The organism is Rhodovulum strictum (genome assembly GCF_009649175.1).
GTDB lineage: Bacteria > Pseudomonadota > Alphaproteobacteria > Rhodobacterales > Rhodobacteraceae > Rhodovulum > Rhodovulum strictum.
In genome coordinates, this window is record NZ_WJPO01000015.1 from 1 (window position 1) to 86,630 (window position 86,630).

The following is an 86,630-nucleotide window of genomic DNA, read 5'->3' on the forward strand; positions in this document are numbered from 1 at the left end:
CGCGTCGGTCAGCCAGAAAAGGTTGCTCATCTCCACCCCCGTCAGTTCGGGAGCTTGAATCACGCAGGCCGGACAGCCTCAAGTATATCAATGGGTCCTGACCCTAGCGTCGCATTTTTCGAACTGGCCATGCTGAGAATCTTATCTTGGGTGGTCAGAAAATCTTTCTACAACACCTTTATGTCGAAGGGCATTTTCTTTGCAAGCCTTGATAAACTTGGTACGTCGCGTGATGATCTCCGCTTCGCTTCCACCCTCGGGCCGGGCGCTGCCCTCTGCGCCCCTCACGCCCCTGTTATCCCGCCCGACTGATCCGCGACATCCTGACGCACGTATCCCTTCCGCATGTCACAGAACCAAGGGAGGTCGCCATGGATCGTCTGAGCATCATGCTCACCCCCGTCACCGGGGCCGTCATCACCGGTTTCATCGTCATCGTGCTGTTCTCGCTGGGCTTCTACAGCTGGACCGCGGTCGGCATCGGCGCGGGCATCGGCTGCGTGCTGGCCTGGCCCGCCGCCTTTGTCGTCTCGCGCCGGATCAAGGAGAACGACCCGTTCTGGCAGGGCGACGCCCGTATGGGCGTCTTGCCCGGCCGCAACGCGCCGGAAGTCTGAGACCCGCACCCCCCGGGCAGCGTTCGGGGGGTGCCCTGGCGGGCAGGTGCCGAAGACGCGGCTTCAGCGCCCCATCGCCCCGCCCGCGATCCGGCGGATCGCCACATAGAACAGCGGCACCAGCAGAACCCCCAGGATCGTGGCCGTCAGCGTGCCGCCCAGCACGCCCGAGCCGATGGCATTGCGCCCGCCCGAGCCTGCGCCCGAGCTTAGCGCCAGCGGCAGCACGCCCAGCGAGAACGCCATCGAGGTCATGATGATCGGACGGAAACGCTGGCGCGCGGCCTCGCGGATGGCGGTGAACAGATCCTCGCCCGCCACCTGCCGGTCGCGCGCGAATTCCACGATCAGGATCGCGTTCTTGCCGGTCAGCCCGATCACCGTCAGGATCGCCACCTGAAAGAACACCCCGTTCTCGAACCCGCCAAGCCAGGCGCCGATCAGCGCGCCCAGAACCCCGATGGGCATGGCCAGCATCACCGCGAAGGGGATCGCCCAGCTTTCGTAAAGCGCGGCAAGGCAGAGGAAGACGACCGCCAGCGACAGCGCGTAGAGCAGCGGCGCCTGACTGCCGGATTCGCGTTCCTCGAGCGAAAGCCCGGTCCAGGCCACGGCGAAGCCGGGGGGCAACTGGCCTGCCAGCCGCTCGATCTCGGCCATGGCTTCGCCGGTGGTCACGCCGGGCGCGGGGCTGCCCTGCAACTGCATCGCGGGCACGCCATTGTAGCGCGTCAGCCCCTGCGGGCCGAACTGCCATTCGGCATCGGTGAAGTTCGAGAACGGCACCAGCCCGCCGCTTGCGTTGCGCACGCGCCAGAGCTCGATATCTTCGGGGGTTGCGCGCGACTCGGGTTCGCCCTGGACATAGACCCGCTTGATCCGGCCGCGGTCGATGAAGTCGTTGACATAACGCCCGGCCCAGGCAATCGACAGCAATTGCCCGACATCCGAGGCCGAAAGCCCCATCGCCCCGGCCGCGCGCCAGTCGATATCCAGCTTGAACTGCGTCGCATCCTCAAGCCCGTTGGGCCGGATCGGGCCGATCAGCGGGCTTTGCGTGGCCATGCCCAGCAACTGGTTGCGCGCCGCCAGCAATTCCTCGTGGGTCTGCCCGCCGCGGGCCTGAAGGTAGAAGTCGAAGCCCGAGACGTTGCCCAGTTCGATCACCGCGGGCGGCACGATGGGGAAGACCATCGCATCCTGGATCTGGCTGAAGGCGCCGAAGGCGCGGCCCGCGATGGCCTGCACGCTCTGGTCGGGTCGGGTGCGTTCGTCCCAGTCCTTGAGCTGGACGAAGGCCAGCCCCATGTTCTGGCCGCGCCCGGCAAAGCTGAAGCCCACGACCGAGAAGACCGAGTTCACATTCGCACCCTCGGCATTCAGGTAATGGTCTTGCACCCGGTCGGCGACGGCCAGCGTGCGCTCGGCGGCGGCCCCCGTGGGGCCCTGGATCAGGGTGATCAGGATGCCCTGATCCTCGTCTGGCAGGAAGCCGGTCGGCGTCTTGACGAACATCCAGCCCATCGCGACCGCGAGCAGCACATAGATCATCCCGACCCGCAGCGGGCGGCGGATGATCCAGCCGACAGACCCCGCATAGCCGCCTGTCAGCTTGTCGAAGGCGATGTTGAACCAGCCGAAGGGTCCGCGCCGCGTATGGACCGCGTCCTTCGAGCGCAGGATCGAGGCGCAGAGCGCGGGCGTCAGCGTCAGCGCCACCAGTACCGACAGCGCCATGGCCGAGACGATGGTGATCGAGAATTGCTGATAGATCACCCCGGTCGAGCCGCCGAAGAAGGCCATCGGCACGAACACGGCGGACAGCACCAGCGCGATGCCGATCAGCGCGCCGGTGATCTGGCCCATCGACTTGCGCGTGGCCTCGCGCGGGGAAAGCCCCTCTTCCTCGATGATGCGCTCGACGTTTTCCACCACCACGATCGCGTCGTCGACCAGCAGGCCGATCGCCAGCACCATCGCCAGCATGGTGAGCGTGTTGATCGAGAAGCCGAAGGCCGCCAGCACGCCGAAGGTGCCCAGCAGCACGACCGGCACCGCCAGCGTCGGGATCAGCGTGGCGCGCAGGTTCTGAAGGAACAGCAGCATCACGAAGAAGACCAGGATGATCGCCTCGACCAGTGTCTTGGCCACTTCCTTGATCGAGATCTCGATGAAGGGGGTGGTGTCGTAGGGGATCACGTATTCGACATTCTCGGGAAAGAACTGGGCGTATTCCTCGATCTGTGCCTTGACGCGGCGCGCGGTCTCCAGCGCGTTGGCGCCGGGTGCCAGGCGGATCGCCATGCCCGCCGCGGGCTGGCCGTTGCGCCGCGCGATGGTGTCATAGTTTTCCGCGCCGATCTCGACATTTGCCACGTCTTTCAGCAGCACGAGCCCGCCATCGGTTTCCGCGCGCAGCACGATCTGTTCGAAATCGTCGGGGCTGGTCAGCAGCGATTGCGCGGTGATCGTGGCGTTCAGTTGCTGGCCCGCGGGGGCGGGCAGGGCGCCGAAGGATCCGGCCGAGATCTGGGCGTTCTCGGCCGAGACGGCGGCGACGACATCGGCGGGCGTCAGTTCGAAGGCGGCCAGTTTCGCGGGGTCGAGCCAGATCCGCATCGCGTATTGCGAGCCGAAGACCTGCACCTCGCCCACGCCCTCGATCCGGGCAAAGGCATCGACAAGGTTCGAGACCATGTAATCGGACAGATCCACCTGTTCCAGCGCACCATAGCTGGAGATCAGCCCGATCACCATCAGGAAACCCGCCGAGGATTTGCGCACGCTGACGCCCTGGCGCTGGACGATTTCGGGCAGAAGCGGGGTCGCCTGCGCCAGCTTGTTCTGGACCTGGACCTGCGCGATGTCGGGATCGGTACCGGTCTCGAAGGTCAGGGTGATCTGCGCCGTGCCCGCCGAGGTCGAGGAGGACGAGATGTAGCGCAGCCCGTCGAGCCCGGTCATCTGCTGTTCGATGACCTGGGTCACTGTATTGGCCACCGTCTCGGCCGAGGCGCCGGGATAGGCGGCCTGCACGCTGACCGAGGGCGGCGCGATCTGCGGGTATTGCGCGATCGGCAGGGTCAGGATCGACAGAAGGCCGATCCCCATGATCAGGATCGAGATGACCCAGGCGAAGACCGGGCGGTCGATGAAGAAGCGGGCCATGGCGCGGTCTCTCCGGGGTTCGGGTGTTGGGGTGTCAGTTGGCGGGGGCCGGGGCTGCGCGTTCCTCGGGCGCGACCACCGCGCCGGGGGCGACCTTTTGCAGCCCGGCGACGATGATCCGGTCGCCTTCGGCAAGCCCCTCGGTCACGATCCAGTCGGTGCCGCGGTCGCGCAGCACGGTCAGCACGCGCTCCTCGACGACATTCTCGGGGGTGACCACCATAGCGGTGGGACGGCCGCGCCGGTCGCGGCCGATGGCCGATTGAGGGGCGAGGATTGCGTTCTCGATCACGCCCTGGGGCATCTCGACCTGCACATACATTCCAGGCAGCAACATCTTGTCGGGGTTCGGAAATTCCATCCGCAGCACGACAACCCCGGTGCGCTCGTCGACATAGGGTTCGGCCGCGCGCAGCGTGCCGGTATGGTCATAGCCGCCGCCATCGGCCAGCGTCATGCTGACCGTGCGATCGGCCGCGCCCAGCGCCTCCTCCATGTGGCCGCGCCGCCAGGCGACCAGTTCGGCGGCCGACATGGTGACATCGACCAGTACCGGATCGAGGGTGCGGATCACCGCCAACGGCTGGGCCTGACCGGCGGTCACCAGCGCGCCGCGCGTGGTCAGCGACCGGCCGACCGTGCCCGACAGCGGTGCCGTGACCGTGGTGCGGTCAAGGTCGATCTCGGCCGCCACAAGCTGCGCCTCGGCGACATGAAGCCCGGCCTCGGCGGCATCGCGCGCGGCCAGCGCATCGTCCACCGCCTGCTGGCTGGAGACATTGCGCTGCAAAAGTTCGCTCAGCCGATCCGCCTCGCGCCGGGCGGCGTTGCGCGTCGCCTCGGCCTGGGCCAGCGCGGCAAGCGCGGCGGCGACGCGGGCCTCGTAGCTGGCCGAATCGATGCGGTAAAGCGCCTCGCCCTCGACCACCTCGGCGCCCTCGTCGAACAGCCGTTCGGTGATGATGCCGGCAACCTGGGGGCGCACCTCGGCCGTGGCCGACGCGACGACCCGGCCGGGCAGCCGCGTGGTCAGCGTCAGATCCTGCGCGCTCAGCGTGACGACGGTGACCGGCGTGGGCGGGCGCTGGCCGGGCGCCTGTTGGGCCGGGGCAGCGGCCGCGGCCAGCGTCAGCATCAGGATGGCGGCGAAGACCCGGGGAAGGCGGGGCATGGGAAAGCTCCTGTGATGGCGATTTCTCTGGCGGAGGGGGGCGCGCACATTTATAAAACGATAGCGTTTTGTTATTTGCATCCGCGCCGCCGCGCAAGCCGGAATTCGCCGGACCCGGCGCGCAGCTGCGTTTTCGTCAGGGTGAGTGCCGCAAGCATGGGCAATTGCACGCCGCGCCGGGGCCGTCCGCCCCAGATGCCGCCCGCCGAACGCGCGCGGGTGATTCTGGATGCGGCCGAACGGGTTCTTCTGTCGCGCGGGTTGCAGGGCACGACCATGGAGGCCGTCGCGGCCGAGGCGGGCATGTCCAAGCGCACGCTCTATGACCTGTTCGACGGCCGCGCCGCGCTGATCGAGGCGCTGGTGCGCCGCTTGCGCGAAGGCATCGTGATGCCGCTGGGCGCGGCGCAGCAGGCATTGCCGCTGGCCGGGCGGCTGCGTCTGCTGCTGGCGCCCGACCGGCTGCCCGGCACGGGATCGGTCGCGCTGGAGGTGATGCGCGCGGCCATCGCCGAGGCGCCGCAGCAGCCCGAGATTGCCGCGCTGATGCTGGAGGAGGGGCCGCGCGCCGTCCGCCGCATGATCCGCGACGAACTGGCGCGCGCGGCGGCAGCGGACGAGATCGCGCTGGACGACACCGAGGCGGCGGCGGCGCTTTTGCTGCGCATGGCGCTGCCCTGCCCGATGGAGCGGTTGCTGTCGGGCGCAGGCACCGACGAGCCGATCGAGGCCGCCCGCGCCCGGGTGGACCGGGCGATTGCGGTCTTTTTGGCGGGCATGGCGGCAGGCATCGGGCCGGCATGACAGGGAAGGGGGCGTTGCGCGTTCCCGCCCGCAATGGCATTCAGGCGCCCTGTCGTCCCGACCGGAAACGCCCATGCGCCTTGTCCCGCTGCCTGACCCATCCCCCCGCCGCAGCAATCGGTCCGTCCAGTGAGCGCGGGCGCGATGCTGCTGGCGCTGGCGCTGGAGGGCGCGGCGGGCTGGCCCGCGCGGCTGCATGAACGCATCGGTCATCCGGTGGTCTGGCTCGGTACGCTGATCGCGGCCCTTGATCGGCGCTGGAACCGGCCCGGCGACGGGGCGGCGCGGCGGCTCTGGCTGGGCGCGGCGGCGGTTGCGGTGACACTGGCCGCCGCGATCCTGCCTGCGCTGGCGATTGCGGCGCTGTTGCCGGGCGGGTGGCTGGGCGCGGTGCTGACCGGGCTTCTGGCCGCGCCGCTGGTGGCGGGGCGCAGCCTGTATGACCATGTCGCCGCCGTTGCCCGGCCGCTGGCGGCGGGCGATCTGGCGGGGGCGCGCGGCGCGGTTGCGATGATTGTCGGGCGCGATCCGGCGCGGCTGGGCGAGGCGGGGGTGGCGCGCGCCGCGCTGGAAAGTCTGGCCGAGAACGCATCCGACGGGGTGGTGGCGCCGGTGTTCTGGGGCGTGGTCTTCGGGCTGCCGGGGATCGCGGGCTACAAGGCGGTCAACACGCTCGACAGCATGATCGGGCATCGCAATGACCGTTACCTGCATTTCGGCCGGGTTGCGGCGCGGCTTGACGATCTGGCGAATCTGGTTCCGGCCCGGCTGACGGGGCTTGTGTTCTGCGCGGTTGCCTGGCGGCCGGCCCGGGCGTTCCGCACCATGCGGCGCGATGCGCGTGCGCATCGTTCGCCCAATGCAGGCTGGCCCGAGGCGGCGATGGCGGGGGCGCTGGGGGTGCGGCTTTCGGGGCCGCGCATCTATGGCGACCGGGTCGCGGACGAGCCATGGCTGAACGCGGGTGCCCCCGATCCCGGCGCGCAGGCGCTGCGGAGCGGGCTGGCGCTGTACCTTCGGGCGATGGCGCTGCTGGCGGGTGTTCTGGCGGTCCTTGCGCTGGTGATCTGACGCGGCAACCGGCGCCGCTTGCCGGGGCACCCCGGCGGGACTATCACGGCGCGGTCACAACAGCCGGAGCGATCATGACCGACACCCTTGCCGCAGAGTTGCAACGCCGGATCGACCTAAAGACCAAGCCGCCCGGATCGCTGGGCCGGATCGAGGCGCTGGCCCATCAGATCGGTCTGGTGCAGGGCAGCCTGACGCCGCGGATGACGCGCTGCCAGTTGACGATCTTTGCCGCCGATCATGGCATCGCGGCCGAGGGCGTGTCGCTGTTCCCGCAGGAAGTGACGCGGCAGATGGTGCTGAACTTCCTTGCGGGCGGGGCGGCGGCGAATGTCTTTGCCCGCAGCGTCGGCGCCGATCTGCGCGTGGTCGATGCGGGCGTGATGGGAGAGCCCTTCGGGGTTGCGGGGCTGATCGAGCGGCGCATCGGCGCGGGCACGGCCAGCTTCCTGACCGGCCCGGCGATGAGCGCCGAACAATGCGCCGCCGCACTCGAGGCTGGCCGCGAACTGGGGGCGGATGGCGACTGGGACGCGGTCGCCTATGGCGAGATGGGCATCGCGAACACCGCCGCGGCCGCCGCGCTGGGCCACAAGCTGACCGGCGTCGGGCTGGACGTGCTGACCGGGCGCGGCACCGGGCTGGACGATCCGGGGCTTGCGCACAAGCGCGCGGTTCTGGAACGGGCCGCGGCGCGCACCGGGGACTTGGCCCCGCAAGAGGCGCTGGCCGAATATGGCGGGTTCGAGATCGCGATGATGGCGGGCGCGATGATCGGCGCGGCAGAGGCGGGAAGGGTGGTGATCGTGGACGGCTTCATCGCCACCGCGGCCGCGCTGGCGGCGGTGCGGATCGCGCCTGCCACGCGCGCGGCGATGGTCTTTGCCCACCGCTCCGAGGAACAGGGCCATGGCGCGCTGCTGGATGCGCTGGACGTCGCGCCGCTGTTGTCGCTGAACCTGCGGCTGGGCGAGGGCACGGGCGCGTTGCTGGCCTGGCCGCTTCTCAAGGCCGCCGCCGCGATGCTGGCCGAGATGGCCAGCTTTGCCGATGCCGGGGTGACGGGGCCGGCATGAGCGGGCGGCTGGCCCGGGAAGCGCGGCTGATCCTGCTGGCGGCGGGGTTCCTGACCCGGCTGCCGGTGCCGCCCGATCCTGCCTTCACGCCGCAGCGGATGGCCTGGGCTACACGCTGGTTCCCGCTGGTCGGGCTGGGGATCGGCGCGGTGGTGGCGCTGGTCTTCTGGGCCGCCGCGCTGGTGCTGCCTGCCTGGGTGGCGGCGGTTCTGGCGCTGGCCGCGGGCGTGCGGCTGACCGGCGCGCTGCATGAGGACGGTCTGGCCGATGTCGCCGACGGGCTGGGCGGCGGGCAGAGCCGCGAGCATGCGCTGGAGATCATGCGCGACAGCCGGATCGGCAGCTATGGCACGGTGGCGCTGGTGCTGGTGCTGCTGCTCAAGGCCGGGGCGCTGGCGCATCTGGGCGGGGCGGCGGTCGCCGCTATGATCGCGGCGCATGGGCTGAGCCGTGTCTTTGTCGTGCTGACCATGCTGCGGCTTCCCTATGCGCGGCCAGAGGGCAAGGCGGGCTTTGCCTCGGCCGCCGAGATCGGGCCGGGCGGGCTGGGAATCGTGCTGGGCACCGGGGCGCTGACGGCGCTGGGGCTGGCGGTTGCGGCGGGGCCGGGGGCTGCGCTGAGCGCGCTGGCCGCGGCGGCCGCCGTGACGCTGTGGATCGGCGCGATGCTGCGCCGCCGTCTGGGTGGCTATACCGGCGATGGGCTGGGCGCGGTGCAGCAACTGACCGAAACGGCGATCCTGCTGGGCGTGCTGGCATGGGTCTGATCCTTGTCCGCCACACCGCCCCCGACGTGGCGCCCGGCACCTGTTACGGCCGTCTCGACCTGTCCCCCGGCCCGCGATTCGCCGAGGAAGCCGCCGCGATCCTGGCCACGCTGCCGCCCGTGTCCCGCGTGCTGACCAGCCCCCTGATCCGCTGCCGGGCGCTGGCCGAGCATGTGGGCGCGGCGCGCGGGCTGCCGGTCGAGGTCGCGCCGGGGCTGATCGAGATCGATTTCGGCACTTGGGAAGGGATCGCCTGGGACGCCGTGCCGCGCGCGGAACTGGATGCCTGGGCGGCGGATTTCTGGCATGCACGGCCGCATGGCGGGGAAAGCGTGGCGATCTTCACCGCGCGGGTGGCCGAGGCGCTGGCTGGGCTGGGTGCCGCGCAGGACTGGCTGGCGGTGACCCATGCCGGGCTGATGCGCGCAGCGCTGCACCTGCTGGGCCGGGACGAGACCTGGGCCAGCCGCTTTGGCCATGGCGCGGTGCTGCGGCTTTCGCGCGACGAGCTTGCCGCGCTGGCGGCGGGCGGCGCCGGGACACGCCCCGGAAAAAACGCGTGAGCGCCCCGGAATGGCTGTGGCCATGCCGTGGCTGTGGAATAGATATTGCGCAGATCAGGGGCGGGCACGCCCCCAAGGAACGGACCGAACGATGCCCAGAACGCTTTTCAAGGTGATGATCCCGGAACGGCGCGGAACGCTGCCGGTCTTCCTGTGCCTGCGGCTTGCCGATGAGTGGGCCGAGCCGCGCCCCTGGCGGGCCGACAACCAGACGCTGCCCTATATCGGCTGGCACGTCACCCGCCGCGAGAACGGCCGCCTGCTGACCGTGCTGCTGGGCCCGCTCGCCCTTCTGGCCGCCACCCCGCCCGCGCCGCGCGAAACCGCAGGCCCGGGAACCGTGCATCCCCAGGGCTGATCCGGGCGGCAAGAATTACCCTGCCGACAACAGTACTGGCGTCGGGCAGAGGGAAAGGCGCGTTTTCACTCGGCGTCGAGTCTTTCCGTGATGGCTGGCAGGGGGCGCTGAACGATGAGGTACTCGCGCTTTTTTTTCCTTTCCGGATCCTTGGTCATGCGATCCCCAAAATCGCTCATTCTGAGTTTGCTGTCGAAGAACCATGCAGAAAGTGCCAGGAATGCCAATCCGGCGACAATCAGAACCTCCCACGATGCACTCAACAATTCCATTCCGGTGGCGAATCCAATCAGAATCCAAAGCAAGAGCGCGAAACCGGCCATAGCTTGGTTCAGCTTGGAAACGCTGTATGGCTCTTCGAATTTCTCAACTGGGTAGGTTTTGTAGAGAGCGCCGGATATCCCATCCTCAAGGTAATCCACATGGCGCTCCCAGTTGTTCTGCCAGAACTTGGCGCCGCGAAGAAGGAGCAGCCAGACATAAGCTGAGAAGGAGCCGAAACACCAGATCGCAATCATGAGCCAAGTGGTTATTCTTTGAGTGGAACACTTGGTTTGATTGTCGTATGGAATACTGTCGCAATTGAATCCGACGCCATCACTGATCTGGAGAAGGAAGCCCAGCCCAGTCAGTGCAAGAGCCTGAACCGTCCACAAGTACGCGCTTCTCTGCCAATACATCTGGATTTCAAATTTCCTGATGTCGTGTGCTTTTTCGTATGCTTCACGCAGCTTCTTCCCTTCGGGTCCGTCTGGATCGACCGCTTTATCGATGTTGATTCCCATGATTCGATAATAATTTTCATTCTTCATCTTCGACTCCTGCATTGCCCCGGTCGCAGTTTTTCGACGTGACGTGATGGGAAGGAAAAAACAGGTCTGGTTCGTAGCTTTTTTCTCAGGTGGTTCGCCCATCCAAAGATCGGCAGTCCGCGATGAGTGCACCGACCGAGGAGCAGAATGTCTGGAATTTCCAGAAGTGTCGACAAGCATAGAGGGCGTGGAACACCCGGCTGGACATTCCCGCCGGGACACGCTAACGGCAGGGCCATGACGCCGCTCTGCCGCCCCCTTTCGCGCCGACGCCGCCGCCGGGTCTGACCCGGCCGCCTGCGCGTGCGCCATCGCGTCGTCTTCTCCCTCGTTGACTCGATCCCGGCCGTGGGGCACCCCTATGGCCTCTGTTCCTGAGGATTTTCCGATGTTTCCATCCGTCCTGCCGACCTATAACCGTGCGCCGCTGGAATTCGAGCGGGGCGAAGGCACCTGGCTGACCGCCACGGATGGCCGCTGCTTTCTCGATTTCGGTGCCGGGATCGGCGTGAACGCGCTGGGCCATGCCCATCCCGCGCTGGTCGAGGCGCTGACGGCACAGGCGGGCCGGGTGTGGCATCTGTCGAACCTCTACCGCATTCCCGAACAGCAGGCGCTGGCCGATGCGCTGGTGGAACGGACCTTTGCCGACACGGCGTTCTTTACCAATTCGGGCACCGAAAGCTGCGAGCTGGCGGTCAAGATGGCCCGGAAATACTGGTATGACAAAGGCCAGCCCGAGCGGGTGAACATCGTCACCTTCGCCGGTGCCTTTCATGGCCGGTCCTCGGCCGCGATCGCGGCGGCGGGGTCCGAGAAGATGACCAAGGGCTTCGGGCCGCTCTTGCCGGGCTTTGTCCATCTGCCCTTCCCGGCCCATGGCGCAGAGCTGGAAGCGGCCATCGACGGAAAAGTGGCGGCAATCATGGTCGAGCCCGTGCAGGGCGAGGGCGGCATAAGGCCGCTGCCCGAACCCTGCCTGAAGGGGCTGCGCGATCTGTGCGACCGGACCGGGGCGCTGCTGATCCTTGACGAGGTGCAATGCGGGATGGGGCGGACCGGGCGGCTTTTCGCCCATGAATGGGCCGGGATCGCGCCCGACATCATGATGATCGCCAAGGGCATCGGCGGCGGCTTTCCGCTGGGGGCGGTGCTGGCCACCGCCGAGGCCGCCAGCGGCATGACGGTCGGCACGCATGGCTCGACCTATGGCGGCAACCCGCTGGCCTGCGCAGTCGGCAAGGCGGTGCTGGAGATCGTCGGCGAACCCGCCTTTCTGGACGAGGTGAACCGCAAGGCAGGGCTGATGCGCCAGAAGCTGGAGGGGCTGGTGGCAAGCCATCCCGATATCTTCGAACTGGTGCGCGGCACGGGGCTGATGCTGGGGCTGAAATGCAGGGTGCCCAACGGCGATCTGGTGCAGGCGGGCTATGACCAGGGCCTGCTGACGGTGGGCGCGGCGGACAATGTCGTGCGGCTGTTGCCGCCGCTCAATGTCACCGAGGACGAGATCGCCGAGGCCGTCGCGCGGCTTGATGCGGCGGCGGGCACGCTGGCGGGCAGGGGGGCGGGGGCATGAGGCATTTCCTCGATCTTCACACCACGGATGCGGGCGAGTTGAGGGCGATGATCGAGCAGGCCCGCGCGATGAAGCAGGCGCGGGCGGGACGGCCCCGGGGGGCGCTGGACGACGACCAGCCGCTGTCGGGCCGGATGGTCGCGCTGATCTTCGAGAAACCCTCGACCCGGACGCGGATCAGTTTCGACATGGGCGTGCGCCAGATGGGCGGGCAGACCATGGTGCTGTCGGGCGCGGACATGCAGCTTGGCCATGGCGAGACCATTGCCGACACCGCCCGCGTGCTGTCGCGCTATGTCGACCTGATCATGCTGCGCACCTTCGAGGAGGCGACGCTGCACGAGATGGCCGAGCATGCCACGGTGCCGGTGATCAACGGGCTGACCAATCGCAGCCATCCCTGCCAGATCATGGCCGATATCCTGACCTATGAGGAACATCGCGGCCCGATCGCGGGGCGCAAGGTGGTCTGGTCGGGGGATGGCAACAATGTCTGCGCGTCCTTCCTCCATGCTGCGGGGCAGTTCGGCTTCGACTTCACCTTTACCGGACCGCCGACACTGGACCCCGATCCGGGTTTCGTGGCCGGGGCGCGGGCAAGGGGCGTGCGGGTCGAGATCGAGCGCGATCCGGTGAAGGCCGTTCAGGGCGCCGATCTGGTGGTGACCGATACCTGGGTCAGCATGCACGACCCGCAATCGGCGCGCGAGCGGCGGCACAACCAGTTGCGGCCCTATCAGGTGACCGAGCGGCTGATGGCGGCGGCGAAACCCGATGCGCTGTTCATGCATTGCCTGCCCGCCCATCGCGACGAGGAGGCGACCAGCGCGGTGATGGACGGGCCGCATTCGGTGATCTTCGACGAGGCCGAGAACCGGCTGCATGCGCAGAAGGCGATCCTGCGCTGGTGCCTGGGCGTCTGACGGGGCGCTCCCGCCCCCGGGCCGCACGGGGCTTGCGCCCCGCTTGCCCGGCGTTGGGCCGGGCCGCGCTGACGCGCGGCGCCTCCGGCGGGGATATTTGGGGCCAGAAGAAGCAGCGGTCGGGAGCGGGGCGTGATCCGAGGGACCGGCCGGAGGGCCAGGCCCGAGAAGAAAGGCGTGCGCCGCAGGCGCGCTATCTGACAGCCGCTCAGGGACGGGGTTTGCGGCGCAAGCTGGGCGTGGCGGCGGTGGGGTCTTCGGGCCAGGGGTGTTTGGGATAGCGTCCGCGCATGTCCTTGCGGACATCCGCATAGCTTGTGGCCCAGAAGCCCGGCAGATCGGTCGTGACCTGGACCGGGCGGTTGGCCGGCGAGAGCAGCGTGATCCGGAGCGGCAGGCGGTGCGGGCCTATGCAGGGATGGGTGGTGGTGCCGAAGAGTTCCTGAAGCCGCAACTCGATCGCGGGGCTGTCGCCCGCATAGTCGATGGGCACCTGTCGGCCCAGCGGCGTTTCGAAATGCGCCGGGGCGAGCCGGTCGAGGCTTTGCTGTTGGTTCCAGTTCAGGCAGGCGCGGAGCGCGGGCAGAAGGTCGAGGCGTCGGAGATCCTCGGCCGTGCGCGCGCCGGATAGGTGGGGCAGGAGCCAGTCTTCGAGCCGGTCGAGCAGCGTGGAATCCGAGAGGTCGGGCAGGTCTGCGCCCTGCTGGCGGATCAGCGCGACGCGGGCCTGGAAGCGGCGGGCGGACTCCGACCAGGGCAGGCCCAGCGCCCGGATGCCGTCTAGGGCGGCACGGGCCATGGCCTCGGGGGGTGCGTCGGGCCAGGGGCGGTCGTCCAGCACCAGCGCGCCAAGGCGTTCCTGGCGGCGGGCGATCACGCGGTTCTCGCGCCGCGACCAGTCGCAGATCTCGGCCCAGGCGATGGCGGCGCCATGGGTGGTGCGTAACGCGGCCTCGCTCAGCGGGGCGGCGAGGCGGATGCGGGCTTCGCGCGCGTCGCCGTCGAGATCGAGCGCGACGATCAGGCGCTGGCCCGCCAGCGGGTCGGCCGCGTCCATCACGGCCCCCTTGCCGCCGGACAGCACATAGCGCGGCGCCTCGCCCTTGCGGCGCAGGCCGATGCGGTCGGGATAGGCCAGGGCGGCCATCTCGCCCGCTGACATCGGCCTTGGGCTGTCGGGGGCGCGGGCGGCCAGCCGTTTCGCCTCGGCGCGGATGCGGGTGAGCGTTGCGCGGTCGGCGGGCACGGGCGTCTCGGCCCGTGGGTCGGCCAGCGCGCGCAGGCGCAGCGCGAGGTCGGTGCCTGCGCCGCGCAGCGGGTCGCGATCCTCGAGCAGGGCGGCGAGCGGGGCGGCCTGTTTGCCTGCCATCGCCAGCATATGGCCAAGCCGGGGGTGCAGCGGCAGCGCGGCCAGCGCGCGGCCGTGATCGGTGACGCGCCCCTTGCCGTCAAGCGCGCCGAGGGCGGACAGCAGCGCGCGCGCCTCGGCCAGCGCGCCGGGATTGGGCTGTGTCAGCAGTGCGAGGTCCGCGGGGTCGGTTGTGCCCCAGAGCGCAAGGTCGAGCGCAAGCCCGGTCAGGTCGCCCGCGACGATCTCGGGCGGGGGGAAGGCTGCCAGCGCGCCCTCTTCGCCGCGGGTCCAGAGTCGGTAGCAGCGCCCCGGCGCGACCCGGCCCGCGCGGCCGCGGCGCTGCTCGGCCTCGGCGCGGGTGACACGCTCGGTCACCAGCCGGGACATGCCGGAATTCGGGTCGAAGCGGGACCGCCGGGCGCGGCCGGCATCGACCACGACGCGGATATCCTCGATCGTCAGCGAGGTTTCGGCAATCGAGGTCGCCAGGACGATCTTGCGCCCCTCGGGCTCGGGCCGGATCGCGGCGCGTTGTTCGGCGAAGGGCAGGGCGCCGTAAAGCGGGCGGAGATGGCAGCCGGGTGGCAGGCGGGGGGCAAGGGCTGCGGTGCAGCGCCGGATCTCGGCCTCGCCGGGCAGGAAGACGAGGATGCCGCCCTGCGTTTCGGCCAGCGCCTGCGCCACCAGATCGGCCGTGGCTTCGGGCAGGCGGGCGCCCTTGGGCAGGGGGCGGTCGAGCCAGATCGTCTCGACCGGGAAGGCGCGGCCCTCGGAACTGATGAGCGGCGCCTCGTCCAGAAGGGCAGCGACCGGGGCGGCGTCCAGCGTGGCCGACATTACCAGCAGGATCAGGTCTTCGCGCAGCGCAGAGCGCACCTCCCAGGCCAGCGCAAGGCCCAGATCGGCGGCAAGGGAGCGTTCGTGGAACTCGTCGAAGAGGATCGCGCCGATGCCGTCGAGCCCGGGGTCGGACTGGATCATCCGGGTCAGGATGCCCTCGGTCACGACCTCGATCCGGGTTTCCCGGCCGATTTTGGTTTCGCCGCGGATACGGTAGCCGACCGTTTCCCCCACCGCCTCGCCCAGCGTCTCGGCCATGCGTTCGGCGGCGGCGCGGGCGGCCAGCCGCCTTGGCTCCAGCATCACGATGCGGCCCCCCGTCAGCCCCGCCTGCAACAGTGCAAGTGGCACCCGTGTCGTCTTGCCCGCGCCGGGCGGGGCTTGCAGCACGGCGCGGCCCGCGCGGGCGAGCGCGGCGATCAGGTCGGGCAGGGCGGCGTCGATGGGCAGGGGCGTCATGGCCATGCGTTATGGGCGAAACCGCCGGTGCAGGCCAGAGGGCTGGACAGCCCCGCGCACACGCGGCAAGACAAGGGCCGCGCAGCAGCGGAGCCGCCCATGGATATCGAGGATCTTGCCACCCGCATCCGCGTCGGCGAACGCCGGGCGCTGGCCCGCGCGATCACGCTGGTCGAAAGCGGCCGGTCCGATCACCGGGAAGCGGCGCAGGCGCTGCTGGACCGGCTGGCGCAAAGCCCCGGCCAGGCGTTGCGCATCGGGCTGTCGGGCACGCCGGGGGTGGGCAAGTCGACCTTTGTCGAAAGCTTCGGCACGTTGCTAACCGGGAAGGGCCACAAGGTCGCGGTGCTGGCGGTGGACCCAAGCTCGGCCCGCTCGGGCGGCTCGATCCTGGGCGACAAGACGCGGATGGAACGGCTGAGCCGCGACCCGAACGCCTTTATCCGCCCCTCGCCGAGCCAGTCGGCGCTGGGCGGCGTGGCGCGGCGCACGCGCGAGGCGGTGACGCTGTGCGAGGCGGCGGGCTTCGACATCGTGCTGATCGAGACGGTGGGCGTGGGCCAGTCCGAGACCATGGTCGCCGAGATGACGGATCTGTTCATCCTGCTGATGGCGCCCGCAGGCGGCGACGAATTGCAGGGCGTCAAGCGCGGCATCATGGAAATGGCCGACCTGATCCTGGTTAACAAGGCCGATGGCGATCTGAAACCGGCGGCCGAACGCACGCGGGGCGATTACGCGGGCGCGCTGCGGCTGTTGCGCCGCCGCCCGCAGGATCCCGAGGGGTTCCCCAAGGCGATCTGCGTCTCGGCGCTGCAGGAGGCCGGGCTGGCAGAGGCCTGGGCCGAGATGCAGGCGCTGGCCGAGTGGCGCCGCGAAACCGGCCATTTCGAGGCGCGGCGGACCGAACAGGCGCGCTACTGGTTCGCCGAGGAGGTGCGCCGCGGGCTTCTGGCGCGGCTCGATGCCGACCCGGCGATGCGGGCGCGGATGGCAGCCCTGGGCGCGCAGGTGGCGGCCGGTCAGACCAGCGTGGAACGCGCCACCGCCGACATGCTGGCCGCGCTTGGTGCTGCGCCGTGAAGCCCTTTCTGGTGCTGCAACTGCGCCCCGAGACCGAGGCCGCCGATGACGAGTTCGCCGCCATTCTGGCCAAGGGCGGGCTTTCGCCGGATCAGGTGCGGCGCATCCGGCTGGATGCCGAACCGCTGCCCGCGGGACTGGATCTTGGCGCCCATTCCGGCGTGATCGTGGGCGGCGGGCCGGGCTGCGTTTCGGACCCCGAGGATGCGAAATCCCCGGTCGAGCAGCGGATCGAGGCCGCGGTCATGGGGCTGATGCCCGAGATCACCGCCCGCGATTTCCCCTTTCTGGGCTGCTGCTACGGCATCGGCATCCTCGCCCATCATCTGGGCGCCGAGGTCTCCAAGGCCCGCTTCTCCGAACCGGTCGGCGCCACCACCTGCCATCTGACCGAAGCGGGCCGCAGCGATCCCTTGCTCGCGGGCCTGCCCGACAGCTTCCGCGCCTTTGTCGGCCACAAGGAGGCGGTGCAGGGCCTGCCGCCGGGCTGCGCGCATCTGCTGGCCTCGGACCCGTGCCCGTTCCAGATGATCCGCTTTGGCGCCAATGTCTATGCCACCCAGTTCCACCCCGAGGCCGACAGCGCGGGCTTCGAGCTGCGCATCCGCATCTATCGCGACCGCGGCTATTTCCCGCCCGAAACCGCCGATGACCTGGTGGCGATGTGCCGGGCCGAGGATGTGCGCCTGCCCGAAACCATCCTGAAGCGGTTTGTCGCGCGCTACGCATGCGATTGACCCGCTTTCCCCATGAATCGCTTGACGCCCCCCGGGATTGCCCGTAATGCACCGCGACGGAATTCGCGGCGCTGCCCCTGCGGCGCCCCCTGCTATTCGAGACGAGGAAGAACCCATGTCGCGCGTCTGCGAACTGACCGGTAAAGGTCCGATGGTCGGCAACAATGTCAGCCACGCCAACAACAAGACCAAGCGGCGCTTCCTGCCGAACCTGAACGAGGTCACGCTGCTGTCCGACGCGCTGGGCCGTTCGTTCAAGCTGCGCATCTCGGCCTCGGCGCTGCGCTCGGTCGATCACCGCGGCGGTCTGGACGCCTTCCTCGCCAAGGCGTGCGAGGATGAGCTGTCGACCAAGGCGCTGAAGATCAAGAAGGACATCGAAAAGGCCCAGGCGACCGCCTGACATCGGCCCTCCAATCCTGCCTGTCGGCCCCGCGCAGCAAGCGGGGCCGTTTGCGTTTCTGCCACCCGGCCTCGACAAGCGTCCCGGCACGGGTATACCTGACGCGATCCGCCCGCCCCGCCGGCGCGGCGGCACAAGGCCGAGGGAGAGACGGATGAAGCTGCTGAGGGTGGGCCCCGTGGGCCAGGAGAAACCGGCGATTCTGGACGCCGAAGGCGGGATGCGCGACCTTTCGGGCCGCGTCCCCGATTTCGCCGGGGCGGGTGTCTCGCCCGAGGCGCTGGATGCGATCCGCGCGCTCGACCTGTCCGCGCTGCCGCTGATCGCACCCGGCACGCGCATCGGCCCCTGCCTTGCCGCGGTGCCGAATTTCCACGCGATCGGGCTGAACTACGCGAAACACGCCGCCGAAACCGGCTCGAAACCGCCCGCCGAACCGATCCTCTTTTCCAAGGCAACCTCCTGCCTGTCCGGCCCCTTTGATCCGGTCGTGATCCCGCGCGACTCGGAAAAGACCGACTGGGAGGTGGAACTGGGCGTGGTCATCGGTCGCGCCGCGCACAATGTCTCCGAAGATGACGCGCTGGCCCATGTCGCGGGCTATTGCGTGGTCAACGATGTCTCGGAACGCGCCTTCCAGGTCGAGCGCGGCGGCCAATGGGTCAAGGGCAAGTCCGCCCCCAGCTTTGGCCCCGTCGGCCCCTGGCTGGTGACCGCCGACGAGGTGCCCGACCCCCAGGCGCTGGCGCTCTCGCTCGACCTGAACGGCGTCCGCGTGCAGGACAGCGATACCTCGGACATGATTTTCCCGGTGCGCCAGATCATCAGCTACATGAGCCGCTTCATGCAGCTTGTGCCTGGCGACCTGATCGCGACCGGCACGCCCGCGGGCGTGGGCATGGGCATGAAACCGCCGCGCTTCCTGCGGCCGGGCGACGTGATGGAATTGCGGGTCGAGGGGCTGGGCAGCCAGCGCCAGCATGCAATCGCGGCCCCCTGACAGGGCGCCCGAAGGGATCTGACGCAGCGCGGTCTTCTTCTTGGCCCAAATACCCCCGCGCGGAGCGCGCGCCCGCGTCAGCGGCGCCCGGCCCAACGCCGGACAAGCGGGGCGCAAGCCCCGCGCAGGCCGGGGGCGGGAGGGCTACGTCACGACGTCGGGTGCGGTGCGGCCGGTGCGCGCACGCAGCCCGATGATCTCGTCGGCCGCGGCGATCACGCCCGCCAGCGCCGCGCCGACCGGCAGTTCCAGCCGGGCCGGATCGTCGGTGAAATCCTCAAGATAGACCCGGAGCGTCGCGCCCTCGGTGCCCGTGCCCGACAGCCGGCAGACGATCCGCGCGCCATCCTCGAACCCGATCCGCAGCCCCTGGCGCTCGGACCGGCTGCCATCGACCGGATCGGCATAGGAAAACTCGTCCGCCATCGCGATCCGCCGCCCCGTCACGACCTGCCCGGGCAAGTCCGGCAGGCGCGCGCGCAGATCGTCCAGCATCGCCCCGGCCAACCCGGCATCGAGCGCTTCGTAATCATGGCGCGCGTAATGGTTGCGCCCGAATTCCTGCCAATGGCCGCGCAGCGTGTCGGCGACCGACAGCCGCGTTGCGGCCAGGATGTTCAGCCACAGCAGCACCGCCCAGAGCCCGTCCTTCTCGCGCACATGGTCCGAGCCGGTCCCGGCGCTTTCCTCGCCACACAGCGTCACCCGGCCCGCATCCAGCAGGTTGCCGAAGAATTTCCACCCCGTCGGCGTCTCGTAAAGCGCCAGCCCCCGCGCCGCCGCGACCCGGTCGACCGCGCGCGAGGTCGGCATCGAGCGCGCCACCCCTGCCAGCCCCCGCGCATAGCCCGGCGCCAGATGCGCGTTCGCGGCCAGCACCGCCAGGCTGTCGGAGGGTGTCACGACGATGCCGCGGCCCAGGATCATGTTGCGGTCGCCATCGCCATCCGAGGCCGCGGCGAAATCGGGGGCATCCGGCCCCATCACCAGATCGACCAGATCCTTTGCCCAGATCGGGTTCGGATCGGGATGCCCGCCGCCGAAATCGGGGCTGGGCACGGCATTGACCACGCTGCCCTCGGGCGCGCCCAGCATGTCCTGAAGGATCGCAACCGCATAGGGCCCCGTCACCGCATGCATCGCATCGAAGCGGATCGTGAAGCCGCTGGCGATCAGGGCCCGGATTGCCTCGAAATCGAAAAGCCGCGCCATCAGCGAGGCGTAATCGGCGACCGGATCGACGATCTCGACCACCATGCCGCCCAGCCGCGCCGCCCCCAGCCGCGACAGGTCCACATCCTGCGCCTCGAGGATGTCGTAGCATTGCAGCCGCTGCGTCTCGTCGAAGATGCGGGCGGTCAGATCCTCGGGGGCGGGGCCGCCATTGGCACAGTTGAACTTGACCCCGAAATCCTCGCCCAGCCCGCCGGGATTGTGGCTGGCCGACAGGATGATGCCGCCATCCGTCCGGCGCTGGCGGATCAGGTTCGAGGCTGCGGGCGTCGACAGCAGCGCCCCTTGCCCCACGATCACCTTGGCCGCGCCACTGGCCGCCGCCATGCGCAGGATCACCTGCGCCGCGCGGTCATTGAAATAGCGCCCGTCGCCGCCCAGCACCAGGGTCTTGCCCTGCACCCCGCCGATCGCGTTCCAGATCGCCTGGACGAAATTCTCCAGGTAATGCGGCGCCATGAAGGTTCGGGTCTTCTTGCGCAGCCCCGATGTGCCGGGTTTCTGCCCCTCGATCGGCCGGGTCTGGATCGTGCGTTTCTGCATGCCTGTCGGTCCCTTCTTGCCCGGCCATCCGCACGGGCAGGCGCGAGCATAGCGCCGCCGCCCCGGACCACAACCCACGCAGCCGTGACGCGGCTGCTTGGCGGCATGGCGTTGCCAAACCGGGCCGAAACGGGTGATTGATGCGTGCGGCGCCCGGGCTCGGGGGCCAGGGGATTCGTCGTGAAGGAGGCCGGGGCGCCATGAGGCTGACCGTCAACGGAACCGAACACGAGGTCGATGTCGAACCCGACATGCCGCTTTTGTGGGTGCTGCGCGATGTGCTGGGCCTGACGGGCACGAAATATGGCTGCGGCATCGGCCAATGCGGCGCCTGCACCGTGCATCTGGGCGGGGTCGCGGTGCAGTCCTGCCAGATCGCCGCGGGCGATGTGGATGCCCCCGTGACCACGATCGAGGGGCTGGGCACGCCCGAGGCGCCGCATCCGGTGCAGGCCGCCTGGATCGAGATCCAGGTCGCGCAATGCGGCTATTGCCAGTCGGGCCAGATCATGGCCGCCGCCGCGTTGCTGGCCGAAACGCCCGAGCCCGACGCGACCGAGATCGACGCGGCATTGCATGTCAATCTCTGCCGCTGCGGCACCTATCCGCGGATCCGCGCGGCGGTGCGGCTGGCCGCCGACAAGCTGCGGGAGGGGTAAGCGATGGCAGGCATGGGCAAGATCGCGCGGCGGGGCTTTCTGATCGGGGCGGCGACGGTGGCAGGCGGCTTTGCGGTGGGCGTCTATTCCCTGCGCCAGCCCTATGCCAGCCCGCTGTCCAAGGATCTGCCGCCGGGCATGGCGGTGCTGACGCCCTATGTGGTGATCGACCGGAGCGGGGTCATCCTGATCACCCCGCGCGCCGAGATGGGGCAGGGCGCGACCACGATCCAGGCGGCGCTGATCGCCGAGGAACTGGACATCCCGCTTGACGCGGTGCGCACCGATCCCGGCATGCCCGCGCCCGCCTATTACAATTCAAAGATCGTGGCCGAGGGGCTGCCCTTTGCGGCGACAGATACCGGGCGCGTGGCCGGCGTCGCGCGTGAAACCGGCGACATGCTGGGCAAGCTGATGGGGCTACAGATCACCGGGGGCTCGACGACGGTTCCGGACGGCTATGACCGGCTGCGCCAGGCGGGGGCCATGGCGCGGGCGATGCTGATTACCGCCGCCTCCCGGCGTCTGGGCGTGGCCGAGGCCGAGCTGACCACCGAGGCGGGCGCGGTGATCGCGCCTGACGGCACGCGGCTGTCTTATGTCGAGCTTGCCCCCGCCGCGGGCAGGTTGCTGGAACCGCGTCAGGTCACGCTCAAGGATCCGTCCGAGTGGCGGCTTCTGGGCAAGCCGATGCAGCGGCTCGACATCGTGGCGAAATCGACCGGCACCGAACGCTATGGCATCGACCAGACCGCGCCGGGGATGCTGTTTGCCACCGTGCGCACCAATCCCGCACGCGGCGGCGGCGTGCTGTCCCTTGACGCCAGCCGCGCCGAGGCGATGCGCGGGGTGGTCAAGGTGGTGCGCATCCCCGACGGGATCGGCGTGCTGGCCGACAACACCTGGCGCGCCTTTCAGGCCGCGCAGGCGGTCGAGATCGAATGGGGCCCCGCGCCCTGGCCCGCGGATACCGAGGCGCTGTTCGAAAGCATCGCGGGCGCGTTCGAGACAAGGCGCGACAGCCGCTTGAAGGACGAGGGCGACATCAAGGCCGCGCTGGCGGGTGGCGCGGATGTCGAGGCGGAATACCGCGTGCCCTTCCTCGCCCATGCGCCGCTGGAACCGATGACGGCCTTTGCCTGGTTCCGCAACGGCATCATGGAGTTGCGCGCAGGCACCCAGATCCCGCGCTTCGCGGTCCGGACGGCACGGCGGCTGACCGGCCTGCCGGAGGATCTGGTCGGGCTTTACGCGCTGCCGATGGGCGGCAGTTTCGGTCGTCGGCTGGAGGATGATTTCATCGACCAGGCAGTGCGGCTGGCCTGGGCGGCCGAGGGGCGGCCGGTCAAGCTGACCTGGTCGCGCGAGGAGGACATGGCCCGGGACTTTCCCCGCCCGGCCGCCATCGCGCGCGGTCGCGGACGGGTCGAGGGCGGCAAGGTCGCGGCGATGGATCTGGCGATCGCCGCGCCATCGGTCAGCGCCTCGCAGATGGGGCGGCTGGGGGTGCCGACGATGGGCCCCGATACGGCCATCGTCGCGGGCGCCTGGGACCAGCCCTTCGCGATCCCGGCCTATCGCGTGACGGGCCATCGTGCGCCGGAAACGGTGCCGATCAGTTCCTGGCGCTCGGTCGGGGCCTCGGCCAATGCGTTTTTCCATGAAAGCCTGATGGATGAACTGATCCACGCGGCAGGCGCCGATCCACTGGAAGAACGGCTGCGGCTGTGCACCCACGCGCCCTCTGCCCGGGTGCTGGAGGCGGTGGGCGAATTGTCGGACTGGGGCACGCCGCTTGCGCCCGGCCGCGGGCGGGGGCTGGCGTTCTGCCTGTCCTTCGGCGTGCCCTGCGCCGAGGTGGTCGAGGTGACGGCAGAGGCAAGGGGCATCCGGATCGACCGCGTGTTTGCCGTGGCCGAGGTCGGCCGCGTGCTCGACCCGGTGAATATCGAGAACCAGATGCAGGGGGGCGTGATCTGGGGGCTGTCGCATGCGATGTGGGGCGAGTTGACCTATGCCGAGGGCCGGGCCGAGCAGGAGAATTTCGACAGCTTCCAGGCGATGCGGATCGGCGAATGCCCCGAGATCGTGGTGCGCGCGCTGGAAAGCGGCGGGCCGGTGCGCGGGGTCGGCGAACCGCCCGTTCCGCCCGCCGCCCCGGCGCTTGCGAATGCGATCTTCGCCGCAACGGGGCAACGGCTGCGCGCGCTTCCGCTGGCCCGGGCGGTGCGCTTCGTCTGAGCGGGCAGGGGGGCGCTGCCCCCCGTCCTTGCGGACTCCCCCCGGGGTATTTTCGCCAAGAAGAAGGACAGGGGCGCGCGCTGTTCGTTTCGGGCGTCAGTTATCCGCGTCCGTCCGCACGGGTCTGGCGAAGGGATCGGGGTCGTAGCGCGCGTGCGTCAGGTAGAGCCCCGAGGGCGGGCAGACCGGGCCGCAGGCGGCGCGGTCGCGGGCCAGAAGGGCGTCGCGCACCCGTTCGGGCGGCCAGGCGCCTGCGCCGACCCGTTCCAGCGTGCCGACGATGCTGCGCACCTGATTGTGCAGGAAGCTGCGGGCGCGCAGGTGGAAGCGGAATTCCTGTCCGCCGGGGCAGGCCCGTTCCTCGATCTCGAGCGTATCGAGCGTCTTGACCGGCGATTTCGCCTGGCAGAGCGCGGCGCGGAAGGTGGTGAAGTCGTGCTGCCCGATCAGATGCGCTGCCGCCTCCTGCATCGGGGCGCGTTCGAGCGGGTGGGGCACCTGCCAGACCAGTCCGCGCTCATGCGTCATCGGGGCGCGGCGGGTGACGAGGCGAAAGAGGTAGCGCCGTTCGAGGGCCGAGAAGCGGGCGTGGAAATCATCGCCCACCCGCGCGCAATCCACCACGGCAACGGGGGCGGGCCGCAGGTGGTAGTTCAGCGCCTGCGCCAGCCGGAACGGATCCCAGTCCTTGCGCAGGTCGCAATGGGCGACCTGGCCCAGCGCATGCACGCCCGCATCCGTCCGCCCGGCGGCGGCGATGGCGGGCAGGCCGGGTTCGAGCCGTGCCAGTGCCGCCTCGACCACGCCCTGCACCGAGGGGCGGTCGGCCTGGCGTTGCCAGCCGGAAAACGGCGTGCCGTCATATTCGATCTTCAGCGTGTAGCGGGGCATGGCCGGTCGTTACCGCGACAATCCTTCGCTTGCAATCGCCCATGCCGGGGCTGGCGCGGGCGCGGCGGCGGGCTTACCTTGGCCGGAGCCGTGAAAGGAGCAACCTTGCGCATTGGCGATATTGCCGACGGGCTGACGCGCGGGGCGGAGGGGATTGCCGCCTCGGTGTCCGAGACCTTCCTGGAGCCGGTGGTCCGGCTGGGCGTGACGGGATTGTCGCGGGCCGGAAAGACCGTCTTCATCACCTCGCTGGTGGCCAATCTGATGGATCGCGGGCGAATGCCGCAATTGCGCGCCGCCGCCTCGGGGGCGATCACCGCGGCCCATCTGCGACCCCAGCCCGACAATACCGTGCCGCGATTCGACTACGAGACGCATCTGGCCGCGCTGACCGGGACCGCGCCGCACTGGCCCGACTCGACCCGCGCGGTGTCCGAGTTGCGGCTGTCGCTCAAGGTGCGGCCGGGCGGGCTGGGGCGGCTTCTGGGCACCATGACCGGGCCGCGCACGGTGCATGTGGATATCGTCGATTATCCCGGCGAGTGGCTGCTGGATCTGGCGCTGCTCGACAAGGGCTATGCCGGATGGTCGCGCGAGACGCTGGAACGGATCGAGGCACGGCCCGGTGGGGCGGGGTTCCTGTCGGCGCTGGGCGGGGTCGATCCGGCGGCGAAGCTGGACGAGCCGGTGGCCCAGGGGCTGGCCGGGGCGTTCACCGCCTATCTTCAGGCCGCGCGCGAGGCGGGGTTTTCCGATTGCACGCCGGGCCGCTTCCTGTTGCCGGGCGAGTTGGCGGGCTCGCCCGTGCTGACCTTTGCGCCCTTGCCCGAGCCCGCGGCCGCAACGCCGCGCGGCAGTCTGTGGCGCGAGATGGAGCGGCGCTTCGACGCCTACAAGGCCGAGGTGGTCAAGCCCTTCTTCCGCGAGCATTTCTCGCGGATCGACCGGCAGGTGGTGCTGGTCGATGCGCTGGGCGCGATCCATGCAGGTCCCAGCGCGGTTGAGGATCTGCGCCGAGCGATGACCGAGATCCTGGGCGCGTTCCGGCCCGGCCGCAATGCCTGGCTCACCTCGCTTCTGCTGGGGCGGCGGGTCGAGAAGATCCTGTTTGCCGCGACCAAGGCCGACCATCTGCATCACAGCCAGCATGCCCGGTTGACCGCGATCATGCAGGCTCTGATGCGCGATGCCCGCCGCCGCGCCGATTTCGCGGGTGCCGAGACCGCCGCCATGGCGATTGCCGCCCTGCGCGCGACCGTCGAGGAAACCCGTACCCGCGGCGGCGAAAGCTATGATTGCGTGCGCGGCACGCTGCTGGAGACCGGCCGCGAGGCGGCGCTTTATCCCGGCGAGCTGCCCGAGGATCCGGCGCTGCTGCTCGATCCCGCGCGCGAGGGGGCCGAGGACTGGCTGGACGCCGAATACAACGTCATGCGCTTTGCGCCGGCGCGGCTGACCTTGCGCCCGGGCGAGGGGCCGCCCCATATCCGGCTGGACAAGGCGGCCGAGTTCCTGCTGGGGGGTCGGCTGAAATGACCCGCCGCCCGGTGCTTTTCGACCTCGACGGCGAGGACGACAAGCCCGGCGCGGGGCAGGGAGGGGCGCCGGACCGGGCCGCGACGGCTGCGGCAGAGGAGCGGGAGGCGCGGGACCGGGCCGAGAAGGAAAGGGCCGCGGAGGCGGAGCGCGACCGCGCCGAGCGCGCGCGGCAGGAGCAGGAACGTCAGGCACGGGAGCGCGCCGAGCAGGAAAGGCTGGCTCAGGAACAGGCGGAACAGGCGCGGATCGCGCGCGAGCGGGAAGACCGCGCGCGGGCAGAGGCCGAGCGGTTGGAGCGCGAGCGCACCGAGCGGGACCGCGCGGAACGTGAGCGGGCAGAGGCGGAACGTGTGGAACGCGAGCGCGTAGAGCGTGAGCGGGCCGAGCAGGCGCGGAAAGAGCGCGAGCAGGCCGAATGGGAACAGGCCGAGCGGGAGCGCGTCGCGCGCGAGCGGGCCGAACGCGAGAGGCAGGAACGGGAACGGGCAGAGGCCGAACGGACCGCGCGGGAGCGGGCAGAGGCCGAACGCGCGGAACGCGACCGGGTAGAGCGCGACAGGGCCGAGCAGGCGCGGAAAGAGCGCGAGCGGGCCGAACGCGAGAGGCAGGACCGGGAACGGGCAGAGGCCGAACGGGCAGAGGCCGAGCGGCGGGAACAGGAACGGCGGGAGCGGGCACGAGTGGAACAGGAGCGGGAACGGGCAGAGCGTGAGGCCCGGGCGCGCGTGGCAGCGCCGGAGGGGCCGCGCCGCGAGAGCCGCAAGGCCAGGGCGCCGCGGCTGTTCGAGACCGACGCGGCTGAGGCGCCTGTCTCGCCCGCCTCGGCGCCGCCGGTGCCCGACGCCGATGCGCTGCCCGAGGGCCGCGCGATGCAGGCCGTGGTGGCGCTGGCCGCCCGGCCGCCCTCGCGGCTGGGGCGGTTCTTCTGGGCCTCGTTCACGGCGCTGATCGGTTTTGCCGTCTCGCTGGCGGCCTGGGATTTCGTCACCGGCCTGATCGGGCGCAACCCGGTGCTGGGCGGCATTGCCGTGCTGCTGGCGGGATGCGTGCTGCTGGCGCTGTTGCTGATCGGGCTGCGCGAGATGGCGGCGTTTTCGCGGCTGGCGCGGCTCGACCGGCTGCATGCCGAGACCGAAGCCGCGCTCGCCACCCATGACCTGACCGCCGCGCGCGCGGTGCTGGACCGGCTGCTGGCGCTTTATGCCCGGCGCGAGGATACGCTTTGGGGCCGCGAGCGGGTCAAGGACCGGCAGGACGAGATCCTGGATGCCGACGGGCTCCTGGGGTTGGCCGAGCGCGAATTGCTGGCCCCGCTGGATGCCGCCGCCACGCGCGAGATCGAGGCCGCGTCCCGAACCGTGGCCGCCGTGACCGCCATCGTGCCGCTGGCCCTGGCCGATATCGCGACGGCGATGGTGGCGAACCTGCGCATGATCCGGCGGATTGCCGAGATCTATGGCGGGCGGGGCGGTTTTCTGGGCTCGATCCGGCTGGGGCGTGCGGTGATGACGCATCTGGTCGCCACGGGGGCGGTGGCGGTGGGCGATGACATGCTGGGCTCGATTGCGGGCGGCGGCGTGCTGTCGCGCGTCTCGCGCCGGTTCGGCGAGGGTGTGGTCAACGGCGCGCTGACCGCGCGGGTGGGTGTCGCCGCGATGGAGGTCTGCCGCCCGCTGCCGTTTCGCGAACTCAAGCGCCCCTCGGTTGGGGCCTTGGTCAAGCGCGCGCTGACGGGACTGTTCTCGAAACCCGACGCCTGAGCCGCCCTTTACGGCCCCGTCCGCGCGGCCTATAAGCCCGCCCATGTCGTCCGGACCCCTGCGCATCCTTCGAATTAGCCGCCCGGCGCTCTGATCCAGAGCGGCCGGGACAAGGCGCTTGACCCCTCGCGCCGAAGCTTCAACAGATCGCATGACCCGTTTTCCGAGGACCGCCCCCATGTGCGCCGACACGCCCGACTATCGCGACACCGTCTTCCTGCCCGAAACCGATTTCCCGATGCGCGCGGGCCTGCCCGAGCGCGAACCCGCCTGGCTGGAGCGCTGGGCGCGGCTCGGGGTCTATGACCGGCTGCGGGAAAATACGGGGCGGCCGCCCTTCATCCTGCATGACGGCCCGCCCTACGCGAACGGGCATCTGCATATCGGCCACGCGCTGAACAAGATCCTCAAGGATTTCATCGTGCGCAGCCAGCAGATGATGGGCAAGGACGCCCGCTATGTGCCGGGCTGGGATTGCCACGGGCTGCCCATCGAATGGAAGATCGAGGAACAGTATCGGGCCAAGGGGCTCGACAAGGATTCGGTGGACGTGGTCGCCTTTCGTCAGGAATGCCGGAAATTCGCCGAAGGCTGGATCGGGGTGCAGCGCGAGGAATTCAAGCGCCTCGGCATCACCGGCAACTGGGCCGATCCCTACCTGACCATGGATTTCCACGCCGAGGCCGTGATCGCGCAGGAATTCATGACATTCCTGATGAACGGCGCGCTCTATCAGGGCTCCAAGCCCGTGATGTGGAGCCCCGTCGAAAAGACCGCATTGGCCGAGGCCGAGGTCGAATATCACGACCACCAGAGCCACACGATCTGGGTGAAGTTTCCGGTTGTGGCAGTTAGAAATACTCCGGTCCTTCGGACGTTGAGCAGTATCAATCCAGTTGATGCGCTTGTCGGCGCAAAGGTGGTGATCTGGACAACAACACCTTGGACCATCCCGCAGAACCGCGCTGTGGCTTACAATCCAGCGATCACGTACGGGCTTTTCGAGGTGACCTCGGTTCTTGAGGGTGCTTCGGCTGTTGAAGGCGAACGTATCCTTGTTGCCGACAATCTGGCTGAGCAGACGTTCAGACAGGCCAAGGTTCAGGAGTATAATCGTATCGCGACGGTATCCTTTGTCGGCACCGAGAAAATATCTCTCGCCCACCCCTTCCGCGGCATCGAGGGCGGCAATGGCGAGTGGGATTTCGACGTGCCCATGCTGCCCGGCGATCACGTCACCGACGACGCAGGGACAGGCTTTGTCCATACCGCGCCCAGCCATGGCGATGACGACTACCAGATCGGCCTGAAATACAACCTGCCGATGACGTATAATGTCCTTGAGGACGGCTCGTTCCGGCCCGACCTGCCGATCTTTGGCGGGCAGGCGATCCTGACGCCCGAGGGCAAGGAAGGCCCGGCCAATGTCTCGGTGATCAAGCAACTGGCCTATGCCGGGGCGCTGCTGGCCAAGGGCAAGCTGAAACACAGCTACCCGCATAGCTGGCGCTCGAAGGCGCCCTTGATCTACCGCAACACGCCGCAATGGTTCGCCGCCATCGACCACAGGCTGGACGATGGCATGGGCAGCTATGGCGACACGATCCGGCAACGCGCGCTGACCTCGATCGACCAGTTGGTGCGCTGGACGCCGCAGACCGGGCGCAACCGGCTTTACTCGATGATCGAGGCCCGGCCCGACTGGGTTCTGTCGCGCCAGCGCGCCTGGGGCGTGCCGCTGACCTGTTTCGTCAAGCGCGGCGCCAAGCCCACCGATCCCGATTTCCTGCTGCGCGACCGGGCGGTGAACGCGCGCATCGTGGCGGCGTTCGAGGCCGAAGGGGCGGATGCCTGGTATGCCGAGGGGGCGAAGGCGCGGTTCCTCGGGACCGACCACGACCCCGAGGCTTACGATCAGGTCATGGACGTGCTGGATGTGTGGTTCGATTCAGGCTCCACCCATGCCTTCGTGCTGCGCGACCGGGCGGACGGGGCGGCGGACGGGATTGCGGATCTGTATCTTGAGGGCACTGACCAGCATCGCGGCTGGTTCCATTCCTCGATGCTTCAGGCCTGCGGCACCATCGGCCGGGCGCCCTATCGCGGCGTGCTGACCCATGGCTTCACGCTGGACGAGAAGGGCAACAAGATGTCCAAATCGCTCGGCAACACCGTCGCGCCCGAGGATGTCATCAAGCAATATGGTGCCGACATCCTGCGGCTGTGGGTGGCGCAGTCGGATTATACCGTGGACCTGCGCATCGGGCCGGAGATCCTGAAAGGCGTGGCCGACAGCTACCGCCGCCTGCGCAACACGCTGCGATTCCTGCTGGGCAATCTGGCCGGGTTCACCGAGGCCGAACGGGTCGCGCCCGCCGAGATGCCTGAACTGGAACGCTGGGTGCTGCACCGGCTGGCGGAACTCGACCAGCGGGTGCGGCAGGGCTATGATGCCTATGATTTCCAGGGCGTGTTCCAGGCGCTGTTCAACTTCTGCACCGTGGATCTGTCGGCCTTCTATTTCGACATCCGCAAGGACGCGCTGTATTGCGATGCGCCGGGCAGCCCGCGCCGCCGGGCCGCGCGCAGTGTGCTGGACCTGCTGTTCCACCGCCTGACCACCTGGCTTGCGCCGATGCTGGTCTTCACGATGGAGGATGTCTGGCTTGCGCGTTTCCCGGGCGAGGAGGGGTCCGTGCATTTTGAGGATATCCCCGAGACGCCTGCGGAGTGGCGCGACGACGCGCTGGCGGCGAAATGGGCGGGCATGCGGCAGGTGCGGCGCGTGGTGACGGCGGCGCTGGAGATCCAGCGTCAGGACAAGGTGATCGGCGCAAGCCTGGAGGCAGCACCCGTCGTCCATGTCGAGGACGCGGCCGTGCTGGCCGCGCTGAAGACGGTCGAGTTCGCCGATCTCTGCATCACCTCGGACATACTGCTGACCGCCGATCCCAGCCCGAACGAGGCCTTCCGCCTGCCCGAAGTGCCGGGCGTGGGCGTGGTCTTTGAAAAGGCCGAGGGCGAGAAATGCCAGCGCTGCTGGAAGATCCTGCCCGATGTCGGCAGCCACGCCCACCCGGGCACCTGCGCCCGCTGCGCCGCGGTGCTGGGCGGATAGATCGGGGGCGCCCGCTGGCGCGGGCGCTTGCCTCCGGCGGGGGTATCCGGACCGGCAAGACGGGCGGGCGAGCGCCCTGCGGCCCGTTCCCGCGCAGCGGGCGGCGGTAACCTTTCCAGACTGGCGTGCGGCGCACTTTGGCGCTACACTGAACTCTAGACCCGGCAAACGGGCGAAGGCAGAGGCAGTCGAGGCAGTACGCCCATGACGGAAATGGTCTACGGGACCGCGCCGATTCGCGCGGGCGAACCGGTTCTGCCGCGTTGGTGGCGGACGGTGGACAGGTGGGCGATCACCTGCATCCTGATGCTGTTCGGGGTGGGGCTGTTGCTGGGGCTGGCGGCCTCGCCGCCGCTGGCCGCCAAGAACGGGCTGGCCGCTTTCTACTATGTCGAACGGCAGATGATGTTCGGCGCGCTGGCGCTGGGCGTGATGATGGTCGTCTCGATGATGTCGCCGGACATGGTGCGCAGGCTGGGCGTGATCGGCTTTCTGGGCGCCTTCGTCGCGCTGGCCCTGCTGCCGTTTCTGGGCACCGATTTCGGCAAGGGGGCGGTGCGGTGGTATTCGCTGGGCTTCGCGTCCGTCCAGCCCTCGGAATTCCTGAAGCCCGGCTTCATCGTGCTGGCGGCCTGGATGCTGGCCGCCGCGCAGGAACTGAACGGGCCGCCCGGGCGCATGATGTCGCTGGCGGTGACGCTGGCGGTGGTGCTGATCCTCGCCTTCCAGCCCGATTTCGGGCAGGCGGCGCTGATCCTGTTTGCCTGGGGCGTGATGTATTTCGTGGCCGGTGCGCCCTTCCTGTTGCTGGTCGCCGTGGCAGGTGCGGTTGTTGCGGGGGGCACGCTGGCCTATCAGGGATCCGAGCATTTTGCCCGCCGCATCGACGGCTTCCTGTCCTCCGAGATCGACCCGCGCACGCAGCTTGGCTATGCGGTGAACGCGATCCAGGAAGGCGGGTTCTTCGGCGTGGGCGTGGGCGAGGGGCAGGTGAAATGGTCGCTGCCCGATGCGCATACCGATTTCATCATCGCGGTTGCGGCCGAGGAATACGGGCTGGTGCTGGTGGCTGCGATCATCGGGCTTTACGCGGTGATCGTCGTGCGCTCGCTGTTCCGGCTGATGCGCGAGCGCGACACCTTCATCCGGATCGCGGGCACGGGGCTGGCCTGCACCTTTGGCGTGCAGGCGCTGATCAACATGGGCGTGGCGGTCAAACTGCTGCCCGCCAAGGGCATGACGCTGCCCTTTGTCAGCTATGGCGGCTCGTCGCTGATCGCCATGGGCATCATGGTGGGCATGCTGCTGGCGCTGACGCGCAGCCGGCCGCAGGGCGAGATCGGCGACATCCTGCGCCGCAGGGGGCTGGCATGAGCGCGCCGCTTCTGGTCATTGCCGCGGGCGGCACCGGCGGGCACATGTTCCCGGCCCAGGCGCTGGCCGAGGCGATGCTGGCGCGCGGCTGGCGGGTCAAGCTGTCGACCGATGCGCGCGGCGCACGCTATGCGGGGGGATTTCCGCGGCAGGTCGAGATCGCCCGCGTGGCCGCCGACAGTCTGGCGCGCGGCGGGCTGGTCGAGCGGATCGCGGCGCCCTTCCGGCTGGGCGTGGGCGTGGTGGTGGCGCTGGTGAGCATGCTGCGCGACCGTCCGGCGGTGGTGGCGGGCTTTGGCGGCTATCCGTCCTTCCCGGCGCTGACGGCCGCGATCGCGCTGAAACTGCCGCGGATGATCCATGAACAGAACGGCGTGCTGGGGCAGGTGAACGAGCTTTATGCCCGGCGCGTTCATGCCATCGGCTGTGGCACATGGCCGACCGATCTGCCCGATGGTGTCGAGGCATGGCATGTCGGCAACCCTGTGCGCGCAGCGGTGATGGAACGCGCGGGCGCACCCTATATCCCGCCGGGCGACTATCCGATGAGCATTGTCGCCATCGGTGGCAGCCAGGGCGCGCGGGTGCTGTCGGACACTGTGCCCGCCGCCATCGCCGCCCTGCCCGAGCATCTGCGCCGCCATATCCGCGTGTCCCATCAGGCCCGCGAAGAGGATGTGGCGCGGGTCGATCTGGCCTATGCGCAGGCGGGTATCGAGGCCGATGTCCGGCCCTTCTTCAACGACATTCCCGCGCGTCTGGCCGAGGCGCAGCTTGTCATCAGCCGCGCCGGGGCCTCGTCGATTGCCGATATTTCGGTGATCGGGCGGCCCTCGATCCTGATCCCCTATCCTTACGCGACGGGCGATCATCAGACCGCCAATGCCCGCGGGCTGGTCGAGGCGGGGGCGGCGATCCTGATCCCCGAATCCGCCCTTGACCCCGCCGCGCTGTCGGCGCAAATCGCCACGGTTCTCGAACAACCCGAAGGGGCCATTCGCATGGCCCATGCCGCGCTGTCCTGCGGACGGCCCGATGCGGCCGAACGGCTGGTCGAGATTGTCGAGGCGCTGGGCGGAGAAGGGCGATAGCATGAACCTTGCAACGGGACAGGACTGGATGAGCGCGGCGACCAAGCTACCGACCGATGTGGGGCCGATCCATTTCGTCGGCATTGGCGGCATCGGCATGTCGGGCATTGCCGAGGTGCTGCTGAACCTCGGCTACCGGGTGCAGGGCTCTGACCTGAAGGGATCGAAGATCACCGACCGGCTGAAGGCGATGGGCGCCACCATCTTCGAGGGCCAGCGCGCCGAGAACCTTGCGGGGGCGTCGGTGGTGGTGATCTCCTCCGCGATCAAGCCGGGCAACCCGGAGCTTGACGCCGCGCGGCTGTCGGGTCTGCCGGTGGTGCGCCGGGCCGAGATGCTGGCCGAACTGATGCGGCTGAAATCGAATGTCGCGATCGCGGGCACCCATGGCAAGACCACGACGACCACGATGGTCGCGACGCTGCTGGATGCGGGCGGGCTGGATCCCACGGTCATCAATGGCGGCATCATCCACGCCTATGGCTCGAACGCGCGGCTGGGCGCGGGCGAATGGATGGTGGTCGAGGCCGATGAAAGCGACGGCACCTTTACCCGCCTGCCCGCCACCATCGCCATCGTCACTAATATCGACCCCGAGCATATGGAGCATTGGGGCAGTTTCGACCGGCTGCGGCAGGGCTTTCACGATTTCGTCTCGAACATCCCGTTCTATGGGCTGGCGGTCTGCTGCACCGATCACCCCGAGGTGCAGGCGCTGGTCGGCCGCGTCACCGACCGCCGGGTGGTGACCTTCGGTTTCAACGCGCAGGCCGATGTGCGCGCGGTGAACCTGAGCTACAAGGCGGGCGTGGCGCAGTTCGACATCGCGTTGCAGGCCGAGGATGTCCTGATCGAGGGCTGCACCCTGCCGATGCCGGGGGATCACAACGTGTCCAACGCCCTGGGCGCGGTGGCCGTGGCGCGTCACCTCGGCATGAAGGGCGACGAGATCCGTTCGGCGTTGGCGGGGTTCCGCGGCGTGAACCGGCGCTTTACCAAGGTCGGAGAGGTCGGCGGCGTCACCATCATCGACGATTACGGCCATCATCCGGTGGAGATCGCCGCCGTGCTCCGCGCCGCGCGGCAGGCCGGGTCGGGCCGCGTGATCGCGGTTCACCAGCCGCACCGCTACACGCGGCTGCATTCGCTGTTCGACGAGTTCTGCACCTGCTTCAACGATGCCGATGTGGTGGGCATTGCCGAAGTCTATGCCGCGGGCGAGGATCCGATCCCCGGCATCAGCCGCGACGATCTGGTGGCGGGCCTGATCCGCCACGGCCACCGCCACGCCCACGCGATCCTGTGCGAGGACGATCTGGAACGTCTGGTCCGCGCCGAGGCCGGTCCGGGCGACATGGTGGTGTGCTTGGGCGCAGGCACGATCAGCACCTGGGCGAACGGGCTGCCGAAACGGTTGGGGGGTTAGGTCCGCGGGGCGATGGTCGAGATTGCGGAGATCAGGGACGAGGAGAGCTTCAAGGCGTGGCTTGAGCAGGAAGATCTGCCGAAAGATGCCCTAGTGGCGCTGGCTCATCGGGCGGCGATGCGGGTGCTGCCGATTTGGTGGGCGCAGGTCCATGCGGCAGAGTGGGTGCGCCAACGTGAATTGACAGCCCTGCCGAGTCTGCGCTGCGCCCTGATTTCAGGGTTGACGACGTTGGGCGCCACCCCTGAAATCAGGGCGTCGGCGGCCGCCGACGCCGCCCACGCCTACCCCTACCCTGCCGCCGCCGCCGACGTCGCCGCCGAAGCCGCTACCTCCGCCGTTGCCGCCGCCCTCACCACCGTCCGCACCGTAGCCAATACCGCCGCCGCAGCCGGTGCCGCTGCTGTCGCCACCGCCCATGCCGCCGACGCTGCCGCCGACGCGTGGACTGCGTTGCGAGAGGATTGCGCCGCGCGCGCCGATGTCCCACGGCTCATGGCCACCCCCCTGTGGCACGAGGCCGAGCGGCCCTTCGACGGGATATGGCACAGCGTGCGCACCCAATACCCGCCCGACGGCGACCATCCCTGGGCCTTCTGGATCGACTGGTATCAACGCGCCCTCGACGGCACCGAGACGCGCTGGGATCTGCTGCGCAAGATCGCCCTGATCGACAACGCCATCTGGGAGGCCGGACCCGAAGCCGTCGCCGCAGAAATCGTGCGGCTGCAAGGGGGTGAGCGCACGCCGCTCGCGCGGGCCTATCCGGTCGATTTCACCTTCGACGCTCTGCTGCGCGTCATGCGGATGGTGGGCATCGACGACGACATGCGCCATCTGCATGATCCGTCCGTGGTGCGGGCGTTTCTCGACAATTGCGAGGAATTGCGCGACAAGTTGCAGGATTTCGCGGATTATGCCTCCGATCTCAGCGGCGGCGGAAATTCCGCGGGTGTTCTGAAACGCGCGGCGCAGAAGGTGCTGAGCGAGTTGCAGCGCACCGAGGATTTCCACCATCTGCGCGCCCGGCGCATCGTCGAGCTTGCCGGGGAACTGGAACTTTTTTCCAAGGAAGAACGCGCCCGCGCCGATCTGGGCCAGACGCTTTCGCTTATCCTCGACAACGCCATTTCCCTGTTGCGCGATGTCACCCGCCGCCATTTCGGCCCGTCCTATACGGCGCTTGCGCCGCTGTCGGACCTGTCGCTGGACCATGTCGATCAGGATGCCGTCATTGCGCTGTTCGACGACATGATCGGGCGCATGGAGGCGCTGCCTTCGAACGAATTGGTGGCGCTGGATCAGGACGGGTTGAATGTCTTCCGCGACATGCTGCGCGAGGCGAGGGAGTTCCGCGCCGCGATCGCCGAAGCCTCGACCGATGCGTTCCGCGAGGTGATGGAGGCCCGCTTTGCCGAAAGCCTTGGCAGCACGGGGCTGGCCGTGGGCAGGTTCATCGAGAAATCCTCCGAAGCCGCCGGGAAGGCAGGCGCGGTGGCGGACTGGACGGAAAGGCAGTTCAAGCGCGTCACGTCTTTGGCCGATATCGTCGAGGCCATTCGTGCGTATTTCAATTCAGGGGGGGGCATCGGGATGACCAAAGCCCTGAAACGGCACATCGGCCCTCAGACAGCCTGCGCGGCGGGGTGCATCCGGCGCGCGGATCGGGAGGCGATGCGATGACCGTTTCGCTGATCCTGGCCTGTCTGTGGGTCGTGGTGGCGGCCGGGTTGGGGATGCTGCCGCAGCGGTTTCACTGGCCCGCGGCCTATGGGCTGATCGCGCTGGGAATCCCGCTTCTGGGCTATGTCACCTATCAGAACGGGCCGTTGGCAGGGATGGTGGCGATGGCGGCTGGTGTCTCGGTGCTGCGCTGGCCCACGCTTTATCTGCTGCGCTGGCTGGCGCGTCCGTTGCGCCGCCGCCAGCGCGAGGAATGACGGTCCTTCTGGTCTATGCGGGCTGGGCTGCGGCGCCGATCATGGCCTATGCCGCGCTGTCGCACGGGCTGCGCCGGGCCTTGACGGGGTTTCTGGCGCTGATCGGGGGCTATTCCGTTCTTGTCTGGCTGACCTGGGCGGCGCTGGTCCGGGGGGCGGGCGGGCCGGTTGCGCCGCTGGCCGTGATCGGACCATGGGCGGGCGTTGCGCTGCTGTCGGTGCTGCTTTATGCCCTGGGCGCATGGATCGGACGCGACAGATGAGCCCCATGCCCGCCGTGCGCGGCACCCTGACCCCGGACCGGCCGCTGGCCGATCTGACCTGGCTGCGCGTGGGCGGGCCGGCCGACTGGCTGTTCCAGCCCGCGGATGCCGAGGATCTGGCCGGTTTTCTGGCCGCCTTGCCCGTTGATGTGCCGGTGTTTCCGATGGGCGTGGGCTCGAACCTGATCGTGCGCGATGGCGGTATCCGCGGCGTGGTGATCCGGCTGGGCCGGGCTTTCAACGCGATCACGGTGCAGGGCGCGCGCGTCACCGCGGGCGCCGCCGCGCTGGATGCCCATGTGGCGCGGCGCGCGGCCGAGGCGGGGGTGGACCTGACATTCCTGCGCACCATTCCCGGCGCGGTGGGGGGCGCGGTGCGGATGAATGCGGGCTGCTACGGGCGCTATGTGGCCGATGTCTTCGTCTCGGCCCGGGCGGTGACGCGGGAGGGCCGGATCGTGACGCTGGGGCCGGGGGATCTGGGGTTCCGCTATCGCCAGACCGACCTGCCCGAAGGCTGGGTGCTGATCGAGGCCACATTCGAGGGCCCGCCCGGCGATCCAGCGGCGCTGGAGGCGGCGATGGAAGACCAGATCGCGAAACGTGACGCAAGCCAGCCCACGAGGGAGCGCAGCGCGGGATCGACCTTTCGCAACCCGGCGGGGTTCAGTTCCACGGGGCGCGCGGATGACAGCCACGAGCTGAAGGCGTGGACCGTGATCGACGCGGCAGGGATGCGCGGTGCGCGGCGGGGTGGCGCGCAGATGTCCGAGAAGCATTCGAATTTCCTGATCAATGCCGGGGGGGCGAGCGCGGCGGATCTGGAGGGGCTGGGCGAGGAGGTCCGAAAAAGGGTTTTTCAAAATGCTGGAATACAGTTAGAGTGGGAGATCATGAGGGTCGGCGAACCGGCCCCTGACAACGAATAGGCGAACGGGGCCGGCAGACGCCCCGGGACAAGAGGCAAAGGTGGCGGGCAAGCCGAGCAGGACAGCCCTCCGCGTGGCGGTATTGATGGGTGGCCCCTCGGCCGAGCGCGAGGTGTCGCTATCCTCGGGGCATGAATGTGCCGTGGCGCTGCGTGGGGAAGGCTTCGACGTCGTCGAGATCGACGCGGGGCAGGATCTGCCTGCGCGTCTGGTCGAGTGTGCCCCCGATGTCGTCTTCAACGCGCTGCATGGCCGCTGGGGCGAGGATGGCTGCGTTCAGGGCCTCTTGGAATGGCTGGGCCTGCCCTATACCCATTCGGGCGTTCTGGCCTCGGCGCTGGCGATGGACAAGCAGCGGACCAAGGACGCCTATCGCGCCGCGGGTCTGCCGGTGGTGGACAGCGTGATCGCGCACAAGGCCGAGGTCGCTGCGCGCCATGTCCTGCCGCCGCCCTATGTGGTCAAGCCCAACAACGAGGGGTCTTCGGTCGGCATCCATATCGTGCAGGCCGACGCCAACACGCCGCCGCAGATGGGCGCGGACATGCCCGATCTGGTGATGGTCGAAGCCTATGCGCCGGGCCGGGAACTGACCGTGACCGTCATGGGCAACCGGGCGCTGACCGTGACCGATATCCTGACCGAAGGCTGGTACGATTATCACGCGAAATATGCCCAGGGCGGATCGCGCCATGTGGTTCCGGCCGAATTGCCCGCCGAGGTGTTCGATGCCTGTCTGGAGTATGCGCTGCGCGCCCATCGCGCGCTGGGCTGCCGCGGGGTCAGCCGCACCGATTTCCGCTGGGACGCGGCGCGCGGCCTGGACGGGCTGATCCTGCTGGAGACAAACACGCAACCCGGCATGACGCCCACCTCGCTCAGCCCCGAACAGGCGGCCCATTGCGGCATCCCGTTCGGCGCGCTTTGCCGCTGGATCGTGGAGGATGCGTCATGTGCGCGGTGATCCTGCCGCCGCGCGATCCGGCGCCGTCGCGGCTGACCTACCGGATGCAGCGGCTGTGGCTGACGCCGCTCTTTCGGCTTGCGGTGCTGCGCGGGCTGCCGCTGGCGGCGGTTCTGGCGATCCCGGCGCTGTGGTTTTCCGATGCCGACCGGCGGGCCGAGTTCGCCGGGCAGATCGCCGACATTCGCCGCCAGGTCGAGACGCGGCCCGAATTCATGGTCAAGCTGATGGTGATCGAGGGTGCCACGGATCCGGTGGCCCAGGACATCCGCGAGGTGCTGCCGCTGGATTTTCCGGTGTCCTCCTTCGATCTGGATCTGCACGAGATGCGCCGGACGGCCGAGGCGCTGGACGCCGTCGAGACCGCCGAGTTGCGGGTGCGCCCGGGCGGTCTGCTGGAGCTGAAGGTGGTCGAGCGGGTTCCGGCGGTGGTCTGGCGCGGGCCGGCGGGGCTGGAATTGCTGGACGGGCAGGGCAACCGGGTCGCGCCGATCGAGACGCGCGGCCTGCGTGCCGATCTGCCGCTGATCGCGGGCGAGGGCGCGCAGCGCGCCGTGCCCGAGGCGCTGGCGCTGGTCGCGGCCGCCGCGCCCATCGAGGAACGGCTGCGCGGGCTGGTGCGCGTGGGCGAGCGGCGCTGGGACGTGGTGCTGGACCGCAACCAGCGGATCCTGTTGCCGGGACAGGACGCGGTGGCGGCGCTGGAGCGGGTGATCGCGCTTGACGGCGTGACGGACATGCTGGGGCGCGACATCGCGGTGGTCGATCTGCGCAATCCGGGGCGGCCCACGGTGCGGCTGGCCCCCGACGCGGTCGAGGAATTCAGGACGATGAGAAGACCAAGGGCAGGAGCAACGAGAGGATGACCGATCTCTACCAGGCGCAGCGGGCGATGCGGCGGATGCGCAAGCAGGCGATGGATCGGGGCGTGATCGCGATCCTCGATGTGGGCAGTTCCAAGATTGCCTGCCTTGTGCTGCGCTTTGACGGCATCCGCCCGTTGGGCGGGGTCGAGCAGATGGGCACGCTGGCCGGGCAGTCGCGGTTCCGCGTCATCGGCGCGGCAACCACGCGCTCGCGCGGGGTGCGTTTCGGCGAGATCCATGGCATGCACGAGTCCGAGCGCGCGATCCGCACCGCCGTTCAGGCCGCGCAGAAGATGGCGCAGGTGCGGGTTGACCATGTGATCGCCTGTTTCTCGGGGGCCGAGCCACGATCCTACGGGCTGGATGGCCAGGTCGAACTGGTCGACAGCATGGCGACCGAGGCAGATATCGCGCGCGTGCTGTCGGCCTGCGAGATGCCCGATATCGGCCCGGGGCGCGAGGTGCTGCATGCCCAGCCGGTAAATTTCGCGCTGGACCATCGGTCCGGGCTGGTCGATCCGCGCGGGCAGACCGGCAACCGGCTGGCCTGCGACATGCACCTTCTCAGCGTGGATGCGGGCGCGATCCAGAACCTTGTCCATTGCGTCAAGCGCTGCGATCTGGAACTCGCGGGGCTGGCCAGTTCCGCCTATGCCGCGGGCATGTCGGCGCTGGTCGAGGACGAACAGGAACTGGGCGCGGCCTGCATCGACATGGGCGGCGGGGCCACGGGGCTGTCGATCTTCATCAAGAAGCACATGATCTATGCCGACAGCGTGCGCATGGGCGGCGAGCATGTGACCTCGGACATCTCCAAGGGACTGCATGTGCCGATTTCCACCGCCGAGCGGATCAAGACGCTGCATGGCGGGGTGGTGGCGACCGGGGTGGACGACCGCGAGATGATCGACCTGGGCGGCGACAGCGGCGATTACGAACGCGACACGCGGCGGATCAGCCGGACGGAACTGATCGGCATCATGCGCCCGCGGGTCGAGGAGATCCTGGAAGAGGTGCGCGCCCGGCTGGATGCGGCGGGCTTCGAGCATCTGCCCTCGCGCCAGATCGTGCTGACGGGCGCGGGCAGCCAGATCCCGGGGCTGGACGGGCTGGCGGCGCGCATCCTTGGCCAGCAGGTGCGCTTTGGCCGGCCGCTGCGCATCCAGGGCCTGCCGCAATCGGCCACAGGGCCGGGATTCGCGGCCTCGGTGGGGCTGTGCCTGTTCGCGGCCCATCCGCAGGACGAATGGTGGGATTTCGACATTCCCGCCGAACGCTACCCGGCGCGCTCGCTGAAACGGGCGGTGCGCTGGTTCAAGGAGAACTGGTGACCGCAACATGTGGCAGGATAGGCGAAATCCCGCGTATCAACCGCAAGGCGGTTGCACATTTTGTGTGGGAACCGTGTTTTTTTGGTGACGATGCGTGAGCCCTTGCGTAGGATAACGCAAGATTTAGGGGAAAACGCCCGGCGGGGCACTAGAAAAGACAGCAGGCGGAAAAACCAATGGCTTTGAACCTATCCATGCCCGAGCAGGACGAGCTGAAGCCCCGGATCACGGTCTTCGGGGTCGGAGGCGCCGGCGGCAACGCCGTCAACAACATGATCGAGAAATGCCTTGATGGCGTCGAGTTCGTCGTGGCGAACACCGATGCGCAGGCGCTGCGCCAGTCGAATGCGCCCGCGCGCATCCAGATGGGCGTCAAGGTCACCGAAGGTCTGGGCGCGGGTGCGCGGCCCCAGGTCGGCGCGGCGGCGGCCGAGGAATCGATCGAGCAGATCGTCGATCACCTTGCGGGCGCGCATATGTGCTTCATCACGGCGGGCATGGGCGGCGGCACCGGCACAGGTGCTGCCCCGATCATCGCGCAGGCGGCGCGCGAGTTGGGCGTTCTGACCGTGGGCGTCGTGACCAAGCCCTTCCAGTTCGAGGGCTCGAAGCGCATGCGCCAGGCCGAGGAAGGGATCGAGGCGCTGCAAAAGGTCGTCGATACGCTGATCATCATCCCGAACCAGAACCTGTTCCGTCTGGCCAACGAACGCACGACCTTTACCGAAGCCTTCGCGCTGGCCGATGACGTGCTCTATCAGGGCGTCAAGGGCGTCACCGACCTGATGGTGCGGCCGGGTCTGATCAACCTCGACTTCGCCGATGTGCGCTCGGTCATGGACGAGATGGGCAAGGCCATGATGGGCACGGGCGAGGCCAGCGGCGAGGATCGCGCGATCCAGGCTGCCGAGAAGGCGATCGCCAACCCGCTGCTTGACGAGGTCAGCCTGAACGGCGCCAAGGGCGTGCTGATCAATGTCACCGGCGGCTATGACGTGACCCTGTTCGAGGTCGACGAGGCCGCCAACCGCATCCGCGACGTGGTCGATCCCGATGCCAACATCATCCTGGGCTCGACTCTCGATCCGGACATGAACGGCATGATGCGGGTGTCGGTGGTGGCCACCGGCATCGACGCTGCCGAGAAGCAGACCGAGATCCCGGTTCCGCGCCGCCCGATGAGCGAGCCGCTGCACCGGCCCGCCGCGGCGGCCCCCGCTGCACCCGCAGCCCCGGCCGCGCCCGCGCCGAAACCCGCCGAGCCGGCGGTTGCGCGCGAGGTTGCCAGGGCGCCGGTCCAGGAGCCCACGCTGTTCGAAGGGTTCGATCCGGCTGCGGCCGCTGCCGCTGCGGCCGCCCCGGTCGAGGCTGCCGCGGGCGATATCCCGCCGCCCGCCTATCAGCCCGCCGAGGAGCCCGAGCCCGAGCATCAGGCTGCCTTTGTTGCGCCGCGTCCGCGCGCGCCCGGCACGCCCACGCCCGAGGCGCTGGAGCGGTTGCGCGCCGCTGTCAGCAAGGCGCCGCGCCAGCCCATCGCGACGGTGTCTTCGCAGCGCCCGGCGCCGCAGCCCCATCCCGAGGAAGGCCGCAGCCGGTTCGGCATCGGCTCGCTGATCAACCGCATGTCGGGGCATGGTGGCGACACGTTCGAGCGCGGCGCGCATCACGGCACGCGCCAGCAGCCGCCGGTCTATGGCCGCGGACCCGCGGTGCATCAGCGCGAGGAAGAGGAATTCGACCCCGAGCAGGAGCGCATCGAGATCCCCGCCTTCCTGCGCCGTCAGGCGAACTGAGCGCACAGCATTTCGCGCAACACAGCGCAAGGGGCCGGTCTGCCGGCCCCTTTTTCGTGGGCTGTCCGGTGCGCGCGCGTGATCGCGCGATGGAGTGGGGCAGGGGCGTGGGCGATTCCCTGAAAGAACAGGGAAAACGGGCTGTTGCGGTTATCGGCTGGATCGGCGGAAATCGCGCCGCGATGTTTCATGCGGTTGCAAAGTTTGAATTGTGAACAAAACGCCGCAGTCCTACCTTGCATCTCACGGACCGTTCGAAGTCCGACAAAGCCAAGAGCAGGTGGCCCCGTGCAGACGACGCTGAAATCCCCGATCACCTTTTCCGGCATTGGCCTGCATAGCGGCCGTGCGGTGCGCATGACGGTTCTGCCGGCCTCGGCCGAATACGGCATCTGGTTTCGCCGCACCGATATCGACGGCCCCGATGCGCTGATTCCGGCGCGCTGGGATGCGGTCGTCTCGTCGCGGCTCTGCACGAAACTTGCCAATGGCCGGGCCGAGGTCGCGACGGTCGAGCATCTGATGGCCGCGCTTGCGGGCTGCGGCATCCACAATGCGCTGATCGAGATCGACGGCCCCGAAGTGCCGGTGATGGACGGGTCCGCCCAGCCCTTTGTCGAGGCGTTCCTTGCGCGCGGCCTGCGCCGGCTGTCCGCGCCGGTGCGTGCGCTGCGCATCCTTGAGCCGGTCGAGGTGACCGAGGGCGATGCCAGGGCCAGCCTTGCGCCCGCCGACATGCTGGAAATAGACTTCGAGATCGAGTTCGCCGACCGCGCCATCGGGCATCAGGCCAAGCGGCTGAACATGGCCAATGGTGCCTTCGTGCGGGAGCTGAGCGACAGCCGCACCTTCTGCCGCAATGCCGATGTTGCGGCGATGCGCGCGGCCGGGCTTGCGCTGGGCGGCACGCTGACAAATGCCGTGGTGGTCGAGGGTGAGCGGGTGCTCAGCCCCGGCGGGTTCCGCCATGCCGACGAGGCAGTGCGTCACAAGATGCTGGATGCGCTTGGCGACCTGGCGCTGGCCGGTGCGCCGATCCTGGGCCGCTATCGCGGCGAACGGGCCGGGCATGCGCTGACCAACCGTCTGCTGCGGGCGCTTTTCGCCCGTTCTGGCGCGTTCCGGCTGGTCACGCTTTCGCCCGCCGAGGCCGCCCGCCTGCCCGGCACCGGCATCGAGGCAGCCGATCTGAGAGCCGTTGCCTGAGCGCGGTTTTTTCCTGCCCAAAGCCGTTTTGCCTCCGGAATATCTGTGCTAGGACAGCCGCGTATTCGCGTGAGGGACAGGCACGCGGCGGTGTGAGCAGACGATCCGAGGATGGGGTAGCGGGCAGATGGCGAAGCGCAGCATACGCATCCGGGCGGTGGGGGCGGTCGTTCTCCTTGCGCTGACGGCCTCCTGCGGGGCGATCGGGTCACGCCGTGAGCAACCGCTTGAGACATTCACCGCCGAACAGATCTACCAGAAGGCCGAAGTCGAACTTGAGTCGAACCGCAAGCCCAAGGAAGCCGCCCGCCTTTATGGCGAGGTCGAGCGGCTTTACCCCTATTCGGAATGGGCCAAGCGCGCGCTGATCATGCAGGCCTATGCCCATCACCGCGCCCGCGACTACGAAGACGCGCGGGTTGCCGCGCAACGCTATATCGACTTCTATCCCGCCGATGACGACGCTGCCTATGCGCAATACCTGCTGGCGCTGTCCTACTATGACCAGATCGACCTTGTCGGCCGCGACCAGGGCCTGACCTTTCAGGCGTTGCAGGCGCTGCGCACGGTGATCGAGCGCTATCCCGACAGCGAATATTCGCGCTCGGCGATCATGAAATTCGACCTAGCCTTCGACCATCTGGCGGCGAAGGAAATGGAGGTCGGGCGCTATTACCTGAAACGCGGCCACCACACCGCCGCGATCAACCGGTTCCGCGTCGTGGTCGAGGATTTCCAGACGACAACCCATACGCCCGAGGCGTTGCTGCGGCTGATCGAGGCCTATCTTGCGCTGGGCCTTGATGCCGAGGCGCAGACCGCGGGCGCGATCCTTGGCCACAACTTCCAGGGCACCGACTGGTATGCCGACGGCTACAAGCTGCTCAAGGGCAAGGGGCTGGAGCCCGATCCGATCGGCACCGGTTTCCTGCGCACGGTTTACCGCCAGATGATCAAGGGCGAATGGCTCTGATCTGACCTGTCGAGGGGGTGGGCGATGCTGCGCAGTCTCGACATCCGGGATTTGCTGATCATCGACCGGCTGGAACTTGCGTTCCGGCCCGGTCTGAACGCGCTGACCGGCGAGACCGGGGCGGGCAAGTCGATCCTGCTTGATGCGCTGGGTTTCGTGCTGGGCTGGCGCGGCCGGGCCGATCTGGTGCGCGCGGGGGCCACGCAGGGCGAGGTGGTCGCCGTGTTCGACCTGCCGAGCGGACATGCCGCGCGCGCGGTGCTGGACGAGGCGGGGCTTGATGCGGGGGACGAACTGATCCTTCGGCGCGTGACCACCGCCGAGGGGCGCAAGACCGCCTGGGTCAATGACCGCCGCGTGTCGGCCGAGGTATTGCGGGCGCTGTCGGACGTGCTGGTGGAACTGCATGGCCAGCAGGATGACCGCGGGCTGTTGAACACGCGCGGTCACCGGGCGCTGCTGGATGCCTTTGGCGGGCTTGAGCCGCAGCTTGACGCGGTGCGTGCCGCCTGGCGCGAGCGCGCGCGCGCGCAGCAGGCGCTGGCCGCGGCCGAGGTCCGGCTGTCCGCGCTGAAGGCCGAGGAAGAATACCTGCGCCACGCGGTCGGCGAGCTTGACGCGCTGGCGCCCCGGCCCGGCGAGGAGGCCGAGCTTGATGCGCGGCGGCGGATGATGCAGGCCGCCACCCGCATCCGCGAGGATATCGCGCGCGCCCATGCTGCGCTGGGGCCGGGCGAGGGGGCCGAGGGGCGCATGGGCGACGCGCTGCGCTGGCTCGAAGGAGCGGTCGGCCGTGCCGAGGGGCGGCTTGACGCGGCGGTTGCGGCGCTGGTCCGGGCGCTGGCCGAACTGGGCGAGGCGGTTCACGAGGTCGAAACCGCGATCGAGGCGCTGGATGTCGATCCCGCCGCGCTCGAGACCGCAGAGGAGCGGCTGTTCGCGATCCGGGCGCTTGCGCGCAAGCATGCCGTCCTGCCCGACGATCTGGGCGGCTTCGCCGAGGATCTGCGTGCCCGTCTTGCCGCGCTCGATGCGGGCGAGGGCGATCTGGCCGCGCTGAGACAGGCCCGGGATGCCGCCGGTGCCGCCTATGACGCCGCCGCCGCAGGGCTGAGCGCCGCCCGCGCCGCCGCTGCCGGCCGTCTCGATGCCGCGATGGCGGGCGAGCTTGCGCCGCTGAAACTGGACCGTGCCGCCTTCCGCACCGATATCGCCGAGGCCGAGTCCGGCCCCGAGGGGCGCGACGCGGTTTCCTTTACCGTGGCGACCAACCCGGGCGCGCCCGCGGGGCCGCTGAACCGGATCGCGTCGGGGGGGGAACTGTCGCGCTTCCTGCTGGCGCTCAAGGTCTGTCTCGCGCGGGGGGCCAGCCCGCTGACGCTGATCTTCGACGAGATCGACCGCGGCGTGGGCGGTGCCACGGCCGACGCCGTGGGACGGCGGCTTGCCGAACTCAGCCTGACCGCGCAGGTGCTGGTGGTGACCCATTCGCCGCAGGTCGCTGCCCGCGCCGCGCATCACTGGCGCGTCGAGAAGCGGGTGACGGACGGCACCACGCTTTCCTCGGTCTCGGCCCTGGATGCAGGCGCGCGGGTGGACGAGATCGCGCGCATGCTGTCGGGCGATACCATCACCGACGAAGCCCGGGCCGCCGCCCGCGCATTGCTCGCAGGCTAGGGGCCGGCCTTCGCCGGGCCATGGCTTGGGGGCGTCGCCCTTGTCAGGTCGCCATCATTGGGGCGACGCGCGGGGCCGGATCAGCCGCAATATGCCTCGGCCGTGGCACCGAACCGCTTGTAACGCTGCCAGAATTGCGAATCCCGGTCGCTTTTCGACTGGCGCACGACCTGGGCCTGGTGCGGGTCGCGGAAAAACTTTGCCGCCTGACGCTGGTCGCTCGCGCTCAGCGTCACATTGGCGGCCTGCTGGATGCAGCCGCACACCCCGCGCGAGACGCCGGGCCGGTCGGAGCCCAGACAGGCCCGCTCGATCGGACCCGCCAAAGCCGGGGTGGAGAACGCGGCGACCACCGCCGCTAGCGCGAATACTCTCATCTGTCTGCCTCGATCCTTGCTCGGGCCCTGTCCGTGGCATCTGACGCGCCCTCTGGACATGGCCGGGAACCATCGCCCTCCCTACCGCAAAAGCGGGGAAAATTCAATCGCCCCGATAGGTCAGGCGGTGTCGATCACATGCGTCGCCACCGCCGCCAGGAACAGCACCGAGGCGACCAGCACGAAGACATGCCATATTGTGTTGTGATAGGGCAGCCGCTCCCACAGGTAGAACACCATCCCCACCGTATACAGCACGCCCCCTGCCACGATCAGCCCCAGCACCACCGGCGAGAGCGTCGCGAACAGCCCCCAGCCCGCCACCGCACCCGCCCAGCCCATCGCCGGGTACAGCGCCAGATTCACCGCCCGGAACCGGTAGGGCGCCAGCATCCGCAGCCCCGTTCCCGCCGCCGCCGCCGCCCAGAGCCCGGCCAGAAGCCCCGCCCCATGCCCGCCCGAAAGCAGCGTGAAGGGCGTGTAGGTGCCCGCGATCTTCCAGTAGATCGCCGAATGGTCCAGCCGCCGCAGGATCGGCGTCCAGTCCGGATGCCGGACCATGTGATAAAGCGCCGAGAACCCGATCATCGCGGCCAGCGCCGCGCCGTAGATGCCGATCCCCAGGATCGCCGCGCCGTCGCCGCGAAAGACGACCGCCAGCACCACCAGCACCGGCACCCCCACCGCCACAACCGTCAGACCCGTGACATGCACCACCGCGTCCGACACCCGCTCGGCCCGCGTGTAAGAGGGATAACGCTCCACCATGTAAGCCCCCACGCAATAAAATTGTCTTCCCCGCGGGCAGGCTACCACGCCGCGGCGTCTGCGTCAAAATCACGCATGAGTTCGGGGCGTTTCAATCCCGTGATCCATGCGCGCCCTGTCATGCCCTCGACCCGCCGCAAGCATGGGATGGGTGAAACCCGGTTCGGCGTCGGGTGGGGTGGCAGCCAGCCTGAAATTGCCGATCACCGATTGGCACCCGCCCTACGCTTGCGCCACCCTCTGCCACTCGCCCGCGCCGCCGGGCGTAGTCTGGCCGCTTGCCCCGTAGGGTGGGTGCCAACCCACCGCCCCCGGTGGCTGCGAAGCAGGCCGGAATTGTCTGGGCGGGTAAGCTGATAAGGGATGGAGGCGAGTGCCGGAGTCGAACCGGCCTACACGGATTTGCAATCCGCTGCGTAACCGCTCCGCCAACTCGCCAGAGCCGACCCGGGACATAGCGTATGAAAACGGCCCCCGCAAGGGATGTTCCCCGCCTGCCATTGCGCGGCGCGATGTCCGCCCCGGGCATTGCCGCAGCCGGGCTTATGTGGCATCACCGTTTCAGGTTAATGTCGAGGCGGAGAGGTCAGACGCATGCCCGATTACGACGCCCTTCGCGAGGCCATGGTCGATACCCAGGTCCGGCCGTCGGACGTGACGCGCCTGCCGATCATCGCGGCGCTGCTGGCTGTCCCGCGCGAGGAATTCGTGCCCGCCGGGCTGCGCAGCGCGGCCTATATCGGCGAGAACCTGCCCCTTGGCCCCGGCCGTACCGTGTTGGAGCCGCGCAGTTTCGCCAAGATGATCGAGGCGGTTGCGCCCGGTCCGGGCGATCTGGTGCTCGATCTGGGCGCGGGGCTTGGCTATTCGGCTGCGGTGATCGCGCGGATGGCCGATGCGGTGGTCGCGGTCGAGGAGGATGCGTCCATGGCGCGCGAGGCCGAGGCGCTGCTGGCCGAGCATGGGGCGGATAATGTCGTCGTCGAGCGCGCCGCGCTGGCCGAAGGGGTGCCGCGGCACGGGCCTTATGACGCGATCGTGATCGAGGGTGGGGTCGAGCAGGTTCCTGCCGCGATCCTCGACCAGCTCAAGGAGGGCGGCCGCATCGTGGCGCTGTTCATCGAGGACAGTCTGGGCGTTGCCCGCATCGGCCGCAAGGTCGGCGGCGCGGTCAGCTGGCGCTTTCTGTTCAACGCAAGCGCGCCGGTGCTGCCCGGCTATGCGCGCGTGCCGGAATTCCAGCTCTGAGCGGCAGCTCGGGCAGATGATCGCCGCACCCCGGGCATAACAAGGGGGCGGGCAACATAGAGGCGAGGCAGACATGAGCAGTATCCTGAAAGTCCTGGGCGGTGCCGCATTGTCGGCCGCGCTGATCGTCGGTGGTGTCGCGGCGCGGGCCGAGACGCTGACCGATGCACTGATCGCCGCCTACAAGAATTCGCACCTGCTGGACCAGAACCGCGCGGTCCTGCGCGCCGCCGACGAGGATGTGTCCCGCGCCGTGTCGGCGCTGCGGCCGATCATCGACTTCACGCTCAGCGGCCGCTACCAGGAGAACAACAACCGCAGCGTTTCCCCGGGCTATTCCACCTCGGCTGCGGCGGAACTGACGGCGCAGCTTACGCTTTATGATGGCGGCAACAACCGACTGGCGATCGACGCGGCGCGGGAATCGGTGCTGGCGACGCGGGCGGCGCTGGTCGGGGTCGAACAGGACGTGCTGCTGTCGGCGGTGCGCGCCTATATGGATGTGTTCCGCGGCGTGCAGAACGTGACGCTGGCCGAGAACAACGTGCGGCTGATTTCCCAGCAACTGCGTGCCACCGAGGACCGTTTCGAGGTCGGCGAGGTGACGCGGACCGATGTCTCGCTGGCCCAGTCGCGCCTTGCCGCGTCGCGCTCGAACCTCGTGGCGGCTCAGGGCAACCTGGCGGTCGCGCGCGAGTCCTACAAGCGGGCGATCGGGCGTTACCCGGGTGCGCTGAGCGGCATCCCCCGTCTGCCCGCGCTGCCGCAAGGCGTGGACCCGTCCCGGGCGATCGCGGTCAAGACCCATCCCGACATCATCCGCGCCCAGCACAACGTGACGGTGGCCGAACTCAATCTCGGTCGCGCCAAGGCGGCGATGCGGCCCAGCATTGCCGCGAGTGCCGGTGTGTCGGCGCTGGACGGCGGCGCCCAATCCGGATCGGTCGGGCTGTCTGTGAACCAGCGGATCTATCAGGGCGGCGGGCTTTATGCCGCCGAACGGCAGGCTCGCGCCGGGGTCGAGCAGGCGCGCGCCGGGCTGTTGCAGACCGTGCGGCTGGTCAAGGAAGAGGTCGGCAATGCCTGGGCAAACCTTGCCGTGGCGCGCGCCCAGTTGACCGCGACCGAGAACCAGATCGCCGCCGCCCAGCTTGCCTTTGAGGGCACCAGCGAGGAGGCGCGCCTGGGCGCGCGCACCACGCTTGACGTGCTGGACGCCGAACAGGAATTGCTGGACGCCCGGACCGCCCGGGTCCAGGCCGAGGCCAACCAGTATGTCGCGATCTATCAGGTGCTGTCCTCGATGGGGCTTCTGACGGTCGAGCATCTGGGGCTGGGCATCCCGACCTATGATCCGCGCGCCTATTACAACGCGGTCTCGAACGCGCCTGCCAAGAGCATCCAGGGCAAGCAGCTTGACAAGGTTCTGGAACGGATCGGGCGCAACTGAGCACAGAGGGGTTGTTGTCTGGCGGACTGCATGCCGCTAGGTTTGTAGCCGGACAGCAACGCCAGATCCTGCGAGCCCCATGTCGGAATCCGCCCCCCCCCGCGATGTCGGTGATGCGGTCGCGCCAGTCCGGCGCGATGCCATGCCAGGGCGGCAAAAGGCGCCCGGTCGGCTGATCCTGACGCCAGCGCTGCGCGTCAGCGACCCGGTGCAGGAGGCGCCGCAGAGCGTGCCCTTGTTCGAGGCGCCCACGCCCGCCGATCCGGCGGTTGCGCCTGCCGATGGGGCAAGTCTGGAACAACGGATTGCCGAACTCGAAGCCGCCTTTGCGGGCTGCGATGACGAGTGGGAGCCCGATGGCACCGAGTCGCTTGCCGCAGCCAAGGGCTGGGTGTCATCTGCCCCAGCAACGGCGCGCCCCGATCCCTTGCCCAAGGCGCCGGGCGAGGGTTCCAACGCCGCGGCGCCGGTTCTGGACGAGGATGCGCTACGCGATCTGGTTGCCGAGATCGTGCGGCAGGAGCTTCAGGGCCGTCTGGGCGAGCGGATCACGCAGAATGTGCGCAAGCTCGTTCACCGCGAGATCAATCGCGCCCTGGCCATGCGGGACGTGGAATAGGGCGCAGGGGCGTCTGCCACGCAGCCTTTGCATCCAGCTTGGCATCAGGCGAACGAAAACGCGCCCCGAAGGGCGCGCCGTTGCGTGGCGAAAGGGGCCGTGTCAGGCCGCTTCGGCTTCCGCCATGGATTGGGTATGGCGGCGCTCGCTTTCTTCACGCGACAGGGCAACCGAGGTCCGCACGCCACGCGCGACGAATTCCATCAGGCCCTGAACCACACGCTCGTTCGGGTCGATCCCGGCGCAGGACAGCACCTCGCGCCCATCGCGCGAACGCGCCCAGCGGGCAATCTGCTCGGGTCCGTTGCCGTATTTCTTGTCGTCCGCGATTGCATCGTCCAGAGCGGCCAAGACCACCGCAGCGAACAATTTGCGGGCACGGTTCCCCTGTTCGTGATTGAAAGCCGTGCCATCAACGAAATCGGCCATCTCGTCGTCCTTTTATTCTTGCTCTTGCGTTTCGGGAGTACGGGCGACTATGACGCTTTTGCTGCGATTCGGTATTTCCGTTTTCGAATACCACACATGCGTCTGGTGCATAGGTAATCAACAAACCATACAGGATCTAGTCGTTGTTTCCGCCCATTGGCCCCCAGATATGGGGAGCCTTGCATCGCGTTCAACCCTTTCTTAACCCTTTCCTGTCACTCGATCATGACTGCGCCAAGGCCGCGCCCGGGGCGGTCCGGCCGCCACCCTTCACCGCGCCGCTTTCGCAGGCAGCCATGCAGCCCGGTCAGCCCTGCTCCAGCGTGACGGCCGCACCGGCGGCCTGCATCGGCCCCGTGGCGCGGTCGAGGCGCAGGAAGGCGATGGCCCGCCCGTTCGCGCGGGTGAACAGCACCCCCGCTGGCTTGTCGCCCGCCATGATCGGCGTGCCCGCCGGTGCCGCGCCGTCGATGCGTACCGTGGCCAGCGCCTTTTTCAGTTCGGTCTTGTGCTTCATCCGGGCGGTGACTTCCTGGCCGACATAGCAGCCCTTGCGGAAATCGACGCCATGCAACCGCTCGAACCCGACCTCAAGGATATAGGTCTCGTCGGGGATCAGCTCGATGCCGCTTTCGGGGATGCAATGCTCAACGCGGATCGCGTCCCAGTCGGTCGTGGCCTCGGCGCCCGGTTCGCTGGCATAGGCACGCCAGCCAAGGGCGGGGTCGCGTGGGTCGGCGAATGCGCCGGGCGGGGCCGCGCCCAGACCCCGCAGCACATGCAGCCCGGCGGGCTCGATCCCAACCTTGGCGCGCAGCCGGTACATCGACAGCCGCCGGATCAACCCCTCGGCGAAATCGGTCCTGACATCGAGCAGGATCGCATCCCCGACGCCCGCAAGGAAGAAATCGGCCAGATACTTGCCCTGCGGCGTCAACAGCGCGGCATAGACCAGCCGCCCGTCGATCTGGCGCACATCATTGGTGACCAGCCCTTGCAGGAACGCCACCCGGTCCTCTCCGGTGATCCTCAGAACCGTGCGGTCGCTTGCGGCCTCGCCCTGCATGACTGTCTCCTTCGCTGGGTCACCGGTCAGATATAGCGGAGGTTTTCAGCCTGCCGAGGCGAATTGCAACTGATACAGCCCGGCATAAAGCCCACCCCGGGCCAGAAGGTCGTCATGCGTGCCTTCTTCGGCGACGCGACCCTTGTCCATCACCACGATCCGGTCGGCATTGCGCACCGTGGCCAGCCGGTGCGCGATGACCAGCGTCGTGCGGCCCCGCGACAGCCGGGCCAGCGCCTCCTGCACGATCCTTTCGGACTGGGAATCGAGCGCCGAGGTCGCCTCGTCCATCAGCAGGATCGGGGCATCGCGCAGCAGCGCCCGCGCGATGGCAACCCGCTGGCGCTGGCCCCCCGACAGGTTCGAGCCGCGCGGCCCGGCCGGGCTGTCCAGTCCCGCGGGCAGCGCGGGCAGGAAATCGGCGATATGGGCGGCGTTCACAACCTCGGCCAGCCGCGCCTCGGACACGTCCTTGCCCAGACAGATATTGTCGCGCAGGGTCTCGTCGAACATCGGGGCATCCTGCGTGACGACCGAGAACAGGTCGCGCAGATCGCTCAGCGCCAGGTCCTGGATCGGCACGCCGCCCACCAGTATCTGGCCGCGCTGGGGCTCGACCAGCCGGGTCAGCAGGCTGAAGACGGTGGACTTGCCCGCGCCCGACGGACCCACCAGCGCCGTCATCTGCCCCGCCTTCGCCGTCAGCGTCAGCCCGTTCAGCGCAGGCGCATCGCCATAGGCCAGATGCACGTCGTCCAGAACGATGTCACAATCGCCGCCGGGGGCGGGCAGGGCGCGGGGGCGGGCAGGGGACAGGATCGTGGGGCGTTCCTGGAATACCGCGTAAAGCCGTTCCAGGCTGGCCAGCGCCGCCTGCCACGCGCCCGAGACCCGGCCCAGACGGCGCAGCGGCTCGAAGACAAGGGCGATGGCGGTGAAGAAGGCCATGAACTCGCCCACGGTCTTGTCGCCGTCGATGATCTGCATGCCGCCAAAGACCAGCACGCAGGCAAACCCGATCCCGCCCACCACATCGACCAGTGCGGGAATGCCGGATTGCCCGGCCTCGGACCGGATCTGGACCTTCACATAGCCGTCCACCGTTCTGGCAAAGCGCTGATCCTCGCGCGATTCCAGCCTGTTCAGCTTGATCGTCGTGACCCCGTGAAAGGCTTCGTCCAGCCGGTTCGAGATCGAGGCGGCCGCCTCGCGCGCGGCGCGCGTTGTGCCCCGCACCCAGCGTTGCAGGACCGCGATCGGCCCGAACAGCAGCGGCACGCCCGCCAGCGCGATCAGCGTCCAGAGCCAGTCGATCGAGATCGCCACCGCGAACAGCGCGACCAGCGACACCGCGTCCCGCCCCGCCGCGGTCAGCACCGTGTTCCAGATATTGGCCGCGGCCATGGTGTCGCCGCGCACCCGTTCGATCAGGTTGCCGGTGGGTGTCTTCTGGAACCAGACGCCGTCCAGCGTCAGCATGTGACCGACCAGATCGCGTTGCAGCGCCGCCGAGACGCGCAGCCCCACCCGCGCCATCAGCAGCCGTTGCCCGAAGCCCGCGACCGCACGCGCCAGAAACAGCGCGACCACCGCCGTCGCGACCAGCGGGATCGCCTCGCGGTTGCCGGCGACGAAGATGGTATCGAACATCGGCTTGAACAGGTAGCTCAGCGCGCCGAGCGACCCGCCCTCGATGGTCATCAGCGCCAGCGCAACGCCGATGGCGGCCATGTGCTTGCGCAGGTAACTGCCCCAGAGCCAGCGCACGATGGGCCGACTGTCCTGCGGCGTCTGCATCGCTCAGCGTCCCCCGTTGCGGCGCGCGCGGAACGCGGCCTCGATTGCGGGGGGATCGTAGCGCGTGGCGATCCAGTCGCGCAAAGGCATCGGTGCCGCGCGGGTGTCGACCTCGTAGCTGTCCAGCATCTCGTCCAGCACGCCGCTGGCGGAGCGGCGGAAATGGATGAAGCGCCAGTGCAGCATCCGCCGCGCCGCGTCGATCGTCGCGCCCTCGACATGCAGCAGGTAAAGCGCCGAGGCGATCCCGGCCCGGTCCGAGCCCGACTTGCAATGCATCACGAAGGGCTTCTCGATCGTCTCGAACAGATCGAGAAGCGTCAGCAATTCGTCGCGCGGCGCCAGCCTGCGGGCGTAAAGCTTGCTTGTGACCAGCGTCAGGCCCAGCTCGCGGCAGGCTTCCTGTTCGAACAGGAAATGGCTGGAGGCGCCGCTGCCGCGCAGCGACAGGACGGTGCGGATGCCCATGTCGCGATAGCGCCGCAGCCGCCGCGGATCGGGCTGGTTCGACCGCCATACCCCCGGCGCGACCGGATAGAGGTTGGTCCAGAGCCTGCGCAGGAATGCATGATCCATGAGCTGGAAATGCCAGAACGCCGCGCGCCGTCCCGCAGGCGTCGCGAATGCGCCGTCAAAGGCGTCGCGCATCCGGCCATCAAGGGTCTTGAGGCGTGTCTTGAGCTGGTCGAACATCGTCTCCCCGGCGCCCTGCGGCACGAGGTGGCGGGATAGCCCGAATGGCCGCCCCTGACAAGCCGATGCCATCCCCGGCGCCTCTGCGTCCCGCGCTCTTGCGGCCAGCCGGTGCGCTGGCCTATAGAGCGGGGCGTCGAAAACAGCCGTCGAAGAGGGTTCCATGGCAGGCCATTCGAAATGGGCGAACATCCAGCACCGCAAGAACCGTCAGGATTCGGTGCGCTCCAAGCTGTTCTCCAAGCTGTCCAAGGAGATCACCGTCGCGGCCAAGATGGGCGATCCCGATCCCGACAAGAACCCCCGCCTGCGCCTTGCCGTCAAGGAGGCCAGGTCGAACTCGATGCCCAAGGACAATATCGAGCGCGCGATCAAGAAGGCGCAGGGCGGCGATGCTGACAATTACGAGGAAATCCGCTACGAGGGCTACGGACCCGGCGGCGTCGCCGTGATCGTCGAGGCGATGACCGACAACCGCAACCGCACGGCGTCGAACGTGCGCTCGATCTTCACCAAATATGGCGGCAATCTGGGCGAGACCGGTTCGGTCGCCTTCATGTTCGAGCGCAAGGGCGAGATCCGCTATCCCGCCGCGGTGGGCGATGCCGATGCGGTGATGCTGGCCGCGATCGAGGCGGGCGCCGAGGATGCCGAAAGCGGCGAGGACGGGCATGTTGTGCTGTGCGCCGATACCGCGCTGGGCGAGGTGTCGGCGGCGCTTGAGGCACAGCTTGGCGAAAGCGATTCGACGCGGCTGATCTGGCAGCCCGGCACCACGACCGAACTGGACCTTGAGGGCATGCAGAAGCTGATGAAGTTGCTCGACGCGCTCGAGGATGACGACGACGTGCAGCGCGTGACCACCAATTTCGAGGCCAGCGACGAGGTTCTGGCCCAGCTCTGAGCCGCGCCGTTCAGGCGAAACCGGAAATCGCCAGATCCGTGGCGCTTGTCACCCGGTTCCGCCCGCCCCGCTTGGCCGCGTAAAGCGCCCGATCGGCGGCGTCGAGCGCGCGTTCGAACCCGTCGCTGCGCGAGGTTTCGATTGCGGCGCAGCCGAAGGAGGCGGTCAGCGGCTTGCCGCCCGCGCCCGGCCGGATCTCGCCCGAGGGCATGATCCGCAATTCTTCCGCAAGGGTATGGCGCAGGATCTCGGCCAGCGCCTCGGCGCCCGCCAGCGTCGTGTCGGGCAGGACCAGCAGGAATTCCTCTCCGCCCCAGCGACCGGCGATATCCGACACCCGCAGCCGTGCCGACATCAGCCGGGCGGCGGTTTCCAGCACCCGGTCGCCGACGCCATGGCCCAGCCGGTCGTTCACCGCCTTGAAATGATCGAGGTCGCATATCACCATGGAAACCGGCCGCCCGCCGCGGCGCGCGGCATTGATTGCCTGACCCGCCATCACCAGCGTCCCACGTCGGTTTGCCAGCCCCGTCAGCGGGTCGATCAGCGAGGCGCGCTGCAATTCGCGCGACAGCATGCGCCGTTCGCGGTCCAGCCGGTCACGCATCCGGCCCGCCACCAGAACGCCGGTGCAGCAGAACAGGATCATCGCCTGGGTATAGATTGCGTCCGCTGCGCTGGGGCCGTGATGATCCAGCCGGAATATCACGATGGCCAGCACGGTCGGGACGATGGCGGCCAGCGCCATTTCCAGGCGCAGGACATGGGTCAGCTTGTCGTCCCGGAACAATGCGCGCAGGGCGGGGCGCCTGGCCTGGGCGATCTGGGCGGCCAGAACCAGGGGCGCCATGATCAGCATCGTGAACGGCGACAGCGCCCCGCTCAGCTGACCGAGTCCCATCGCGTAGCCCAGAAAGGCCGTCAGACAGATCATCCCGGCGGCGCCAGCCAGCACCATCGCCGGCCAGGCCGGGCGGCGGCGACGCAGCGCCAGCGCGCTGGCAAGCGCCAGGATGCCGATGGCTGCGCTTGCATCGAGCGGCACGGCGCTTTCGGGCTTCGCCATTGCAAGCCAGGCAAGCTCGCCCAGGCCAATGCCACCCGCCAGGATCAGCAGCGCGATCTCGACAGGTCCGCTGCGCGCAAAGGGCCGCTGCAACAGAAGCGCCAGCGCCAGCGCGGCCAGCGCGGTCAGTGTCAGGGGGTGGATGACCGGCTGGCCGGGGAAGGGGCGGTAAAGCAGCGGCATGTCGGCGAGAAACCCGACAGCCGGAACCGCCGCCAGCAGGAACGAAAACAACGCCAGCGCCTGCCGTACCTTGGGCGCTGCGCGTACCAGAACGAAACGCGGGGTGCCGTGCAGCAACTCGTCCTCATCCCATGGCCCTGCCGACGGATGCCAGGTCTCTTTCATGGGGGTACTCCGTCCTCGTTGCCGCTCGGCCGTGTCTCGCATCATGGCAAACAAGGGGTTAACGGGGAGTTGACGCTGCCTGCGTTGCATGATCCCGCCGCCCGACCAAAGGCCGGGCCTTGCGCGGCGCGCGGGCATCGGGTCAAGTCGCGCCATGGCGGATGGCACGGTCGCATCCGGGGGGCAGCGGCCCCTCGCGGGGATCTTCTGGATGCTGCTGACCGGCGCGAATTTCGTGGCGGTCACGGCGCTTGTGAAACATGTGGGCGATGCCGTGCCCGCCGCCGAGGCGGCGTTCCTGCGCTATGTGCTGGGGCTGGTCTTCCTTGTGCCGATGCTGGGGCCGCTGCTGCGCGCCGGGATCGACCGGCGCGGGCTTGCGCTTTATTCGGGGCGGGGGATCGCGCATGCGCTGGGCGTGATCTGCTGGTTCTACGCGATGACCCGCATCCCGATCGCCGAGGTCACGGCGATGAACTATCTCAACCCGGTCTATGTCACGCTCGGAGCCGTTCTGATCCTTGGCGAACGGCTGGCCGCGCGGCGCATCCTTGCCATCGCGGTGGCCTTTGCGGGCGTTCTGGTCATCCTGCGCCCCGGCTTCCGCGAGCTGTCGGACGGCCATGTTGCTATGCTGTTCACAGCGCTCTTCTTTGCAGTTTCCTACCTGATGGCCAAGCGACTCAGCGAGCGCGATCCGGCCGCTGTCGTGGTGGCGATGCTGTCGATCACGGTGACGCTGGCGCTTGCGCCCTTTGCGCTGGCGGTCTGGGTGACGCCGACGCCCGGGCAACTGTTCTGGCTGTTCCTCGTCGCGCTGTTCGCGACCGCGGGCCATTACACGATGACCATGGCCTTTCGCGCCGCGCCGCTGGCCGTGACCCAGCCGGTGAGCTTCCTGCAACTGGTCTGGGCCACACTGGTTGGCTGGCTCGTCTTCGGCGAGACGGCGGATGGCTGGGTCATCCTTGGCGGCGCGATGATCGTGGGCGCGGTCGTCTTCATCTCGTGGTGCGAGGCGATGCTGAAGCGCCGGATCACCCCGCCGCCCGAGGCGACCAGATTCTGACGCGCCTTGCCGCGCCGGGTTTGTCGTCTAGCTTCGCGTCATGGACAAAGACCTGACGCTTGGCCACCGCACCGGCCTGCCCGACGCGCTGCGGGTGCTTCTGGACGAGCACCCCCGCGACCTGTGGGACAGCCATGCCCGGTTCGGCAGTCTGACCCGGTTCTGGCTGGAACGCCATCTGATGTTCCGCACGCTGATCGACCGGATCGGGGCCGAAAGCCGCGCGCTTGTCGAGCGCCATGCCGAGCCCGAACAGGCGGTGCGCAACACCGCGCGTTATGCGCAATTGCTGCTGACGGAACTGCACGGCCACCACCGGATCGAGGATCTGCACTATTTTCCCCGGCTGCTGGCCGCCGAACCGCGGCTGGCACGGGGCTTCGACATCCTTGACGGGGATCATCACGCGCTGGACGGGCAGCTTGCGGCGCTGGCGGGCGCCATCAACGGGTTGGTCCGCGCAGCCCCCGCCGACCGGCGCGACCGGGCCGGGACGCTTGGGGCGACGTTGACGGGGTTCGGCCGCTTCCTCGACCGGCATCTGGTTGACGAGGAGGATCTGGTGGTGCCGATCCTGCTGAAACATGGCGAGGCGCTGGGCGTCTGAACCGGCCCGGGTTTGATCGGGGTCAAGGACAGCCTGCACACCGGCTTCCTAGGCTCGGGCCGAAGCACAGGGAACAAGGAGCAGGGAATGTCCCACACGCCGCACGAGCTTGCCGAGGATTTCCCCGACAAGGTGGACCTGATCCACGATCTCAAGATCAAGGACGCGCATTTCGCGCGGCTCTTCGACGAGTATCACGAGGTCAACGGCGCCGTTCACCGGGCCGAAACCGATATCGAGCCGACCGACGATTTTCACCTCAACGAGATGCGCAGGAAGCGGATGCATCTCAAGGACGAGATCGCCCGCATCCTGCGCAGTACGGTGGCCTGATCCGCCGGATCAACCGGTAGCGGCCTCGCCCTGGCTTGCCTCGGCGGGGCCTTCCACCGCATTGGCAAAGGTCTCGAAGAACTGGTCGGCCAGCCGGCGCGCCGTGCCATGGATCAGCCGCGATCCAAGCTGCGCAAGCTTTCCACCCACCTCGGCATGGACCTCGTAGATCAGATCCGTGCCGCCGCCCTCGGCATCCTCCAGCCGCACATCCGCGCGCCCCTTGGCAAAGCCCGCAACGCCGCCCTTGCCCTCGCCGAGGATGGTATAGCTTTGCCGCTCGACCAGATCAGAAACCGTGACTGCACCGCGAAAGGTCGCCTTGACCGGGCCGACCTTCTGCGTGACCACCGCCTCGAACCCGTCCTCGATGCTGCCTTCCAGTTCCTGGCATCCGGGGATGCAGGCTTTCAGCGTGTCCGGGTCGGTCAGGCGCTCCCACACCGCCGCCCGGTCGGCCGCGATGACGCGGCTGCCCGTGAGTTCCATGGATTCCTCCCAGTTTTCCCGCCTTCATTTACGGGCCGGACCGGGCCGCCGTCAAAACCTATTCCGCGACCTCGTAGGGCAGCACGCCCCGCCGGTCGGGATCGACGCTGAGCCGTCGTTCCAGCGGCGGCAGCGCGCGCTGATGGCAATTGCGGCGTTCGCAGATCCGGCAGGAAATTCCGATCGGCTCGAACGCGGCCGAGTTCGTCAGGTCCAGATCGTCGGCATAGACCATCTGCCCGGCATGGCGGATCTCGCAGCCCAGACCGACGGCAAAGCGGCGCACCGGCGCGCCCCAGGCGCCGCCCGGCTTGGTGACATCGCGCGCAAGGCTCAGATAGCGCACCCCGTCCGGCGTTTCGGCCAGTTGCCGCAGGAACCGCCCCGGCGTCTCGAAGGCGCGATGGACGTTCCACAGCGGACAGGCCCCGCCGAAGCGCGCGAATTGCAGCCGGGTTGCCGAATGGCGCTTGGTGATCGTGCCCGCCTGATCCACCCGCACGAAGAAGAAGGGCAGCCCCTTGGCGCCGGGCCGTTGCAGCGTGGACAGCCGATGCGCCACCTGCTCGATCGAGGCGCCGAAGCGGTCGGCCAGCAGTTCCAGATCGTGCCGGGCCTCCTGCGCGGCGTCCAGAAAGCGGCCATAGGGAAGCAACGCCGCGCCCGCGAAATAATTGGCCATGCCGATCCGGGCAATGTCGCGCGCTTCGGGGCTCTGGAACCGGGCCAGATCCAGCGTTGCCTCCAGAAGCTTGGATTGTGTCAGAAGTGCAATCTGGTGAAGCAACTGGAACCGCCGTGTCGGCCCGCTCAGGCGCGCCGACAGCGTCAGCGTGCGGGTGGCCGCATCATAAAGCCGAAGGCCAGGAATATCGCCGGTTTTCAGGGTGATCCCGTTGGCCTCCAGCGCATCGGCGGCCTGCCGTTCGGAATCGTCCGGGGCTGTCGCGGTGCGCGCGAAACGCTCGGCTGCCCGGTCCACGGCATCTATGTAATTGTCGCAATAATGAAAGAAATCGCGCACCTCTTCCCAGGGCGACGGCCCCAGTCCGGCATCCTCGCGCCCCAATGCCTCGTCCAGCGAGGCCAGCCGCTCGTGACTCTGGCGATAGGCGCGGTGCAGTTCCAGAAAGGCCCGCGCCAGTGCCGGCGCGTTCGATGCGGCCAGCCGCAGATCCGCCAGCGGCGGCGCCAGATCGCCAAAGACCGGATCGGCCAGCGCCTCGCGCATGTCCGAGACAAGCCGCTCGTCATCCCCCGACGAAAGCTCGGTCACGTCGAAGCCGAATTCCGAGGCCAGCGCCAGCAATACCGTGGACGAGACCGGGCGGTTGTTGTTCTCCATCTGGTTCAGATAGGGCAGCGAGATGCCCAGCCGCGCCGCGAAATCCTTCTGGGTCAGGCCCAGCCGCGCGCGCGTCTCGCGCAGTTTCGCTCCGGCATAGAGCTTGCGATTGGCCATGGGCAGTACCCGGTCGGTTTGCGGATTAGCACCGCTTTTCCGTAGCCTTTGCAAATCCGCGACGCAAGTCGGGCGTCACATCCCCGGCGGCCCCTCCAGCCGGTCGATCCGGCGGACATATAGCACCGAAACCACCGCCAGAAGCGAGGTTGCCAGCATGATCGCCAGCAGGGGCCATGCCCCGCGCCCCGGCACCAGCAGGGCGCCCGCCAGCGCCGACAGCCCCGCACCGCCCCCGATCATGATCGCGCCGCCCAGTCCGCTGGCCGTCCCCGCCAGATGCGGGCGCACCGACAGCATCCCCGCGGTCGCATTCGGCAGCGTCATGCCGTTGCCCAGCCCGACCAGCACCATCACCCCGAAAAACGCCAGCGGATGCCCCAGCCCCAGACCGATCAGCCCCATCGAGATCACCGGCGCCGCCCCCGCGACCAGCGTGCCGTACAGGATCATGCGGTTGATCCCCACCCGCACCGAATAGCGCCCGGCCAGGAAATTGCCGCCGACATAGCCCAGCGCGACGATGCCGAAATAAAGGCCCAGCGCGGCGGGGTTCAGCCCGAACACCTCGGACCCGACAAAGGGCGCCCCGCCCAGATAGGCAAAGAACGCCCCCGAGGCGAAACCCGCGGCCAGTGCATAGCCCCAGAACCGGCGCGAGCGGAACAGCACGGGATACTGGCGTACCTGTTCCCCCAGGCTTGCCCCGCGCCGCGGCGCGGTCTCGCCCAGATCGGCCCAGGTCAGCACCAGCACCAGCACACCCGCGACCAGCAGCATCGCGAAACTCGCCTGCCAGCCGAAGGCCTGATCCAGCACCCCGCCGATCACCGGTCCGATCATCGGCACCAGCGCCATGCCCATCGTGACATAGCCGATCATCGAGGCCGCCCTTGCGTCCTCGACCATGTCGCGCACCACCGCCCGCGACAGCACCATGCCGGTCACGATCACCGCCTGTGCCATGCGGAATGCCAGGAAGACCGCGGCATTGGGCGCCAGCAGGCAGCCCAGCGTCGCGATCAGGAACAGCCAGATCGACACCAGCAGCACCGGGCGCCGCCCGTAGCGGTCGGAAATCGGCCCGATCGCCAGTTGCAGCACCGCGTTCATCGCCAGATAGAGCGCCACCGAAAGCTGCATCAGCCGGTAATCCGTGCCGAAATGCGCGGTCATGTTGGGCAGCGAGGGCAGGAAGATGTTCATCGACAGCGCCGACAGCCCCGCAAGCAGGATCAGCGTCAGCAGATGCGGGGGCGTCTTGCGGTCCAGAAACCGCAGCTCGGGTTCAGGGGGCATGAGGCCCGGTTACCTCGTGCGGCATGGCTTGTCCATTCGGTCAAATTCAGGCTCCGGCGGGATCGCGCCGTCATCGCGTCGGCCTGCCCGGTCATTACGACTTTGCAGTTTGCAATCAGGTCTCTGCCAATGGTTTGCAAATATTCCGAAAGGTTCTTTTATGTCCCTCGCACCCCCGTTAGGTTGCCGCAAATTTCCGCAAGGGGCCAGCGCCGATGAAAGACATCCTGAACGAGCTTGAACGCCGCCGCGACATCGCCCGCAAGGGGGGCGGAGAGAAACGCGTCGCGGCCCAGCACCAGAAGGGCAAGCTGACCGCGCGCGAGCGGATCGACCTGCTGCTGGACGAAGGCTCGTTCGAGGAATTCGACATGTTCGTCGCCCATCGCTGCACCGATTTCGGCATGGAAGAGACGCGCCCCTCGGGCGATGGCGTCGTCACCGGCTGGGGCACGATCAATGGCCGCCAGGTCTATGTCTTTAGCCAGGACTTCACCGTTCTGGGCGGCTCGGTCTCGGCGACCCATGCCCAGAAGATCTGCAAGATCATGGACATGGCAATGCAGAACGGCGCCCCGGTGATCGGGCTGAATGATTCGGGCGGCGCGCGCATCCAGGAAGGCGTCGACAGCCTTGCCGGGTATGGCGAAGTGTTCCAGCGCAATATCGAGGCCTCGGGCGTGGTGCCCCAGATCAGCGTCATCATGGGCCCCTGCGCGGGTGGCGCGGTCTACAGCCCGGCCATGACCGATTTCATCTTCATGGTGCGGGATTCGTCCTACATGTTCGTCACCGGCCCCGATGTGGTGAAGACCGTCACCAACGAGGTCGTCACCGCCGAGGAACTGGGCGGCGCCTCGACCCATACCAGGAAAAGCTCGGTCGCCGATGGCGCCTTTGAAAACGATGTCGAGGCGCTTTATGAGGTGCGCCGTCTGGTCGATTTCCTGCCGCTCAACAACCGCTCGATTCCGCCCGTCCGGCCCTTCTTCGACGATCCCGAACGGGTCGAGCCCAGCCTCGACACCCTGATCCCCGACAATCCCAACGTCCCCTACGACATGAAGGAACTGATCCTGAAGGTCGCGGACGAGGGCGATTTCTACGAGATCCAGGAAGATTTCGCCAAGAACATCATCACCGGCTTCATCCGCCTCGAAGGCCGCACGGTCGGCGTGGTGGCGAACCAGCCGATGGTTCTGGCGGGCGTGCTGGACATCGACTCGGCGCGCAAGGCGGCGCGTTTCGTGCGCTTCTGCGACTGTTTCGAGATCCCGATCCTGACCCTTGTCGACGTGCCCGGCTTCCTGCCCGGCACCAAGCAGGAATATGACGGCGTCATCAAGCATGGCGCGAAACTGCTGTTCGCCTATGGCGAGGCAACGGTGCCGAAAGTGACCGTCATCACCCGCAAGGCTTATGGCGGGGCCTATGTGGTGATGAGTTCCAAGCATCTGCGCGGCGACATCAACTATGCCTGGCCGACCTCGGAAATCGCGGTGATGGGGGCCAAGGGCGCGACCGAGATCCTCTATCGTTCGGAACTGGGGGATGCCGAGAAGATCGCGCGCCGCACGGCCGATTACGAGGACCGCTTTGCCAATCCCTTCGTGGCGGCCGAGCGCGGTTTCATCGACGAGGTGATCCAACCCCGCTCCACCCGCCGCCGCGTCTGCCGCGCCTTTGCCGCGCTGCGCAACAAGAAGCGCCCGATGCCCTGGAAGAAGCACGACAACATCCCGCTCTAGGTCCGGAACCGGCCGACGCAGCCCGCGCCGGCCCGCGACAGAGGTGGCCCGATGAATGCGATCCCGACGATCCCAGCCAGTCCCTGTCTGGCCTTGCCCCTCTGCGGGGCAGGGCGGTCATCCCTTGCGCTTGCGCTGGTCCTTGCCGCCACACCCCTTGCCGCGCAGGTGATCGAGGTGCCCTCGGGGCAGCCGGTCACCCTGTTCGACACCAGCACCGGCGAGGCCGAGGCCGGGGGGCTGGCCGTGCGCTTCCGCTTCCTTGCCCCGCAGATCGCGCGCGAGGGCGGAACCATGCCCTTCGAACTGGCCGCGGGCGATATCGAGTTCCTGTGCAACAGCTACGCATTGCCGCGTCTGCCCGGGTTCGGCCCCGACATCGGCGAGATCGTCATCACGCTGATGGACCGTCCCGTCCCCTTCGGACAGCCCGACCCCGAGGCCACACAGTTCTTCGAGGCGTTCCGCCCCGAGGACGGGGCCTGCGTATGGGAGGGTTTCTGACGATGAAGCAATATCTTGCACGCCGAGTCTCAGCTTGGCGGAAAGCTGCGCTTTTTGAGTCACAGGTCGGAGTTTCGCAGCATGCGGCATGTGCAAAGCTTTGTGATTGGTCTATGATTCGTGTGGGTTCTGAAAGAGTGACCCTCAACGTGATCGTGGCCGGCGCGAAGCTGGCCCCAGCAAGAAAATGGAGTTCCGGATGTCCAAGAGCATCAAGGCCCTCATGGCGCTGTCCCTCGTGGCCTTCGTCGCGGCCTGCGCCCAGCAGGAAGAAGTCGTCTACGTCGAGCCCGAGCCCGTCGTCGGCGAGCCGAAGTACACCAAGTACTGATACCGGCGCGGGGCGGGTCAGACCCGCCCCGACACCCCCCGCGTCGTCCCCCGCCCGGGAGGAGACGCGATGCTGAAGCACAGGGGCTTTCCCGGCCGCCTTCCGGGCACCGATTTCCAGTTCACGATTCGCAGGGCGAACAAGGACGGTGCAACCCGTCTTGTCGCACGCGAACGCTATGCCGACCGCCGCAATGCCGACCGGCGCGCCGACGAGGCGTTCCTGGCCGCCTTGTGGGAACATTTTGGCGACCAGCCCTTCGAGCGCGGAAACCTCGATGCCGGGCGGCTGTCCTGGTTCCTTGGCCGTGAAGTCGTTCCCGCCGAAGATCCATTTGATCCCGAAAGTTACGAGGCGCTTCTCAGAATCGATGTGGCGCGGGCCCGCGCTGCCTATCCCGACATCATTCGCGACGAGGGGTCGGCATGATCCCGCTCAGATATCTGGCTTGTGGGCGGGAATCGGCCAAATTTCACTCGCCCGTGCGTTGTGGGCTTTCCTTTTTTGCAAATCTCGGGAATTCTGATTCTAGGGCCGATGGTGGTACACCCCTTCGCCGCCGGTCCGGATACTACCGTTACCCTTCCCCAACCCCCAGGCCTGACCCCATTAGGGTCAGGCCTACCCCTGTTTCTGGCGCTGCCCTTCACGGTCTCTTGGGTCGCAGGGGGGGCGATTTCCGTTCCGTCTCCGGTTTGTTCGCAGTAGACTATGCGCGCAACAAAAATCCGAACGGAGGCAGAGTAGTATGCGAAACATCAAGATTCTGGCCGCACTCACGGCCATCGGCACCATGGCTGGCTGCATGGCAAGCGATACCGAACGGGCGCTGGTTGGCGCTGTCGGTGGTGCTGTCGTCGCCGACGCGCTCGATACGAATGTCATTGCCGGGGCGGCCGTGGGCGCCACGGCTGGCGCGCTTTGCGACGACGTGGGCTTCTGCAGATGATCTGACCGGGCGGGCCTTCGGGCCTGACGGGCGAAAGGTATACAGGGTCGCCGGGGCTGCGGGCTCCGGTGGCCCTTTGTCGTTTGTGCGCCGGGGCGGGTGCGGCCCGGTGGAATGCTGGAAAGGACGGAAATGTTCGAGAAGATCCTGATCGCCAACCGGGGGGAGATCGCCTGCCGGGTCATCAAGACCGCCCGCAAGATGGGCATCAAGACGGTAGCCGTCTATTCCGACGCCGACCGCCATGCCCTGCATGTGCGGATGGCCGACGAGGCGATCCATATCGGCCCGCCGCCCGCGAACCAGTCCTATATCGTGATCGACAGGATCATGGAGGCGATCCGGACCAGCGGCGCGCAGGCCGTCCACCCCGGCTACGGCTTCCTGTCCGAGAACAGGCTGTTCGCCGAGGCGCTCGAAGCTGCTGGCGTCACCTTCATCGGCCCGCCCGCCTCGGCGATCGAGGCGATGGGCGACAAGATCACCTCGAAGAAACTGGCGGCCGAGGCCGGTGTCTCGACCGTGCCGGGCTATATGGGCCTGATCGGGGATGCCGACGAGGCGGTGAAGATCAGCCGCGAAATCGGCTATCCGGTGATGATCAAGGCGTCTGCGGGGGGCGGCGGCAAGGGCATGCGCATCGCCTGGACCGACGAGGAAACCCGCGAGGGCTTTCAGGCGTCCAAGGCCGAGGCGGCGAACAGCTTTGGCGACGACCGGATCTTCATCGAGAAATTCGTGACGCAACCCCGCCATATCGAGATTCAGGTTCTGGCCGACAAGCATGGCAACACGCTCTATCTGGGCGAGCGGGAATGCTCGATCCAGCGGCGCAACCAGAAGGTCATCGAGGAAGCCCCCAGCCCCTTCCTTGACGAGGCGACCCGCAAGGCGATGGGCGAACAGGCCTGCGCGCTGGCGCGCGCGGTGGGCTATACCAGCGCGGGCACGGTCGAATTCATCGTCGATGGCAGCCGCAATTTCTATTTCCTGGAAATGAACACCCGGCTTCAGGTGGAACATCCCGTCACCGAACTGATCACCGGCATCGACCTTGTGGAACAGATGATCCGCGTGGCGGCGGGCGAAAAGCTTTCCTTCGGGCAGGCCGATGTCAGGCTGAACGGCTGGGCCATGGAAAGCAGGCTTTACGCCGAAGACCCCTATCGCAACTTCCTGCCCTCGATCGGGCGGCTGACGCGCTACCGGCCCCCGGCGGAATCGGCGCATGACGCGGCCATCGTGCGCAACGATACCGGCGTCTACGAGGGCGGCGAGATCAGCATGTATTACGACCCGATGATCGCCAAGCTCTGCACCTGGGCGCCGACCCGCGACCAGGCCATCGACGAGATGCGCACCGCGCTGGACGCCTTCGAGGTCGAGGGCATCGGCCACAACCTGCCCTTCCTGTCGGCGGTGATGGAACATCCGCGCTTCTGTTCGGGCAACATCACCACCGCCTTCATCGCCGAGGAATATCCCGACGGTTTCGCAGGCGTCAGCCTGCCGCGCGAGGAACTGCGCCGGGTGGCTGCCGCCGCGGCGGCGATGTTCCGCGTCGCTGAAATCCGGCGCGCGCGCATCTCGGGTACGATGGACAACCACGAACGCAAGGTCGGCAGCGACTGGGTGGTGGTCGCCCAGGGCGAACGCTTTGCGCTGACAATCGACGCCGACCGCCAGGGCTCGACCGTGCGCTTCGCCGAGGGCGACGCGCATCGCGTTACATCCGACTGGACGCCGGGCAACCCGCTGGCGGTGCTGCATATCGACGGCGTGCCGCTGGTGCTCAAGGTCGGCAAGTCGCCCAACGGCTACCGCATCCGCCATCGCGGCGCCGACATGAAGGTGGCGGTCTTCACCCCCCGCCAGGCGGAACTTGCCGCCCTGATGCCCGAGAAACTGCCGCCCGACACCTCGAAATTCCTGCTCTGTCCGATGCCCGGCCTGATCGTCTCGATCGACGTGGAAGAGGGCCAGGAGGTGCAGGAAGGCCAGGCGCTGTGCGTGGTCGAGGCGATGAAGATGCAGAACATCCTGCGCGCCGAGCGCAAGGGCATCGTCGCCAGCATCAAGGCCGGCCCCGGCGCCAGCCTCGCCGTCGACGATGTGATCATGGAGTTTGAATGATCCCCCGGGCCGCCCCATATCCCGCGCCTTTCGGGCGTGCCGGGGCGGTCCGTGGCCGGGCTCAGTCCGATGCGGTGCCGCGGCGGTCGCGGATCTCCTGCTGGCGCAGCGGCAGCTTGTCGATCGAGCGGGTCAGTTCGCGCACGTCCCAGGGCGTGGGCTTGCGCAGGATCACGTTGCCGTCCTTGGCCACCAGCACCAGCGCAAAGCCGCGCGGGCGCAGCGCCTGGCGGAACGCGCTGCGGGCGGCGGGGTCGGTGTCGGTGATCACCACCACATCGCGGATCGCCAGTTCCTCGATCCGCGCGGTCAGCAGGTCCATCTGCTGGGCAAAGCGCGGATCGGCCTCGCTGTCGGCGAACACCACCACCGGCCGGGCGATCCACTGGAACTCGGCCGGGGTGACCTCGCGCGCGTCCAGAACCGTCGCATGGTCCGCCTGCCAGCGTTCAAGCCCGGTCAGTTCCGCCATCGCGCCGGCGGTCAGGGCAAGCGGCACGAGGGCGGCAAGTGCAAGAGATACGAGACGTTTTTTCATGAACCCTCCTGTCGCGATCAGATATAGGCGCGCCGGAACGGAAAGCGAAGCTTGAACCCGCCCGCGGGCGGGGGAACGAGACGAAAAGGGACGATGCCATGACGGACAAGACCAAGAGCTGGGCCGAGACGGCCGCAAAGGAACTGCGCGGCCGCAGCCCCGACGACCTGACCTGGGCCACGCCCGAGGGCATCCCCGTCAAGCCGCTTTATACCGAGGACGATATCCGCGACCTGCCGCATATGGGCAGCCTGCCGGGCGCCGCGCCCTATACCCGCGGCGTGCGCGCGACGATGTATGCCGGGCGGCCCTGGACGATCCGGCAATATGCGGGCTTTTCGACCGCCGAGGAATCGAACGCCTTCTACCGCAAGGCGCTGGCCGCCGGGCAGCAGGGCGTCAGCGTCGCCTTCGACCTGGCGACGCACCGCGGCTATGACAGCGACCATCCCCGCGTGGTGGGCGATGTCGGCAAGGCGGGCGTGGCCATCGACAGCGTCGAGGACATGAAGATCCTGTTCGACGGCATCCCGCTGGATCAGGTCAGCGTCTCGATGACGATGAACGGCGCGGTGATCCCGATCCTAGCCAGCTTCATCGTCGCGGGCGAGGAACAGGGCGTGGACCGCGCGCTTCTGTCGGGCACGATCCAGAACGACATCCTGAAAGAGTTCATGGTGCGGAACACCTATATCTATCCGCCCGAACCCTCGATGCGGATCGTCGCCGACATCATCGAATACACCTCGACCGATATGCCGCGGTTCAACTCGATCTCGATCTCGGGCTACCACATGCAGGAGGCGGGCGCGAACCTGGTGCAGGAACTGGCCTTCACCCTTGCCGATGGCAAGGAGTACGTGAAGGCGGCGCTGGAGCGGGGTCTCGATGTCGATGCCTTTGCCGGGCGACTGTCGTTCTTCTTCGCCATCGGCACCAATTTCTTCATGGAAATCGCCAAGCTGCGCGCCGCCCGCTTCCTGTGGCACCGCATCATGTCGGAATTCAACCCGAAGAATCCCGGCTCGCTGATGCTGCGCACCCATTGCCAGACCTCGGGCGTCAGCTTGCAGGAACAGGACCCCTACAACAACATCGTCCGCACCGCCTATGAGGCGATGAGCGCGGTTCTTGGTGGCACCCAGTCGCTGCACACCAACAGCTTTGACGAGGCGATCGCGCTGCCCACCGAATTCTCGGCCCGGATCGCGCGCAACACCCAGTTGATCCTTCAGAACGAGACCAAGGTGACCAAGGTCGTCGATCCGCTGGCGGGTTCCTATTACGTCGAGAAACTGACCGCCGATCTGGCCGACGCCGCCTGGACGCTGATCGAGGAAGTCGACGCGATGGGCGGCATGACCAAGGCGGTGGCCTCGGGCATGCCCAAGCTCAGGATCGAGGAGGCCGCCGCGCGCTGGCAGGCCGCGGTCGATCGCGGCGACGAGGTGATCGTCGGCGTCAACAAGTTCCGGCTGGCGAAAGAGGATCCGATCGACATTCTGGAAATCGACAACCAGAAGGTGCGCGAGGCGCAGATCGCGCGGCTGGAGCGCATCCGCGCCACCCGCGATCAGGCCGCTTGCGACGGGGCGCTTGCGGCGCTGGAACAGGCCGCGCAAAGCGGTCAGGGCAACCTGTTGCGCCTCGCGGTCGAGGCCGCCCGGGCGCGGGCCTCTGTGGGAGAGATCAGTATGGCGATGGAAAAGGCGTTCGGACGGCACCGCGCCGAGGTCAGGACCCTGTCGGGTGTCTATGGCGCCGCCTATGAGGGCGACGAGGGCTTTGCCGCGATCCAGAAGGCGGTGGAGGATTTTGCCGAGGTCGAGGGGCGGCGTCCGCGGATGCTGGTGGTCAAGATGGGCCAGGACGGCCATGACCGCGGCGCCAAGGTGATCGCCACGGCCTTTGCCGATATCGGTTTCGATGTCGATGTCGGTACGCTGTTCCAGACGCCCGAAGAGGCTGCGCAGGATGCCATCGACAACGACGTGCATGTGATCGGTGTCTCGTCGCTGGCCGCCGGGCACAAGACGCTGGCGCCCAAGCTGATCGAGGCGCTCAAGGCGCAGGGGGCCGAGGACATCATCGTGATCTGCGGCGGCGTGATCCCGCAGCAGGACTACGATTTCCTCAAGGCCGCAGGCGTCAAGGCGATCTTCGGGCCGGGCACCAACATCCCGGCCGCCGCCAGCGACATCCTGCGCCTGATCCGCGAGGCACGGGCCTGACATGACGGCCCCGGCGGCGGCGTCGCTGCGTCGGGTGTCGGCTTGCCATTGCATCCCCGCCCCGGCGGGGATCACATGCACGCGACCCGACCGAAAGGAGCGCCCCCGCCGATGCTGAGCCTCGATCACCTCGCCCTCAGTGCCGGGACGCTTGAGGCGGGCGTGGCCATGGTCGAGGACCGCCTCGGGGTGCGGCTTGCTCCCGGTGGCCGCCATGCCGCGATGGGCACCCATAACCGGCTCTTGCGCCTTGGACCCGGCTTCTATCTCGAGGTCATCGCCATCGACCCCGAGGCGCCTGCGCCCGGTCGCCCCCGCTGGTTCGATCTCGACCGCTTTGCCGGGCCGCCGCGGCTGACGAACTGGATCGCGCGCTGCGACGATCTGGAGGCCGCGCTGGCCCGTGCGCCGACGGGCAGCGGCAGGCCGATGGATCTTGCCCGCGGCGATCTGCGCTGGCGCATGGCCGTGCCCGAGGACGGGCGTCTGCCCTTTGACGGGCTGTTTCCCGCGCTGATCGACTGGCAGGGGGCGGCGCATCCCGCCGGGCTTCTGCCCGAAACCGGCTGCCGCCTGGCCGCGCTGGAACTGCACCATCCGCGTGCCGAGGCCCTGCGCCTCGCGCTGCGCGGCCTGATCGACGATCCCCGGATCGCGGTTCACCAGGCCCCTCTGCCCGCGCTGCGCGCGCTGATCGACACGCCCTCCGGCCGGCGCGCGCTGGAATGACGATCCGCCCTGCCATGCCCGGGGATGCCGCCGCGCTGGCCGCGATCTGGAACCCGATCATCCGCGACACGCCGATCATCTTTCATTCCGCCCGGAAGACGCCCGAAGGCGTTGCCGAGATGATCGTGACCCGGACCGCCGCGGGCCACGGCTTTTTCGTCGCTGCCGAGGGCGCGGCGATCCTGGGCCTTGCCACCTATGCCCAGTTCCGCCCGGGCGATGGCTATGCCCGCGCGATGGAGCACACGATCCTGCTGGCGCCTGCGGCCCGGGGCAGGGGGCTGGGCCGGGCGCTGATGGCGGCGCTGGAAACCCATGCCGCCGGTGCAGGCGCGCATGCCATGATCGCCGCTGTCAGTGCTGCCAATCCCGCCGGCATCGGCTTTCATGCCGCGCTGGGCTATGCCGAGGTCGGCCGCCTGCCGCAGGTGGGGTTCAAGGCCGGGCGCTGGCTCGATCTGGTGCTGATGCAGAAGATCCTTTCCGCCGCACCTGACATGGGCGCCGCGGCGCGCTAGTCTCGCGGCCATGTCGCTCTGGTCCCGCATCTCTGCCGCCGTCTCTGCGCTTGCCAAGGGCGAAAGCCTGGCCACGGTCTTCGACCGTCTGCGCACGCCGCCCGAGCGTAGCGTGGCCTTTACCATCGCGGTCATCGCGCTGGGCGCCAAGATGGCCAAGGCCGACGGGCAGGTGACCCGCAACGAGGTCGCGGCCTTCCGCGAGGTCTTTACCATCCCGCCCTCGGAAGAGGCCAATGCCGCGCGCGTCTTCGATCTGGCCCGTCAGGACGTGGCCGGGTTCGAGGAATATGCCCGCCGCATCCGCCGCATGTTCCGCGGCCGCAAGGAACCGCTCTGCGATCTGATGGAGGGGCTGTTCTTCATCGCGCTGGCCGATGGCAAGTATCACCCTGCCGAAGACGCCTTTCTTGCCCGCGTCGCCACAGCCTTTGGCCTCAGCGAGGCGCAGTTCCGCACGTTGCGCGCCCGGTTCGTGCCCGATGCCGCGCCCGATCCCTATACCGTGCTTGGCGTCGACCCCGGCGACGATCTCGACAGCATCCGCAAGGTCTGGCGCAAGGAGGTGCGCGAGACCCATCCCGACCGGATGCATGCCCGCGGCGTGCCCGAAGAGGCGATCCACCTGGCCGAGCGGCGGCTGATCGCGGTCAATGCCGCCTGGGAACAGATCGTGCAGGAGCGCGCGGCATGAGGCGGCCATGAGGATCGCCACCTACAATGTCGAATGGTTCAACGCGCTGTTCGACGATCAGGGCAACCTTCTGGACGACGATGCACCCTCGGGCCGTACCGGCGTGACCCGGCACCAGCAGATCGAGGCGCTGGGCATCGTCTTTACCGCGCTCGATGCCGATGCGGTTCTGGTGGTCGAGGCGCCCGACGATACCGGCCGCCGCTCGACCGTCACGGCGCTTGAGAATTTCGCGCAAGTGATGGGTCTGCGTGCGCGGCGGGTGCTGATCGGCTTCACCTCTGACAGCCAGCAGGAAATCGCGCTACTCTACGATCCCGACCGGCTCAGCCCGCGCCACGACCCGCAGGGCGATCCGACCGGCAAGAAGGGCTCGGCCGAGGCGCCGCGTTTTGACGGAGTGTTCCGCTGGGATCTGGATGTGGACAGTGCGGCCGACCTGATCCGCTTTTCCAGGCCGCCGCTGGAACTGGCGGTGCAAAGCGCGCAGGGCTTCGCCTTTCGCATGATCGGGGTGCATGTGAAGTCCAAGGCCCCCTACGGCGCCTCGACGCCCGAAGAGGTGATGCGGATCTCGATCCAGAACCGGCGCAAGCAGATGGCGCAATGCATCTGGCTGCGCCAGCGGATCGAGGCGCATCTGGCCGCGGGCGAACCGTTGATCGTGCTGGGCGATTTCAACGATGGCCCCGGGCTTGACGAATACGAAAAGCTCTTCGGCCGTTCCGGGGTCGAGATCGTGATGGGGCTGGACGTGCCGCGCGAGATGCGGCTTTACGACCCCCATGCACGACAGGCGCAGCACGGCCGGTCCGCCGCCCAGCCCGCCACCGCCCGGTTCTACATCCAGTCCGAGCGGCACTATCTGTCGGCCCTGCTCGATTACGTGATGATCTCGTCCGACCTGCGTGCGCGCCGCCCGGCCTGGCGCATCTGGCACCCGTTCGACGACCCCGACCTTTACCGCGTGCCCGAACTGCGCGAGGCGCTGCTGGCGGCCTCCGACCATTTCCCGGTCAGTCTCGATATCGAGCTTTGATCCTATACCCCTGCGGGTCTATATTCTCGGCCATGACCCGGATCGCCGCCCTTTGCCTGGCCGCCCTCGTCGCGTTCGGCCCCACCGCCGCGCAGGAGGCCGAAACCGCGCCGGAGGCGAATCTGCGCGAGGGGATGGACCTGCTGGGGCAGGGGATGCGGCTGTTGTTCAGGGGGCTCGGGGACGAACTGGAACCGGCCTTGCGCGATCTGGCCGAGACGATGCAACCCGCGCTGCGCCGTCTGATCGAGATCGTGGACGATTTCGACGCCTACCAGATGCCCGAGCGGCTGCCCAATGGCGATATCATCATCCGCCGCAAGCCCGACGCGCCGCCCGTGCCCCCGACCGAGGACATCGAGATCTAGGACCGCCGCACCCGTACCCCGGTTTCCACCCCCAGCGCCTTGGCCAGCGAGGCAAAGCGCGCCTCTGCCACCTCGCCGAACAGCGGCTCGGCGCGGGCGTCCAGCACCAGTTCCAGCCGCTTCTTCTTGGGGAAATGGCGCAACTCGGCCAGCGTGTCGGGCGCATCCGACGAGAACATCGCGCCAAAGCGCATAGCCTTGCCCAGCACTTCGGCCTGCTGCATCTGGACCGGATCGAGCAGCGCGAACAGCGGCTCGAACCGGCTGCCCGCGCGGCTGTTCTTGTAGCGGTGCAGCAGAGAGACGCCGAGGAACACCCGTTCCCAATGTTCCAGCCCGCCCAGATTGGCCTGGGTCGCGGTGTCGAAACAGACCTCGTGGCGGTAATCGGGATGCGCGCGCCAGGCGGTGTCGTGCAGGTGGCAGGCCGCCTTGATCAGCCGCCGCTTCTCGGGGCCCGCAGCGCCGAACAGCGGCAGCACGAAATTGTAAAGCCGCTTGCCGAAGCCGGGAAACCGGGCCGCGTTTGCCTCGACGAAGCGGCAGGCTTCGACCAGCGGATCGCGGGCGCGCAGTTCGGCCGGCATCTGTTCGTACAACAGCCCCTCGCGGATGCCATAGCCCGACACCGCGATCTCGCGCGGCTTCAGCCGGGCGACCAGCCGCCTGAGCACCAGCGAGGCGATGGGCACCAGCGATATGCGGTCGATCGAGGTGCCGGTGCGTGTGCGCAGCGCGTCGATCCCGACGGTCTCGATCCAGTCGAGCGTGGCGGCCAGCGATTTGCGCGTCATGCGGTATTCGTGCAGTACCGTCAGCGGATAGCCGCGCCGTTCCATGTCAAGCCGCGCAATCGCCCGCCACGATCCGCCCACCAGAAACAGCCGCCCCCGGGACAGGTCCATGCCGTGCGCCAGTGTTTCGATCTCGTCGGCGATGAACTGCGTCAGCCCCTTCTTGCCGCCCTTGATGTCCTTCAGCTTGAGCGGCCCCAGCGGCGAGGTGCGCCGCATCCCGACCCGGCCGCCACTCAGTTCGGCCAGTTCCATCGACGAGCCGCCGATATCGCAGACCAGCCCCTCGGCGCCGGGCCAGCCCAGCAGCACGCCTTGCGCCGACAGCCGCGCCTCCTCTGCGCCGTCGATCACCCAGGGGCGCAGGCCGGTCTCGCGCTCGATCTGGCGGCGAAAGTCGGGACCGTCCTCGGCATCGCGCATCGCGGCGGTCGCGACCACGGTCAGGGGGCCGGTGCCCATCGTCTCGCCCAGCATGGCAAAGCGCTTCAGCGCCGACAGCGCGCGCCTGCGCCCCTCGGGCGACAGCCGCCCGGTCTGGCCCAGCCCCTCGCCCAGCGCGCACATCACCTTCTCGTTGAAGAAATAGGCCGGGCTGCGGGCGGCGCCGTCGAACACCACCATCCGCACCGAGTTCGACCCGATATCGACGACACCGACGCGCGACAGCGCCCGTGATTCAGGGCCGCCGAACAGGGGGCGGCCAAAGGGTTCCCACGCGTCGGGGCGGTCGTCGCCGCTGCCGTCCATCTGCTGCCTTTCGCCCGTGGCGTGTTCGGACTCTGCCAAGCCGGCCCTCCGCCGTCAATCGGCGACGTTCGCCAGTTGCGGTACATCGGCCGCCCCCGCCGTGCCACGACCGGAAAGCGAGGGGTTCTCCATGAAGAAGCGGTGGCAGTTGAACGCCTCTGGCCCGGCCTTGGCGCGCACGAAGCTGCCATCGGGCTGCATCACCCAGCTTTGCGCCTCGTCGGCCAGGTTCGCGGCCATGACCTGATCGACGATCTGCGCCTTGACGGTGGGGTTGGTGCATTCCACCAGCGTTTCCACCCGGCGGTTGAGGTTGCGCCCCATCCAGTCCGCCGACGAGATGTAGACCCGTGCCTTGGGCGAGGGCAGGCCAAAGCCGTTGCCGAAGCACACGATGCGCGAATGTTCCAGGAACCGGCCGATGATCGACTTGACCCGGATATTCTCGGACAACCCCTTGATGCCGGGCCTGATCCCGCAGATGCCGCGCACCACCAGGTCGATCTTTACCCCTGCGGCCGAGGCGGCATAAAGCGCGTCGATCACGTCGGGCTCGATCAGCGCGTTCATCTTGGCCCAGATCCGCGCAGGCCGCCCGGCGCGGGCATGCCCGGCCTCTTCGGCGATGCGCTGCAACAGCGTGGATTTCAGCGACAGTGGCGAGATCGACAGGTTTTCCAGCCCGTCGGGCTCGGCATAGCCGCCGATATAGTTGAACACCTTGGTCGCATCCCGGCCCAGCGCCGCGTCGCAGGTGAACAGCGACAGGTCCGTGTAGATGCGCGCGGTGATCGGGTGGTAGTTGCCGGTGCCGTAATGGGTATAGGTCACCAGGTTCTCGCCCTCGCGCCGGACCACGGTGCTGATCTTGGCGTGGGTCTTGTAGTTGATGAAGCCATAGACGACATGCGCGCCCGAGCGTTCCAGCCGCCGCGACTGGCGGATATTGGCAGCCTCGTCGAAGCGGGCCTTCAGTTCCACCAGCGCCGTCACCGACTTGCCGTCCTCGGCCGCCTCGCACAGCGCCTCGACGATGGGCGAGTTCTTGGAGGTCCGGTACAGCGTCTGCTTGATCGCGACCACATCGGGATCGCGCGCGGCCTGTTGCAGGAAGCGCACCACCATGTCGAAGGTTTCATAGGGGTGATGCAGCAGCATGTCCTTCTGCCGGATCGCGGCGAACATGTCGCCCTCGTGGTCCTGCACCCGTTCGGGCACCCGCGGGGTAAAGCTTTTCCACAGCAGATCCGGCCGGTCGTCGATCACCAGTTCCTTGAGATCGGCCAGCCCGATCAGCCCGCGCACCTCGATCACGTCCTCTTCGGTGATGTGCAACTCGCGGATGATGACCGAGCGCAGCTCCTCGGGCGCGCCCGAGGTCATCTTCATGCGCACCACCTCGCCCCGGCGCCGCCGCTTCAGCGCCACCTCGAACTCGCGCACCAGATCCTCGGCCTCTTCCTCGACCTCCAGATCGCTGTCGCGCAGCACGCGGAAGGTACAGCTTCCGACCGCCCGGTAGCCCGGGAACAGCGAGGACAGATGCACCAGCAGCAATTCCTCCAGCGGCAGGAACCGCGCCTGCCCCTCGCGCGCGGGCAGCCGGATGAAGCGCGCGATCTGATGCGGGATCGGCAACAGCGCCTGCAAGGGCTGGCCGTCGCGCTCGCGTTCAAGCTGCAAGGCCAGACAGAAGCCGGTATTGGGGATGAACGGGAAGGGATGCGCCGGGTCGATGGCCAGCGGCGACAGGATCGGAAAGACCTTGTGCAGGAAATGTTCGCGCAGATGGGCCCGGTCGGCCTTGGTCAGGCGCGAGCGCGTCAGAAGGTGGATATCGGCTTCTTCCATCAGCTTCTTCAGCCGGTTCCAGCTGGCCTGCTGCGCCTGCAACAGCCGCCGCGCGTCGCGGTCGATCAGCACAAGCTGTTCGGCCGGCACCAGCCCGTCGGCGGCGGGCGTGGTGTTGCCCTTCTTCGCCAGTTCGCGCAGGCCCGCCACGCGCACGGTGTAGAACTCGTCCAGGTTGGTGGCCGAGATCGACACGAAGCGCACCCGCTCCAGCAGGGGCACGCGCGGGTTGTCGGCCTCTTCGAGGACACGCCAGTTGAAGCCAAGCCAGCTGAGTTCGCGGTTGAAGAACCGCTTCGGTCCCGTGCGCTGCGGCTCGGGGATCTCGACGGGCAGGGGGAAGGGGGCTTTGAGGAAATCGGCCTGGGTCATGGCGGCGCTTATGAATGGGGGTTATGACGGCTGAGTGACAGTTATCGGGCCAGCGAGGCGGTCTTGTCCAGCACCGTGCGGGCCAGCCGGATGCCCGGCCGGTGGCCGGTCGCCAGCGCCTCGCGGTCGATGGCGGCGACGGTTTCGGCAGCGGCGGCGAAAGAGCGTTCCATCCGCCCGACCAGATAGCCGATCAGTTGCGGTGTGACCGCCAACTGGCGGTCGGCAAACAGCTTGACCAGCACTGCGGCCAGCAGCGCGTCATCGGGCGGGTTCAGCTGCGCCGTGGCGGCGGCCTGCATCCGGCTGGCCAGATCGGGCAGAGCCAGCGCCCAGTCCCGCGCCGCACCGCGCGCGGTCAGCAACAGCGCGCCGCCCCCCGCCGCCAGCAGGTTGTGCAGGTGAAACAGCGCCGTTTCGGCAGGGCCATCGCCACCGATCCGGTCGGCATCCTCGATGGCCACGGCACCCGCCGCCGCCAGCGCGGGCAGATCGGCCTGCGCCAGATCCGCGGCCTGCACGACCGGCGCGCCGGTCAGTTCCGCCCAGACATGAACCAGATGGGTCTTGCCCGCGCCCTCTGGGCCGATCAGCAGCAGCTTGCCACCCGGCCAACCGCGCCAGTCCTCGACCTGCGCCACCGCGATGGCATTCGCGGGTGCCACGAAAAAGGCCTCGCGCCCCCGCGCAGGCCGCACGTGCAGGTCAAGGATCAACTGGCGGGCCATGTCAGGCGGCATCCTCGTCGTTTGCGGACCCGTCCTTCAGCGCCTCGAGGCCGCGGTAAAGCCTGCTCTCGCGATATTGCGCGATCCCGAACCGCATCAGCACCCCCAGCGCCGCCGCCACCGGCACCGCGACCAGCATGCCGACAAAGCCGAAGATCGAGCCGAAGACCGCCAGCGCAAAGATCAGCCAGACCGGGTGCAGCCCCACCGAACTGCCCACCAGTTTGGGCGTCAGCACATTGCCCTCGATCATCTGGCCCAGAACGAAGATCGCCGCCGCGCCCGCAATGAACCACCATTCGCCCCAGAACTGGAACAGCGCCAGCCCGATTGCCAGCGCACCGCCCACGATGGCGCCCACATAGGGGATGAACGAGATCAGCCCCGCGACAGAGCCCACGACCAGCCCGTATTTCAGCCCCAGGATGCTCAGCGCCGCGGCGTAATAGATGCCGAGGATCAGACAGACCGTGCCCTGGCCGCGGATGAAACCCGCCAGCGTCCGGTCGACCTCGCTCGCCAGCCTGCGGATCACGGGGGCATGGTCCAGCGGCAACAGCCGGTCGATCTGGGCCACCATCCGGTCCCAGTCGAGCAGCAGGTAGAAGGTGATGACCGGCACCAGTACCAGCAGAAGCACCACGTTCACCACGCTGGCCAGTGATGTGATCAGCCCGTTCAGCAGTTCGACGCCGCGCGCCTGCACCGTGTCGCCGATCCCCGCCAGCGTGCGCGACAGCGCCGACGCATTGTCGTTCAGCGCGGGCACCCGCTCGATGATGAAGCCATGCAGATGGCGCGCGATCTCGGGCGCGGTATTGGCCAGGCTGATCGCCTGCTGGATCAGCGTCGGCAGCACCACAAGCGCCATCGCCACGAAGATCACCACCGCGCCCGCCGTGATCGCCACCGTCGCACCGGCCCGCGACAGCCCCAGCCGCTCCAGCCGGTCGGCCACGGGGTCGAGGAAATAGGCCACCGCCATGCCCACGATGAAGGGCATGATGACATCGCCCAGAACCCATAACAGCCCCAGGAAAACCGCCGCCGCGATCCCCCAATAGGTCACCTGTTCCCGCACCGGCAGCGCCATCCGCCCCTCCTGATTCTGCGCCCGGTCGCCCGGCCCCGCACGCCTTTGGCCAGACGCGCGGCGCTTGTCTGGTCCTGCGCGATGACATAAGGGGTCGGGAACGCGAATTCACGAGGAAAAGGTCGAAAATGCGCCTGTCCCGCTACTTCCTGCCGGTGCTCAAGGAAACCCCCGCCGAGGCCCAGATCGCCAGCCACCGGCTGATGCTGCGCGCGGGCATGATCAAGCAGGCATCCGCGGGCATCTACTCGTGGCTGCCCATGGGCTTCAAGGTGCTGAAGCGGATCGAGCAGATCGTGCACGAGGAACAGATCCGCGCAGGCCATATCCCGATGCTGATGCCGACGCTGCAATCGGCGGATCTGTGGCGCGAGTCGGGCCGCTACGACGATTACGGCGAGGAGATGCTGCGCATCAAGGACCGCCACGGCCGCGACATCCTTTATGGCCCCACCAACGAGGAGATGATCACCGACATCTTCCGCGCCCATGTCGGCAGCTACAAGGATCTGCCGCTGACGCTTTACCATATCCAGTGGAAGTTCCGCGACGAGATCCGCCCCCGCTTCGGCGTGATGCGCGGGCGCGAATTCTACATGAAGGACGGCTACAATTTCGACATCGACTACGATGCCGCCATCCACGCCTATAACCGGCACATGGTCAGCTATTTGCGCACCTATGAGCGGATGGGCCTCAAGGCGATCCCGATGCGCGCCGATAGCGGGCCCATCGGCGGCGAGGACACCCACGAATTCCTCGTGCTGGCCGAGACCGGCGAGTCCGAGGTGTTCTATGACAGCGCCATCCTCGATCTGAAACTGGGGGATCGGGCCGTGAACTATGACGACCGGGCGGAATGCGCCGGGATCGTCAGGGAATGGACCACCCCCTATGCCCGCACCGACGAAACCCATGACGAGGCGATCTATGGCCAGATCCCGGCCGAGCGGCGCAAATCCTCGCGCGGCATCGAGGTCGGCCAGATCTTCTATTTCGGCACCAAGTATTCCGAGCCGATGGGCGCCACCGTCACCAATGACAAGGGCGAGCGCTTGCCCGTCCACATGGGCAGCCACGGCATCGGCGTGTCGCGTCTGGTCGGCGCGCTGATCGAGGCCAACCATGACGAGCAGGGCATCATCTGGCCCGAGGGCGTGACCCCCTTCCATTGCGGCATCGTCAACCTGAAACAGGGCGATGCCGAGGCCGACGCCGCCTGCGCCGGGCTTTACAAGGCGCTGGCCGAAAAGGGGCTGGAACCGCTCTATGACGACCGCGAGGAACGCGCAGGCGCAAAATTCGCGACGATGGACCTGATCGGTCTGCCCTGGCGGATCACAGTCGGCCCGCGCGGGCTGAAATCGGGCGTGGTCGAACTGACCTGCCGCCGCACCGGCACCAGCGAGGAGATGTCCCCCGAGGCGGCCGTGGCGCGCGTGGCCGAGATCTACGCCCCCCACACCGCCCCGCATTGGGAACCGATGGCGAAATCCAGCTTCCACACCTGGCTCTGAGCGACGCCGCATCCTGCCTCTTTCCCGGGCAACCTTTTGGAGCCCGGGAAAAAGGCGCCATGCGGCAAGATCGGATTTGCCTGCGGATCGAAAAGCGGTTAACGGCTCGATCAGGTCCGGGACAAGGGCCATCGAGGCAGATCACGCAGGAGCAGATTGGAATGAATACCGCATCACTGGTTGTCGCGGCGGGCCTTGCCCTGACCGTGACGGCAGAAGCCGTGCAGGCCCAGTCGGCCTTTGACGGCGCCTATTTCGGCTTCGGCATCGGCAAGGGCAATGCCGAGACCGGCCAGGAGGGCACCAGTCTCGAAATGCCCGACGCCAAGGGGGCGATCGGGTCCGCCCTTGTGGGCTATACTGCTTCGACGGGCGCGCTGGTTTACGGCGTCGAGGCGGATATCGCCAAGACGAACATGGATGGCACCGGCACCTGCAACCTGCGCCCGTGCAGTGCCGAGGTGAAATCTCTGGCCTCGGTCCGGGCACGCGCCGGGGTGGTGGCGGCCGATACGCTGATCTATGCCACCGCCGGGGCAGCGACGGCCAAGGTGGACCTGACCGCGCAGGATTCGCTGGGCGGCGATCATTCGGACGACAAGAGGGTCAAGGGCTGGGTCGCGGGCGTCGGTGTGGAACGCCCCGTCGCCGATGGCTGGAACCTGCGGGGCGAGGTCATGCGCTATGGGTTCCGCAAGCGCGATTACGATCTCGACGTGCCCTATACCAACATGAAGACCGACATGACCGCGGCCCGGGTCGCGCTGACCCACCGGTTCTGATCCGTTCCCTGTCCGGGCTGGCCCAGCGGCTGGCCCGGACCTGTTCCCGGGCGGCAGCGCGCGCTTTCCGCCGATGCCCGGACGTCCCCCCATCCTGGCCATTGATTTTCTGCCGCGTTGCTTCACTCTCGCCTGTTGCGCGCGCCGCCACGCGCTGACGCAAGTCACCTTCGACATCCCGGCTGGCGGCCCGGCCCTTCAGAAGGAAACAGGCGCATGATGACAGTGCGCTGCTACCTCGCCCCGTCCGAGATCGAAGGACTCGGCGTCTTCTGCCGTGACGACATACGCAAGGGTCAGAATGTCTGGCGGTTCGACCCGGTGCTGGACATCCGTTATCCCGCCAGCATCCTCGACAGCGTCGAGCCACATGTGCGCGAGTTCCTCGAACGCTATTCCTATCCCGACTGGACCGACCCGAGCAGGATCATCCTCGAATGCGACGAGGGCCGGTTCATGAACCATGCCGACGAGCCGAACCTTGATTTCTCCGATCAGGTTCACGGCATCGCGCGCTGGGACATTCCGGCGGGCACGGAACTGACCTGTCATTACGCGACCTTCACGCTGGGCGAGATCCAGATGCAGCCGCCGCGCCATCAGGTCCGGGTTCCGGCCAGCGCGGCCTGATCCCCGACAGCACGACCCGGCCGCCGGGATGCCCTGGCGGCCGATGCGCGGGACGGACCCGTTTTGTCGCTTGACGCTGCCGCGCTGCCCGACCACTGTCCGCCCGCGCAACCGACCGGAATGGACCCTTGGCCCGGACCCCTCCCCCCTTTGCCCCGTTCGAATGGATGATCGCCTGGCGCTACCTGCGCGCGCGTCGCGCCGAGGGCGGCGTCAGCGTGATGACCTGGATCAGCCTGATAGGCATCACGCTGGCCGTCTTCGCGCTGATCGCGACGCTCGCTGTCCGCGCCGGTTTCCGCGCCGAGTTCGTCGATACGATTCTGGGCGCGAATGCCCATGTTACGGTCTATTCCTCGACCCAGTTCGACGAGCAGGGCGTGGCCAGCCGCACCATCCCCGATTACGAGGCGATGGCCGAACGGCTGCGCGCGGTGCCCGGCGTGACCCGCGTGGCGCCGCTGGTCCGCGGGCAGGTGATGGCGGCCTCGGGTTCGGGCAATTCCGGGGTCGAGGTCTATGGCATAGCGCCCGAGGATCTGGCCACGATTCCGCGCATCGCCGATCCCGAGACCGCGCAGGGCGATATCGCGCGGTTTTCCGAAGGCATCGCCATCGGTTCGGGCGTGGCGCGCGAATTGCGGGTGGGGGTGGGCGACCGGATCCGGCTGATCTCGCCCGAGGGGGTCAAGACCCCGTTCGGCACCAGCCCCCGCGTCAACGCCTATGAAATCGTCTATGTCTTCTCGGCGGGCCGCTACGACATCGACCGCACCCGCATCTACATGCCCTTTGCAGAGGCGCAGGGCTATTTCAACCGCGAGGGCGTGGCCGACGAACTGGAAGTCATGGTCGCCGATCCCGAGAGGATCGACGAGATGACGCTGCCCTTGCTGCGCGCGGGCGGCGAACGGGTTCTGCTCTGGACCTGGCGCGACGCCTCGGGGGCGTTCCTGCGCGCGCTCGATATCGAGGACAACGTGATGTTCATCATCCTGTCGATCCTCGTCCTGATCGCGGCGATGAACATCGTCTCGGGCCTTATCATGCTGGTCAAGAACAAGGGGCGCGATATTGGCATCCTGCGCACCATGGGCCTGACCGAAGGCGCGGTGCTGCGCGTCTTCTTCATCTGCGGCGCTTTCGTGGGGCTGATCGGCACATTCTTCGGCGTGATCCTCGGCTGCCTGTTCGCGATCTGGATCGACCCGATCTTCTCGGCGGTGAACTATGTCGCGGGCGGCGGGGTCTGGGATCCCTCGATCCGCGGCATCTATGAGTTGCCCGCCAAGCTTCAGGCGCGGGACGTGCTGTCGGCGGTGGTGCTGTCGCTGGGCCTGTCCTTTGTCGTCACGATCTTTCCGGCGCGGCGCGCGGCACGGATGAACCCGGTGGAGGCGCTGCGTTATGAGTGACCCGGCGCTGCTGCTCGACGGCGTCGAGAAACGCTACAATCCCGGCACGCCCGGCGAGGTGCGGGTGCTGTCCGGCGCCTCGCTGAGCGTCGCACCGGGCGAGGTCGTGGCCCTTGTCGCGCCGTCTGGGGCGGGCAAGTCCACGCTTCTGCATATCGCGGGGCTGCTGGACAAGCCGGATGCGGGTTCGGTCAGGATCGCGGGGCAGGAGATGGGCGCGGCCTCGGACCGCCGACGCACGGCGGCGCGGCGGGCCGATATCGGCTTCGTCTACCAGTTCCACCACCTGCTGCCCGAATTCACCGCGGCCGAGAATGTCGTGCTGCCGCAACTGGCCGATGGCCGCCCCCGGGCCGAGGCCGAGGCACGCGCGCGCGCGCTGCTGGAGCGGATGGGGGTGGGGGGGCGCGCCGATCATCGCCCGGCGGCGCTATCGGGCGGCGAACAGCAGCGCGTCGCGGTCTGCCGGGCGCTCGCGAATGGCCCGCGGCTGTTGCTGGCCGACGAGCCCACCGGCAATCTCGACCCTGCAACGTCCGACCGGGTCTTTGCCGCGCTGATGGAACTGGTGCGCGGCACCGGGCTGGCGGCGCTGATCGCGACACATAACCTGGAGCTTGCCGCCCGCATGGATCGTGTCCTACACCTTCAGGAGGGGCGGCTCGTCTGACCGCCCGCGCACCGGCCCGGCCGTGGTCTTGGCCGGTGCGGGTGCGTTTGGGTATTTTGACCAAGAAGAAGGGGCGGTCGCGCTCAGATCAGGGGCGCGCCATTGCCTTCGAGGAAATGGGCAATCGCCTCGCGGACGAGGGCGGCGCGGTCGGGCGAAAGGTCGGCCCGGCCCATCCACTCGGCCAGTTCGATACCGATGAAGAAGGGCAGGTGCAGGGCCAGTTCAGGCCGTTCAAGCTGCGTCAGCGGCGCGGTCAGGGCGGCGATATCATCCGCGTCGACGCCGAACCGGCGCTGTCCGCCGGGCCGGGGGTGGGTCAGGTGCAGATCGACCACGAAGCGCGCGAGGTCGCGCACCACCGGCTGCCAATGGGCGCCCTGCATGGCGACCCCGCACAGCACATCGCCGCTGTGCACCAGATGGGCGGGCCGGAAATCGCCATGGCAATGGGCCTGGGTCACAGGCTTGCCCGCGACGGTCGGCAGCAGCGCCTCGAGCCGGGTGGCAAGGTCGCGCGCCAGTGCGCGGTCTTCGCGCCCGCTGGTCCGCGCCAGTGCGCGGTCGGCGTTGCGAACCCAGTGCCGCCCGCCGAACACCGCCTGGCGGTGCGCTTCGGCGACGATCCGGGCAAGCCATGCCCCCGCCTCGGCGATCAGCGCGTCGCGTTCGGCGGGTGTGGCCAGCGCCAGCGCGGTGTCCAGCCGCTCGCCCGCGACATCGGCGGTGAGGGTGAGGCCTTCGCCGGGCCAGGCGGCGACCAGCGGGGCGATGCGGAACCGCTCGTTTGCCAGCGCCGCCCCGAGCTGTTCCAGATCGCGCTTGCGTCGGCGTGCCCGGTCCACATGCCCTTCGCCCTGAAACAGCGTCAGCATCGCTGATGCGCCGTTGTAGCGGCCGCGAAAGATCGCCGTCCGGCCATCGGCAAACAGCGCCGTCTCGCTGTGGAACTGCGCCACGGCGGGACGCCGCGCCTGAATCTCGCACAGCGTTTCGGCCGCGTCGAGCAGATGTTCAAGTTCGCCAAGATCCCGCGCCATGGGGCGAATCTCTGACGTGGGGCGGGGATCGTCAAGCGTGATCGGCGCTTGATCCCGGTCAAGGCGTCGTTGCCGGGCAGGGCGCTAGGCTTGGGTCCGACGCCAAGGAGGCCGCCCATGCGCATCCCGTCTGCCGCGCTTGCCCTTTGCCTTGCCGCTGCGCCGCTTGCCGCCGAGCCGCCCTCGGGTGCTGCGCTGTTCCGCGCCCATTGCGCGACCTGCCATGGGCTGGCCGCGCGCGGTGACGGGCCGATGGCCGCGATCCTGACGGTGGCGATGCCCGATCTGTCCCTTCTGGCCGCGGATCAGGGCGGCGCCTTTCCGCTGGCAAGGGTGATCGCCGTCATCGACGGGCGGACCGCGCTTGCGGGGCATGGCGGGCCAATGCCGCTATACGGCTTTTCGCTGCGCGGCGAGGCGGTTGCGCTGACTGCCCCCTCGGGCGAGGAGATCCGCACCAGCGCCGAGATCGCCGCCATCGCGCGCTGGCTGGAAAGCATCCAGCGCTAGGTTCTGAACTCATAAACGGGCTTCCCCTTTGTTTGGGGCTGTGGTTCCCTTTCGGAGAGGGAGGTGGTCATGG

Annotated in this window: 80 protein-coding genes and 1 tRNA gene; 58 read left to right on the top strand and 23 right to left on the bottom strand. The window is 68.2% G+C overall.

The window, feature by feature from the left end:
- Nucleotides 1-312 (top strand): hypothetical protein (locus tag GH815_RS19010; RefSeq protein ID WP_211365066.1); only part of this gene is annotated, 312 nt, incomplete at its 5' end.
- A gap of 59 nt (nt 313-371) precedes the next feature.
- The gene (locus tag GH815_RS10465) at nt 372-617 is read left to right on the top strand and encodes a hypothetical protein (protein ID WP_153748726.1); all 246 of its coding nucleotides are present in this window, start codon (nt 372-374) and stop codon (nt 615-617) included.
- 63 nt (nt 618-680) lie between these two features.
- Here the strand turns inward: GH815_RS10465 and GH815_RS10470 are convergent, their stop codons facing one another.
- Both GH815_RS10470 and GH815_RS10475 read right to left on the bottom strand, forming a co-directional pair.
- Complete coding sequence (locus GH815_RS10470) at nt 681-3,785, bottom strand: efflux RND transporter permease subunit (RefSeq protein ID WP_153748727.1); 3,105 nt, start codon at nt 3,783-3,785, stop codon at nt 681-683.
- 34 nt (nt 3,786-3,819) lie between these two features.
- Entirely contained in the window at nt 3,820-4,956 is a 1,137-nt protein-coding gene (locus GH815_RS10475) for an efflux RND transporter periplasmic adaptor subunit (protein ID WP_153748728.1), read from the bottom strand.
- A gap of 195 nt (nt 4,957-5,151) precedes the next feature.
- Between GH815_RS10475 and GH815_RS10480 the strand changes: the two genes are divergently transcribed.
- From GH815_RS10480 to GH815_RS10505, 6 genes are all read left to right on the top strand, one after another.
- Nucleotides 5,152-5,760, top strand: coding sequence for a TetR/AcrR family transcriptional regulator (locus GH815_RS10480; RefSeq protein ID WP_170290334.1), 609 nt, complete (start codon nt 5,152-5,154; stop codon nt 5,758-5,760).
- 144 nt (nt 5,761-5,904) lie between these two features.
- Nucleotides 5,905-6,831, top strand: a complete 927-nt coding sequence (gene cbiB, locus GH815_RS10485; protein ID WP_153748794.1) for an adenosylcobinamide-phosphate synthase CbiB — start codon at nt 5,905-5,907, stop codon at nt 6,829-6,831.
- Nucleotides 6,832-6,905: 74 nt separating this feature from the next.
- On the top strand, nt 6,906-7,907 hold the full coding sequence (gene cobT / locus GH815_RS10490) for a nicotinate-nucleotide--dimethylbenzimidazole phosphoribosyltransferase (RefSeq protein WP_153748730.1): 1,002 nt from the start codon (nt 6,906-6,908) through the stop codon (nt 7,905-7,907).
- Nucleotides 7,904-8,674, top strand: coding sequence for an adenosylcobinamide-GDP ribazoletransferase (gene cobS, locus GH815_RS10495; RefSeq protein WP_153748731.1), 771 nt, complete (start codon nt 7,904-7,906; stop codon nt 8,672-8,674). The genes cobT and cobS overlap by 4 nt, the downstream gene beginning before the upstream one ends.
- Nucleotides 8,665-9,237, top strand: coding sequence for an alpha-ribazole phosphatase family protein (cobC, locus tag GH815_RS10500; protein ID WP_153748732.1), 573 nt, complete (start codon nt 8,665-8,667; stop codon nt 9,235-9,237). The genes cobS and cobC overlap by 10 nt, the downstream gene beginning before the upstream one ends.
- Before the next feature lie 91 nt (nt 9,238-9,328).
- Nucleotides 9,329-9,595 (top strand): hypothetical protein, encoded by a 267-nt coding sequence (locus GH815_RS10505; protein ID WP_153748733.1) that lies wholly within the window; start codon nt 9,329-9,331, stop codon nt 9,593-9,595.
- Nucleotides 9,596-9,660: 65 nt separating this feature from the next.
- Here GH815_RS10505 and GH815_RS10510 read toward each other — a convergent pair whose 3' ends face one another.
- Complete coding sequence (locus GH815_RS10510) at nt 9,661-10,407, bottom strand: RipA family octameric membrane protein (RefSeq protein WP_153748734.1); 747 nt, start codon at nt 10,405-10,407, stop codon at nt 9,661-9,663.
- A 388-nt stretch (nt 10,408-10,795) separates the two neighbouring features.
- Here GH815_RS10510 and GH815_RS10515 point away from each other — a divergent pair, with 388 nt between their 5' ends.
- A complete protein-coding gene (locus GH815_RS10515) occupies nt 10,796-11,986 on the top strand; it encodes an aspartate aminotransferase family protein (protein ID WP_153748735.1) in 1,191 nt (396 codons plus the stop codon).
- On the top strand, nt 11,983-12,909 hold the full coding sequence (argF, locus tag GH815_RS10520) for an ornithine carbamoyltransferase (protein ID WP_153748736.1): 927 nt from the start codon (nt 11,983-11,985) through the stop codon (nt 12,907-12,909). Before GH815_RS10515 ends, argF begins: the two co-directional genes overlap by 4 nt.
- 208 nt (nt 12,910-13,117) lie before the next feature.
- Here argF and hrpB read toward each other — a convergent pair whose 3' ends face one another.
- The gene (hrpB, locus tag GH815_RS10525) at nt 13,118-15,559 is read right to left on the bottom strand and encodes an ATP-dependent helicase HrpB (RefSeq protein WP_153748795.1); all 2,442 of its coding nucleotides are present in this window, start codon (nt 15,557-15,559) and stop codon (nt 13,118-13,120) included.
- A 99-nt stretch (nt 15,560-15,658) separates the two neighbouring features.
- On the opposite strand from hrpB, the gene meaB reads away from it, so the two are divergent.
- The 4 genes from meaB (at nt 15,659) to GH815_RS10545 (ending at nt 18,782) form a co-directional block, all read left to right on the top strand.
- Nucleotides 15,659-16,642, top strand: a complete 984-nt coding sequence (gene meaB / locus GH815_RS10530) for a methylmalonyl Co-A mutase-associated GTPase MeaB (protein ID WP_153748737.1) — start codon at nt 15,659-15,661, stop codon at nt 16,640-16,642.
- A complete protein-coding gene (locus GH815_RS10535) occupies nt 16,639-17,379 on the top strand; it encodes a glutamine amidotransferase (RefSeq protein ID WP_343030790.1) in 741 nt (246 codons plus the stop codon). Before meaB ends, GH815_RS10535 begins: the two co-directional genes overlap by 4 nt.
- Nucleotides 17,380-17,494: 115 nt before the next feature.
- The gene (rpmB, locus tag GH815_RS10540) at nt 17,495-17,782 is read left to right on the top strand and encodes a 50S ribosomal protein L28 (RefSeq protein WP_153748738.1); all 288 of its coding nucleotides are present in this window, start codon (nt 17,495-17,497) and stop codon (nt 17,780-17,782) included.
- 154 nt (nt 17,783-17,936) lie between these two features.
- Nucleotides 17,937-18,782, top strand: a complete 846-nt coding sequence (locus GH815_RS10545; protein ID WP_153748739.1) for a fumarylacetoacetate hydrolase family protein — start codon at nt 17,937-17,939, stop codon at nt 18,780-18,782.
- 144 nt (nt 18,783-18,926) lie between these two features.
- On the opposite strand, the gene GH815_RS10550 is transcribed toward GH815_RS10545, so the two are convergent.
- A complete protein-coding gene (locus GH815_RS10550; RefSeq protein WP_153748740.1) occupies nt 18,927-20,558 on the bottom strand; it encodes an alpha-D-glucose phosphate-specific phosphoglucomutase in 1,632 nt (543 codons plus the stop codon).
- Nucleotides 20,559-20,758: 200 nt separating this feature from the next.
- Here GH815_RS10550 and GH815_RS10555 point away from each other — a divergent pair, with 200 nt between their 5' ends.
- Nucleotides 20,759-21,217: a (2Fe-2S)-binding protein gene (locus GH815_RS10555; RefSeq protein WP_153748741.1), complete on the top strand. Its 459-nt coding sequence runs from the start codon at nt 20,759-20,761 to the stop codon at nt 21,215-21,217.
- A gap of 3 nt (nt 21,218-21,220) precedes the next feature.
- Nucleotides 21,221-23,458 (top strand): xanthine dehydrogenase family protein molybdopterin-binding subunit, encoded by a 2,238-nt coding sequence (locus GH815_RS10560; RefSeq protein ID WP_153748742.1) that lies wholly within the window; start codon nt 21,221-21,223, stop codon nt 23,456-23,458.
- Between the two features lie 96 nt (nt 23,459-23,554).
- Here the strand turns inward: GH815_RS10560 and truA are convergent, their stop codons facing one another.
- Nucleotides 23,555-24,349, bottom strand: a complete 795-nt coding sequence (gene truA / locus GH815_RS10565; RefSeq protein WP_153748743.1) for a tRNA pseudouridine(38-40) synthase TruA — start codon at nt 24,347-24,349, stop codon at nt 23,555-23,557.
- A 105-nt stretch (nt 24,350-24,454) separates the two neighbouring features.
- Here truA and GH815_RS10570 point away from each other — a divergent pair, with 105 nt between their 5' ends.
- The 17 genes from GH815_RS10570 (at nt 24,455) to recN (ending at nt 46,599) form a co-directional block, all read left to right on the top strand.
- Nucleotides 24,455-25,885: a YcjX family GTP-binding protein gene (locus GH815_RS10570; RefSeq protein ID WP_153748744.1), complete on the top strand. Its 1,431-nt coding sequence runs from the start codon at nt 24,455-24,457 to the stop codon at nt 25,883-25,885.
- A gap of 728 nt (nt 25,886-26,613) precedes the next feature.
- The gene (locus GH815_RS19200) at nt 26,614-27,648 is read left to right on the top strand and encodes a YcjF family protein (RefSeq protein ID WP_343030797.1); all 1,035 of its coding nucleotides are present in this window, start codon (nt 26,614-26,616) and stop codon (nt 27,646-27,648) included.
- A 178-nt stretch (nt 27,649-27,826) separates the two neighbouring features.
- Entirely contained in the window at nt 27,827-30,766 is a 2,940-nt protein-coding gene (gene ileS, locus GH815_RS10580) for an isoleucine--tRNA ligase (protein WP_153748797.1), read from the top strand.
- A 204-nt stretch (nt 30,767-30,970) separates the two neighbouring features.
- A complete protein-coding gene (locus GH815_RS10585) occupies nt 30,971-32,140 on the top strand; it encodes a peptidoglycan glycosyltransferase FtsW (protein ID WP_153748745.1) in 1,170 nt (389 codons plus the stop codon).
- A complete protein-coding gene (locus GH815_RS10590) occupies nt 32,137-33,231 on the top strand; it encodes a UDP-N-acetylglucosamine--N-acetylmuramyl-(pentapeptide) pyrophosphoryl-undecaprenol N-acetylglucosamine transferase (protein WP_153748746.1) in 1,095 nt (364 codons plus the stop codon). The genes GH815_RS10585 and GH815_RS10590 overlap by 4 nt, the downstream gene beginning before the upstream one ends.
- 28 nt (nt 33,232-33,259) lie before the next feature.
- Nucleotides 33,260-34,657: a UDP-N-acetylmuramate--L-alanine ligase gene (murC, locus tag GH815_RS10595; protein WP_153748798.1), complete on the top strand. Its 1,398-nt coding sequence runs from the start codon at nt 33,260-33,262 to the stop codon at nt 34,655-34,657.
- Nucleotides 34,658-34,669: 12 nt separating this feature from the next.
- The gene (locus GH815_RS10600; RefSeq protein WP_153748747.1) at nt 34,670-36,340 is read left to right on the top strand and encodes a hypothetical protein; all 1,671 of its coding nucleotides are present in this window, start codon (nt 34,670-34,672) and stop codon (nt 36,338-36,340) included.
- Complete coding sequence (locus tag GH815_RS10605) at nt 36,337-36,597, top strand: DUF2484 family protein (RefSeq protein WP_153748748.1); 261 nt, start codon at nt 36,337-36,339, stop codon at nt 36,595-36,597. Before GH815_RS10600 ends, GH815_RS10605 begins: the two co-directional genes overlap by 4 nt.
- On the top strand, nt 36,594-36,860 hold the full coding sequence (locus GH815_RS10610) for a hypothetical protein (protein ID WP_153748749.1): 267 nt from the start codon (nt 36,594-36,596) through the stop codon (nt 36,858-36,860). Before GH815_RS10605 ends, GH815_RS10610 begins: the two co-directional genes overlap by 4 nt.
- A 5-nt stretch (nt 36,861-36,865) precedes the next feature.
- Nucleotides 36,866-37,789 (top strand): UDP-N-acetylmuramate dehydrogenase, encoded by a 924-nt coding sequence (gene murB / locus GH815_RS10615; RefSeq protein WP_153748799.1) that lies wholly within the window; start codon nt 36,866-36,868, stop codon nt 37,787-37,789.
- A 73-nt stretch (nt 37,790-37,862) separates the two neighbouring features.
- Complete coding sequence (locus GH815_RS10620) at nt 37,863-38,753, top strand: D-alanine--D-alanine ligase (protein ID WP_343030792.1); 891 nt, start codon at nt 37,863-37,865, stop codon at nt 38,751-38,753.
- Nucleotides 38,741-39,619 carry a cell division protein FtsQ/DivIB gene (locus GH815_RS10625; RefSeq protein WP_153748750.1) on the top strand — a complete coding sequence of 293 codons (879 nt, stop codon included), beginning with the start codon at nt 38,741-38,743 and terminating at the stop codon, nt 39,617-39,619. The genes GH815_RS10620 and GH815_RS10625 overlap by 13 nt, the downstream gene beginning before the upstream one ends.
- The gene (ftsA, locus tag GH815_RS10630) at nt 39,616-40,950 is read left to right on the top strand and encodes a cell division protein FtsA (protein ID WP_153748751.1); all 1,335 of its coding nucleotides are present in this window, start codon (nt 39,616-39,618) and stop codon (nt 40,948-40,950) included. Before GH815_RS10625 ends, ftsA begins: the two co-directional genes overlap by 4 nt.
- 176 nt (nt 40,951-41,126) lie before the next feature.
- Entirely contained in the window at nt 41,127-42,743 is a 1,617-nt protein-coding gene (gene ftsZ, locus GH815_RS10635; protein WP_153748752.1) for a cell division protein FtsZ, read from the top strand.
- 288 nt (nt 42,744-43,031) lie between these two features.
- Nucleotides 43,032-43,949: a UDP-3-O-acyl-N-acetylglucosamine deacetylase gene (gene lpxC / locus GH815_RS10640; RefSeq protein WP_343030794.1), complete on the top strand. Its 918-nt coding sequence runs from the start codon at nt 43,032-43,034 to the stop codon at nt 43,947-43,949.
- Between the two features lie 127 nt (nt 43,950-44,076).
- A complete protein-coding gene (locus GH815_RS10645) occupies nt 44,077-44,922 on the top strand; it encodes an outer membrane protein assembly factor BamD (protein WP_153748754.1) in 846 nt (281 codons plus the stop codon).
- 24 nt (nt 44,923-44,946) lie between these two features.
- The gene (gene recN / locus GH815_RS10650) at nt 44,947-46,599 is read left to right on the top strand and encodes a DNA repair protein RecN (RefSeq protein WP_153748755.1); all 1,653 of its coding nucleotides are present in this window, start codon (nt 44,947-44,949) and stop codon (nt 46,597-46,599) included.
- Nucleotides 46,600-46,679: 80 nt separating this feature from the next.
- Here the strand turns inward: recN and GH815_RS10655 are convergent, their stop codons facing one another.
- The 3 genes from GH815_RS10655 to GH815_RS10665 all read right to left on the bottom strand — a co-directional run bounded on the left by GH815_RS10655 (nt 46,680) and on the right by GH815_RS10665 (nt 48,182).
- Nucleotides 46,680-46,976, bottom strand: coding sequence for a hypothetical protein (locus GH815_RS10655; protein WP_153748756.1), 297 nt, complete (start codon nt 46,974-46,976; stop codon nt 46,680-46,682).
- A gap of 120 nt (nt 46,977-47,096) precedes the next feature.
- Nucleotides 47,097-47,744, bottom strand: a complete 648-nt coding sequence (gene trhA, locus GH815_RS10660; protein WP_153748757.1) for a PAQR family membrane homeostasis protein TrhA — start codon at nt 47,742-47,744, stop codon at nt 47,097-47,099.
- A gap of 364 nt (nt 47,745-48,108) precedes the next feature.
- Nucleotides 48,109-48,182, bottom strand: a tRNA-Cys gene (locus tag GH815_RS10665).
- A gap of 156 nt (nt 48,183-48,338) precedes the next feature.
- Between GH815_RS10665 and GH815_RS10670 the strand changes: the two genes are divergently transcribed.
- The 3 genes from GH815_RS10670 to GH815_RS10680 all read left to right on the top strand — a co-directional run bounded on the left by GH815_RS10670 (nt 48,339) and on the right by GH815_RS10680 (nt 51,061).
- Nucleotides 48,339-48,992, top strand: a complete 654-nt coding sequence (locus GH815_RS10670) for a protein-L-isoaspartate O-methyltransferase family protein (protein WP_153748758.1) — start codon at nt 48,339-48,341, stop codon at nt 48,990-48,992.
- Nucleotides 48,993-49,065: 73 nt separating this feature from the next.
- Nucleotides 49,066-50,442, top strand: coding sequence for a TolC family outer membrane protein (locus GH815_RS10675; protein ID WP_153748759.1), 1,377 nt, complete (start codon nt 49,066-49,068; stop codon nt 50,440-50,442).
- A gap of 142 nt (nt 50,443-50,584) precedes the next feature.
- A complete protein-coding gene (locus GH815_RS10680; protein WP_153748760.1) occupies nt 50,585-51,061 on the top strand; it encodes a hypothetical protein in 477 nt (158 codons plus the stop codon).
- 102 nt (nt 51,062-51,163) lie between these two features.
- Here GH815_RS10680 and GH815_RS10685 read toward each other — a convergent pair whose 3' ends face one another.
- The 4 genes from GH815_RS10685 to GH815_RS10700 all read right to left on the bottom strand — a co-directional run bounded on the left by GH815_RS10685 (nt 51,164) and on the right by GH815_RS10700 (nt 55,046).
- Entirely contained in the window at nt 51,164-51,490 is a 327-nt protein-coding gene (locus GH815_RS10685) for a DUF6280 family protein (RefSeq protein ID WP_153748761.1), read from the bottom strand.
- A gap of 307 nt (nt 51,491-51,797) precedes the next feature.
- A complete protein-coding gene (gene ygfZ, locus GH815_RS10690; RefSeq protein WP_153748762.1) occupies nt 51,798-52,556 on the bottom strand; it encodes a CAF17-like 4Fe-4S cluster assembly/insertion protein YgfZ in 759 nt (252 codons plus the stop codon).
- A gap of 45 nt (nt 52,557-52,601) precedes the next feature.
- Entirely contained in the window at nt 52,602-54,353 is a 1,752-nt protein-coding gene (locus GH815_RS10695) for an ABC transporter ATP-binding protein (RefSeq protein ID WP_153748763.1), read from the bottom strand.
- A 3-nt stretch (nt 54,354-54,356) separates the two neighbouring features.
- Nucleotides 54,357-55,046, bottom strand: a complete 690-nt coding sequence (locus GH815_RS10700) for a phosphatase domain-containing protein (protein WP_170290335.1) — start codon at nt 55,044-55,046, stop codon at nt 54,357-54,359.
- A 163-nt stretch (nt 55,047-55,209) separates the two neighbouring features.
- On the opposite strand from GH815_RS10700, the gene GH815_RS10705 reads away from it, so the two are divergent.
- Nucleotides 55,210-55,950, top strand: a complete 741-nt coding sequence (locus GH815_RS10705) for a YebC/PmpR family DNA-binding transcriptional regulator (RefSeq protein ID WP_153748765.1) — start codon at nt 55,210-55,212, stop codon at nt 55,948-55,950.
- A gap of 10 nt (nt 55,951-55,960) precedes the next feature.
- Here GH815_RS10705 and GH815_RS10710 read toward each other — a convergent pair whose 3' ends face one another.
- The gene (locus tag GH815_RS10710) at nt 55,961-57,364 is read right to left on the bottom strand and encodes a GGDEF domain-containing protein (protein ID WP_170290336.1); all 1,404 of its coding nucleotides are present in this window, start codon (nt 57,362-57,364) and stop codon (nt 55,961-55,963) included.
- 154 nt (nt 57,365-57,518) lie between these two features.
- Here GH815_RS10710 and GH815_RS10715 point away from each other — a divergent pair, with 154 nt between their 5' ends.
- From GH815_RS10715 to GH815_RS10725, 3 genes are all read left to right on the top strand, one after another.
- Nucleotides 57,519-58,433, top strand: coding sequence for a DMT family transporter (locus tag GH815_RS10715; RefSeq protein WP_153748767.1), 915 nt, complete (start codon nt 57,519-57,521; stop codon nt 58,431-58,433).
- A gap of 40 nt (nt 58,434-58,473) precedes the next feature.
- A complete protein-coding gene (locus tag GH815_RS10720; RefSeq protein ID WP_153748768.1) occupies nt 58,474-59,040 on the top strand; it encodes a hemerythrin domain-containing protein in 567 nt (188 codons plus the stop codon).
- A gap of 87 nt (nt 59,041-59,127) precedes the next feature.
- Nucleotides 59,128-59,373, top strand: coding sequence for a YdcH family protein (locus GH815_RS10725; RefSeq protein WP_153748769.1), 246 nt, complete (start codon nt 59,128-59,130; stop codon nt 59,371-59,373).
- A 9-nt stretch (nt 59,374-59,382) separates the two neighbouring features.
- Here GH815_RS10725 and GH815_RS10730 read toward each other — a convergent pair whose 3' ends face one another.
- The 3 genes from GH815_RS10730 to GH815_RS10740 form a co-directional block, all read right to left on the bottom strand.
- The gene (locus GH815_RS10730; RefSeq protein WP_153748770.1) at nt 59,383-59,862 is read right to left on the bottom strand and encodes a CoxG family protein; all 480 of its coding nucleotides are present in this window, start codon (nt 59,860-59,862) and stop codon (nt 59,383-59,385) included.
- A 58-nt stretch (nt 59,863-59,920) separates the two neighbouring features.
- Complete coding sequence (locus tag GH815_RS10735; RefSeq protein ID WP_153748771.1) at nt 59,921-61,324, bottom strand: helix-turn-helix domain-containing protein; 1,404 nt, start codon at nt 61,322-61,324, stop codon at nt 59,921-59,923.
- 75 nt (nt 61,325-61,399) lie between these two features.
- The gene (locus GH815_RS10740) at nt 61,400-62,623 is read right to left on the bottom strand and encodes a multidrug effflux MFS transporter (protein ID WP_153748772.1); all 1,224 of its coding nucleotides are present in this window, start codon (nt 62,621-62,623) and stop codon (nt 61,400-61,402) included.
- 215 nt (nt 62,624-62,838) lie between these two features.
- Between GH815_RS10740 and GH815_RS10745 the strand changes: the two genes are divergently transcribed.
- The 6 genes from GH815_RS10745 to GH815_RS10765 all read left to right on the top strand — a co-directional run bounded on the left by GH815_RS10745 (nt 62,839) and on the right by GH815_RS10765 (nt 68,288).
- Nucleotides 62,839-64,371, top strand: a complete 1,533-nt coding sequence (locus tag GH815_RS10745) for an acyl-CoA carboxylase subunit beta (protein WP_153748773.1) — start codon at nt 62,839-62,841, stop codon at nt 64,369-64,371.
- Between the two features lie 51 nt (nt 64,372-64,422).
- Nucleotides 64,423-64,875, top strand: coding sequence for a DUF6497 family protein (locus GH815_RS10750; RefSeq protein WP_246176388.1), 453 nt, complete (start codon nt 64,423-64,425; stop codon nt 64,873-64,875).
- Between the two features lie 199 nt (nt 64,876-65,074).
- Nucleotides 65,075-65,206, top strand: a complete 132-nt coding sequence (locus GH815_RS19395) for a hypothetical protein (RefSeq protein WP_279388172.1) — start codon at nt 65,075-65,077, stop codon at nt 65,204-65,206.
- A gap of 69 nt (nt 65,207-65,275) precedes the next feature.
- Nucleotides 65,276-65,635 carry a hypothetical protein gene (locus GH815_RS10755; RefSeq protein ID WP_153748774.1) on the top strand — a complete coding sequence of 120 codons (360 nt, stop codon included), beginning with the start codon at nt 65,276-65,278 and terminating at the stop codon, nt 65,633-65,635.
- A 319-nt stretch (nt 65,636-65,954) separates the two neighbouring features.
- A complete protein-coding gene (locus GH815_RS10760; protein WP_153748775.1) occupies nt 65,955-66,155 on the top strand; it encodes a hypothetical protein in 201 nt (66 codons plus the stop codon).
- A gap of 132 nt (nt 66,156-66,287) precedes the next feature.
- Complete coding sequence (locus tag GH815_RS10765; protein WP_153748776.1) at nt 66,288-68,288, top strand: acetyl-CoA carboxylase biotin carboxylase subunit; 2,001 nt, start codon at nt 66,288-66,290, stop codon at nt 68,286-68,288.
- A gap of 61 nt (nt 68,289-68,349) precedes the next feature.
- Here GH815_RS10765 and GH815_RS10770 read toward each other — a convergent pair whose 3' ends face one another.
- The gene (locus tag GH815_RS10770; RefSeq protein ID WP_153748777.1) at nt 68,350-68,826 is read right to left on the bottom strand and encodes a DUF4174 domain-containing protein; all 477 of its coding nucleotides are present in this window, start codon (nt 68,824-68,826) and stop codon (nt 68,350-68,352) included.
- 98 nt (nt 68,827-68,924) lie between these two features.
- Here GH815_RS10770 and scpA point away from each other — a divergent pair, with 98 nt between their 5' ends.
- From scpA to GH815_RS10800, 6 genes are all read left to right on the top strand, one after another.
- A complete protein-coding gene (gene scpA / locus GH815_RS10775; protein WP_153748778.1) occupies nt 68,925-71,057 on the top strand; it encodes a methylmalonyl-CoA mutase in 2,133 nt (710 codons plus the stop codon).
- 111 nt (nt 71,058-71,168) lie between these two features.
- Nucleotides 71,169-71,786 (top strand): VOC family protein, encoded by a 618-nt coding sequence (locus GH815_RS10780; protein WP_153748779.1) that lies wholly within the window; start codon nt 71,169-71,171, stop codon nt 71,784-71,786.
- Nucleotides 71,783-72,304 carry a GNAT family N-acetyltransferase gene (locus tag GH815_RS10785; protein ID WP_153748780.1) on the top strand — a complete coding sequence of 174 codons (522 nt, stop codon included), beginning with the start codon at nt 71,783-71,785 and terminating at the stop codon, nt 72,302-72,304. The genes GH815_RS10780 and GH815_RS10785 overlap by 4 nt, the downstream gene beginning before the upstream one ends.
- Nucleotides 72,305-72,314: 10 nt before the next feature.
- Nucleotides 72,315-72,998: a molecular chaperone DjiA gene (locus GH815_RS10790; RefSeq protein ID WP_153748781.1), complete on the top strand. Its 684-nt coding sequence runs from the start codon at nt 72,315-72,317 to the stop codon at nt 72,996-72,998.
- Between the two features lie 7 nt (nt 72,999-73,005).
- The gene (locus GH815_RS10795) at nt 73,006-74,037 is read left to right on the top strand and encodes an endonuclease/exonuclease/phosphatase family protein (RefSeq protein ID WP_153748782.1); all 1,032 of its coding nucleotides are present in this window, start codon (nt 73,006-73,008) and stop codon (nt 74,035-74,037) included.
- Nucleotides 74,038-74,069: 32 nt separating this feature from the next.
- A complete protein-coding gene (locus GH815_RS10800) occupies nt 74,070-74,405 on the top strand; it encodes an AAA+ family ATPase (RefSeq protein WP_153748783.1) in 336 nt (111 codons plus the stop codon).
- Here GH815_RS10800 and GH815_RS10805 read toward each other — a convergent pair.
- From GH815_RS10805 to GH815_RS10820, 4 genes are read right to left on the bottom strand one after another with little or no spacing between them, the layout of a single operon-like run.
- Nucleotides 74,402-75,949, bottom strand: a complete 1,548-nt coding sequence (locus tag GH815_RS10805) for a Ppx/GppA family phosphatase (protein ID WP_153748802.1) — start codon at nt 75,947-75,949, stop codon at nt 74,402-74,404. The two genes, GH815_RS10800 and GH815_RS10805, sit on opposite strands and share 4 nt — an antisense overlap.
- Before the next feature lie 54 nt (nt 75,950-76,003).
- Nucleotides 76,004-78,172, bottom strand: coding sequence for an RNA degradosome polyphosphate kinase (locus GH815_RS10810; RefSeq protein ID WP_153748784.1), 2,169 nt, complete (start codon nt 78,170-78,172; stop codon nt 76,004-76,006).
- Nucleotides 78,173-78,213: 41 nt separating this feature from the next.
- Nucleotides 78,214-78,900, bottom strand: coding sequence for a P-loop NTPase family protein (locus tag GH815_RS10815; protein WP_153748785.1), 687 nt, complete (start codon nt 78,898-78,900; stop codon nt 78,214-78,216).
- 1 nt (nt 78,901) lies between these two features.
- Nucleotides 78,902-79,993 (bottom strand): AI-2E family transporter, encoded by a 1,092-nt coding sequence (locus GH815_RS10820; RefSeq protein WP_153748786.1) that lies wholly within the window; start codon nt 79,991-79,993, stop codon nt 78,902-78,904.
- Between the two features lie 128 nt (nt 79,994-80,121).
- Here GH815_RS10820 and proS point away from each other — a divergent pair, with 128 nt between their 5' ends.
- From proS to GH815_RS10845, 5 genes are all read left to right on the top strand, one after another.
- A complete protein-coding gene (gene proS, locus GH815_RS10825; protein ID WP_153748787.1) occupies nt 80,122-81,510 on the top strand; it encodes a proline--tRNA ligase in 1,389 nt (462 codons plus the stop codon).
- A 161-nt stretch (nt 81,511-81,671) separates the two neighbouring features.
- A complete protein-coding gene (locus tag GH815_RS10830) occupies nt 81,672-82,292 on the top strand; it encodes an outer membrane protein (protein WP_170290337.1) in 621 nt (206 codons plus the stop codon).
- Between the two features lie 216 nt (nt 82,293-82,508).
- Nucleotides 82,509-82,922 (top strand): SET domain-containing protein, encoded by a 414-nt coding sequence (locus tag GH815_RS10835; protein ID WP_153748789.1) that lies wholly within the window; start codon nt 82,509-82,511, stop codon nt 82,920-82,922.
- A 128-nt stretch (nt 82,923-83,050) separates the two neighbouring features.
- Complete coding sequence (locus GH815_RS10840; RefSeq protein ID WP_153748790.1) at nt 83,051-84,337, top strand: lipoprotein-releasing ABC transporter permease subunit; 1,287 nt, start codon at nt 83,051-83,053, stop codon at nt 84,335-84,337.
- Entirely contained in the window at nt 84,330-85,007 is a 678-nt protein-coding gene (locus tag GH815_RS10845) for an ABC transporter ATP-binding protein (protein WP_153748791.1), read from the top strand. Before GH815_RS10840 ends, GH815_RS10845 begins: the two co-directional genes overlap by 8 nt.
- An 83-nt stretch (nt 85,008-85,090) precedes the next feature.
- Here the strand turns inward: GH815_RS10845 and GH815_RS10850 are convergent, their stop codons facing one another.
- Nucleotides 85,091-86,047, bottom strand: a complete 957-nt coding sequence (locus GH815_RS10850) for a phosphotransferase family protein (RefSeq protein ID WP_153748792.1) — start codon at nt 86,045-86,047, stop codon at nt 85,091-85,093.
- Between the two features lie 117 nt (nt 86,048-86,164).
- Here GH815_RS10850 and GH815_RS10855 point away from each other — a divergent pair, with 117 nt between their 5' ends.
- Nucleotides 86,165-86,557 carry a c-type cytochrome gene (locus GH815_RS10855; protein WP_153748793.1) on the top strand — a complete coding sequence of 131 codons (393 nt, stop codon included), beginning with the start codon at nt 86,165-86,167 and terminating at the stop codon, nt 86,555-86,557.
- Nucleotides 86,558-86,630: the final 73 nt, after the last annotated feature.

Excerpts from the sequence above, each read along its gene's own strand:
- GH815_RS10465 (WP_153748726.1), top strand. The coding sequence starts at position 372 with ATGGATCGTCTGAGCATCATGCTCACCCCCGTCACCGGGGCCGTCATC.
- GH815_RS10470 (WP_153748727.1), bottom strand. The coding sequence starts at position 3,785 with ATGGCCCGCTTCTTCATCGACCGCCCGGTCTTCGCCTGGGTCATCTCG.
- GH815_RS10475 (WP_153748728.1), bottom strand. The coding sequence starts at position 4,956 with ATGCCCCGCCTTCCCCGGGTCTTCGCCGCCATCCTGATGCTGACGCTG.
- GH815_RS10480 (WP_170290334.1), top strand. The coding sequence starts at position 5,152 with ATGCCGCCCGCCGAACGCGCGCGGGTGATTCTGGATGCGGCCGAACGG.
- cbiB (WP_153748794.1), top strand. The coding sequence starts at position 5,905 with ATGCTGCTGGCGCTGGCGCTGGAGGGCGCGGCGGGCTGGCCCGCGCGG.
- cobT (WP_153748730.1), top strand. The coding sequence starts at position 6,906 with ATGACCGACACCCTTGCCGCAGAGTTGCAACGCCGGATCGACCTAAAG.
- cobS (WP_153748731.1), top strand. The coding sequence starts at position 7,904 with ATGAGCGGGCGGCTGGCCCGGGAAGCGCGGCTGATCCTGCTGGCGGCG.
- cobC (WP_153748732.1), top strand. The coding sequence starts at position 8,665 with ATGGGTCTGATCCTTGTCCGCCACACCGCCCCCGACGTGGCGCCCGGC.
- GH815_RS10505 (WP_153748733.1), top strand. The coding sequence starts at position 9,329 with ATGCCCAGAACGCTTTTCAAGGTGATGATCCCGGAACGGCGCGGAACG.
- GH815_RS10510 (WP_153748734.1), bottom strand. The coding sequence starts at position 10,407 with ATGAAGAATGAAAATTATTATCGAATCATGGGAATCAACATCGATAAA.
- GH815_RS10515 (WP_153748735.1), top strand. The coding sequence starts at position 10,796 with ATGTTTCCATCCGTCCTGCCGACCTATAACCGTGCGCCGCTGGAATTC.
- argF (WP_153748736.1), top strand. The coding sequence starts at position 11,983 with ATGAGGCATTTCCTCGATCTTCACACCACGGATGCGGGCGAGTTGAGG.
- hrpB (WP_153748795.1), bottom strand. The coding sequence starts at position 15,559 with ATGACGCCCCTGCCCATCGACGCCGCCCTGCCCGACCTGATCGCCGCG.
- meaB (WP_153748737.1), top strand. The coding sequence starts at position 15,659 with ATGGATATCGAGGATCTTGCCACCCGCATCCGCGTCGGCGAACGCCGG.
- rpmB (WP_153748738.1), top strand. The coding sequence starts at position 17,495 with ATGTCGCGCGTCTGCGAACTGACCGGTAAAGGTCCGATGGTCGGCAAC.
- GH815_RS10545 (WP_153748739.1), top strand. The coding sequence starts at position 17,937 with ATGAAGCTGCTGAGGGTGGGCCCCGTGGGCCAGGAGAAACCGGCGATT.
- GH815_RS10550 (WP_153748740.1), bottom strand. The coding sequence starts at position 20,558 with ATGCAGAAACGCACGATCCAGACCCGGCCGATCGAGGGGCAGAAACCC.
- GH815_RS10555 (WP_153748741.1), top strand. The coding sequence starts at position 20,759 with ATGAGGCTGACCGTCAACGGAACCGAACACGAGGTCGATGTCGAACCC.
- GH815_RS10560 (WP_153748742.1), top strand. The coding sequence starts at position 21,221 with ATGGCAGGCATGGGCAAGATCGCGCGGCGGGGCTTTCTGATCGGGGCG.
- truA (WP_153748743.1), bottom strand. The coding sequence starts at position 24,349 with ATGCCCCGCTACACGCTGAAGATCGAATATGACGGCACGCCGTTTTCC.
- ileS (WP_153748797.1), top strand. The coding sequence starts at position 27,827 with ATGTGCGCCGACACGCCCGACTATCGCGACACCGTCTTCCTGCCCGAA.
- GH815_RS10585 (WP_153748745.1), top strand. The coding sequence starts at position 30,971 with ATGACGGAAATGGTCTACGGGACCGCGCCGATTCGCGCGGGCGAACCG.
- GH815_RS10590 (WP_153748746.1), top strand. The coding sequence starts at position 32,137 with ATGAGCGCGCCGCTTCTGGTCATTGCCGCGGGCGGCACCGGCGGGCAC.
- murC (WP_153748798.1), top strand. The coding sequence starts at position 33,260 with ATGAGCGCGGCGACCAAGCTACCGACCGATGTGGGGCCGATCCATTTC.
- GH815_RS10600 (WP_153748747.1), top strand. The coding sequence starts at position 34,670 with ATGGTCGAGATTGCGGAGATCAGGGACGAGGAGAGCTTCAAGGCGTGG.
- GH815_RS10605 (WP_153748748.1), top strand. The coding sequence starts at position 36,337 with ATGACCGTTTCGCTGATCCTGGCCTGTCTGTGGGTCGTGGTGGCGGCC.
- GH815_RS10610 (WP_153748749.1), top strand. The coding sequence starts at position 36,594 with ATGACGGTCCTTCTGGTCTATGCGGGCTGGGCTGCGGCGCCGATCATG.
- murB (WP_153748799.1), top strand. The coding sequence starts at position 36,866 with ATGCCCGCCGTGCGCGGCACCCTGACCCCGGACCGGCCGCTGGCCGAT.
- GH815_RS10625 (WP_153748750.1), top strand. The coding sequence starts at position 38,741 with ATGTGCGCGGTGATCCTGCCGCCGCGCGATCCGGCGCCGTCGCGGCTG.
- ftsA (WP_153748751.1), top strand. The coding sequence starts at position 39,616 with ATGACCGATCTCTACCAGGCGCAGCGGGCGATGCGGCGGATGCGCAAG.
- ftsZ (WP_153748752.1), top strand. The coding sequence starts at position 41,127 with ATGGCTTTGAACCTATCCATGCCCGAGCAGGACGAGCTGAAGCCCCGG.
- GH815_RS10645 (WP_153748754.1), top strand. The coding sequence starts at position 44,077 with ATGGCGAAGCGCAGCATACGCATCCGGGCGGTGGGGGCGGTCGTTCTC.
- recN (WP_153748755.1), top strand. The coding sequence starts at position 44,947 with ATGCTGCGCAGTCTCGACATCCGGGATTTGCTGATCATCGACCGGCTG.
- GH815_RS10655 (WP_153748756.1), bottom strand. The coding sequence starts at position 46,976 with ATGAGAGTATTCGCGCTAGCGGCGGTGGTCGCCGCGTTCTCCACCCCG.
- trhA (WP_153748757.1), bottom strand. The coding sequence starts at position 47,744 with ATGGTGGAGCGTTATCCCTCTTACACGCGGGCCGAGCGGGTGTCGGAC.
- GH815_RS10670 (WP_153748758.1), top strand. The coding sequence starts at position 48,339 with ATGCCCGATTACGACGCCCTTCGCGAGGCCATGGTCGATACCCAGGTC.
- GH815_RS10675 (WP_153748759.1), top strand. The coding sequence starts at position 49,066 with ATGAGCAGTATCCTGAAAGTCCTGGGCGGTGCCGCATTGTCGGCCGCG.
- GH815_RS10680 (WP_153748760.1), top strand. The coding sequence starts at position 50,585 with ATGCCAGGGCGGCAAAAGGCGCCCGGTCGGCTGATCCTGACGCCAGCG.
- GH815_RS10685 (WP_153748761.1), bottom strand. The coding sequence starts at position 51,490 with ATGGCCGATTTCGTTGATGGCACGGCTTTCAATCACGAACAGGGGAAC.
- ygfZ (WP_153748762.1), bottom strand. The coding sequence starts at position 52,556 with ATGCAGGGCGAGGCCGCAAGCGACCGCACGGTTCTGAGGATCACCGGA.
- GH815_RS10695 (WP_153748763.1), bottom strand. The coding sequence starts at position 54,353 with ATGCAGACGCCGCAGGACAGTCGGCCCATCGTGCGCTGGCTCTGGGGC.
- GH815_RS10700 (WP_170290335.1), bottom strand. The coding sequence starts at position 55,046 with ATGTTCGACCAGCTCAAGACACGCCTCAAGACCCTTGATGGCCGGATG.
- GH815_RS10705 (WP_153748765.1), top strand. The coding sequence starts at position 55,210 with ATGGCAGGCCATTCGAAATGGGCGAACATCCAGCACCGCAAGAACCGT.
- GH815_RS10710 (WP_170290336.1), bottom strand. The coding sequence starts at position 57,364 with ATGAAAGAGACCTGGCATCCGTCGGCAGGGCCATGGGATGAGGACGAG.
- GH815_RS10715 (WP_153748767.1), top strand. The coding sequence starts at position 57,519 with ATGGCGGATGGCACGGTCGCATCCGGGGGGCAGCGGCCCCTCGCGGGG.
- GH815_RS10720 (WP_153748768.1), top strand. The coding sequence starts at position 58,474 with ATGGACAAAGACCTGACGCTTGGCCACCGCACCGGCCTGCCCGACGCG.
- GH815_RS10725 (WP_153748769.1), top strand. The coding sequence starts at position 59,128 with ATGTCCCACACGCCGCACGAGCTTGCCGAGGATTTCCCCGACAAGGTG.
- GH815_RS10730 (WP_153748770.1), bottom strand. The coding sequence starts at position 59,862 with ATGGAACTCACGGGCAGCCGCGTCATCGCGGCCGACCGGGCGGCGGTG.
- GH815_RS10735 (WP_153748771.1), bottom strand. The coding sequence starts at position 61,324 with ATGGCCAATCGCAAGCTCTATGCCGGAGCGAAACTGCGCGAGACGCGC.
- GH815_RS10740 (WP_153748772.1), bottom strand. The coding sequence starts at position 62,623 with ATGCCCCCTGAACCCGAGCTGCGGTTTCTGGACCGCAAGACGCCCCCG.
- GH815_RS10745 (WP_153748773.1), top strand. The coding sequence starts at position 62,839 with ATGAAAGACATCCTGAACGAGCTTGAACGCCGCCGCGACATCGCCCGC.
- GH815_RS10750 (WP_246176388.1), top strand. The coding sequence starts at position 64,423 with ATGAATGCGATCCCGACGATCCCAGCCAGTCCCTGTCTGGCCTTGCCC.
- GH815_RS19395 (WP_279388172.1), top strand. The coding sequence starts at position 65,075 with ATGTCCAAGAGCATCAAGGCCCTCATGGCGCTGTCCCTCGTGGCCTTC.
- GH815_RS10755 (WP_153748774.1), top strand. The coding sequence starts at position 65,276 with ATGCTGAAGCACAGGGGCTTTCCCGGCCGCCTTCCGGGCACCGATTTC.
- GH815_RS10760 (WP_153748775.1), top strand. The coding sequence starts at position 65,955 with ATGCGAAACATCAAGATTCTGGCCGCACTCACGGCCATCGGCACCATG.
- GH815_RS10765 (WP_153748776.1), top strand. The coding sequence starts at position 66,288 with ATGTTCGAGAAGATCCTGATCGCCAACCGGGGGGAGATCGCCTGCCGG.
- GH815_RS10770 (WP_153748777.1), bottom strand. The coding sequence starts at position 68,826 with ATGAAAAAACGTCTCGTATCTCTTGCACTTGCCGCCCTCGTGCCGCTT.
- scpA (WP_153748778.1), top strand. The coding sequence starts at position 68,925 with ATGACGGACAAGACCAAGAGCTGGGCCGAGACGGCCGCAAAGGAACTG.
- GH815_RS10780 (WP_153748779.1), top strand. The coding sequence starts at position 71,169 with ATGCTGAGCCTCGATCACCTCGCCCTCAGTGCCGGGACGCTTGAGGCG.
- GH815_RS10785 (WP_153748780.1), top strand. The coding sequence starts at position 71,783 with ATGACGATCCGCCCTGCCATGCCCGGGGATGCCGCCGCGCTGGCCGCG.
- GH815_RS10790 (WP_153748781.1), top strand. The coding sequence starts at position 72,315 with ATGTCGCTCTGGTCCCGCATCTCTGCCGCCGTCTCTGCGCTTGCCAAG.
- GH815_RS10795 (WP_153748782.1), top strand. The coding sequence starts at position 73,006 with ATGAGGATCGCCACCTACAATGTCGAATGGTTCAACGCGCTGTTCGAC.
- GH815_RS10800 (WP_153748783.1), top strand. The coding sequence starts at position 74,070 with ATGACCCGGATCGCCGCCCTTTGCCTGGCCGCCCTCGTCGCGTTCGGC.
- GH815_RS10805 (WP_153748802.1), bottom strand. The coding sequence starts at position 75,949 with ATGGACGGCAGCGGCGACGACCGCCCCGACGCGTGGGAACCCTTTGGC.
- GH815_RS10810 (WP_153748784.1), bottom strand. The coding sequence starts at position 78,172 with ATGACCCAGGCCGATTTCCTCAAAGCCCCCTTCCCCCTGCCCGTCGAG.
- GH815_RS10815 (WP_153748785.1), bottom strand. The coding sequence starts at position 78,900 with ATGGCCCGCCAGTTGATCCTTGACCTGCACGTGCGGCCTGCGCGGGGG.
- GH815_RS10820 (WP_153748786.1), bottom strand. The coding sequence starts at position 79,993 with ATGGCGCTGCCGGTGCGGGAACAGGTGACCTATTGGGGGATCGCGGCG.
- proS (WP_153748787.1), top strand. The coding sequence starts at position 80,122 with ATGCGCCTGTCCCGCTACTTCCTGCCGGTGCTCAAGGAAACCCCCGCC.
- GH815_RS10830 (WP_170290337.1), top strand. The coding sequence starts at position 81,672 with ATGAATACCGCATCACTGGTTGTCGCGGCGGGCCTTGCCCTGACCGTG.
- GH815_RS10835 (WP_153748789.1), top strand. The coding sequence starts at position 82,509 with ATGATGACAGTGCGCTGCTACCTCGCCCCGTCCGAGATCGAAGGACTC.
- GH815_RS10845 (WP_153748791.1), top strand. The coding sequence starts at position 84,330 with ATGAGTGACCCGGCGCTGCTGCTCGACGGCGTCGAGAAACGCTACAAT.
- GH815_RS10850 (WP_153748792.1), bottom strand. The coding sequence starts at position 86,047 with ATGGCGCGGGATCTTGGCGAACTTGAACATCTGCTCGACGCGGCCGAA.
- GH815_RS10855 (WP_153748793.1), top strand. The coding sequence starts at position 86,165 with ATGCGCATCCCGTCTGCCGCGCTTGCCCTTTGCCTTGCCGCTGCGCCG.